Consider the following 115,343-nt stretch of genomic DNA (forward strand, 5'->3'; position numbering starts at 1 on the left):
TGGCATTAGGCTCCTGTAACGATTCCGGACCTAATAAAAGATTTCTCCCGCAATCCACAGGCCCAGTAAACTCTTTGTTGGTGGTCATGGATACTGAGCTTTGGAAAGGCCCGGTCGGGGATAAAATTCGGGATGAATTTGCGGCTCAGATCATAGGCCTGCCCCAAATAGAACCGCTTTTTAACATTACCCAATTACCTCCCAAGGTTTTTAAAGGACCCACCATGTATTCCCGATCTATTTTGTTCGTGGATAAGGATTCCACGGTTTTGGCCCATATCAGCCCGGATGCCTATTCCAAACCACAACGGGTGGCTGTCATTACCGGACCAACCGAGGAAATCATGATCAAGAATTTGGATTCCTTGGCGCCAAGAGCCATCAAAGCTTTTAAAGAGGTTGAGTTGGCCGAAGCACAAAAACGCTTTAACCGTTCCTTGAGTAAAGACAAGGCCCTGGAAGAAGAATTTGGCATTACTATGAATGTGCCTTCCTTATACAAAGTTGGTAAGCGAGAGAAGAATTTTGTGTGGATGGATATCCAAATCCCAAAGGGGACCATGAACATTATTGCCTACAGCATGCCCTGGAACAGTTTTGAAAACGATTCCACTTTTGTTCAGGACATTATAAAAATGCGCGATTCCATCGGGGAGAAATACGTTCCCGGCCCCTATGAGAATACCTATATGATCACTGAAAAGGCTTTTGCACCCTATGTTTTCCCTGCGGAAATAGGAGGAAAAAAGGCCGCGGAAATCAAAGGTGTTTGGGAAATCCAGGGGTATCCTATGGCGGGTCCATTTTTAACCTATATCATCAACGATAAGGAACATAACCGAAAAATGATCTTGGAAGGCTTCACCTTTGCTCCTTCAACGGAAAAGCGTGACTATATGTTTGAGCTGGAGGCCATTCTTAAAACGGTCAACTTTAATCCACAAGCCACCTCGGATTAACAGAACACGTAACAAATAAAGCAAAAAAGCCCAGTATTTATGCTGGGCTTTTCTGTTCTTTAAATGCTTTTAGTGGAGTTAGTTAATCGAAGGCAAAGCCAGTAGCTATTCTGTACACAAAGGCATAAAGTACAATAAAGAACATAATAAAGCTAAACCAGGCAAATACCTTAAAATATTTTTCAATGATGATGTGTCCCAAATTACGGAACCCTTCCAAATAAATTTCTTTAACGAGTAATAGTCTCTTCATAAGTTAGATTTTAAGATTTAAAGACATGACAAAGATTTGACTTTGCAGGTTGGAGGTAAAATCATCAGGATAAAAGGTTAGAAAATAAAGGTGAAATCAACCGAAGGAATACGAATATCCGTAAAGCCATTTTTTTGATCGATAAAATGCATATTGTGGAAAACGGTTGGACGGAGAAAAAAATCGACGAAATGCATCACTCGACTTGAAAGCAAAGAAAAAGCCCCGAAAATCTTCGGGGCTTTTTTGTTTTTATCTTGAAACCAAGATGAATTCCGATCTTCGGTTCATCAGCTGCTTGTCCGGAGGGCAAGGTTTACCGTCCGAGCAATCGTTCAGTAATCGTTCTTCACCATATCCGATTGCACTGAGGATACGTGATGGGTCAATTCCTTCTGAAACAATATAGTCCCTGGTCGCTTTCGCCCTTCGGTCCGAAAGATATTTGTTGTACGCATTGCTGCCGATCGCATCGGTATGGGATTCAATTTTAAGGGCCAGATTTGTATCTTCTTTTAAAACGGCAACCAGTTTATCCAGTTCCACTGCCGCTTCGGGGTTAATTTTAAAACTATCAAACGCAAAATGGACGGCATTGGGTTCAAAAGGTTTCTTTACCTTTTCCCCATCCATGATTTTGCTGAGTTTCTTCAGTAGTTGGGTGACTTCAATATTTTCATTTTCCCGGGTCTTAAATGAAATATGGTCATCAAGATAGCCTTCACTTTTTGATATTACTCCATATTCCGCCAATGGGTCCAAATTCTTGAAGGTATAGGTTCCGGAGGCATCCGTGATGGTTTCTGCCAAAAGGCGACCATCAGTATCCAATAACGCAACCTTGGCACCTTCCATTATCTCACCCGTTTCGGCATCTTGAACAAGTCCTGTTACCGCATTTAAGTTCAGGGTATACTGGAAAGAATAGATGTCATCGTCACCCTTTCCGCCCGTTCTGTTGGAAGCAAAGTATCCTTTTTCCCCAGAAGCATCAATAATATAGGAGAAATCGTCCCTATTACTGTTGATGGGTTCACCCAAGTTGATGCCAACACTGAACATACCATCTTTGACATCGGATTTGTAAACGTCCAAGTTCCCAAAGCCCATGGCCCGGTTCGATGAAAAGTAGAGGGCATTATCGGTGATGTACGGGAACATTTCCTTTGCGGCGGTATTCACAGACCTTCCAAGGTTTTCAGGCTCGGAAAAACCACCATTTTCCAAAATGTCCACCACATAGATGTCCGTTTGGCCAAATCCACCGGGTCTATCGGAAACAAAATACATTTTATGCCCATCAGGACTGATGCTTGGGTGTCCTGTGGAATATTCGTCGCTGTTGAAGGGAAGTTCTTCAGCTACGGTCCATTCGCCACCCACCAATTGGGAACGGTAAATTTTTAAGTGGTTGATCCCGTTTTCGCCGCGTTTTAGTTTTTTGCCATAGTTGTTACGGGTAAAGTAAATGGTCTTCTGGTCTGGCGAGAATGCCATAGAAGCCTCATGGTATTTTGTATTTACTTTTTTGGAGAATTTTCTTGGAGCGGACAGGGCACCTTCTTCATTTTTGGTCTTGGCCACATACAGGTCCAAAAAGGGTTGGTTGGTCCATTTGTATCGGCGTGTGGTTAAAACGGAAGAATCCTTTGCCGAGGCATACACAATTTCGGAACCATTGTGGTACATGGGCGAAAAATCGGAATACGGGGAATTGATGGACAGGTTCTTCACCTTTACCGATGTGGCACCTTTCCAGCTCAAGGGTTTTGCCATTGCAGCCTCCCTTAGGTCTTCTTGGTCTTTATTATAGTACAATTTGGTCAAGGTGGCCGCTCTGCGGTATTTTCCAGTTCCTTTTAGGGTTTGGGTGTATTTGAAAAAGGTGTCTTCAGGAATTTCATCCGTGTACAATTCATAGAGCTCATTGTACCACTTAAAGGATTTTTCCATGTTCCCGCTATAATAATGGGAGTCGCCGGCATTGGAAAGAAGGGACAAGGTGTGTTTAGCCTCGCTTTTTTCAAGAACGATGTCATAGATCCTGGCCGCTTCGGCATACCACATCTTGTCAAAGTACTCGTTTCCTTTTTCGATGAGTTTATCGGCAATGCCTTCTTTACGAACGTATCTGGTAAGTTTTTTGTCGCTCAACCCATCCAGATGTTTTAAGGATTCATCTGGATAAAATGGCTCTGACGGCCCTTTTTTGGAATTGCTGGCAATATCACCATTGAACTCCAATAGGGAAACCTCTTGGGAATGCATCCCAAAGGAAATTAATAAAATAAAAAGTAAAAACAGTCTTTTCATTACCACTCCATCAGCGCAAACGGCCCATAAGCCATTTGGAGGTTAAGCATAGAGGGCCTAACATTAGTTTGTGCCGCTAAAATAGGATAAGGTAAGGGGGCGAATAACTTTTTGTTGTGAAAGATTGGATTTGTGGCGTGTACGAATCAAAAATGTGGTTCTTTATCGATTAGCCCTTTAATTTAAAGGGCAGTTCGGGCACAAAATCCAAAATGGTATAGGTATTAGGACTTAGATTCCTTGCTTCCGCTTCCCAATTTGTCCTCTTCTTTGGAGGCATCCTTGAATTCTTTAATACCGCTACCAAGTCCTCTCATAAGTTCTGGGATTTTTTTGCCTCCGAAAAGCAAAAGCACCACCACAACGATCAAGACAATCTGCCATGGACCTAGTACACCAAGAAATATTGTTTGAGCAATCATAACTTCAAAACCTTTAATTGAAGGATAAAAGTAGTAAAAAGAACTGTAAGAGTGTGCTCAATTAACGAAAATTAGCAAAAGCATCATTTAGAACGGGTTGTAATTGTGTCGGCTTTTTAAAAAGCTTAACACCAATATTAAAATCTAAGATTATCTTTGTTGGATATGGCAAAGGAGCAGAAGAAAAGAAAAGAAATCAAACGGAAGCTGTTACATAAGTACCGCTTGGTGATCCTCAACGAAAGCACTTTTGAGGAAAAGATATCGTTCAAGCTCAGCAGGCTCAATGTGTTTGTTACCGGAACGTTGTTCATAATAGTTCTTATCGGATTGACAACGTTGATCATTGCCTTTACTCCATTGCGGGAATATATTCCAGGTTATTCTTCAACAAAATTGAAACGCGAGGCCACGGAACTCACCTATAAAACGGATTCTTTAGTTACGGTATTGAATTATACCAATCGGTATTTGGATAATGTTCGCAAGGTGCTTCGGGGCGATGTGGAGAACAACCAACAGAACCGTGATTCCCTTTTTGAAAAATACAAACTGGATCCGGCATCTGTGGATTTAACCCCGATCCGGGAGGATTTATTACTTCGCGAAGAAGTGGAACTAGAGGATAAGTACAACCTGTTTGAACGCAATGTGGAAAATTTGGGAACCCTGCTTTTTGCACCGATTTCCGGAACCTTATCCCAAGGGTTCGATCCCAAGACCAAACATTTTGCCGTTGATCTGGTAGCTCCGAAAGACACTCCGGTAAAATCCATTGCCGATGGCACCGTACTTTTTGCAGAGTGGACTTCGGATACGGGTTATGTGATCATCATTGAACACCAAGATGGTTTTACCTCGGTGTACAAGCATAATGGATCCTTGAGCAAATCGCAGGGAGACTTGGTAAAAGCAGGCGAAGTGATCGCATCCATCGGGAATACGGGCGAGCTTACCACTGGGCCCCATCTGCATTTTGAACTTTGGAGAAAGGGCAAACCCGTGAATCCTCAAAACTATATGGACTTCAATTAAATGTCGTTAAAAGCATTTGCCGCAAAGATTTTTGCTAATAGGGTAGACAAAAGGACCCAAAAGTGGGTGGACAATCCCGTTCAAACCCAGGAAAAGGTTTTCAAGGAATTGATTGCTACCGCACAAAATACCTTGTTTGGAAAGGACCATGACTTTTCCAACATAGTTTCCCATGAAGATTTTGTAAAACGGGTGCCTATTCGCGATTATGAGGAAATTAAGGAATATGTTAACAAAATAATCGGCGGGGAAAATGATGTGCTTTGGCCCGGGAAACCTCTTTATTTTGCCAAGACTTCTGGAACTACCTCGGGAGCAAAATACATACCCATAACCAAAGTCTCCATTCAACACCAGGTGGAAGCATCTCGAAATGCCATACTCAATTACATTCACGAAACGGGTAATGCCGATTTTGTGGATGGCAAGATGATTTTTTTACAAGGCAGTCCTGAACTGGAGGAAAAGGGAGGTATAAAATTTGGGAGGCTTTCGGGTATTTCGGCCCACTATGTTCCCAATTACCTGCAAAAGAATAGGTTGCCCAGTTGGGAGACCAACTGCATCGAGGACTGGGAAACCAAGGTTGACAAAATCGTGGAAGAGACCGAAAAGGAGAACATGTCCGTGATCGCTGGTATTCCTTCTTGGGTGCAGATGTATTTTGAAAAGCTTCACACCAAATCCGGCAAAAAGGTAGGGGAACTTTTCAAGGGATTCCAGTTGTTCATTTATGGTGGGGTGAACTACGAACCCTATCGTGCCAAGTTTGAGAATCTCATTGGCAGAAAAGTGGACAGTATTGAACTGTTTCCTGCAAGTGAAGGTTTTTTTGCATACCAAGATTCCCAAAGGGAAAAAGGAATGCTCCTTTTATTGGATTCCGGAATTTTCTACGAGTTCATCAAGGCTGATGAATTTTTTGATGAAAACCCAAAAAGGTTGACCATTTCCGAAGTGGAGTTGCATGTAGACTACGCTATGATCATTTCCACCAATGCGGGACTTTGGGCCTACAATATTGGAGATACCGTTCGGTTTATTTCTAAAACCCCATACAAAATTATTGTTTCTGGTAGGATCAAACATTTTATATCGGCCTTTGGCGAACATGTGATTGCCAAAGAGGTTGAGGAAGCTCTGAAGCTCGCCGTTGATGGTACCGATGCCTTGGTAAACGAGTTTACCGTGGCCCCACAAACCGATTCTGGCAATGGAGGACTTCCATATCATGAATGGTTCATTGAGTTTGAACGAGAGCCTTCGGAAATGCTGAAATTTACTACGATCATCGAGGAGAGCATGAAGAAACAGAACAGCTATTACTATGATCTGATAGCGGGCAATGTGCTTCAACCATTAAAGATTACCACGATCAAACCCGGTGGCTTTCAAGACTATATGAAGAGTCTGGGCAAATTAGGAGGCCAGAACAAGGTACAGCGCCTTGCCAACGACCGAAAAGTTGCCGATGGTCTGGAAGCTTTCAAAATTAGTTGAGCCCATACGGACTTACTTTCGTAGGAATTCGTTTATTTTTGCCAAGAAGTAATGATGGCAACAGAAGTAAAACAGACCACCAGGGCACAGGAGTCCACCAATGCTATTGAGCGATTGTACATTACCATGCGGCATTTGCTCAACAGGGGTTTTTACAAGCCTTCCGGCGTATCGGGCAATGCCCTTAGGAGCGCACTACTACTTTTACGCCCCGAAATTTACGGCACTATTGCCGAGGATAAGGCCGAACTCAACGGATTGATCTATGTTTTGGAACGACTACCGGAAGGAATCGAGGAATGCCGATTCATCAACCTAACCTCCGACGAAGGATTTTCAAAATCACATATAAAACCAATTGTTCCTCCCAAAAGAAGACGAAACTGCTACCGAATTGATGACGAGCAGATGAACATTGAGATCACAAGGGGCAGGAGCGATATTTATGATATTTTGACCCACCTTACCTTTTTGTTCATCGAATCCGGAAAAATATGCAAACGTGTATTGGTTGATGGCGGGAATGCCACCATTAGGGATTGGGATAAACTTACCGAGTTTGTTTTGAGTGATGAAAAAAGTGATGATGAGCGCGAAGTGGCCATGATTCATGCCGCCAATATTTTGGGAAGGACTTTTGATGAGGTTGGGGACATTCACAACAAGTTAAAGACCCCACAAGATCCAGATCGGTTTTTGAATGTAATCTATTGGTTGGGAAAATTGGCATTGGAAGAAGAAACCACCGGCAATAAAAGGACCATCACCTTCAGTCCGTTGTTAAGGGAACGTTTGGGTCACCACCTTCATGGTGAAAAATGGGCCCAGACCATTAAACAGACCTTAAGGGAAAATGGACTTTTGGATAGACCGCTCCATATTATCAGTGCCAACATGCATAGTGTGATGAATTCCCTATTTGCCAAAAAGGCCTTGGCCAAGGAATTCCCTGACAGCAATTCTCTTAAGATTTTTGAATCCTTAAGTTCCGAGAAGCACAAAAAGCTCAATGAAAAGGTAAAGAACATTGCAGAAAAAAATGGAATGATCTTTATGGACGATAAGTCGGGCACCAACATTGACATTCAAATTTTTGATACAGCAAAATTTGGCAAGGACACGTGTTGCTATGAATTGCCCGAAAACATGCCACAGGAACAAAAACCCGTTATATTTGTGATGGACTATGCTTTTGGTGAACAAGCCTATGAAACCATTGACGAATTGTTGAAGCCATTGGAAGAAGACGGTGAGAAATATTTTTTGACCGTGGATTCGTTGTCCATCATGGGAAAAGCGGGTATTTTGGAAGGCGGCAAGGGAGATTTGATGATTCCGACCGCGCACATTTTTGAAGGAACAGCAGATAATTATCCTTTCAATAACGAACTATGTGCCGCCGATTTTGAAGGCCAAGGACTGAAAGTATTGGAAGGCACCATGGTGACCGTTTTGGGAACCTCGTTGCAGAACAAGGATGTGCTAAAATTCTTTCATGAATCCACATGGAATGTAATTGGATTGGAAATGGAAGGGGTCCACTACCAAAAAGCCATTCAATCAGCATCAAGGATCAGAAAGAGCATAAAAAAGGATGTAAAGGTAAGATATGCCTATTATGCCTCGGATAATCCCTTGGAAACGGGGAGTACCTTGGCATCGGGCGGATTGGGCACAACAGGGGTTAAACCCACCTATTTGATTACGGACAGGATTTTAAAACAGATATTCAATTCATAAGCTATGGCAGATCAACCGGTTCAACAAAATTCATCTGATGAAATAGATTTGGGACAATTGTTCCAAATGATAGGAAGGGGATTTCAAAAGTTCTTCAATTTTATCGGAAGCATTTTTAAGGGAATTTTCCATGCGATTATCTTATTTCTGCTTTTCGTCCAGAAGCATATTATTGTAATAAGTACGGCGTTAATTATGGGCGGGGCCATAGGCTATGTTCTCGATAGGATTGCTCCAGAAAAATATATTTCCAAAATGGTGGTGGAGCCCAATTTTAATAGTGTTCAACAACTTTACAATAACATTGCCTTTTATAACGATTTGGCCAAAGCCAAAGATTCTGTGGCCCTGGCAACAGCATTGAACATAACAGAGCATGAGGCGATGACAATCAACGAGATTTTTGCCGACTCGTATTCCGATGAGAACCAAAAAATAAAACTTTTTGATCAGTTCATCAAAGAATTAGATACGACGACCATCAAAACGATTGATTTTGAGAACTATCTGAAAAACTTCAATTCTTTAGATGCAAGGTTCCATCAGATATCAGTAATTAGTACAGATAATAGGGTGGCGAAAAAAATGCAGCCGGCAATTATAAATTCCATTTCGGTAAATGGTTATTTCAAGTTACAAAAGAGAATTAATGATGAGAATTTGAATTTGCAGGATTCCATTTATCGACAGCAGCTTATAGAAATTGATTCATTACAAAGTTTATACAGAACGGTGTTGGTTAAGGAGGCGGAAAAACCAATGCAGGGCACCAGCATTAATATGGCAGACAACGGGCAATCCCAAAGCAGGGAACTTGCACTGGTTCAAGAAAGGGACGTACTTAAGGAGAAATTAGTGGAATTGAACGAAGAGCGTGCTAACAAGTCTTCCATCGTTAACGTGATAAGTGATTTTCCTACAAGAGGTGTTGAGCAAAAAGGGATTTTGAAATCCTATAAGGTTAAACTTCCCTTGATCTTTTTGGTTCTGGTGTTTGGCTTGCTGACCTTAATAGAGGTTAATAAATACTTGAAATCGTACAATAAAAACAAACGTGCCTTTCAAAGCGAAAGTTAACGGAGACGATTTTTTTGATGATACGCATCATTGTAACAGGATCAAATGGACAACTGGGACAGACTCTTCAAGAACTTGCTCCAGCGTATGACAGTCTGTTTTTTCATTTTAGGACTTCCGTTGAATTAGATATTACCGAACCCGTCAAAGTTCTTGACTGCCTCAAGCAAGGGAATTATGATTACTGCATTAATTTGGCAGCTTTTACAAATGTTGAACAGGCAGAAAAATACCCTGAGAAAGCCTTTAAGGTAAATGCCAAAGGAACAAAGAACCTGGCTACTGCATGCAAAAAACATCAAATTAAGTTGATTCATATTTCCACGGATTATGTTTTTGATGGGAAAAAAGAGGGCCCTTATACAATTGCGGACACACCAAACCCAATAAACGAATATGGCAAATCAAAACTCAAGGGAGAGCAATGCATCAGGGACATACTGAACGACCACTATATTGTTAGAACCTCATGGCTCTATAGTAAAAAGTATGGGCACAATTTTTATAGATCCATTCTAAAACAAGCTTTGGAGGGCAAAGAATTACGTGTGACCGATGACCAGAAAGGTTGCCCTACCAATACAGAGGCTTTGTCCAAGTTTTTATTGGAGGAAATTTTAATAGAACAAATACCTTTCGGAACATATCATTTTACTGGTGGCAGGCCTACAACATGGTTCGGTTTTGCGCAGTGCATACTTGAGGAAAATGGATTGACGGACAAGGTTGACCTTGTATTGGATAGGAATTATCGTACTTTCGCAAAAAGGCCAAAGAACAGTGTTCTTTTATGAAGAATATCCTATTGCATAAGACCTATGATAAAAGTTTCTGAAACAAAGATTCCAGGTTGTATTATAATTGAACCCAAGGTTTTTGATGATGATAGGGGTTATTTTATGGAAAGTTTTAACCATAAGGAACTTTCGGATGCTTTGGGGCTTGATGTCAATTTCGTTCAGGATAATCAATCATGTTCGAAAAAGGGAGTTTTACGAGGATTGCACTTTCAAAAGGGAAAGTATGCACAGGCCAAATTGGTTTTTGTGCCATTTGGCTCCGTTTTGGATGTTGTGGTTGACATAAGACCAGAATCCCCAACTTTTGGAAAACACCTTGTAATGGAATTGAACGGAATAAACAAGAAACAACTCTTTATCCCCAAAGGCTGTGCACATGGTTTTCTTACTTTGAGCGACACAGCTCTTTTTATGTACAAATGTGACAACTATTATAACAACATGGAAGAGGGAGGTATACGTTTTGATGACCCGGTTTTGGCAATAGATTGGCGTCTTGAAAAAGGCATGATCACCCTATCCGCCAAGGATAGAGCCTTGCCGGATTTTAAATGGAATGAATATTAAGGGGCTATCATTATTTGAATAATGGGCTGAAACATACAATATAAATTTTTGAAAATGAAAATCTTAATAACTGGAGGAGCAGGCTTTATAGGCTCCCATGTGGTGCGTAGATTCGTGTTTAACTATCCAGATTATCAAATTTATAATCTTGATGCCCTGACCTATGCCGGAAATTTGGAAAACTTGAGGGATGTTGAAGGTGAAGCCAATTACAATTTCATAAAAGGAAATATCAACCATGCTGATTTCATTAAAGAACTGTTTGGTATACATCGGTTCGCAGGTGTGATTCACCTTGCGGCAGAAAGCCATGTTGATCGATCTATTAACGAGCCCTTGGAATTTGCCAGGACCAATATTTTGGGGACTATGAATTTGTTGAACGAGTTCAAAAGGCTATGGTCTAGCAATTGGGAAGGAAAAAAATTCTATCATATTAGCACAGATGAAGTATATGGGTCTTTGGGCTCGACTGGTTTCTTCACAGAAGAGAGTCCATATGAGCCTAATTCTCCTTATTCTGCCTCCAAAGCGGCATCCGATCATTTTGTGAGAGCATATGGAGAAACTTATGGCCTGCCCTATGTTATCAGTAATTGTTCAAACAATTATGGACCCAACCACTTTCCTGAAAAACTGATTCCTTTGTTCATCAACAATATAATAAACAACAAACCTTTGCCCGTTTACGGGGATGGGAACTATACCAGGGATTGGTTATATGTGGAAGACCACGCGAGGGCAATAGATTTTGTTTTTCACAAGGGAGGTTGCATGGAAACCTATAATATAGGAGGTTTTAATGAATGGAAGAACATAGACTTGGTCATGGAATTATGCAGTCAAATGGACAATAAATTGGGGAGGGCCAAAGGCAGCTCGGAAAAGTTGATAACCTTTGTGAAAGATCGTCCAGGACATGATTTACGCTATGCAATTGATGCAACTAAGATCAATGAGGAGTTAGGGTGGTCCCCTTCGGTCACTTTTGAGGAGGGCCTTTCAAAAACTATAGACTGGTACCTTGAAAATACGGATTGGTTGGCCCATGTAACCTCTGGGGAGTATACCAAATACTATAAAAAACAATATCATAGTTAAAAAATGAAAGGAATAATATTAGCTGGCGGTTCTGGAACCAGATTGCACCCACTAACCCAAGTTGTTTCGAAACAGCTTCTCCCGGTTTACGACAAGCCAATGATTTATTACCCTCTATCAATCCTAATGCTATCCGGCATAAAGGAAATCTTGATAATTTCAACCCCTCATGACCTTCCAAATTTTAAAAATTTACTGGGGAACGGGAAGAAAATTGGACTTACCATTTCCTATGCCGAACAACCGTCTCCAGATGGGCTTGCCCAAGCTTTTATAATAGGTGAAGAATTTATTGGGGATGATGATGTTTGTCTAATACTTGGAGACAATATCTTTTACGGTGCTGGTATTCAAAAAATGCTCTCATCAACCGTGACCGCGGTTAAAAATGAACATAGGGCCGTGATTTTTGGATATTATGTGGAAGACCCAGAACGATATGGGGTAGTGGAGTTTGATGCAGGGAGGAACGCTGTGGGTATAGAAGAAAAACCCAGTGACCCAAAATCAAATTATGCAGTTGTTGGGCTCTACTTTTATCCGAATTCCGTTATCAAAATTGCGAAGTCTGTTAAACCATCAGTAAGGGGCGAACTGGAGATTACTTCCGTGAACCAAGCATATTTGGAAATGGAAATGCTGAAGGTACAGGTTATGAGTAGAGGATATGCTTGGTTGGACACCGGAACCCATGAAGCACTTACCGAAGCCACCGAATTTGTTAAAGCGGTTGAAAAACGCACAGGCCTTAAAATTGCCTGCTTGGAAGAAATAGCATATTTGATGGGATTTATTTTGAAGGATGAATTCATAGAAATGGCCAATAACTATAGCAAAAGCGGGTACGGTGAATATTTAAAAAGAATTGCATCAAAATGAACCGGGCCGGTATCTTTTTAATGACAAAAAAAGGGCTTCAGGTTCTGGAAAGTATCATTGACAAAGGATTTTCGTCGAATATAGGTTTTGTGGTCGGGGCAAGCGATAAGAATGTCCAAAATGACTATTATCATGAGATTGGGGAGTTATGTAGTAAAAATGGTATACCCTATTTTGATAAGGACGAAACTTCATATAAAAAATTGAATGTGAGCTATCTTATCGCCATTTCATGGCGTTGGATAATATCTGAACAGAAAGCCATACCATTAATTGTTCTCCATGATTCTTTGCTGCCAAAATATCGTGGGTTTGCTCCTTTGGTAAATTCGTTGATCAATGGAGAGAGGGAAATAGGAGTGTCCGCACTGTTTGCCTCTTCGGAATATGACAAAGGACCAATAATAGCCCGGTCCAAGTGTACTGTTGAGTATCCTATTAAAATTGCCAAGGCTATCGATTTGATTACGGAATGCTATATAGAATTGGTTCAGGACTTAGTTAGAAAGATAAAGGACAATGTAGAAATCATTGCTGATTCTCAAAATGAAGAATTGGCAACCTACAGTCTATGGCGAGACGAGGAAGACTATCATATTGATTGGGAAAAAGACTCCTCTGAGATAAAAAGGTTCATAGATTCTGTTGGATACCCGTATAAGGGGGCCAGTGCTTTTGTAAAGAATCGTAAGGTTAGAATATTTGACGCGCAAACCCAAGATGATGTCTCGATAGTGAACAGAAATCCTGGGAAAGTAATCTTTGTTGACCATGGGAAACCAATAATAGTCTGTGGGAGAGGCTTATTAAGGATTGAGGATGGCCAGTTTGATGATACTTTAGAACCACTTATTCCATTAAAAAATTTCAGAACAAAATTCATCTAATGATTCCATTCAACAAGCCCTTTCTAGTTGGAAAGGAAACACAATATATAGAGGAGGCCGTGTTATCAGGTAAGATATCGGGAAATGGGATTTTCACCAAAAAGTGCCATACTTTTTTTGAAAAGGAATATCACTTAAAAAAAGCACTTTTGACCACATCTTGTACAGATGCCTTGGAAATGGCTGCAATACTTTTGAATATTGGCCCGGGCGATGAGGTGATAGTGCCCTCCTATACTTTTGTTTCATCGGCTTTGGCCTTTGTAAGGCAAGGCGCAAAAATTGTGTTTGCCGATAGCAGGGATGACCATCCAGGTATTAATGAGAGCAAGATAGAAGAATTGGTAACACCAAGAACAAAGGCTATCGTTGTAGTGCATTATGCTGGTGTTGCTTGTGATATGGATATTGTGATGAAGGTCGCCGAGAAACATGGGATATTTGTAGTGGAGGATGCCGCACAAGCGATAGACTCTTTTTATAAAGGAAAACCTTTGGGAGGATTCGGACACATTGGTGCTTTCTCATTTCATGAAACAAAAAACATAATTTCAGGAGAAGGAGGGCTATTGACCATAAACGATGATAACCTCACTTCGAGGTCCGAGATTATTTGGGAAAAGGGGACAAATAGAGCAGCTTTTTTTAAAGGAGAGGTAGACAAATATGGATGGGTGGATACAGGATCTTCCTTTTTACCCTCGGAATTGGTCGCTGCGTTTCTATATGCCCAACTAGAGAGACTATCAGAAATCCAGGAAAAACGAAAATCCATTTGGAAAGCATATTATTCCGAACTTTTAACCCTCGAAACCCAAGGAAAAATCAAACTACCCTTTATCCCTGATTACGCCACCAATAATGCACACATGTTTTATATAGTTGTGCAGAATATAGCTCAAAGGGACCGGATGATAAGCCATTTGAAAACTAAGGGCGTACATGCCGTATTTCATTATTTATCATTGCATAAAAGCAAGTTTTATCTTCAGGACAACGAATACAAGGAGTTGAAAAATGCAGATAAGTTTTCGGATTGCCTTATTCGTCTTCCCTTTTTCTTTGAGCTTGAGCAAATGCAATTAGGCTATATTATACAACAAGTTAAAAGTTTTTACCATTGAAGATAGCACATATCAGTCCCGATGAAAAATTCGTCAAAAGTATCCAATGGCAATTCGAAAAAATATTTCCTCAACAAAATTCTTTTTTTGTTTTTTTGGCAAACAATGTTGAATCTACAAAGTATGTTCAAGAGGGTGGTGCGGTAAAACTGTTTAAGGATGACTCAAAAGGTGTAAGGAAAATACTGGAAGAGATAAAGTACTATGACCTTGTTATCCTGCATGGGCTAAAATATTTTCAGAGTCGGATTGTATTAAAGGCATCTACCAATGATAATTTTGTTTGGTTTTTTTGGGGAGGAGAGATTTATGACAATCCGAAGGCCGTAGGAGACAAAATGTTGGGGCAAGAAACCAAAAAGAGGTTTCTTGCCCTCAACATTTTCAAGGAACTGAAAAAAACGATTAGACCAGCTTATTACCTGCTTAAGTTCAGATCAAAGACTCCAGAGGCGTCGGTGTTGAAAGCGGCGAAAAAAATCCCTTATATTGGAATAATTCATGAAGAGGAAGTTGATTTTCTAAAACAAAATGATTTCATTGGACGTTTTGCAAAGTTTGTGCCAATGACCTATTATCCTTTGGAGTTTGTTTTTAAAGGAATCGAGGGCATTACCATCACGGGTAAAAATATTCTTTTGGGCAATTCCGCATCTTTGACCAACAATCATCTTGAAGCTTTTGATAAAATAATGCGTTTAAATCTGGAAGACAGAAAATTAGTTGTGCCCCTTAGTTATGGGGATTCAAGATATGCAATGGAGATTTGCAAAGAGGGAAAGAATATATTTGGAAAGACTTTTAGCCCTATTTTGGACTTTATGCCATTGCAGGAGTATAACCGGATGCTCAGTTCGTGCAGTATTGTTGTTATGAACCACTATAGACAACAAGCAGTTGGTAATATTTTGGCTATGCTGTGGATGGGGGCCAAAATTTATCTAAACGAAAGCAATACCTTTTATCAATATCTAAAAAATGAAGGAATCCATATTTTTTCTATAGACATGGACTTGGTCAATGAGAATCCTGAAGTTTTGGATGAATTGACCCCCATACAGATACAAACCAATAGAGAGAAACTTTTAAAAAGAATAAGCTTTAATGCTATCAAGGATAAATTAAGGGAAGAGCTTCTAAATATTGCAAATGGAGACTAAGAAGCAGGCCATATCAGGCGTTAAATGGACAACCTTATCAACTGTTGTGGTTGCGGTTTGTAGTATTCTAAAGATTTCCGTTTTAGCCAGATTTCTAAACAGTTCAGATTTTGGCTTAATGGCATTGGTGACCTTTGTGCTTGGCTTTATGGACCTTTTCATGGATATGGGCCTTACATCTGCCATTCTTTATAAGCAAAGCATTACCAGAGAAGAATACAACAGTCTCTTTTGGTTGAATGTAATGTTTAGTTTGATACTATTTTTCTGCATATTATTGTTTGCACCACTGGTTGCTTCTTTTTATGAAGAGCCTAAATTGACTGTCCTTTTACCACTTATGGGGTTCGGCGTTATATTTTCTGCTTTTGGCAGGCAGTATAAAACAATACTCCAAAAAGAACTAAAATTCAAGACCATAGCTTTGACGGAAATACTAGCCATTGTTTTTTCCTTGATACTGGCAATTGTATTGGCACTGAAAAATTTTGGGGTCTATTCGCTAGTGCTTTCGGCCCTGTTACAATATTTTTTGGCGAACACCATTTTTTTTGTCATTGGAATCAAAACCAATCGGTTGTCACTTCATTTTAATTTTCAAAGTACAAGTCCTTTTCTAAGAATCGGGTTTTATAAGGTAGGAGGACAGATCATCAATTACTTTAACAGAGATTTGGACATTCTTATAATCGGGAAATTTTTTGGAGCCGAACTTTTAGGAGGTTATAGTCTTGCAAAGCAATTAGTGAAAAGACCAATGGCCATTTTTGATCAAATTGTTTTAAAAGTATCCGTCTCAATTTTGCCTCGCTTTCAGGATAATAAAAAGGCATTGTTGAATTCTTTTTTGATGTTGATTAGGGGAATGTCAATGATCAATGCTATCATCTATGGGGTTATGGCGTTAAGCGCTCCTTTTTTAGTAAACATTTTTTACGGTGAGGAATATGGGGGCATCTTGAATTTTGTAAGACTTTTTGCTATCATCTTTTATTTTAGATCAATTGGCGGCATAGTGGGTATTTTGGCCATAACCAAAGGAAGGACAGATATAGAGTTTTATTGGAATGTTCTGTTGTTGTGCGTTTTTCCTGTTGTAATATTTGCCGGGGCCCAAATCAACTTGGAAATGATCTTAATTTTGATAGCGGCCCTTCAAATAATCTTAAACTTACCATTATGGCAAATGTTCTATAAAAAATTGGTGGGAATAGAACTTTTTGATTACTTGAGGGCCTTGTGTTTTCCGGCTATAATTTCAGGGTCTGTTTTTATAATATTTGACATCCTTTTTGAAAATCATACTGGTATTATGGCACAAGGTGGATTTTCCTTGCTCTTGACAATTGTGATCGTTGTTTATGCATATGTAACGGATTCTAATGTTAGACACTATATAAAATCCATTATTAAAAAACAGCCTGATAAAGTTGAACATTAAAGGTTATGCCGAATTGGGATAGGGCACAAGTTGCCCACATCAACTTTTGAGAATGTTTGGTACATTCTGATGAATTTAAGAGCATAATACTTAACCTTGAATTCAGCACGGAAAAATCCTATGTTGCTAAAGATTAAAAATCCTTTATGTTTCCTTAAAAACGAATTAAATTTGGGCACACTTGGAATTTAGCTCCTATTTGCCAATTAAAACCAACGTTAGTTGAAATACTTATTAAATATTGCTTTGGTTTTCCTCTTTCTCTTTCAGGGAGCAGACAAAAGCAGTTTTCTAGTGGTGTTGGCGCTGTCATTTCTTTTTATAATTCTGATTCAGAATAGAACTCTCCCCAAGCTGCCTGCATATTACCTTTTTGCGGGATGCATTTATCTGTTCTATTTAACCCTCGGACTGTTGAATCACCATCCCAATGCTCAAATTGACATCAAGTTTCAAGTGTTTTCTTTTGCTTTCTATTTTTGGTTGATTAACAACGGATCGAAAGTTGACTTTCTTAAACTGCTTTTCGCGATTAATTGGATTGTACTTTCGATATATTTTCTGCTATATTTTGAGGTGATGCCGAATTTTTGGAACGAACATACATTTGGGCGCCAGGGGAGAATATTGGGCCCGGCAATTACACCAATGGTGTATATCCTTTTTCTGTACCTACAAAACAACAAAAAATTTGATGTTCGCTTGGGCTTTGCACTTTTGGGTTCCATGGTTTACCTATTGATGACTTCCAATTTCATGAACGTGTCTATCGTATTCATTCTTTCCCTTCTTACTGTTGTCAACCTTAGACAATTGTTAAAACCCGTTTATATTGCAGGGATTCTTGTTTTGGGGATCAGTATAATATTTTACATTAAATCCCCTTATGTGCCCGAAATGATAGCTTCCAAATTGGAATATGTATTGAAGCCCTGGGAGTATGGAACGGTGAAAACTAGGATTTCGGATTTAAACCAAGCCCTGGAAAACGAAAACTTTGGCAGGTTCAAAAATCTCTTTGGGGAAGGTTTTGGAGCTAGTTCGGAGATTTTCAGGGAAAATAAAATAGCCCCGAGTTTGAGTAGGACTTTTTCATTTCAGGAAATAGACAACGGATTTTATTACATCTACCATAGAGGAGGATGGAGCTTACTTTCTTTGTTTTTACTATCCCATATCTATTTAATTTCCAGAATACATGGTTTTAAGACCAAAATAGGTTTTTTTGTTATTGTTTTGATCACCAATCTTTTATCAATTCACTATTTTAACTACTTGTTTTATCTTCTATTGCCTTATTGGATAATACATAAACGGAATGACGTCAATTCCAGAACTACGGATAGATTAGCCCATAGATGAAAATGGACAAAGTTTTATATGTTGTGCCAAACATTGAAAATGTTTCGGGAGGGCCTAAAACAAGAATTTCTATGTTTAAGGCTATTTTTTTAGATGGAGGGGACACGGTAATAGACGGAAATCGGAAACTACAGAAAAGCTTAAGGGCAAAAAAAAACCTAAGAGTGTATGTTGAGTCCGCCACCAATAGAATTTCCTTTATAGATCTATTGAGTTTGTTATACCTCAGGCTCATATCAAAAGAGATTGTGGTTTTTATTAGGGATATTTATATTGAGCTTTTCCCACATGAATATGCTTCATTTAGAGGAAGAATAACAATGATTTTCAACAAGGCCAGCAATTTTTTTCTTTCATTGATATCGACCAAAATGGCATTTCCAACCAAAGACATGGGGAGAATTTTTTTTGAAAAGAACACTTGGTTTCCCAAAAGAAGATACTTTGCACTGCCACCGGGATGTGTCAGTAATGGCTTGGGTGGGACAAAAGTAGATTTTTCGAAAAGATTGGGAATACTCTACTTGGGAAGTGTTTCTTATGCAAATGCAGGATTTGATCACTTCCTAGAATTTGCAGAGAAAAATAAGGAAGAATATGCATTTTTTGTTCTGTCTGGGGATAACAGGGCAGCGGAAATGACCAAGAATAAGGACCATATTATCGTTGATAGGGTAGAGCATTCAAAAATTGCCGAATATATCACCGAAAACAATATTTTTTTAGGGTTTCATTCAAGACCAAGAAATGAATATGACGACATCACTTTTCCCATCAAGGCACTGGACTTCATTGGATTTCACTTGCCCTTTGTAACCGATAGGCATAAACCGATCTGTGAACTTTTGGGAAATGAATATGAATTGTTTACCAACATCTCTGAGTTTGAGGAAACCGATAAAGTGATTAAGGAAATAAGCAATGAGGACAAATATTCCAAAGTAACGTTCCTTTTGGAGCAAGTGGCCTCAAGAAACAGTTATATAAAGCGCTATGAATCGATATTTTGACAGGTGGGGGCGAGACGTTTATTTTGAAACTTCATTATATCTTTTCCTTGTCGCCCTACCAATAGGATATGGTATAGATGTGGCATTGATGTTCATTATGTTGCTCTGTTATTTTTTTGTTTCGGACAATAGTGAAAAATTGTTACAGTTAAACAATCATAAGACGTCTCTTTTTCTTTTGTTGGGGATGCATACTGTCCTTTGGATAGGAACTATGTATTCCGACAATGTTGATGTGGCAATGGGGCGGATTGAAAGGAGTCTTCCACTTTTGATATTGCCCCCCATTCTTCTTTCACTACCCAACAGATATTTAAAATTGAGAAATATATTTTATGCACTTGGAACTGGTATTGTAATAGTCATGTTGATTAGCTGGGGGGCAATTATTGTTGATATATTTTCGAAACAATCCCCGTTGAAACAATCAAAATATTTTTTTGAATGGATATATACCGATCACAATCTTTTACGGGCAGCGGATATTCATCCCGGCTATTTTGCTTTAATACTGGTACTGTGTTTGTCAACCATAATTCGCGGGGATTTTTTTGAGGCCATTAGAAGGAACAAACTGATTTTTTTCTTAGTTGTGTCCGCTTTGTTGCTATTTCTTGTTGAAACAAGTAGTCGGATGGGTTTTGTGGCGTTATTTTTGATTTTGGTCCTAAGTCTTTATAAAGTGCGAGGAGCCAAGGAAAAATGGATTTATATTTTTCTTTTTTTCGGTCTTTTTTTCACACTAATAAAATTTGACTATTTAACCAACAAATTTCAAAAATTAGTGGACACCGATGGAAACATTGTGTTTGAAAGATATTTTAGGTGGAAAGAGATTTTGAATGTATTTTTTAGTGAAGGCAACCTGCTTTTTGGAGAAGGTACGGGAGACGCATATGCAATATTTAACCAAGCATATGTCAAGGGAAATTTCGAACTAGCCTTGAAGGAAAATTATAATGCCCACAATCAGTATTTGGAATTTTTGGTTGGAAATGGCTTATTAGGACTTTTTATTTACTTAGCGGCCGTGGCTCATTTTATGGTGAAAACCAAATTGAAGGGAGTTGCAATGCCCTTTTTTATTTTGATCGTGATGTTCTCATTTACAGAATCATTTTTGGTAAGAAGTAAGGGAGTGATGTTCTTTTCTTTTTTTTATCCACTGCTTATAAAATACTATGAACGTTATGACGAATAATGATAAAACGAAGCCTCGGCTTTTTTTGGTTTCCAATATGTATCCTTCCGCAAAAGGGGTGCGTTATGGTATTTTCGTTAAACGTTTTGAGGAGGCTCTTATAAACGATTTTAATGTTAAGAGGATTGTGCTTACAATAAAGGACAATGTGATTTCAAAGCTTTTGGGATACATGTTTTTATATTTGAAAGTCTTGAATCTATTTTTCATCACTAAAAGATCAGATACAGTTTATGTACACTTTCCATTATATTTCTCTTTTGCACTTTTTCCTCTTACATGGAGGAAAATCCCAATAGTCATTAACTTCCATGGGAGCGATGCGGTATTTAATACTCCACAAAAGAAATTTTTTAGGCTGTTCATGGGACCTGTAATGGCGAATGCGGTAAAAATTGTGGTTCCCTCGGATTATTACAAGGAAATGATAATGAAGATTTTTAAGGTTGGAGACATAGAAAGGATGTATGTATACCCCTCAGGAGGGATTAATGCCAAAATATTCTATCCCATAGAGGAAGGTGGCGACGAAAAATTGACTTTTGGGTTTGTTTCCAATTTTATAGAAACAAAGGGGTGGCGAATTTTTTTGAATGCCCTATCAAAAATTGCGGTAAGTGAAAAGGATCAAAATGTTAAGGGTATTATGGTCGGAGATGGTCCGGATAGGAGCAAAATCATAAAAATAATCGATGAATCGGGCCTTGATATAGAATTAATTCCCAATGTTCCTCAAGAAGAATTGGCACATATTTATTCAAGGTTCAGTGCGTTTATATTCCCAACATATCGGGATGAAGAGAGCCTTGGCCTTGTTGGCCTTGAGGCAATGATGTGTGGGATTCCCGTCATAGCCAGTAACATTGGAGGGCCTGCCGGTTATGTCAAAGAAGGACACAATGGTTTTCTGTTCCAAAAGCAAAATATTGAAGAGCTTGTCGAGAAAATCAAGTGTTTTCAATCCCTGAAAATAGAAGAAGTCAAAAAAATGAAAATGAATTGTATCGGAACGGCTAAAAACTATGACTGTCAGGTCGTCAATTCTGCTTTGATTAGATTTCTCAAGTCAATTCATTAAAATGGGGTATCACATTAGGCAATTATTCAATGAGGGGGCTTTATAGATTTATCAGATGAACACAGATATAGGAGATACGAATAGGACTTGCATGCTTGGGATCAACATCGACAACCTCAGTATGGATGAAACACTTGAATTGATTCTTGGAACAATCCTAAAAAACGAACAAATACACCACGTAGTGGTCAATGCAGCAAAAATTGTGGCCATGCAATCAGACATGGTACTTAGGACCAGTGTCAATAGCGCAGACCTGATCAATGCAGATGGCCAAGCGGTTGTTTGGGCATCCAAAATATTGGGAAAACCTATAAAAGAACGTGTTTCTGGGATTGATTTGATGCAAAACCTGGTTCATATGGCCCATAAGAAGGGATTAAAAATATTCTTTTTCGGCGCCAAGGAGGAAACGGTGAGGGCCGTGGTGGTAAAATATTCTCTTCAATTTTCAAAAGACATTATAGCGGGCTATAGGAATGGATATTTCAAAAAAGAGGAGGAAAGGGATATAGCCGCGGAAATCCATGAAAGCGGAGCCCATATTCTTTTCGTTGCGATAAGCTCCCCGATAAAGGAGAACTTTTTATATGAAAACAAGCATATGTTGTCCAATGTAAATTTCATCATGGGGGTTGGGGGTAGTTTTGATGTAGTGGCAGGAAAGGTTAAAAGAGCTCCCTTATGGATGCAAAAGGCAGGACTAGAATGGTTTTATAGATTCTTACAGGAGCCAAAAAGAATGTGGAAAAGATATTTGATAGGAAACACTAAGTTTATTTTATTGGTTATCAGGGAGCGATTTAAATTTTGATACCTTTGAAACCTTATAAAAGTTTCTAGCATTTTCCTGAATGTTTTTCAAACAACATAGATATTCGAATCTTATTGCTCCAGTTTCATATTTGATTGATTTGGCAGTTTTGAATATGTTTCTCCATATTTTGCCCATTAATTTTCAAACCCCGGTCCTAATACACATTTATATCTCACTTGCTTGGATCGTCATCGCCACCAAGAATGAGTTTTATACCATTTATAGGTTTTCTAAGGTTACTTACATCATTAGGTTATTATTTGTTCAGTTTGTTTTTTTCTTTCTGACCCTTTATGCCTTCATCGGGTTTTTCAAACAACCAGTGATAAGCAGACTTGCGCTCGGAGAGTATTTTGTGATCGTACTGGTTATTATTTCCTTGGCGAAACTTTTAAGTTATTTCCTGCTAATGGAATATCGTGAAAAAGTGAAGGGAAACTTAAGAAATGTGGTTGTCATCGGAAAGAACAAAAAAACAGATCAATTAGTACGGGTGTTCAAGGAAAGAAGTGAGTTTGGGTATAATTTTCTTAAGCAATTCTCACCCAAATCCCTTGATTTTGAAATACAGGATTGCTTCGATTATATTTTGGAAAAGAATATTGACGAAATCTATTGCTCCGTTTCAGAACTTAAAAATGACGAGTTGGCCAAGTTTATCAGTTTTGCCGATAATAATCTCAAAACGCTGAAGTTTATCCCGGATAACAAGAATATTTTTTCGAAAAAACTGAAGTTCGAATATTATGACTATATCCCTGTGCTTTCCCTTCGAGACATACCATTGGACAGTCCTATCAATTCATTTTTAAAAAGAACTTTTGATATCGTATTTTCTCTGGTGATCATATTGGGACTATTGTCATGGTTGACCCCATTACTGGCCATTTTGATTACTTTGGAATCTAAAGGGCCGGTTTTTTTCAGGCAGACCCGTAATGGGATTGACAACAGGGAATTCTATTGTTATAAATTCCGATCTATGGCCCCCAATAAAAATGCGGATAATATCCAGGCGACCAAGAATGACATGCGAATCACAAAAATCGGAAGGTTTATAAGACGGACCAGTATAGATGAACTACCTCAATTTTACAATGTATTGTTCGGAACCATGTCTGTTGTAGGCCCAAGACCACATATGGTAAAGCATACCAACGAATATGCGGCAAGTGTGGACAAATACATGGTGCGGCATTTTGTGAAGCCAGGGATAACAGGTCTGGCACAGGTTAGAGGGTATAGAGGCGAAATTGAAACCGAAAATGACATTCAAAACCGAATTAAGTTTGACATATTTTATATAGAAAACTGGTCTATTTTTTTGGATTTTAAAATTATGTTACAAACAGTATTGAATGCAATAAGGGGAGAGGCAAAAGCATACTAATAGAAAATGAAAAAAGCACTCATCACCGGGGCGGCCGGATTTTTGGGATCACATCTTTGTGATAGGTTCATTGCCGAAGGGCACCATGTGATCGGTATGGACAACCTTATTACCGGCGATATCAAAAATATTGAGCACCTGTTTCACTTGGAACGCTTTGAGTTTTTTCATCATGATGTCACCAAGTTTGTACATGTTCCCGGTCGAATGGATTATATCCTGCACTTTGCTTCCCCCGCAAGCCCTATTGACTACTTGAAGATACCGATAGAAACTCTTAAAGTGGGTTCTTTGGGAACCTTGAATTTGTTGGGATTGGCACGAGACCATAAAGCGCGGATTTTGGTAGCATCTACTTCTGAAGTATACGGTGACCCCCTGGTGCACCCCCAAAATGAGGACTATTACGGAAACGTTAGCCCTATTGGCCCAAGAGGAGTGTACGATGAGGCCAAACGTTTTATGGAGTCCATTACCATGGCCTATCACCGCCATCATGGATTGGACACCCGTATTGTGCGTATTTTTAATACTTACGGATCAAGAATGCGATTGAACGATGGTCGAGTGGTACCAGCATTTATTGGTCAGGCCCTACGGGGTGAGGACCTTACCGTTTTTGGCGATGGATCCCAAACGCGTTCTTTTACCTATATCGATGATCAAGTAGAGGGAATCTACCGTTTGTTGATGAGCGATCATGTGGAACCCATCAACATCGGAAATCCTGACGAAACCACTATTCTTGAGTTCGCCGAAGAAATCATCAAACTGACGGGAACGAATCAAAAAATAATCTTCAAACCGTTGCCTAAAGATGACCCTTTGCAACGTCAACCAGATATCACTCGGGCCAGGGAAATATTGGGATGGGAGCCCAAGGTGCATCGCTCCGAAGGGCTTAAAAAAGTATACGAATACTTTAAATCCCTTTCTCAGGACGAATTATACCAGGCACACCGAGATTTTCAATCCTAGGTATTCAATATTGAATCGATGAAAATTTGTGCCATTCGTGACATTCGTGTCCAGATGAACATACTTTGATTTTAGTAAAACTTTAAAAAGCTATTTTAAAGTAAGATTAAGTTCTAATTGGGTTATTTTTGCCAAAACTTTGAATCATGAACATCCTGGTACTGGGTTCTGGCGGACGTGAACATGCCATCGCCCTTAAAATCTCACAAAGCCCAAAAACCTCAAAATTGTTCGTTGCTCCCGGCAATGCAGGTACTGCAAGCATTGCCACGAATATACCGGTTGGTGTAAACGATTTTGATGCGATAAAAGAGGTTGTGTTAAGGGAGAGCATTGATTTGGTGGTAGTAGGCCCTGAAGACCCTTTGGTAAATGGGGTGCATGATTTTTTCTTGAACGATGTCGAATTGAAATCCATTCCGGTTATTGGTCCACAAAAGGCCGCTGCTGCTTTAGAGGGTAGCAAGGAATTTGCCAAGGAGTTCATGATGAGGCACAACATTCCCACTGCAGCCTATGAAAGTTTTACCAGCGAGTCTTTGGAGAAGGGGGATGCCTTTTTGGAATCGCTAAACCCACCCTACGTGCTTAAGGCTGACGGTTTGGCAGCCGGCAAAGGCGTTTTGATTCTTCAGGATTTGAATGAAGCCAAAGCCGAATTGAAATCCATGTTGTTGGATTCCAAATTTGGTTCCGCAAGTGCCACGGTGGTCATCGAAGAGTTCTTGGACGGAATCGAGCTGAGCTGTTTTGTGCTTACCGATGGCTCCAACTACAAAATTCTTCCTACTGCAAAAGACTACAAACGTATCGGGGAAGGGGATACCGGACTCAACACTGGCGGTATGGGGGCCATTTCCCCAGTTCCTTTCGCAAATGCTGCGTTTATGGATATGGTGGAGTCAAGAATCGTAAAACCGACCGTAGAAGGCCTTAAAAAGGATAATCTGCCCTATGTGGGGTTCATCTTCATCGGGTTGATCAAGGTAAATGGCGAGCCTAAAGTAATCGAGTACAATGTACGGATGGGAGATCCTGAGACCGAAGTGGTCATTCCAAGGTTAAAAAGTGACTTGGTTGAGGTGCTTATGGCGATGGCAAATGGCACTTTGGATCAAATCGACCTTCAAATTGACGAAAGGACAGCAACTACGGTCATGGCTGTATCGGGAGGATATCCAGAAGAGTATGAAAAAGGCAAGGAAATTACCGGGGCAGAGAATATTAAAGGGTCCTTGGTGTTTCATGCAGGAACCAAACTGCAGGATGGTAAAGTGGTTACCAATGGAGGGCGTGTAATCGCGATTACTTCCTTTGGAAAAGATTTCAAGGAAGCGCTAAAAGCATCCTATCAAAATATGGAAAAGCTCCATTTTGATGGCATGTACTACAGAAAAGATCTTGGGTTTGATCTATAGGAAAGAATGGGAGCTGATGCTCTTGTCCTCTTCACCATTGTCGTTGAATATTTTCAACTGACCCATCCAATATACAAAGGCCACAAAGCCGATGATCATAAAAATCCAGTTCATGGTGTTCGATGCCCACCAGCTTTGTAAAAAGCGGAGGAAATCGTAGGGGGCAAAAAGGTAGTTTACAAATAAGTCTTCTATACCGTAAAAAAACTTGCTCATCTTGGCTATATTTACTTTACAAAAGTAGCAAAAGATAGGATGATTTCAAGCTTTTTCGGAAAAACAAAACCCATTGTCCATTTTGTCCTTGTCCTTTTATTGCTCCTTTTTTATTTCGGCAGGATCGTTTTCTTTAATGACGGAACCGATTTTTTAAAGGATTTTCCGCTGGAACTCCTTGCCTTTGGGGTACTTATCTTGGTCATTGTGGTCATCAACCAAATCGTTAGGTTCGAAAAGATTACGGACTTCAATTCCTTTGCGATGCTCTTTTTTGTGCTCTTCGCTATTGCATTTTCGGAAGAGTTTGATCAGAAAAATGCCATTTTCACCAGTTTCTTCCTGTTGTTGGCCCTGTGGCGATTACTTTCCATAAAGTCCATCAAAAATGTAAAACATAAAATTTTTGATGCTTCCCTTTTGATCGCCTTGGCCAGTTTGTTCTACGATTGGGCCTTGCTGTTCTTGGTGCTCGTCTTTGTGGTGATCAATATGTATGATCGCACCACCTTTAAAAACTGGTTGGTTCCCTTTTTGGGTGTGGCCACCATATTTGTTTTAACGTTTACCATTCTCAAAGTCACCGATTCGCTCGATTTTTTTCAAAGCCATTACAAATTTTCGGTGAGTTTTTTGGAGGCATACTCGTTTCTTCAGGTGTTGAACGTAAAGGCCTTGGTATATTTTATTTTGATGGTGAGTATTGCCTTTTTGGTCTTTCTGCGGATGCGAAGTGTGGGCGGTGGAAAGTTGCTGCATCTCAGGATCTTGTTTTTAGCACTCGTTTTTGGGTTGTTGATTACCTTGGTCACCCCTGTTGACGAATCTCCTGTAGTGATCACGTTCTTTCCAGCGGCAATATTCTTGACCAACTATGTGGAGGCCATCAAAAGAACTAAGCTTCAAGAGGCCATAATGATTGTTTGCATGCTGCTCGCCTTCCTGCTTTTTGCCATGGAACTTAATCCTTAAGCCATAAAGCAATATCTTTGGTGAAATTTAAACATCATGTTCAGCGACTTTGCTTTTGGCATATTCCAGGAAAGTATCGATACCTACCACATCAAGGATGATGTGTACCAATCCTTTACCAATCCATATCCAAAGGATAAGATAGAGCATCTTTTGTACCGAAAGAACTGGATAGATACCGTGCAATGGCATTACGAGGATATCATCCGTGACCCGGCCATCGACCCGGTGGATGCCTTGGATCTAAAACGCAAGATAGACGCCAGCAACCAAGACCGCACCGATTTAGTGGAATATATCGATAGCTATTTCCTTCAGAAATACCAATCGGTACAAGCAAAGGAAAATGCGACCATCAATACGGAAAGTCCCGCTTGGGCCATTGACCGACTCTCTATTTTGGCCTTAAAAATTTATCACATGCAGGAAGAGGTGAACCGCACCGATGCTTCTGCCGATCACATCCAAAAATGCAGCGACAAGTTGGCCGTTTTGTTGGAACAGAAAAAGGACCTATCCACCGCAATTGACCAATTGTTGACCGATATTGAGGCAGGCAACAAGTACATGAAAGTCTACAAACAGATGAAAATGTACAACGATGAGGAACTAAACCCAGTACTCCGTGGACAAAAAGGGTAACAGCCCCCATTTGTTGGTCATCCGCTTGTCGGCCATGGGCGATGTAGCGATGACGGTTCCGGTAATCGGCACGTTGTTAGAAAAATACCCAGATCTTCACGTAACGATATTGACCAAACGACCCTTCCTGCCCATTTTTGAAGGTTTGGAACGCGTAAATGTTTTGGAAGCCGACGTGAAAAAGCGACACAAAGGCTTGATGGGCCTATGGCGACTGTATCAAGAATTGAAACCTTTTCATTTTGCCGCCGTTGCTGATTTGCATAACGTATTGCGAAGCCGGATTTTGAAAAAATATTTTGCTACAAGCGGTGTTCCCTTTGTACAACTCGATAAAGGTAGAAAGGAAAAGAAAGCATTGACCCGAGCCAAAAACAAGGATTTTAGACCATTGAAGACTACGGTGCAACGCTATACCGATGTTTTTGGCCAATTGGGATTCCCAATAGACATGTCCGATGCCAAACCTTTGGCACGTTTATCGCTTTCCGAAAAAATACTGGATTTGGTGCATCAGGATACCAAAAAATGGGTAGGTATTGCGCCTTTTGCAGCGCATTCTGGCAAGATGTACCCCTTGTTTTTGATGGAAAAAGTCATCAAAACGCTATCTGATACCGATAAGTATAAAATTTTATTGTTCGGGGGCGGGGAACAGGAAGTACAGCAGTTGGAAAGGCTTTCGGCCGAGTATACCAACACCCAATGTATGGCCGGAAAATTGACTTTATCCGAAGAACTGCAACTGATTTCCAATTTGGATGTAATGCTTTCCATGGACAGTGGCAATGCCCACTTGGCGGCCAATTATAGCATTCCGGTGGTTACGCTATGGGGTGTTACGCATCCGTACGCCGGGTTTTACCCTTTTCATCAACCTATGGAAAATGCTTTGCTGGCGGATCGGGAACAGTTTCCTTTGATCCCTACATCGGTATATGGGAACAAAGTACCCAAAGGCTACGAAAATGTCATGGAAACCATTGATCCCCAACAGGTGGTGGGCCATCTTTTGAAAATTTTGGAGGCTTAGGCCATCACGGGCTGTGGCTCCAAGGACTTAAAGTAGTGCTTCAACTGTTGCACGTATTGGTATTTCAACTGGCGGTTGCTACTGTCCATCATCAATGAACGCATCCCCAAATAGGAAGCAATAATGTAAGTGGCTACGCCCTCACAATCCACGTGGCGGGCAATGTACCCGTCCAACTTGCCTTTTTTAAGCACGGAAACCAGGTTGACCTCCCAAACGTTCAGGATGTCCTTTAAATACCCACTGATTTCCTCGTTGCGCTTGTTGAACTCCGTTAAAAAGTCGTTCAGCATAAAGCCGTAGGCCATTTCATTCTTCTTACCGGGTTCCAAGGCGTTCTCCAGACTCTCCACAATGATCGGCAACGGGTTTTCCTCGGTGTTCAACGGTTCGATCAATAGGGCATATACCTTTTGTACGATAAGGTTCTGCACAATACTGATAAAGTAATCTTCCTTCGATTTAAAATGATGGTAAAAGGCACCCTTAGAAAGCGACAGTTGTTTTAGAATATCGTCAAGGCTGGTATTGTAGTAGCCTTTTTCGTTGAAGATTTCAAGGCCCTTGCCACACAAACGGTGCATGGTCTCCCTGCTTTTAAGAGTGGTTTCCATAAGATTTGGGTTTTAGACCGTTGAGTCTGTGACAAAGATTTGGCGGAAACCGACCAACCCAAACAATTCAAGATGTAGTTGCCTTAAAAATCGGTGAAAGGATAAAAAACCGACCAAATACCGAAAATCGAAAAATCTGAACCGACTTACTGGTCGGTTAAATGGCCATGCAGGTTCGTTGAATGGCATTCAAAATGTGGAAACATTTAAAGTAAAAAAGCCCTAACTTCACTTATCGGCCGATATAATTCATTAAAAACGAATCATATCTTAGAACGTTAGGCACTATTAACGCAAAGAACGAGATTCAACCAATAAATGATAAATGGATAAAGAAAAATTAGATAAAATAATCAAGGATTATAAAGTCCAACCTGTAGGAAACGGTTACATCGACTTAATTGTTTCTAGAGATTTATTTAAGCAATTTGTTCATGAGTTAATTGAAAATGGATTTGTAATAAAAAGTGTTTCATGGTGGGAATGGTGTGCAAATAAAGATGAATGCAAATATGGACTTGGCGGTCCAGAAAGTAAATTTTATAGAGGTTGGTTTGCTGAATTGCCAATTGATGTAGATGATATTGAATTGTCCGATTTAACTACCGAAAAAGCAATTGAAAATGTTATAGACCTGATTGATTCAAAGAGTATTCAATATCCAGACGAGATTATAAGCTTTCATGAATCAAATTGGTTAACACCTGCTATTTGGCTGGACGTACCTGATAACTGGATAAATAAATTCAATTAATAATCAGCTGATGGAATTAAAAAAAGACAGAATTGAAATTGCTAGTGATGTAAATGGCCGAGATGGTATCGGAGTTGAGATTTACAGAGATAACAAACTTAAAATTGAGATTTTTCGAGATGACACAAAGCAAAGTAGAACTATTAGTGTTTTTGACAATGGAAAATCAATTGATATTTCTTTTGAATTAATGGAAGAGGCGATTAGAGTTTTTAAGAAAGAGATTCCTTGGGATTTCATTGATTACGAGAAAAACAATGATTCTGAATAAAATAACAGTGCCTAACACGCGGTCATAAAACATTGCGCAGATAGGGCTATATTTGAACGAAATAACATTTAATCAACGGTTTAACGGGCTGATAAGTTTGTGCTTCGAAATGCGCAACGTTTCATACCGCCACCGATAAGTGCAATTCCCCAATTTCTTCCCAAAACCTAAGCCACCGTCCCTTGACAACTACTGCCCGCTCCGGCGGTACAGCCATAACAGTGTTGGGAAATCACTATGTTTCGGTCGTTCAACACCTCTTCGTTATAATCCTTAATGTGTTTTACCTTACTGGCGACCTTTAGGTCCAGCATTTGGTTAAAGTCACAATCGTACAGCCATCCGTCCCAACTTACTGAAATGGTGTTGGTGCACATCACATTGGCCACGGCAGATGGGTTAAAGGCCTCCACCAGGGAATACATATAGTCTTCATAATTGTCCGAGGCCAACAGATAATCCAAAAACCGGGAAATAGGCAGGTTGGTAATGGCAAAAAGGTTATGAAAGTCAATATCAAAATCCTCTTTCAGGGCTTTTTTAAAATCGTGCTCCAAAGCCGTCTGGTCCCCGGGCAAAAAGGCCCCGGAGGGGTTGTATACTAGATCCAACCGCAAGTTACTGTCGGGCATGCCATAGCCCACCTTGTTGAGGGCCTGCAACGCTTGGATGGATTTGTCAAAAACACCATCGCCCCGTTGTTTGTCCGTTTTGTTTCGGGTGTAGTGCGGCATGGAGGACACCACATGCACATTGTGCTTTTTAAAGAAATCGGGCAGGTCGTGGTATTTTTTGTTCGCCAAAATAATGGTGAGGTTGGAGCGAACGATAAAATCCTGGATGCCCGCTTTGGAAGCTTCTTCCACAAACCACCTGAAATCGGGGTTCATTTCGGGCGCTCCGCCGGTAAGGTCCAAAGTATGTGCCCCAGTGTTTCGGATGACCTCCAAACACTGCTCCATGGTCTCCCGGTTCATAATCTCCTTGCGGTCAGGACCTGCATCCACATGGCAATGCTCACACACCTGGTTGCACATGTACCCCACATTGATCTGAAGGATCTCCAGTTTCTTGGGTTTTAGCGGAAACTGTCCCGTTTGGGCGATCTTGTCCTTAAAATAGGGGAGTTCCCCATCGGCAAAGAGGCCCCCGTTCAGGATATCCATCTGCCTGTGGGTATCGGCCAGTTCGTTGTGCCTTGCCTTCAAGGATTTTTTAGCGGCGTTTTTGATGTCGGTCAATATGCTTTGTTCCATTTTAATCTTAAATCACAATTGATTTATTACTTCCATGTATTACTTCCTTTGAAATCCAACCGCAAAGCGGTCCAATGTCCAAAAACGAAGTGAGTCCAAATCACATGGAAAGTTTGTTGTACTTGTTCATCATCATCACCCCATGCACTAAAGTTGCCCCACTTTCTATAGCGGCACCGGCGTGTACGGCTTCCATCATTTCTTCTTTGGTAATGCCTCGCTGCAGTCCGTCCTTCGTATAGGCATCAATGCAATAGGGACATTTGACCACGTGGGCGACGGCCAGGGCGATAAGTGACTTTTCACGGGCGCTCAGGGCACCTTCTTCAAAAACCTTTCCGTAATAATCAAAAAACTTCTTTCCGAGCTCCTCGCTCCATTCCGTAATGTTTCCGAATTTTCGTAAATCCGCTGGGTCGTAATATGAATTGGCCATAATTGCTTCTTTTAAGGTAATAACCGGTTTAATGTTCCTAAACTACAACAATTATCACTAGGGATTTTGGTCGAAAGGACGGGATGAAGATTACATTTTTTGTGTTGGAAACCAAAATTTAGGCAACAGACCGCATAGTCGGTTTTGATAATGAGGAGGTTACAAAAACCTCGATGTGAAAAAGAATAGGATCGGCAAACGTTTGTTTTTGAACAAGATCGGCCCTAAAACAAACTGATCAGTCGGTAAATACATTGATTCTAAAATAGAAAAAGGGCAGATTTTGACCGCCCTTTTTCTCCGTCTTTTGGAAAAATAATTATGCCGAAGGCAATACCACGGTATCAATAACATGGATCACACCGTTGGATTGGTTCACATCCGCAATAGTTACTGTAGCTACATGCCCAGCACCATCCTTGATCTCGATTTTGTCACCATCCATCATAGCGGTAAGGGTGTCCCCGTTAACAGTGGTCAACTTGGCCATCCCTTTCCCTTTTTTGATCATTTTCATCAAATCTTTAGAGCTAAACTTTCCGGCAACCACATGGTAGGTAAGTACTGCCTGCAATTTTGATTTGTTTTCTGGCATCAACAAGCTATTCACAGTGCCTTCAGGAAGCTTTTCAAAAGCACTATTGGTAGGGGCAAATACGGTAAAAGGTCCGTCTCCTTGCAAAGTTTCCACCAATCCGGCCGCTTTAACCGCTGCTACCAACGTAGTATGGTCTTTAGAGTTCACCGGATTGGAAACGATGTCCTTTTTAGGGTACATGGGCGCTCCACCTACCATTTTTACTTGTGCGAATGTGCTGGTGACAGCCATGGAGGCTGTTAGGAATAGAATAAACGACAATGATTTAAAAGTTTTCATAAGAATTGATTTTTTGATTTTAATAATTGATTCTGGATTCATCCGATTTTCATTTTTAGGTTTTTCTTTTCGTAAAGCTTTGCAGCATTTCATGGTAAATGATTTTGGGTTACAACAACACTTACGGAGTTTTTGCCAACAGGGTTTGGTTTTTGAAAAGATTGATGATTTTTTAATTCAATAGTAATGACAGGAAAGCCCGTACTATTTACCTTTACGAGACGAAAGAAGTGTAAATCAAATGCTTGAACATAAATCCATAGGGCTCGTTCTATCTGGCGGAGGGGTTCGGGGAATGGCCCATATCGGACTGATCAAGGCCATGAGGGAATATGGGGTGGAAGCCCATATGGTGGCCGGAACAAGTATCGGGGCATTGGTAGGCGCCTTGTATGCCAATAACAATACGGCGGATGAAATGCTTACTTTTTTTAAGGAGACCCCGATCTTTCAGTATAGTTTTTTTACCATCAACAAACCTGGATTTATAGATACCGAACGGTATGCTTCCATTTTCAAGAGTTATTTTCCCCACAATTCCTTTGAAAGCTTGAAAAAACCGTTGTTCATAGCAGCTACGGATTTATTGAGCGGCAAGGAAACCATGTTCCATTCCGGTCAACTCATCAAACCGCTATTGGCATCCGCAGCATTGCCACCTGTTTTCAGTCCGGTTGATATTGATGGCATTTTGTATGCCGATGGGGGAATCATGAACAACTTTCCAAAGGAATATCTGGAAGAACGAACGGGGTTCATTATTGGAAGCAATGTGTCCATCACCGTGCCCATGCAAAAGAAAGACCTCCGGAACTCCATTCAATTGACGGGAAGGGTCACCAGTTTAATGATCCATGCCTCCAACGATGAAAAGTTACATGAATGCGACCTCTACATTGAACCCAAAGAATTGGATAAAATAGGGGTGTTGGACAAAAAAGGCATCGAAAATGCCTTTATCATTGGCTACGACCATGGCAGCAGGGCCTTGGAAAAAATGATGACGAAACCCGCTAATTCCTAAACGTCGTCGTAATCGATTACCAGTTTGGCGCTGGTTGGGTGCGATTGGCAGGTCAAGATCAACCCTTCGGCAATTTCCCTATCGGTCAAAATCTGGTTTTTTACCATTTGCGCCGAACCTTCCTTCACACGGGCAATGCAACTGCTGCAAACGCCTCCCTGACAGGAATAGGGTGCATCAATTTTCTCCTTTAAAATGGCATCGAGTACCAAATGTTTGCGGTCCATGACCAAATCATGGGTCTCATCGTCCAAAATCACTTCCACTTTGGTCATACCCTCCAAATCTTCGGCCAAGGTATCCTCAGTTTCGGTGGTGGTGAACAGCTCAAAATGGATCCTGTCTTCGGCAACTCCGTTTCCTTTCAAAGTATCGGAAACCATATGGATCATATCTTCCGGACCACAGAGGTAAAAACCATCAAAAGCAGTTTCCTTGAATTTGTTTTTGACTATAAAATTGACGGTCGATTTTTCAATACGACCAAATAGGGAATCCCCTTCATGGGCCCTACTGTACACATACTGAATAAAAAACCGTTCGGAATAAATTTCTTTAAGTGCCTGTATTGCTGCAAAATACATGGTTTCTTCAGGCGATTGATTTCCAAAGACCAAAACAAAAGTACTGGCGGGATGTCGCTCCAAAACCGTTTGGGCAATACTCATGATCGGGGTAATGCCACTTCCTGCGGCAAAGGCAGCGATGTGCTGTGGCCCTTCCGTATCAAAAATGAAACGCCCTTCTGGGTGCATCACTTCCAAAACATCCCCAGCTTTTAGTTTTTCATTGGCATAAACCGAAAATGTACCATTTGGCATTTTCTTGATGCCGACCGTCAACTTTCCAGAAGATGGGGGCGAAGAAATGGAATAGGCGCGGCGCAATTCTTCGCCGCTCGTATTGTATTTTATGGTGATGTACTGTCCGGCTTTGAAAGCATAGACATTTTTAAGATTATCCGGAATTTCGAAGGTAAGCGCCACGGAATTGGGGGTCAAGGTATCCACCGCGGCTATTTTTAGGGCATGAAAATCGCTCATGAAATAAAATTTGCTGCAAAATTAAGCATTAACCATCTTTTGGACAGGTATTTTTGAAAAAAGGAGAACTTTTGTAACAAATCCGATAAATTAGATACCAACTAAAAAACCGCAATATGTATTTTGCGGATGTAAGGAATGGAAGGATGTCAGTTCGAGTTTTTTCCAAAGGAAAAAGTATCGAGAACTAGTTTCCCTCCATAGAAATTTTGATTCTCGATACTATTTTTTGAAAGAGTCTTCAAAAAATAACTCGAATTGACAAATTTCAACTGAAAGACAACTAAAAAAAACCGACCATGTTCAAACACTTCATTGGACTCCAGTGGAAATCCTTTTTTAGATCGGCATCCTTCAAGACCGAGATCTGGTTCAAGATTTTAATGGCCTTGGGAGCCCTGTACTTTACTTTGATATTCCTTAGTATGGGCGTTGGTGCCTATTACATCATTGAAAAAGCAGGCATTGGTGATCCCTTGCGTGTGGTGAACCGCTTTATGATCTATTATCTGGCCTTTGATCTGGTGTTTCGGTATATGCTACAAAAGATGCCGGTGACCAACATCAAACCGATGTTGTACCTGCCCATCAAGAAGAGTCAAGTAGTGAACTTCTCCTTGGGGAAAACCGTGATTTCCTTTTTCAATGTGGCGCATGCGTTTTTCTTTATTCCCTTCAGCGTGGTTTTACTGATTGAAGGGTATCCACCCATACAAGTAATAGGTTGGCATTTGGGGATGATGGCCCTCTTTTACTGCAACAACTTCATCAATATTATGGTGAACAACAAGGATTGGGCGTTTTACGTTTTTGCCGGATTGTTCATTTTGGCTGGAGCCTCACAGTATTATGCTTGGTTCGATATTACGCTGTACACCCAACCCATTTTTGATTATTTGTACGATATGCCCTGGTCGGCCATTGTGCCTTGGGTTTTGCTGGTTGCCCTATATTTTTCCGCCTTTACCTATTTTAAAAAACATATGTTCCTTGATGGTGGATTGGCCCAAAAACAAACCGAGGCCCGCACCGAAAACTTGGACTGGCTCAACCGTTTTGGCAACTTGGGAACTTTTTTAAAGAACGATATCAAACTGATCAAACGTAACAAGCGTTCGCGCACCGCGGTGATCATGGGCTTTTTCTTCATTTTTTATGGATTGTTGTTTTTTACCAGCGCCATTGAGGTGTATGACAACGCCTATTGGAAAATATTTGCGGGAATATTCGTCACCGGTGGCTTCCTGTTCAGTTTTGGGCAGTATGTACCTAGTTGGGACAGCAGCTACTATCCACTGATGATGAGCCAGAACATCAAGTATCGGGATTATTTGACCTCTAAGTGGTACTTGGTCATCATTGCGACCATCATTTCCACCATTTTGGCCAGTTTCTATGTGTATTTTGGTTGGGAGGCCTACGCTGCGGTTTTGGTAGGGGCCATTTATAATGTGGGCATCAACAGCTATTTGGTGCTTTGGGGAGGAGCCTATGTAAAAACTCCCATTGAATTGACTTCCAACAAAAAAGCCTTTGGCGACAAGCAGGCCTTTAATGCCAAAACCTTATTGTTGACCTTGCCAAAGATCCTTTTGCCCATTGTGATCTATGCCATTGGCCAAATATTGATCGGCCCTGTGGCAGGATACCTTTTTGTGGCGGCTTTTGGACTGCTCGGCTTTGTGTTCAAGGAGCGGGTGTTCAAAATGATAGAGAATATCTACAAAAAAGAAAAATACAAGACCCTTTTGGCCTACAAACAGAAATAACAAATCGACTTTAAATACTGACAATACATGATAACAGCACATACCCTTTCAAAAAAATACGGAGAACAGACCGTTTTGAATATCGATCACTTGGAAATCCCGAAAGGACAAAGTTTTGGATTGGTGGGAAACAATGGGGCCGGTAAGACTACCCTTTTTAGTCTTTTGTTGGATTTGATACAACCTACATCTGGGCACATCATCAACAATGGGGTGCAAGTGGATGAAAGCGAAGCATGGAAACCCTTTACTTCCGCCTTTATTGATGAATCCTTTTTGATAGGATACCTTACCCCAGAGGAATATTTCTACTTCATCGGGGAACTTCGCGGCAGGAACAAGGCCGATGTAGACGCTTTGTTGGAAGGATATAGCGACTTTTTCCACGGGGAGATTTTGGGCCAGAAAAAATATTTGAGGGACCTTTCCAAAGGAAATCAGAAAAAAGTAGGTATTGTAGCTAGCTTTATCGGTAATCCGGAAGTGGTGATTTTGGATGAACCCTTTGCCAATTTGGACCCAACTACACAGATCCGCTTAAAAGGAATCATTAAAGACCTTGCGGCCAAAGAAGACGTTACTGTTTTGGTCTCCAGCCACGACTTGATCCACGTTACCGAAGTGTGTGAACGCATTGTGGTACTCAACAAGGGAGAGATTGTGAAGGACATCCATACCTCTGCTGAAACCTTGAAGGAACTGGAAGCGTTCTTTGCGGGTTGATTTTAAACATCTTCGATTAGCTAATCGCCGAACAGTGCTATCTTTAACATAAACACTACAAAGGAATGCACAGCGATTTAGACGGCTTGATCGACTTTTATCAATGGGAAAAACAGCGATTGTTACTTTCTATTGAAGAGAACAAAAGAGATTAAGACTTTCTTGCGGTGGATTACAATTACCAAGAATTAAGAAATGTCCAACAAGAATTGGACAGTCTTTTGGAACTGAAAGACCGCAATTATCCTAAAATCAAACAGCTGGAGAGGAAGATTGAATTTTATTCCAAAAGTCTTGAAGAATTTCCGGATGGTGAGACTGTTATATTGGCAAACCAGTATAAGGAAGAACTTGAAAAATTAAAAAAAGGGAAGTTCCCATCAACTAAAGAAGAATCCCAGATTATTGATGACGCCTTATATTCGTTGGTGAAGAATGAAATCAATGGATTTACCCTTTATTTGGATTTGGAAATGGGTACAAGTATTGATTTTGTAAAATTGGGAGAAAGTCAAATTCAATTGAGCATCAAAGTTGAAGACGAAGATGATGCAAAACGCATTAAAAAAATCCTGCTATCGGACATTTCAAATCTTACCTATAATGCCAACTCTAATAGTTTGGTCAAAACATTTGCAATTCAAAACAATCCCAATTTGCTGCCTATCAAAGAAACCGTATCAAGAATCGTAATCATATCCAAAGGATTCTTGAGGGCGGAGAACACTATTTACTTAAAACGAATCCCTAAAAACTGAAAAGCGTATTTTATCGATTAGCCTTATAATAATCTGAATTTTTTTGAGTTAAGGTTACACACGATTATCGATAATTTTGAAGTTTCGTCACGCACTTTTTATCGCCATGGTTGTTGGGGGACTGGCTTTTAATGCCTGCTCCACCCAAAAGGATAAATTCATCAACAGAAATTGGCACGCACTGAACACCAAGTACAACACCTTGTACAATGGCAATCTTGCCTTTGAAAAAGGTCGCGCAGAACTCAATAATGGTTATAGTGACGACTATTGGGAAATCCTTCCTGTGGAACGCTTGGAGGTTACGGAAGAGATCAAGCTCGATTCCGAGGACAACAACCCCAACTTCATCATTGCAGAGGAAAAGGCTACTAAAGCCATCCAAAAGCACAGCATGGACATTAAGGATGAAGAGCGCAATCCCCAAACGGATGAAGCTTTTTTGCTGTTGGGCAAATCCAGATATTTTGACCAACGGTACATCCCTGCTTTGGAATCCTTCAACTACATCCTTAGAAAATATACGCAAAGCGATAAATTGAACGAGGCCACCATTTGGCGGGAAAAGACCAACATGCGTTTGGATAATCCGGAAGTGGCCATCAAAAACCTGAAAAGGTTGTTCAAATATGAAAATTTGAAGGATCAGGAATATGCCGATGCCAATGCCGTTTTGGCGCAATGTTACATCAACCTGAAGGCACCTGACACGGCCATCCAAAAACTGAAAATTGCACAGGCCTACACCAAAAAGAATCCTGAAAAGGGCCGTTACCTGTTTATAATTGGGCAGTTGTACAACCAATTAGGGCATAAGGACAGCGCCAACTATGCCTTTGATAAGGTCATTGACTTGAACCGCCGTTCGCCCAGGGTGTACATGATCAATGCGCACCTGAAGAAAATCCAGAATACCGAACTTACAGATTCCAACAAAGAGGATATGTTGGAGTATCTCACCGAATTGGAAGAAAATCGGGAGAACCGACCGTTTTTAGATAAGATTTATCGCGAAGTTGCCCAGTTCCATCTGGCCAATGGGTCCGATAGTTTGGCCTTGGCCTATTACAACAAATCCCTCAGGGCTACCCAAGGCGAAAAGAAACTGAACGCCCTCAACTACCAAAGTCTGGCCGATTATTATTTTGACCAGGACGAATACAAAACAGCAGGGGCCTATTATGACAGTACCTTGACCAACTTGGTGGAGAATACAAGGCAACACCGAACCATCAAGAAAAAGCTGGACAATTTGGAAGATGTCATCAAATACGAGGATATCGTTCAAAATGCGGATAGTATCATCACCCTTTATCAAATGCCGGAAGCGGAGCGAAAAGCCTATTTTGAGGATATTATCGCCGAGCTGAAACGCAAGGACGAAGCGGCCGCAGAAAAAGAGCAGAAACGCGCTTCGGCCGGATTTGCCACTTTTGCAAACAGCAAGGGCGGCAAGGAGAACAAGGGCAAGTTTTATTTTTACAACATCACCAGTTTGGGATATGGTAAAAATGAGTTCAAGACCCAATGGGGCAACCGCACTTTGGAAGATGACTGGCGCTGGAGCAACAAATCCCGAACCTTGGTTTCCGAGGCCACGGGCGAGGAAATTGTGGAGAGCGGCCAGCCTACAAACCTGACCGAAGACCAAAAATATTCCCTTGACTTTTATTTGGGAAGAATCCCCACGGATGTTGCCGTGATAGATAGCCTAAAAACCGAGCGGAACTTTGCCAATTATCAATTGGGTCTGATCTATATGGAAAAGTTCAAGGACAACATGTTGGCTGCGGCCAAATTGGAGCGTGTATTGGCTTCCAATCCAGAGGAAAGGCTCATCCTTCCTTCCAAATACAATCTGTACAAGATCTATGAGGAATCTGGCAGCACCTTGGCCCAGAACATGAAGCAGGATATTATTTTGAATCATCCTGACACCCGTTATGCCGAAATCTTGTTAAACCCTCAAGCGGTTCTGGAAGGCAATACCGACAGTCCGGATGCACGCTATGATGCTCTATACAAATTATACGAGCAACAGGAGTTCCTTCGGGTGATAACCTTGTCCCAAGAATACATTGCCAAGTTTACAGGAGATCCTATTGTGCCCAAGTTCGAATTGTTGAAGGCCAATGCCATTGGCCGTCTTCAAGGGTTTGAACCGTTCAAGGAAGCGTTGAATTATGTCGCCTTGACCTATCCCAACAATCCCGAAGGAAAAAAAGCGGAGCAGATCGTGGAGGAGCAATTGCCGAAATTGGAGAGCAAGGAGTTTTCCCCTGAAACCGGTTCCACAGGAGTTGGTAATTGGAAAGTGGTGTTCCCTTTTAAAATACGGGACGATGAAAAAGCCTTGGCTTTGAAGACCCGTTTGGAGGACGCCATTAAGGACCTACACTATAAAAATGTGGTGTCCAAAGACATTTATAATCTTGAAGATGAGTTTGTGGTGGTGCATGGTTTTAGGTCGCAGGACTTTGCTTTGGGCTTTGCCGAGCTTATAAAAAACAATAAGGACTACCGCATTAAAGATGAGAATTTCGTAGTTTTATCAGACAACTACAAAATCATCCAGGTCCATAAGAACTTAGAATCATACAAAGCACAAATTATAACCCCAAAACCCTAGAACACAATGTTTTCTGATAACAAAAAACCTCGACCTATGAATGAATTTGGCGGACAACCCAACAGAATTGAGAAGAACACAAAAATAAAAGGTGATATCACTTCCGAAGCCGATTTTAGAATCGATGGAAAGTTGGAAGGTAATGTAAAGACCTCTGGAAAGGTGGTCATTGGCAAGGATGGCTACATCCACGGAAAGGTGGAATGTGTAAATGCCGATATTGAAGGCAAGTTCAACGGAGAGCTAATGGTGAAGGATCTTCTTTCCCTTAAAGCATCCGCAGTGATTGAAGGAACCGTGAGCGTGGCCAAATTGGCTGTAGAGCCAGGGGCTACCTTTAATGCGGCCTGTACCATGGGCAAATCTATTGCTCCTACTTCAGCTCCCAAATTGGAGACCACTAAGAATGAGCCAGCAAAAGTCTCCTAGGAACTTAAAGAACAATTTAAATACAGCAGCCCGTTTGTCTGGTTCGGCCATACAAATGGGCGTTGTCATTTATTTGGCCGTGCAAGGCGGCAAATGGCTGGATGGCCATTATGGAACCGAAAAAGTCTTTATGCCCATCTGTACCATTTTGGGTGTGGCCATTTCCATATATTTGGTCATTCAGCAATTGAAAAGGATCAAAAATTGAATACTAGGTCATTCCCCATCATTTTTCCCATACTTCTTTTGGTAGGGCTCACCCTACTATTTTTTGGCCATTCTTGGGTTTTGCAGAACCAAGGCCTAGAACCCTACGGCAATCAATTGGTGAAAAGTTATGTATTGAATGTGATCATGGCTTGCCTTGTTTTCTTTGCCATCTATTTTTACAGAAACAAATACCGGGACCTGCTCGGGTTCTTTTTTTTGGGAGGGAGTTTGATAAAGTTTGTGCTTTTCTTCATTTTTCTCTATCCCGGCTACCGAGTTGACGGTGTTTTGGAGCGGGCGGAGTTCCTAGCTTTTTTCGTGCCGTATCTATTTTCACTTTTTCTGGAAACCTACTTTTTGGTGAAACTGCTTAATACTGTGTGAAGAAGCCCAAGATTTTGACAAAAAAATCAAAGGCTGAAATAATAGTGTAAAAAGCTTTTTTCTTTTGAACAAGGAATGTATTTTTGCACCAATTTTTCAGGACCCATAGTTGCAGTGATATGCGATATTCTTTTTTAAGTAAATATTTAGTAGCCGTATTCGTATTGATTACGGGAATTGTATCGGCCCAAAGTCATGAGGGAGAGGAAGTTGAAGCCGGCGCCCATGATCTTAAGACCGAGATCAAGGAATATATCGACCACCACCTTCTGGATTCACATGATTTCAGCCTGTTTTCCTATACTACCGATGAAGGGGAACACAAATACATTGGGTTTCCATTGCCCGTGATCCTTTGGGACAATGGTTTGAAAATATTTTCTTCTTCCCAATTGGAACACGGAGAGGGCGTTGCCGAAGTTGATGGCAACTATTACGCCCTTTACCACAATAAAATTTATAAGACCGATGCCGAAGGGACCATCAAGTTTGGTGCCCACCATGAAGGGGATACCCATTCCGAGGATGCCTTTGGTGAAAACCTTGTGGTTGAAGATGCCCATCCATCCAACGAAAAACCATTGGATTTTTCCATTACCAAAAACGTGGTCTTTATCGCCCTTGTAGGTCTGTTGATGTTTTTGATGTTCCGTTCCGTTGCATCAAACTATAAGAAAAGCAATATGCCCAAAGGTTTGGGCAGGGGATTGGAGCCATTGGTGATGTTTGTTCGTGACGAGATTGCTATCCCTAACATTGGGGAACACAAGTATAAAAAGTACATGAGCTATTTGTTGACCGTGTTCTTTTTCGTTTGGATCATCAACCTATTGGGTCTTACCCCGCTGGGTGTAAATGTGACCAACAATATTGCAGTGACCTTTGCCTTGGCATTGATCACCTATTTCATCACCACTTTTTCCGGTAACAAAAATTACTGGAAACACATCTTCTGGATGCCGGGCGTACCCGTGCCCATGAAGATTATTTTGGCCCCTATCGAATTGTTGGGAACCTTCATCAAACCCTTTTCGTTGATGATCCGTTTGTATGCCAACATTACAGCAGGTCACGTGGTATTGATGAGCATCATCGGATTGATGTTCATTTTCAAGAACTGGATCGGAAGTCCTTTGTCGTTTGTTTTGGCTTTCACCCTTTCCTTGTTGGAATTGTTGGTGGCTGCATTACAAGCGTATATTTTCACGATGTTGTCCGCTCTTTATTTCGGAATGGCAACAGAGGAGGATCATCATTAAGTAAGAACGTTTAATATTTAAATTCATATATCATGACAATTCCAAACATCGTAGGTGCTGGTTTGATCGTAATCGGAGCAGGATTGGGTATCGGTAGAATCGGTGGTCAGGCAATGGAAGCCATTGCTCGTCAACCTGAAGCTTCTGGTAAGATCCAAACTGCCATGTTGATCGCTGCCGCTCTTATTGAAGGTATCGGTTTCGCCGCTCTTTTTGCAGCTTAATCACCTAAAGAAAAAGTGAAGGCCATAGCGGTTGGCTGTGGCCCTTCATTTTAAAATGATATAGTTTAAAAGATTTAAAAAATACAGTAGAGATATATGGAAAAGTTAATGGAACAGTTTTCCTTGGGGTTGTTTGTATGGCAATTGGTTCTTTTTATTGGACTGTTGTTGCTATTGAAAAAATTCGCTTGGAAACCCATTTTGAACGCTGTTGAAAAAAGGGAAGAAGGCATTAAAGGCGCTCTTGAAGCAGCTGAGGCGGCCAAAAAGGAAATGCAGAACGTTACTGCCGACAGTGAAAAACTGTTGAAAGAAGCCAGAGCCGAAAGGGATGCGCTTTTGAAAGAAGCAAGGGAAATCAAGGAAAACATCATTTCCGAAGCCAAGGAACAAGCCCAGGTTGAAGGGGATAAAATGATCAAGCAGGCCCAAGCCACTATCGAAGCCGAGAAGAAAGCAGCAGTTGCCGACATCAAGGCCCAGGTAGCCAACCTTTCCGTGGAGATTGCCGAGAAAGTGATCAAGGAAGAACTGTCCAATAAAGACAAACAACTGAAGTTGGTTGACGATATGTTGGGCGATATCAAATTGAACTAAGCGCATGAACGAGAACAGGGCAGCCATTCGCTACGCAAAGGCAACGTTGGACTACGCAGTCGAGAAGAACGCGGCAGAAGCCGTGGAAAAGGACATGCGTTCCATAGCTGCTACCATTTCCGAAAACAAGGAGCTCCAAGGACTTTTGGAAAGCCCGATAGTTAAATCGGAAATCAAGAAAAATGTTTTGTTGGAAGTCTTCAAGGATGCCGACGAGATCACCAAGGGACTTGTACAGACCATGCTGGACAACAAGCGTATTGCCATGTTGCAGGAAGTGGCCTATAAATACATCATCCAATACGAAAAAATGAAGGGAGAGGAAGTGGCCTACGTGACCACCGCTGTTCCTTTGACCGCAGAATTGGAGAAGAAAATCTTGGCCCAAGTAACCAAGGCCACCGGAAACAAGGTGTCTATCAAAAACGAGGTTGATGAGAGCATTCTTGGCGGTTTTGTGCTACGAGTGGGCGACACCCAGTACGATGCTAGCATCGCGAACAAGTTGAACGGATTAAAAAGAGAATTTACAAATAGTCTATAAAAATGGCAGGAGTAAAAGCCGCTGAGGTATCAGCAATTTTGAAAAAACAGTTATCAGGTTTCGAGGCGACCGCTTCTTTGAACGAAGTAGGTACCGTATTACAGGTAGGTGACGGTATTGCCCGTGTCTATGGACTTACCAACGTCCAGTATGGGGAGTTGGTGGAGTTTGAAGGCGGTATGCAGGGTATCGTGTTGAACTTGGAAGAGGACAACGTAGGTGTGGTATTGTTGGGCCCATCCAAAGAAATCGTGGAGGGCGCCACTGTAAAAAGAACAGAGCGTATCGCATCCATCAACGTTGGTGAAGGAATTGTTGGTCGTGTGATCGACACCCTAGGTACCCCAATTGATGGTAAAGGACCTATCTCTGGTGAAACTGTTGAAATGCCATTGGAAAGAAAAGCTCCTGGTGTAATTTTCAGACAACCGGTAAACGAGCCATTGCAGACCGGTATCAAGGCCGTAGATGCTATGATTCCGATCGGTCGTGGACAAAGGGAGTTGGTAATCGGTGACAAACAAACTGGTAAGACTACCGTTTGTATCGATACCATCTTGAACCAGAAAGAATTTTTTGATGCAGGTCAGCCTGTTTACTGTATCTACGTTGCCGTAGGTCAGAAAGCATCCACTGTAGCTGCTATCGCCAAAACGTTGGAAGACAAAGGTGCCTTGGCCTATACAACCATTGTTGCCGCTAACGCTTCCGATCCTGCACCAATGCAGGTATATGCTCCTTTCGCTGGTGCTGCCATCGGGGAGTATTTTAGGGATACCGGTCGTCCTGCCTTGATCATCTATGATGATTTGTCAAAACAGGCTGTGGCTTACCGTGAGGTATCCTTGTTGTTGAGAAGACCTCCAGGTCGTGAAGCATATCCTGGTGACGTTTTCTACCTTCACTCCAGATTGTTGGAGCGTGCCGCTAAGGTTATTGCCGATGACGATATTGCAAAGAACATGAACGACCTTCCTGAATCTTTGAAATCCAAAGTAAAAGGTGGTGGATCATTGACCGCTCTTCCAATCATCGAAACCCAGGCTGGTGACGTTTCTGCCTATATCCCAACCAACGTGATCTCCATTACCGATGGTCAGATCTTCTTGGAGCAGGATTTGTTCAACCAAGGGGTTCGTCCTGCGATCAACGTGGGTATCTCCGTATCCCGTGTGGGTGGTTCCGCTCAGATCAAGTCCATGAAAAAAGTGGCCGGTACCTTGAAGTTGGACCAAGCCCAGTTCCGTGAATTGGAAGCTTTTGCCAAGTTCGGTTCCGATTTGGATGCCGCTACCTTGAACGTGATCGAAAAAGGACGTAGGAACGTAGAGATCTTGAAACAAGGTCAGAACGACCCCTACACTGTGGAAGATCAGGTAGCCATTATCTTTGCAGGTTCCAAAAACTTGTTGAGGGATGTTCCTGTGAACAAGGTAAAAGAATTTGAAAAAGATTTCTTGGAGTTCTTGAATGCCAAGCACAGAAATGTATTGGATGACCTTAAAGCTGGTAAATTGACCGACGAGGTAACCGATACCTTGACCGCTGTTTGCAAAGATCTTTCAAGCAAATATAAAGGTTAAGAATTCAGAGTGATGAGTTATGGGAAAGCTTGAAACTAGTCCTGTAAGAGTAAAAAGTTTCGAGTTTGCCTGTAAAATTGTTCGTTACTGTGATGAATTAAGGAATAAAAAGGATTTTGAGATTGCCTCTCAATTGTTAAAAAGCGGAACCAGTATTGGAGCAAACACTAGGGAAGCACAACGAGGGGTTAGTACAAAGGATTTTAAAAATAAATTTGGGATAGCTCTAAAGGAAGCTGATGAAACAAAGTATTGGCTTGAGATTTTAGAAGCAACTGGCAGAGAAGTTCCCAAAGAATTGATGGATAGATGTGAAGAGTTGATTAGAATAATTGTGGCAATAGTCAAAAACTCTTAACTCAACACTCATAACCCATAATTTAAACGAATGGCGAATCTAAAGGAAATACGGAATAGGATTTCATCCATCGGCTCAACGATGCAGATTACCAGTGCCATGAAAATGGTGTCTGCTGCAAAGTTGAAAAAGGCCCAGGATGCCATCACGGCCATGCGCCCCTATGCGGATAAGTTAACGGAACTTCTTCAAGGTCTAAGTGCTAGCCTAGATGGTGATGGAGGTAGTGTTTTTGCCGAAAATAGGACCGTGAACAAAGTTTTGGTGGTGGCCATTTCATCCAACAGGGGACTTTGTGGTGCTTTCAATACCAACATCATCAAGCAATGCAACACCATGGTAAACGAAACCTATGCCGGTAAGCAGGTAGATTTTTTGGCCATTGGTAAAAAAGGAAACGACATCCTTCGCAAAAAGAACACCATCGTGGCCAACCACAGCAAAGTGTTCGATGATTTGACCTTTGACCATGTTGCCGAAATCGCCGAGTTTTTGATGGAGCAATTCACTATTGGGAATTACGACAAGATTGAATTGGTATACAACAAATTCAAGAATGCCGCTACCCAAATTGTGATGTCCGAGCAATTTTTGCCCATTGTAAGTATGGAAGGCGATGCTACCAAAGCTGCCGACTATATTTTCGAGCCTTCCAAAGTGGAAATCGTAAAACAATTGATTCCCAAATCCTTGAAGACCCAATTGTACAAGGCCATCAGGGATTCTTTTGCAAGTGAGCACGGTGCCCGTATGACGGCCATGCACAAAGCCACAGATAATGCCAAAGAACTTAGGAACCAATTGAAATTGACCTATAACAAGGCCCGTCAGGCCGCCATTACCAACGAGATTTTGGAAATTGTTGGTGGAGCTGAGGCTTTGAACGGATAATTCCAAGAAAGCATAAAACAGATAAGGCTACCTTCGGGTGGCCTTTTTACTTTTCTGCCATTGTGGATAAAGGCTTTTACGTAACTTGTAGCCACCTAAACAAGGATTAAAAGAACACGCACCGATTGAATCCGTTAAAGAGGCTTTTTAAGCAGACTTTTATCTATGGCCTGGCCACAGTAATGCCACGGGTCATTTCTTTCTTCTTGCTACCGCTATACACCGCTGTGTTCGAAAATGCATCGGGTTACGGACAGTATACCAACATTTATGCATGGATTGCCATTTTTAATGTGTTCTTGGCCTATGGAATGGAGACCGCATTCTTTCGTTTTTACCATAAAAGCGAGGATAGGGACAAGGTCGTCTCCACATCGTTGATATCCCTTTTAGCTTCCTCTTTGGGCTTTTTGATTTTTGCCCTTGCCGTAAAACAATGGTTGTCATCAATCACCGATATCAACCCAGATTACCTCAAATTCACCACCTATATTTTGGTTTTGGATGCCTTGGTCATTGTTCCTTTTGCATTGCTTCGGGCCAACGAAAAACCGATGAGGTACGCCCTTTTAAAAACATTGAATGTGGCCATCAACTTGGGCTTCAATGTATTTTTCCTTCTGATGCTTCCAGAAATGGCTGAACAAGCGGGAGATGGATTCCTGGCCACCATCTACAAACCTGATCGGGAAATCCATTACGTGTTGATATCGAACGTGATTGCCAGCGGCATTACGCTGTTGATCTTGCTTCCGATGTATTTCAAGGCATCGTATAAATTCGATTCCATTTTATGGAAACAGATGATGAAATACGCCGGGCCGGTAATGGTCGCCGGAGTAGCTTTCACTATAAACGAAGTGCTGGACAAGATTTTATTGACTCAATTGTTACCTTCGGATATTGCCGAGGCGGAAGTTGGAAAATACGGGGCCTGTTATAAATTGGCACTTTTCATGACGTTGTTCGGAACTGCATTCCGCATGGGAGTGGAACCGTTTTTTTTCAGTCATGCCAAAACCGAAAAACCGGAGAAAACCTATGCCCAGATCACGAATTATTTTGTGATTTTGGGTAGCATCATTCTGTTGGGTGTTATTACATTTGTTAATCCACTTGGAAAGCTATTGCTGCATAATCCTGTTTATTGGGAGGCCTTGGATGTGGTTCCGTTGATTTTAATGGGTAGTTTTTGTTTAGGGATTTACCACAACCTATCCGTTTGGTACAAGGTGACCGATCAGACCAAGTTCGGGGCCTATATTTCATCTATCGGGGCACTGATTACTTTGATGATTAATATCGGGTTCATTTCCAAATATGGGTATATGGCTTCGGCCTGGGCCACTTTGGCCGCCTATGGCAGCATGATGTTCTTGTCCTATTACTTCGGAAGAAAGTACTACCCCATACCGTACAACATGCGCAAAATTGTGTTCTATCTTGTTGTTTCTGTTGCGTTTTCCATCTTGTCCTTCTACGTTTTTAATAGAAATTTAATAGCAGGCAGCATACTACTTTTGCTATTTTTGGGGTTAGTATATAAGATGGAAGGAGATCATTTAAAAAGCATTTTTCTAAGGCGTGGAAATTAAAGTCATCAATAAATCTGGGCACCAATTGCCCCATTATGAAACCTTGGCTTCTGCAGGAATGGACCTAAGGGCCAACCTGAATGAACCAATTGTGCTGAAACCTTTGGAAAGAGCCATAGTACCAACCGGTATTTTCATGGAGTTGCCGATAGGATTTGAAGCCCAAGTAAGACCTCGCAGTGGATTGGCGGCTAAAAAGGGCATTACCGTTTTGAACGCTCCTGGCACCATCGATGCCGATTATAGGGGAGAAGTGGGTGTAATCTTGGCCAACATCTCATCCGAGGATTATGTAGTTGAAAACGGGGAACGCATTGCCCAACTCGTCATTGCCAAGCACGAACGAGCCACTTGGGTTGAGGTAGAGACCCTTTCGGATACCGCAAGGGGTGAAGGAGGCTTTGGAAGTACCGGCACGAAATAAGAAACGGATTGTCAGGTCGAGCGCAGTCGAGACCTAAAGTAAAAAGAAACATAACCATTTAAAGATACCTGCTTTGTCGGGCTATATTATGAAGATAATCGTTCCAATGGCGGGAAGAGGATCCCGTTTAAGACCACATACCTTAACCGTTCCAAAACCATTGATTCCGGTGGCTGGAAAACCTATAGTTCATCGTTTGGTGAGTGACATAGCCAAGGTACTTGGTGAACCTATTACAGAAGTAGCCTTTATTTTGGGGGAGCCCGCTTTTTTTGGTGATGACGTGGTGGAAAGTTTGATGGAATTGGCAACTGAACTAGGTGCCAAAGGTTCTATTTACCGTCAAGACCAACCCTTGGGTACCGGTCACGCTATTATGAGCGCCAAGGAATCCCTAAGTGGACCTGCCGTGATTGCTTATGCCGATACCTTGATCCGTGCCGATTTTGATCTCGATAAAACAGCGGATAGTGTTATTTGGGTGAAACAGGTTGATAGACCGGAAGCCTACGGGGTAGTTAAATTGAACGGGGATTCCGAAATTGTGGAATTGGTTGAAAAGCCAAAGGAGTTTATTTCTGACCTCGCTGTTATCGGAATCTACTACTTCAAGGATGTTGGGGTACTTAAAAATGAACTGCAACATGTTCTGGATAACGACATCACCAACGGTGGGGAATATCAGATCAATGATGGCATCAAAAGGATGATGGAAAAGGGCATGAAATTTGTTCCAGGTAAGGTGGACGAATGGATGGATTGCGGCAACAAGAACGTCACCGTGGAAACCAATCAACGGATGTTGGGCTTTTTGGAAAGGGAAGGGGAAAATATGATTTCGAATTCCGTTACACTTGAAAACGCCAACATCATAGAGCCGTGCTATATTGGTGAAAATGTAGTGCTAAAAAATACCACTGTAGGACCATTTGTGTCCGTTGGTGCAAATACCGTTTTGGAAAATTCCACAGTAAAGAACAGTATCATCCAAAACGAAAGTAAAATATACAATGCCAACCTCGATAATGCCATGATCGGCAATTATGTGGTTTTTAATGGTAATTTTGAGTCCATTAGCATAGGGGATTATTCCGTTTTGGAATAACTTCGATATGATTTTTGAAAAAATGGAGGCCTAAGATGCTATGAATAAGATGTTTTTTCTTTGGATGGGAGTTGCAGTGTCAGCAATGACATGGAACACCTCCTATGCCCAAGAAGAACAGGAAAGTGCAGAGGTGTATCTTGAAGAATATACCGATGAGTTTCAAGAAAACTTTTTTGAGGCACTCAAGCAAAAAGGTATCCAAAATTACGACCGCGCCATTGAGCTGTTGCTAAAATGCAAGCAGTTGGATCCCAATGACAATGTGGTGGACTACGAGCTGTCCAAAGCGTATCTGCTGGATAAGAAATTCGTCCAGGCTCAGGAATATGGCATTGAAGCGCTGCTTTCAGAACCTTCGGACTATTGGTATTTGGACAATTTGGTTTCGGTTTTGGAACAGCAGGGAAGTCCAATCGAGACCATCAAGGCACAAATTCCCTATGGAAACCAAAAGCTGAAGGAAAACCTGGCTTTGTGCTATTTCAAAAGAAAACAATATGCCGATGCCCAGAAAATCCTGAAAGAGTTAGGAAATTCTTCATTGGCATTGGAATTGGGTCGAAAAATCAATGATTCCATCCAAGGGGAAAAAGAAAAAATTGTTGTTCCGATAGTTCAAAAGGAGGAAAGAAATACTGATGATCCGGTGGCTCAAATACGAACACAATTGGAAAAACTGTTGGCTGCTTCGGACTATAAAAGTGCCCTGAACATAGCAAAAGAAGCGTTGGACAGTTATCCATTGCAGCCCTATTTTTATTTTGCTTACGGCACTTCCCTTAACAATACTTCCAACGCCAACATGGCCATTGAAGTATTGGAAAGCGGTCTGGATTATCTGTTGGATGACGGGGCATTACAAAACAATATGTACAAGGAATTGGCCAAGGCGTATACCAGCATTGGCAATGATCAAAAAGCAAACGAATATTTGAACAAGATAAATTCCGGATTATGATGATGCAGCGAAGGGGAAAATATTTTAAAACATGGGGGTTACTACTTCTGGTATTGTTCTTAGGGGCTTGTAAGAGCACCAAAACCGTTACGGGAGGTGAAGCCGATGAGAAACTATCTGTAAAGAATATCATCAACAACCACTATACCAACCAACCCCGTTTTAAAACGTTGAGTGGCCGTGTAAAGATTGATTATACCAACGGGGACGAATCGCAGGGAGTAAATGTTAGCTTGCGGATGGAAAAGGATAAAGTGATTTGGTTAAGCGCGCCACTGGGTGTTGTCAAGGCCCATATCACCCCGGAAAAGGTTTCCTTTTACAACAAATTGGAAAACGAGTATTTTGATGGCGACTTTAGCTATTTGAGCCATCTCTTGGGAACCGACCTCGATTTTGAAAAAGTGCAGAACCTCTTGTTGGGCAATGCCGTGATGGATTTAAGAAAGGAAAAGTACAACTCTGAGATTTTTGATGGCAATTACCAATTAAAACCAAAAACTGCTCAAGAACTTTTTAAGATTTTGTTTCAATTGGAGCCAAAAAACTTCAAGATTGCCACTCAGGAAATATCCCAACCCGAAAAGGCAAGACAATTAAGCGCAAAATATACCTATCAGGATATTTCTGGTAACGTATTGCCTGATGAAATTTTGATTACTGCCCAAGATGCGGGCGAATTGACCAAGATTGATCTTAGTTTCCGTAATGTAGAATTGAACCAACCCGTAAGTTTTCCGTATAAAGTGCCTAAGGGATTTGAAAAAATTACATTAAAGTAATATGAAAGATAAAATTTCGTATTGTTTTTATTTACTTATACTTACGATTTTTATATCGCAAAATTCCTTTGCCCAAACCAGTGAGCAAAAATCCTTGGAGGCCAAACGGGAACGGCTTCAAGAGGAAATCAAGGAAATTAACCGTTTGCTCTTCGCCGAAAGAAAGGAGAAGGGAACCGTTTTGGATCAAATGGAGGCTTTGGACAATAAAATCAACGTTCGTCAAGAGCTTATTCGGGTCACCAATCAGCAATCCAACCTGCTCAATCGGCAGATTAATGTTAATATTAGAAGCATTAGTAAGCTTAGGGAAGATTTGAAGCTGCTCAAAGAAGATTATGCAAGTCTGATTCAGAAAACATATCAGAACAAATCCCAGAACAATAGGTTGATGTTCCTATTGTCTGCCGAAAACTTCTTTCAGGCATTCAAACGCTTCCAGTACATGCAGCAATATGCCAAACATCGAAAGAAGCAAGGGGAGAATATTATCGTCAAAACCGAAGAGCTGACCCAACTGAACCAGGATTTGGTCCGTCAACGAAAGGAAAAAGATCAATTGTTGGCAGAAAACACCAAGGCCAAAGATGAACTTTCAAAGGAAATTGAAGCCCAAAGGAATCTTTTAACGAGCATCAAGCAAAACGAGGCCAAATACACTGCCTCCATCTCCGAAAAGCAAAAAGAGGCCCGTAAAATTGATCGAGAGATTGAGCGATTGATCAAAAGTGCCATTGCCAGTTCCAATAAAAGTTCTGGGAAGTCTACAAGTAGCGCCACTTTTGCCTTGACGCCGGAGTCCAAGTTGGTGGCCGACAACTTTTCCTCCAATAAAGGAAGGCTTATTTGGCCTGTGGAAAAAGGGATCAAGAGCCAAGGTTATGGGGTGTATGCGGACAAACTGTATCCAGGAATCAAACATCAGAACAACGGGGTTACCATCACCACGGATAAAGGCAGCAAAGCCAGGGCCATTTTTGAGGGGGAGGTCATTGCCATTCTTTCCGTTCCCGGCGGAAACAAAGGCGTTCAGGTAAAGCACGGGAACTATATCAGCACCTATTACAACCTTTCCACTTTATATGTAAAAAAGGGGGATAAGGTAACCACCAAAGAAGTGTTGGGGGAAATTGATACCAATCGGTTTGATGGCTCTACCAAATTGAAGTTCTATCTTTATAAAGATTCCAATCGGTTGAATCCCGAGGAGTGGATCTATCAACTATAGCTTATGAAAAAAATTACAGACCTTCAAGGGACCTTTGAATTGCACAACGGGGTCCAAATGCCCTATTTTGGTTTGGGCGTATATCTTTCCAAAGATGGTAACGAAGTAATCCATGCCGTTAAAGACGCCTTGGATTATGGTTATCGCCATATCGACACCGCTGCCATTTATCACAATGAGGAAGGAGTAGGAACTGGAATCAAAGAAAGCAGTGTAGAACGAAAAGATGTGTTTCTCGTTAGTAAGGTATGGAACACCGATCAAGGGTATGATTCCACCTTAAAAGCTTTTGATGCGAGTTTGGACCGACTGGGAACCGATTATCTGGATCTTTACTTGATCCATTGGCCTAAAGGAGAAAAATCGAAAGAGACCTGGAAGGCCTTGGAACGACTTTATAAGGAGAAACGTGTTCGATCCATCGGGGTCAGCAATTTTTTGCAACATCATTTGGAAGATTTATTGACCTCAGCAGAAATTGTTCCCATGGTAAATCAAATGGAGTTTCATCCGTATCTGGTGCAACAAAAGCTGGTTGATTTCTGTGCATCCAAAGGCATACAATACGAAGCTTGGTCACCCTTGATGCAGGGAAATATCTTCGATTTGGATGTAATGAAAGATCTTGCAGCCAAATACAAAAAGACCATTGCACAGATCGTGCTGCGTTGGGACCTTCAAAAAGGGGTGGTCACCATTCCCAAATCATCCAAAAAGGAACGCATTGTTGCCAACGCCGATCTTTTCGATTTTGAGATCAGTGATGCGGATGTACAATTGTTGGATAGCTTGGACAGGGGCAAACGGTTTGGTCCGGACCCTGACAATTTCGATTTTTAATCCATCAAGAAATGAACAAGGCCTTCAGTTCCGTAGCATCTGAAGGCTTCAATTTGCCTGCCAATACCAAGCTCAATTGCTTTCTTCGAAGGGCGGCGGCAAAACGTTCCTTCTCCAAGTCTGTTTCGGGCTCCAAAGCAGGAACTTCGGTCGGTTTTCCCGTATCATCCACCGCAACAAACGTATAAATGGCCTCATTGGCTTTGGTACGCTCACCGGTAAAGCGATCCTCGATCCAAACATCGATAAAAATTTCCATGGAAGTAGTAAAGGCTCGGGAAACGGCAGCTTCAACGGTCACAACACTTCCCAAAGGTACGGCACGGTTAAAGGCAACGTGATTAACCGATGCGGTCACAGTGATCCTTCGGCTATGCCTACGGGCCGCAATACTGGCCGCCCTGTCCATTCGGGCCAACAGTTCGCCCCCAAAAAGGTTGTTGAGCGGATTGGTTTCACTGGGCAGGACCAAATCGGTCATTACGGTTCGGGATTCACTTGGAGTTTTGGCGCGCATACCTTAAAATTTTGCGCAAAGATATTGAAGTGGGGAGTGGTTTAAAAAAATAGAGGACTATTTCTCGGAAAGCAACCAAGCATCCTTGGATTCCGTAGCCTTCACTTTCTTAAGAAAAGCAAGAGCATCCTTAGGATCATCAAAGCTGTCGTATGCCACTTGATGAAGGCCATACTTGTTCACACCCAAATAAAAGGCGTTGAATCCTTTTTCCTTGAGCTGTTCCACTCTTTTTTCGGCGTTGGGCTCTTCACGGAAGGCACCAGCGATTACATGGTGTTTGCCCAAATGTCTTTTTGTTACTTCAATGGTAACCGCAGGAAGTTCCAATGGAGCGCTTTCAAAAAAAGTGGCCTCTTGGATCAAACGAGAAACCTGCTGTTGGGCATCCTGTTGGGCGGCAACCTGTTTTTGTTGAAGGTCTCCGTATGTTCTATATCCAGTTACTCCCAATGAAACAGCCAACAAAATAACGGCGGCATATTTCAACCAAGGCCTGAATGAGGTAGTTTCCCTTACTTCCGGAGTAATGATGAACGGAATTTTTTCTTCCAGTTCCTGTACTTCTTCTTTTAACACTTCACGCTGAATGGGTGTAGCGGCAAATGATGTTAAACCAAAGGAGGAGGTCAAAAAGTTGATCTTGTTCTCGGGCTGAAACTGGATTTTTTGGTCTTTGTTGTGGAAAAGTTTTCCTATTCCGTAAAGTTCAATGCTTTCCCCAAGGCTCAATCTTTTGTTCCAGGTGTTGGCCACATCTTCCACTTCCTGCAACATTTCCTCGTAACCCAATTTTTTTTCCTTGGCAATGTGCGATACTAAAAGTCCGTCATTTTTGGAAAGTTGGGCGTTGAAGGAGATGGATTTGGTAGGAGGGACCAAGGTTTTGGTCGCCAAATCAATATCTGCGGATTTGCTATGCGCCAAGAAGGCCCCGAAACCGGGAACTACGACACAATTGTACTCGAACAGCAATTTTTCTATGTAAGAATCAATCCGCATGGCCACAAATATTGTAAAAAATGAAAGAGTAGAAAATAAGCCGAATGACTTTTTATTAACATTTGAAATTCTGTATTTTGTGAACAACATTGATCCCAAATCAAATGACTGAACCTGAAATTATTGCGGCTTTGAGGCTGCAATCCATTCCCAACATTGGCGATATCACCGCCAAAAAATTAGTTGCCCATTGCGGAAGTCCAAAAGCAGTTTTTGAGGATAAACTGCATCACCTATTAAAAATTGATGGCATCGGGAAACAAACCTTAAAGGATTTGTTCGACCCAAATTATCTTGATGAAGCCGAAAAGGAATACCAATTTTTGTCCAAAGAAGACATCACACCCCATTATTTTATGGAGGAAGGGTACCCAACTCAGTTGAAGCATTGTGTGGATGGCCCCATAGTATTGTTCCAACGTGGAAATATGGATCTGAAACACCGAAAAATTATCAGTGTGGTGGGAACTCGGAATGTGACCAGCTATGGATCTTCCTTCTGCGAAGGCTTTATAGAGGAAATAGCTCCCTTAAATCCTGTAATTGTGAGTGGTTTGGCCTATGGGGTTGATATCACCATTCAAAAAGCGGCCATGGACAAAGGGTTGCAGACCATTGCTTGCCTTGCTCATGGTTTGAACCAGATTTATCCCAAATCCCATAAAAAATATAAGAGCCAGATTGAAGAAAACGGAGGATTTTTAACTGAATTCTGGAGTACGAGTCAACCCGATCGGGAAAACTTTTTAAAACGGAACCGGATCATCGCTGGAATAAGTGAAGCCACCATTGTAGTGGAGTCGGCCGAGAAAGGGGGCAGTTTGGTCACTGCAGATTTGGCAAACGGGTACAATCGGGAAGTGTTTGCGGTACCGGGAAGGGTAACCGATAAATGGAGCAAGGGCTGCAACGACCTCATCAAGCAGCAAAAAGCACACATGTTAACGTCCGCAGCGGAGCTGATTTATCTTTTAGGATGGGATTTAGAGCCTAAAAACGAGAAAAATCCGGTGCAAAAACAGCTGTTCGTCGAGTTGGACCCAACAGAACAGTCAATCTACTCCTATTTGCAGTTGAACGGGAAACAATTACTGGACACCGTGGCTTTGGAGTGTCAATTGCCCATTTTTAAAGCATCGTCCACTTTATTGAGCATGGAAATGAAGGGAGTGATCCGTCCATTACCCGGTAAACTGTTCGAAGCGATTTGAGAGGTAGGCAGAATGTCATGCTGAGCGCAGCGAAGCATCTCTTTTGGCTGTTGATTGGGATTCTTCGTCTTCACTTCATTTCGTCTCAGAATGACAATTAGTGTGTCATGCTGAGCGCAGCGAAGCATCTCTTTTGGGTGTTGTGTGAGATTCTTCACCTTCGTTGCACTTCGGTTCAGAATGACAGTTGAGAAGGTTTTGTTTGCAGAGTGTCATGCTGAGCGTAGCGAAGCATCTCAAATAATAATAAAAAAGAAATAATGGGTAAATACTATGTCTACATTTTGACCAATCAACATAAAACTGTTCTCTACACTGGAGTGACCAATAATTTAAAACGTAGATTGATCGAATATGACGAAAACATTCGCTTGGGAAAGAATACCTTCACAGCAAGGTACAGATGTAGGCACTTGGTTTATTTTGAATACTACTATTGGATACAAGATGCTATTGCGCGAGAAAAAGAAATCAAAGGGTGGGTAAGGGTTAAAAAATTGGAATTGATTAAATCCACTAACCCTGATTTTGAATTTTTAGAGGATGGTTTTCTGTTTTAATTCCAGTTGTCATGCTGAACAAAGTGAAGCATCTCTTTTTGACTGTTGATTGGGATTCTTCGTCTTCACTTCATTCCGCCTCAGAATGACAAGGGGTTGTATTTTGTTTGCAGCGTGTCATGCTGAACAAAGTGAAGCATCTCTTTTGGCTGTTGTGTGAGATTCTTCGTCTCCACTTCGTTCCGTCTCAGAATGACAAGGGGTTGTGTTTTGTTTGCAGCGTGTCATGCTGAGCGCAGCGAAGCATCTTTTTTGGCTGTTGCGTGAGATTCTTCGTCTTCACTTCATTCCGCCTCAGAATGACAAGGGGTTGTGTTTTGTTTGCAGCGTGTCATGCTGAACAAAGTGAAGCATCTCTTTTTGACTGTTGATTGGGATTCTTCGTCTTCACTTCGTTCCGCCTCAGAATGACAATAGGAATATTAATACCCCAACTTCTCTCGTACCCTTGCCAATACTTCATTAGCCACTTTGCGGGCCTTTTCAGCACCATGGAACAAGGCATCATCTACTTCGCCAAGGTTGTTCATGTAGTAATCGAACTTTTCACGGGGTTCCGCGAATTTTTCCACAATCAGTTCGAACAAGGCTTGCTTGGCATGCCCATAACCATAGTTTCCGGCCAAGTAATTGGCACTCATTTCCTCAATTTGCTCTTGGGAAGCCAAAAGTTTGTACAGGGCGAACACATTATCATGGGTAGGATCCTTTGGGTCCTCCATAGGGGTACTGTCGGTAACAATGCCCATAATCTGCTTGCGCAAGGGTTTATCCGCCTGAAAAATATCGATAAGATTCCCTCGGCTCTTGCTCATTTTTTCACCATCGGTACCAGGTACGTACATAGTTTCTTCATGTACTTTGGCTTGTGGCAATACAAAAGTCTCCCCCATTTGGGTATGGAACCTGGAGGCTACATCGCGAGTCATTTCCAAATGCTGCAATTGGTCTTTGCCCACAGGTACAATATCGGCATCGTACAACAAAATATCCGCTGCCATAAGCATTGGATAGGTAAAAATACCTGCGTTCACATCATCCAAACGATCGGCCTTGTCCTTAAAAGAGTGGGCCAATGTTAATCTCTGATATGGAAAAAAGCAGCTGAGGTACCAAGCCAATTCAGCGGTTTGGGGGATATCACTCTGGCGATAGAAAACCGTTTTGTTGATGTCCAGACCAAAAGCCAACCAAGCAGCGGCTATAGCATAGGTGTTCTTTCTCAAAAGCTCCCCATTTTTGATTTGGGTAAGCGAGTGCATATCGGCTATAAAGAGGAAAGAATCGTTTGCGGGATCCTGCGCCATTTGTATGGCAGGAACGATTGCTCCTAAAATATTCCCCAAATGGGGTACACCTGTACTTTGTATTCCGGTCAGAATTCGGGCCATCCTATGATTTTGCCCGTAAAAGTAAGCATCCCTAGGGTATTAAAAAAGTGGTTGAAACGGCTACTTAATTACCATTGGTCGAAGGATGATTGTTCTTTGTTTCCAAAGCCGTTCAAAAAGGCTACTTTTAGCGCATGCTACAACTGATGAAGAACATTGGGTACGTCATCTATAGGATATGGTTCTATGTGTTGGTTGCCGTTCCCATTTTCCTTTTTTTTCCTTTTTTGTTGCTGTTGACCCTTTCTGAAAGTACCTATCCACAGTTTTTTTGGACAGCGCGAAACCTTTGGGCCAGGCCCATTTTATATGGCATGGGCTGTTTTCCAAAAATTGTAAGGGAACAAAGGATGGTAAAGGGCAAAAGTTATATGCTCGTTGCCAACCATACCAGTATGTTAGATATTATGTTGATGTTGGTCGTTAGCCGGAACCCATTCGTTTTTGTGGGGAAGAAGGAATTGGTCAAGATTCCTATTTTTGGATTTTTCTACAAACGGGTCTGTATTATGGTGGATCGTGATGACGTTCGCAGTCGGACCGGGGTCTATCGCAGGGCTCAACGCAGGTTGGACCAAGGGTTGAGCATTTGCATATTTCCGGAAGGAGGGGTTCCGGATGAAGGAGTGATCTTGGACCAATTTAAGGATGGGGCCTTCAAAATGGCTATCGCCCATAAGATTCCGATAGTGCCCATGACTTTTTACGATAACAAAAAGCGATTTTCGTTTACATTTTTAAGTGGGGGACCAGGTAGGATCCGGGCCAAGGTGCACCCATTTTTTGAGACGGGCATTCTCAGTGCCGAGGACACTTCGACCTTAAGGGAAGAAGTGCGTAACGTAATCTTGAAGGAACTAATCGACCCTTCAGTGTAACTTACATAAGATTGGGCAACGTTAGAGTGGTTTTCCTGTATTCTTTAGTGCCGTTTGTTACCGTAAGGTTTTGGTTTTGAATAGCATACCCTTTTACGGTATTCAGCAGCTCTATTTGATCCTGCCATTTTAGGATACTGTTCCTGTATTCAGGTTGGTTGGCCACGTCGGAATCCAGTTCCCGGTATTCCACATCCACAATGACCTCTTTTGCTGAAGCTTTAAAAACAATATTGAAATGTTGTCCCTTGTGATGGTTGAACATGGAATGTTCAATAATGTTCTCAAACAGCGTATGGATTATGAAAGCCGGAATAATGGCCTCCTCCAATTTATCCGAGTTTTTTTCCAAGGTGATGGTATATTCAAACGAATCATCATATCGCAATTTTTGAAGTTTCAAATACCAATGCAGCATGTCAATCTCATTGTATAGTGATACCGTATCCTTGTCCAATTGTTTCAAATAGAACCGCATCAACCTGCTGAAGGTAGACAGATATTCCAAGGCTGGGATCTTTTTCTCCGAAGTCACAAAATACTGGATAGCGTTCAATGAATTGAAGACAAAGTGTGGATTCAACTGTGAGTTGAGGGCACGAAGTTTCAGTTCCAGCATCTCTTCCCTAATTTTTAAGATCTTGTCCTTTTTTTCTGCCAATTCGTTATTGGCCCTCACACTTTTGATCTTGATAGCGCAAATGGAAGCCACTGCGGTAAGCATTTTGAGGTGATGCGGGCTAAAAAAGCCCACTTCGGGATGCTCACAATCGATTACCCCGTACACAATGTTTTCATGGGCAATGGGCACACAGATTTCTGATAGCCGGTTATCGTCATCCATAATGTACCTTGGATCTTCGGCAGTATTGTTGATGATTTCTGCAACACCTGTTTGCGCCACTGCTCCGGTGATGCCTTGCCCAAGAGCGATTTCCAAGTGGTTGAAAAGAGTTTTGTCCTTTGGGCTTTTTGGTCCATAGGCCGCTTTTTGAACCAAAATATTCGTATCCTGATCCAAGATATAAATCACACAGTCCACGAACCCAAGTTTTGCAATGCAGTTCTTGGCGAGGTCCCAGAGAATGTCGTCTTCATTTTCCTTACCTAACAAGGATTTGGAAAAGTAGATGAGAATATCTTCAAACGGTTCACTGATCAAAATGAATGAGGTTAGTATTCAGAAGAAAAGTAATAAAAATTTAATTATGAAGGCATTGCAAAAAAAGTGCCCCGTTCTGGCGGGGCACTCAAGTGATTGTCTAAAGGGACAATCTTCCTAACCAACATTTTGTTTCCTAAAACTTAAAGCTGATACCACTGTAAACGCCAATGGTATAGGGGCGGAAGTCCCCTGCCGTTTTGGAAAAGGTGTTCAATTGATATTTAAATACCGGTTCTATGCTCAACTGGAACTTGGGAGCAAAATTGTAGTTGAGTCCCATACCCACGTTTGCACTGAAATTTGTGGAGTTCACATTATTGGCCTCACCGACTTCGGTAATGAGCTCATCGGATTCCAACAACACGGAATTGTCGATCAAAAACAGGGAACTTACCCCGCCGATCAAATCCACCCCGAACTTTTTGTCCACCAGGGCATAGTTCAATTCCAAGGGGACTTCAATATAGCCCAATTGTTGTACCATTTTGCCATCCAGGGTCGGGGCTTCGCTCAGGGCAACTTCCTTGGAGGTCACATCTGCAGCGGCACTTTTTTTGCTTAGGACCACTACATTTTCGGAATTTTGGCTGTAATCGATATTGCCCAATTTTTCGTTGGATGCGGTTCTTAATGTTGAAGAAAAAACCACATCATTGGTATCATAACCATAGTTTACTTTGTGGATACCCGAACGTATTTTCAGTTTTTTGCCAATTTCATATCCAACGGTAAGTCCGTAGCTTAAGTTGAGATTACCGGATTTGGAATTGGAAGCGAAATCGGAATCGATCGGGGATCCGTTACCGGAAGCACTAAAATATACCGGGGCCACGGAAGGCCCAACTGACCACTTGTCCGAGGTATTTTGTACTACAATTTCCTCTTCCTCCTGCTGTTCCTTGATCGCATCAAAAATGGATTTCTTTTCAGATTCTACCTCTTTCTCTTCGTTTAAGGCGACAGCCTCTTCTTCTTTGTTGGACCGACCTAAATCTTGACCGCTTTCTTTTTTGGGAAGGTTATCCGCAATGGCCTCTTTGTTTTGACCCAAATTTTCAGAAAGTTCCTTTTCTTTTTGATTCGTAACTACTTCACCTTCTTTTTTAGAATTTCCATCAATGTTACTGGCAACAGCATTCTTTTCGTTGAAAGATGTTGTTTTTGAACCCGTTTTGGCGTCGTAACCATTCTGATTTTTGCCCGAATCTGCCACTTGTTCTTCAGGGTTGATTGCCTTTTCGGAACCCATGGATTCTTTTTCGGATTCCATTTCCGTCGAAGTGCCCGCTACCTGTTCGGTTTTTTGGCTACCGGATGGATTTTGGAAATCCTTGGCGTCGATACCCGAAGGGTTCTGCTGCGTAGGTTCAGTAGTAGTTTCGGTATCTGTAATGTTTTGATCTTGGATCGGTTCCTTATCGAACGGATCGATCAAGAAGAGCAAAAGGGCCGCTGCCGCGGCAACGCCACCAAGGCGCCACCAAATAGGAATGACCCGTTTCTTCTGTTTCTTTTTGTCCAATGACGACGCTATGGATTTCCAGACTTTTTCATCTGGTACTTCCTGAAAATCCTGGAAGGTGTCCTTGAACAATTGCTCTAAATTCTTTTTCCCCATCGTGAGTCTATTTAAGCAATGTTTACTTTGGTTTTTTCAATTTTCTCCCTCAATATGGTTTTGGCTCTCGCCAAATTCGATTTTGAGGTGCCTGTGGATGTCCCCAACATCTCACTGATCTCTTTATGGCTATAACCGTCCAGCACGTAAAGGCTGAACGTAAGCCGGTACTTATGTGGCAAATCCTGTATATGTGCCAAAAGTGTGGATAGACTGATATCGGTCTGATCGGTATCCACTTCCACTTCTTCTTCAATATTTTCAGAAATTACGTTGAGGTGTTGTTCCTTTCTGTATTTCTGAAGTACGGTATTAACGGTGATCCGTTTCATCCAACCTTCAAAGGAACCTTGGAAGCTGTACTGGTCAATTTTCTCAAAAATGGTCATAAAACTATCGTGCAGATGGTCTTCTGCCTCCGTTTTATTGCGCGAATACTTAAGGCACATACCGAAAAGAATACCGGAGTATTTCCGGTATAGCTCGGCCTGCGCCTGTCGTTTGCCCTTTTTGCAATTATCTATCAGTTCTTCCAGATCCAAATGTTGGTCAATTTTGGATTGTTGTTTTTTAGTTTGTGGGCTCCTCTTCGGTTACAGGAATGGTATATTCAACAAACGTGGCGTTCCCGTTTTCATCGTCACCCGTGTAAAATCTAAAATGATATTCTTCTGTATAAATCACACTGAACTTTAATGTGGCCACAACTTCCTCCACGGCTTCGGTACAAGCCCTGTTCTCATCTGTTAACACAGAACCGATGACTACAATATCACGGTCGGTTTCTGCTGTCTTGGTTACATCAAATCCTTCAAAGAAGGTACAACCATTCGGTCTAACATAGGTAACATCGATGTCGTAGGTTTTTCCAAAAACGAAGGCCTCGGGAACATCCGCTTCCACAACGTTTAGGGTAGTGAAGTAAAAATTGGGGGAATCATCATCCAGATCACATGAACTGAACCATGAGCATGCCACAAACAACAATAAGGGCATTAACACTTTTTTCATATTCTAATCCTTTTTATTCCCTAGATGTACAGTAGTGGCAAGGGTTGCGTAGGATTTTCAGAACCAAATGTCTATTCGCCCAAAAAATGAGTCGATTTAAGCTTTTACCGCGGTAATGGCCTCTTTGATCTTGTTTTCCAACTCGTCGGAAAGTTCCGGATTGTCCAATAAAAGTGCTTTAACGGCATCTCTACCTTGACCCAATTTGGTATCTCCATAACTGAACCAAGAACCGCTTTTCTTCACAATTTCGTAGGCAACTCCCAAATCCAGGATTTCCCCAATTTTGGAAATTCCTTCGCCATACATAATGTCGAATTCGGCAGTTTTGAACGGTGGGGCCACTTTGTTCTTTACCACTTTCACACGGGTCTTGTTCCCTTGCACCTCTCCGTCTGTATCCTTGATCTGGGTAGACCTTCTAATGTCCAAACGGACAGAGGCGTAGAATTTTAGGGCGTTACCACCAGTAGTGGTTTCTGGGTTACCGAACATTACACCAATTTTTTCACGTAATTGGTTGATAAAGATTACGGTACACTTGGTCTTGCTGATGGTAGAGGTCAACTTTCGCAACGCTTGTGACATCAACCTGGCGTGAAGACCCATTTTGGAATCTCCCATTTCACCCTCGATCTCACTTTTAGGAGTCAACGCCGCAACGGAATCGATGATTACAATATCGATTGCCCCAGAGCGGATCAGGTTATCGGCGATTTCCAAGGCCTGCTCCCCGTGATCGGGTTGCGATATGATCAGGTTATCAATGTCCACACCCAATTTTTGGGCGTAAAAACGATCAAAAGCATGTTCCGCATCAATAAAGGCAGCAATACCACCGGCTTTTTGTGCTTCGGCAATGGCGTGTAGGGTCAACGTGGTTTTACCAGAAGATTCCGGACCATAGATTTCAATGATCCTCCCCCTGGGATAACCGCCTACGCCTAAAGCGATATCCAATCCCAATGAGCCAGAAGAAATGACCTCAACATCCTCAACAACACTGTCGCCCATTTTCATGACGGCACCTTTGCCATAGGTCTTGTCCAACTTGTCCAGGGTTAGTTTAAGGGCTTTTAATTTTGCTTCTTTATCGTTGCTCATGGTTCAAATGATTAGGAAGGCTAAAATACCATTTCTTTCTACATACGACAAAAGGCACGCAACCTTTTTAATAACATCGTATCTAATGGGTACTAACTCATATTTATAGGGCTGTGTCAAGCTCACAAATATAGGGTGGGAAGAAAATTAGCTTTGAAAAAGACCTCAACAACGTAGGAGGGCCCCAATTTGGGGCCTTCTTATTTTCTCCCGATCCCGAATGCTTATCTTTGTACCGGAAAAGATCCATTCTTAAACTTAATTATTGATATAGCATGCAACTGTACAATACCTTAAGTGCAAAAGAAAGGGAAAAACTTATAGAGGAAGCCGGTAAAGATCGGCTTACCATCTCTTTCTATCAATATGCACACATCGGCAATCCCAACATATTAAGGAACCACCTTTTCATCGCGTGGAACCAAATGGAAGTTCTTGGGCGTATTTATGTCGCTTATGAGGGAATCAATGCCCAACTTTCAGTACCTGCCGAAAATTTTATAGCCTTCAAAAACCATTTGGACAGTATCAGCTTTTTGGAAAATGTAAGGCTGAACATTGCCATTGAACAGGACAATAAATCCTTTTTGAAATTGAAGGTCAAAGTCCGCAAGAAAATTGTAGCCGATGGCCTTAACGATGCCACTTTTGATGTGACCAACAAAGGGATCCATGTGGGGGCCGAAGAATTCAACAAGTTGATTGAAGACCCTGATACCGTTTTGGTGGATATGCGAAACCATTATGAAAGCGAAATAGGCCATTTCAAAAATGCCATCACTCCAGATGTGGACACCTTTAGGGACTCCTTGGACATTATTGAAAGAGATCTTGCCGAACACAAAGAGGACAAAAAATTGGTGATGTACTGCACCGGGGGAATCCGTTGTGAAAAGGCCAGTGCCTATTACAAACACAAGGGATTTAAAAACGTTTACCAACTTGAAGGGGGCATCATTGAATACACCCGACAGGTGAGGGAACAACAATTGGAGAACAAGTTTTTGGGTAAAAACTTTGTATTTGATCACCGAAGGGGAGAAAGGATTTCGGAAGATGTCATTTCCCATTGCCACCAGTGTGGTAAACCTTGCGATACCCATGTGAACTGCGCCAATGAAGCCTGTCACCTGCTGTTTATTCAGTGTGAGGAATGTGCAAAGGCCATGGACCAATGTTGTTCCGTGGAGTGCCAAGAGATCCATGCGCTACCTGAAGAAGAACAGAAACAATTGCGCAAAGGCAAGGGAGCCAGCAACAAAATATTCAAAAAGGGACGTTCCCCCGTTTTGAAATACAAGAGATAGCATTTCACCACTGCTATAAATTATACTATATTTACCATAAGAATTATTTATGAACCCTATTGAGGTTGTTCAAAAAGATAAGGACTTTGAAATGTAACATTGAACTGTCATCCTGAGCGGAGTCGAAGGATCTAACGAGATGTACATTTGGTTTTAGTTGTTCTCGACTGCGCTCGAACTGACAACAATCTTTTAAATAACTTCAATCAAGATACTATATATGGCGTGTAGCAGTTGTTCAACCGGGAAGGATGGACAACCGCGTGGGTGCAAGAACAATGGTACTTGCGGCACTGATGGTTGTAACAAGCTAACGGTCTTTGACTGGCTTTCCAATATGTCGTTGCCCAACGGTCAAACTCCTTTTGACTGTGTTGAGGTGCGTTTCAAAAACAGTAGAAAGGAATTTTACAGAAATTCCGAAAATCTCCCATTGAACATTGGCGATGTGGTGGCCACCCAATCCAAGGCCGGTCACGATGTTGGGGTGGTTACCCTTACCGGGGAACTGGTCCGTGTTCAGATGAAACGAAAAAAGGTTTCGCCGGATGATAAGACTCTTCCCAAAATATACCGTAAGGCCACCCAACGGGATATCGATATTTGGCAAAAATGCCGGGATCGAGAGGAAGAGATCAAAAAACGCTCCCGTGAAATTGCCATTGCCCTTAAATTGGAAATGAAACTCAGTGATGTGGAATTTCAAGGGGATGCCTCCAAGGCAACCTTTTATTATACCGCTGAGGACAGGGTCGATTTTAGACAATTGATTAAGGACATGGCCAAAGCGTTTGGCATCCGTATTGAAATGCGACAAATCGGTTACAGGCAAGAAGCCCAACGTTTGGGAGGAATTGGATCTTGTGGTCGTGAACTGTGCTGTTCCACTTGGCTTTCAGATTTTAGGTCGGTTAGCACCGCCTCAGCGAGGTATCAGCAATTGGCCCTTAACCCACAAAAATTGGCCGGGCAATGTGGCAAGCTCAAATGCTGCCTCAATTACGAGCTCGATATGTATATGGAAGCCTTACAGGATTTTCCACCGCAGGACAGCAAGATCATGACCAAAAAAGGATTGGCCTTCTGTCAAAAAGCGGATATTTTCAAGGAGACCCTTTGGTTTTCGTACAAAGATGATCCCGCAACGTGGCATGCCCTTTCCAAGGAACAAGTGTTGGAAATTTTGGAACTCAACAAGAACAACGAGAAGATCGACAGCCTGGAAGATTACGCGGTGGACAATGTGAGTGAAGAAAAGACCACATTCGAAAATGTGGTAGGCCAAGATAGCTTGACCCGTTTTGACAAACCCAAGAACAAAAAGCGTAGGAACAATAAAAACCGAAGAAAGTCCAAACCTAAAGCATCATCCAATGCGAAATAGCTTATTGGTTTTACTCATTGCCATTGCTACATTGTCTTCTTGCAATGACCAAATGGTCTATTCCGAGTATAAACCCATCAAAGATGGTAAATGGCAAATGGACGAACCGGTTCAATTTGAGTTTTCAGAAATCGATTCCACCACTTCGTATAACCTATTTCTTGACATCAGAAATGATGATTCCTTTCCCTTCAGCAATTTATTCCTGATTGCGGAGTTAGAATATCCTAGTGGCAATGCCACCAAGGACACTTTGGAATATAAAATGGCCGAACCCACAGGCGAATGGTTGGGAAAGGGCATGGGAAGTGTAAAGGAAAACAAACTTTGGTTCAAGGAAAACATCGTTTTTCCCGAAACAGGCGTATATAAGGTTACCGTTTCGCATGCCATGAGAAAAAATGGCGTAGTAGAAGGACTGCATATTCTTGAAGGCGTAACGGATGTTGGTTTGGAAATTGAAAAAAGCACCCAATAAACAATGGCAAAGACCGGTCAAAAGCAACAACAAAGCTTCATTAAATTCATAAAATGGTTCTGGATTCTTTTCGGAGTTGGAGTACTTTCGGTAATCCTCGTTTTTCTACTGGCCTCTTGGGGTGCCTTCGGGGAGATGCCCACTTTTGAAAGGTTGGAAAACCCCGAGACCAATTTGGCTACTGAATTTATTTCATCCGATGGGGAAACTTTGGGGAAGCTTTATTTGGATGACAACCGAACCCCGATTGCCTATGAAAACCTGCCAAAAAATTTGGTGAACGCCTTGGTGGCCACCGAAGATGCCAGATATTATGATCACTCCGGTATTGATGCCATTGGTTTTGCACGTGCCTTGGCCTATTTGGGTAGAAAAGGAGGGGCAAGTACCATATCCCAACAGTTGGCAAGACAACTTTTTATTGGAGTTAGGGATAAGGAAAGTACCACCAATGCCTTGATACAAAAAGTTCAGGAATGGGTTATTGCCACTCGATTGGAACGTAATTATACCAAAGAGGAAATCATAGCCATGTACCTGAATATCTATGATTTCAATTATAATGCGGATGGAATCCGTTCCGCGGCCAGGATTTATTTCGGCAAGGAACCTTTTGAATTGAGGACCGAAGAATCGGCCGTATTGGTCGGGATGCTGAAAAACTCATCCTATTACAACCCTATGCGTAGAAGGCAATTGGTACTCGATCGAAGGAATACGGTTTTGGGACAGATGGCCAAGTACGATTTCATCACTGAAAAAGAAAAAGACTCTTTGCAGAAACTGGAAATGAAAATCAATTTCAATCCAGAATCGCACAGGGAAGGATTGGCCACCTATTTTAGGATGTACATGCAACGTTGGTTGAACGGATGGGTAGATAAAAATCCAAAGCCGGATGGCGAAAAATGGAACATTTACTTGGACGGGCTAAAGGTATACACCACCGTGGATTCCCGCATGCAACGAAATGCAGAAGAAGCCGTTCAGGAACACATGAAAAATTTGCAGGCCGAGTTTTTCAATCAAAATACGCCAAAACGTAACCCGACCGCTCCGTTTTTGGATATTTCAAAAGGGGCCATCGACACCATTTTAAGGAATTCCATGCATCGGTCAGAAAGATGGCGCCATCTGAAAAATGAAGGTTTGTCCGACAAGGAGATAGAAGCCACCTTCCATCAAAAAGCCGAAATGACCGTTTTTGATTGGAACAGCGATTCCTATGAAAAGGACACCACCATGACGCCGTTGGATTCCATCCGATATTACAAAACCTTTTTAAGGACGGCCATGATGTCCATGGAGCCCCAAACCGGGCATGTAAAAGCATGGGTAGGCGGAATTGATTACAAACATTTCCAATATGATAACGTAATTCAGGGTGCCAGACAAGCAGGTTCTACCTTCAAACCTTTTGTGTACGCTGCCGCCATTGACCAATTGCGTTATTCCCCCTGCTATACCCTTCCAGACAACCAATATTGCATTGAACCGGGCAAACATGGAAATATTGATGCCTGGTGTCCTAAAAATTCAGATGGTAAATATTCCGGGGAAAACATGACCCTTAAGAGTGCACTGGCCAACTCCGTGAATACTGTTACCGCCCAATTGATTGATAGGGTAGGTCCAGGATCGGTAGTGTCCATAGCCAGGAATATGGGTGTCACTAAGGACATTCCAGAAGTGCCTTCCATTGCCTTGGGAACGTTGGATATTAACGTGTTTGAAATGGTAGGGGCATATGGCACATTTGCCAACCAAGGAGTATATGTAAAACCTGTGATGGTAACCCGTATAGAGGACAAGAACGGTACCGTACTCTATGAATACACTCCTGAGACCAAAGATGTTTTGAGCAAAGATGTAGCCTATGCCATGGTCAATTTGATGGAAGGGGTTACCCAATATGGTTCTGGAGGAAGGTTGCGCCATACTTACGGTAAAAACCAAACCATGTATAAGGAAGTTATGACCGGTTATCCGTATGAATTGAACAATCCCATAGCTGGAAAAACGGGTACGACCCAAAACCAAAGTGATGGATGGTTTATGGGAATGGTTCCCAATTTGGTTACCGGTGTTTGGGTCGGTGGGGAAGAAAGATCCATACATTTTGATCGACTTCTTTATGGACAAGGGGCTACCATGGCACTCCCCATTTGGGCCTTGTATATGAAAAAGAATTATGCCAACAAGGATTTGGATGTGTCCACAGATGCCTTTGAGGCTCCAGAAGATATGTCGATAAACATTGATTGTTCCAAGGAGGCACAACAAAACGATGACGATTTGGATACCGAAGATGATTTGGACGGTCTAGACTTTTAGAACAAAACTTTTAAAGAATATTTAGCCCCAAGCAACGTACAATTTGCTTGGGGCTTTTTTATTTAAATCGTAATTTCAGGCAATCAAAAATGAGAATTAGATGATCAAGAAAACGGTAGCTAATGTAAAACAGGCTCTCCATGGGGTACAAGATGGGATGACCTTTATGCTGGGTGGATTTGGACTTTGTGGCATCCCTGAAAATGCCATTGCCGAATTGGTTCGGTTGGGCGTCAAGGATATTACCTGTATTTCCAACAACGCAGGGGTGGATGATTTTGGTTTGGGTTTGCTGCTTCAAAATCATCAGATTAAAAAAATGATATCCTCCTATGTAGGTGAAAATGATGAGTTTGAACGCCAGATGCTCAGTGGCGAATTGGAAGTGGAGTTGACCCCACAAGGAACCCTCGCCGAAAAATGCCGTGCGGCCCAGGCTGGTTTTCCAGCATTTTATACCCCGGCGGGTTATGGCACCGAAGTGGCAGAAGGCAAGGAAACCCGAGAATTTGATGGTAAAATGTACGTTTTGGAACCTGCTTTTAAAGCAGATTTCTCTTTTGTGAAAGCGTGGAAAGGAGATGAGGCTGGTAACCTCATTTTTAAAGGAACCGCAAGGAACTTTAATCCCTGCATGTGCGGGGCCGCGACCATTACCGTGGCAGAAGTGGAAGAATTGCTTCCTGCTGGAAGTTTGGCCCCCAACGAAATCCATATCCCGGGCATATTTGTACAGCGTATTTTCCAAGGAGAACAATATGAGAAGCGAATTGAACAAAGAACCGTCAGACCAATTAAATAATTAACCAATCACTTAATTTGAAAATGAGAGATGACAAGCAAAATTTAATAGTTGGCAAGACTTTTGAATTTTCCCTCAATATCATCGAGTTTTCAGAAATCATTAGAGGTCATAATAAGTTCGAAATGGCCTCACAGATTTTTAGAAGCGGAACTTCAATTGGTGCAAATATTAGGGAAGCCCAAAATGCGGAAAGTTTGGCCGATTTCATTCATAAATTTAAAATAGCTGCAAAAGAAGCTGATGAATTGGAATATTGGTTGGGGCTTTGTCGTGATTCCATTCATTATCCGTCTCCAAATGATGAGTTGATTGGGGAACTTAGGTCAATAATATTGATCATTTCAAAAATTATTTCCTCTAGTAAGAGGGCTAAACTTTCAAATTGAACAATCGAGAAATTTTCAAACTATGTTAGATAAGAACGGAATAGCAAAGCGGATAGCAAAGGAAGTCAAGGACGGGTATTATGTGAACTTAGGGATCGGTATTCCAACGTTGGTGGCCAATTTTGTACGGGATGATATCAGTGTGGAATTTCAAAGTGAAAATGGGGTTTTGGGCATGGGACCCTTCCCGTTTGAAGGAGACGAAGACCCGGATATCATCAACGCAGGAAAGCAGACTATTACCACCTTACCAGGGGCCTCATTTTTTGACTCTGCGACGAGTTTTGCGATGATTCGGGGCAAGCACGTTCACCTTACCATTTTGGGTGCCATGGAGGTTTCCGAAAATGGTGATATAGCCAATTGGAAGATTCCGGGTAAAATGGTAAAAGGGATGGGCGGCGCCATGGATTTGGTGGCTTCTGCGGAAAATATCATCGTGGCCATGATGCATACCAATCGGGAGGGCGAATCTAAACTTTTGAAAAGATGTACCCTTCCACTTACTGGTGTCGGATGTGTGAAGAAAATTGTGACCAATCTGGCTGTTTTGGAGGTCACAGTTCATGGTTTCAAATTACTGGAAAGAGCTCCTGGAGTTTCAGTGGAGGAAATTGTAAAGGCAACAGAAGGAAAGTTGTTGGTTGAAGGAGAAATCCCCGAAATGATGATTTAGCAAATACCAACCGTTTTTTTACAACAAAAAGAAATCATTACACAACATAAGTTTTAATTTGCCGTTTATCGGATTTACATTTGGTTATATCGATTAAATCACCCAAATTAATATCCTAAAACCAGACTACCATGGCCCTCAAATCTAACAACACAATGGACGAAAGCGTTCAAGTTTACCGCAACGACTTTTTTACAGGATTTATGCTTTTGATCAAAAAGCTGTTCATGCTTTAGACTTTAAATCCTTCCCCCTGAAAAATTCGGAGCCAACAACTTTGTTAGGCTCTTTTTTTTGCGATATTTTTAAGCAAAAACCAGAGGATGGCCCTTACCTTCCGTGAATGTACCCCTAACGATTTGGATACCTTGATTCGCATTTCAAGGGAAACATTTGCGGCGGCTTTTGAACAGGCCAACGATCCCAAGGATTTTAATGATTATCTGAAAAAGGCATTTCACCCAGATAAAATGGCCTCCGAACTCGATGATACCCATTCGTTTTTCTATTTTGTTTTTGAAGATGAGGTTTTGGTAGGATACTTCAAACTGAACCTGAACGATTCCCAAACGGATATCAAAAATCCAGATGCCGTAGAAATTGAACGCATCTATGTACTGGAGTCCCATCAAGGAAAACAGATTGGCGCCTGGATGATCCATCAGATCATTGGCTTGGCAAAGGGAATGGGTAAAACCTTTATTTGGTTGGGCGTTTGGGAAGAGAATCCAAAAGCCATCAAATTTTACCAAAGACACGGTTTTGAAAAGTTTGATGAACACCCTTACTACATCGGGTCCGACAAACAGACCGATTGGCTGCTCCGTTTAGACCTTCAATAATTTCCCCAAAAACATATTGTCTCCTTCAGCACGAAGCTTGTAAGCAATGGAATTTTCAAAAGCGGCATGTATGAGTAATGCAATGGCCTGGGAATTTAGCTTGGTAAGGCTGTTGGTGCGGTAGACCACATCCCGAATGGTGGAAAAGCTCACCTGACTCTGAATGGCAATGTTGGCAAAATCATCTTTGGAAACGTTTCTGCGGATAACTTCCGACAGGCGTTCACTGATCGGTTTGCCATAATCACATTCGTTAAAGATCATGTCACTTTTAATGACAAAGCCAAGGTCTTTGATGGAACCCATATAATTTCTGTTGAGAATGATCAATATCTTGTTGGGGTCAAATCCTATTTTCTATATTTGGCCTGTAACCCAATTACAGAAAAGCAGAGAAATTGCTGCGGCTAGTGCATATTGCGTAACAATATTACACAATATAGAAATTAAATGTATATAATTAAGCAATTACGGCGTAAAAAAAATATAAGCCAATCAGAATTGGGTAAAGAAATCGGTGTGAGCTTGCGCACAATCCAACTCTACGAAAGGAAAGACGCCAATATTCCCATAAAGAACCTTACCAAGATAGCCGAGTACTTTGGACTTACCATTGCCGAGCTTTATATGCATGAGGTGAACGATATGGGAGAGGCCTACACCAAAAAACAGCCTTTTACCAAACAGGGCAGCGTGTTCTATCCGTTGGATTATGGCAAATATTTGGTGATGGCACCCTTGGTTTTAATGGAATGGCAAAAGAGGTATGTGGAAAGCTTCAACAAGGAAGGCATGCAAAATCCATTTCAGGCAGGCTTTGTCATCGACTTTTTGGCCGATGAACCCCATCGGGTCTTTGAAGTTTCCGGTGATTCCATGAATGATGGTAGTGTGGACGCTATACCCAACAAGGCCTTTGTATTGGGACTTGAACTCAAAAAGGAAAGTTTGAGCCGTGGCAATGAAACTTTTTGGAATCAACCCTACATTTTGGTTTGTGCGGATAGAATTATCTGTAAACAGCTTACAGGGTTTAACAAACAGTTCAGGACCATTCAGTGTCATAATTTGAATACCTCACCCGAATATCAAGATTTTGAGCTGTCATTGGATGATGTACTCCAAATCTTCAAAGTGGTCAAAAAGCAACTTTGATTTCTTGCAAATGGGCGAGGACTTCCTCTAAACATTCATTAAGGTTCTTTTTCACTTCCGTTTCCCAAAACCGGAACACCTTATAACCCATTTCATCCAAAGCTTGGTTTACTTCTTCATCCCGTTGAATGTTCCTTTCAATTTTGGCGATCCAAAATTCACGGTTGGTCTTCACTTTGTCCTTTCGTTCTTCCCAATTGTATCCGTGCCAGAACTCCCCATCGATGAAGATGACCGTTTTATACTTTTTTAGGGCAATATCGGGCTTCCCAATGAGTTTTTTGTAGTTGATGCGATAACGATAGCCTGCTTCCCACAACGCTTTTCTAAAGGCCAATTCTGGCTTGGTGTTCTTGCCGCGGATCTTGCCCATGATCTTGGAACGCTCTGGGGTGGTGTAAAACCCCTCTTCCTCATTGAAACGAGGTACTTTAATGCGTTCCTGTGGATATTTTTTGGGCATAGGACAATTTACAAAGGTTTCAGCGAAAATATGGCCTAGCTATGGAATGTCATTCTGAGCATGGCGAAGAATCCTTAATGTGTAATCAGGTTTGACACGAATTGCACCAATTCTTCAAATATTTGATTTCAACACAATTTACAGGTTTTCATGTTTTAGGTTTTGCATTTGATTAAAAGAAAGAATTCTTCACGTTGTTCAGAATGACACAGAACCTAATAGGATTAAGTGGAGATTGTCATTCTGAGTGAGCTCAGCGAACGAAGAATCTCTACGGAATCACATTTCAGCCTGTTAAGTTGTGTATGAGGTTGATTACAAAAGCTGCTTGTTGTAGTTGAGATTGACAACCAAGTGTCATTCTGAGCGAGCGTAGCGAACGAAGAATCTCCATCATAGCCTTAATGACTTAGTCTTTAAGGTCCCTTCGACTACGCTCAGGGACCGAGATCAAAATTCACATTTTAGAAAACAAAAAACCCAAACTCCATCCGGAATTTGGGTTTTCTAATTTAATATGATAAAAGGTTATCCCTTCAACGAAGCGGAAAGGTATTCCCGGTTCATACGGGCAATGTTGGTCAATGAAATGCCTTTAGGGCATTCCACTTCGCAAGCTCCCGTGTTGGTACAGTTTCCAAAACCTTCGAGATCCATTTGGCGGACCATGTTTTGTACACGTTCTACAGCTTCGACCCTACCTTGTGGTAGCAAAGCAAATTGGGAAACTTTAGCTGAGGTGAACAACATGGCGCTGGCATTTTTACAAGCGGCCACACAGGCACCACAACCAATACAAGTAGCAGCATCCATCGCCTCATCTGCATCGTGTTTGTTGATCGGAATACAGTTGGCGTCAACCGTATTTCCAGAAGTATTCACGGAAATGTAACCTCCAGCTTGTTGGATCCTGTCAAAAGCACTACGGTCCACAATCAAATCCTTGATTACGGGGAACGCATTGGCACGGAACGGTTCGATCACAATGGTATCGCCATCGTTGAACTTGCGCATGTGCAATTGGCAAGTGGTCACCAATCTATCCGGGCCATGGGGTTCGCCATTAATCTGCAAGGAACAGGTTCCGCAGATACCTTCCCTACAGTCGTGGTCAAATTCCACGGGCTCTTCTCCTTTGGAGACCAATTCCTCGTTAAGGATGTCCAACATTTCCAAGAAAGACATGTCCCCTTCAACACCGTCAAGGGTATAATCAACTATTTTACCTGGTGAAGATGCGTCTTTTTGACGCCATATTTTTAGATATAATTTCATAGTTATGTAGTTGTTCGTTGTTTGTTGTTCGTTGTTTGGTTTCCCATCAACCATCAACTTTCAACTATTTATAACTCCTTGTTTTAAGTTCAATGTTTTCGTATACCAAATCCTCTTTGTGCAATTTGGCATCCTTAGGCTCGCCCACGTATTCCCAAGCGGCCACAAATTTGAAGTTCTCATCATCACGAAGGGCTTCGCCTTCTTCGGTCTGGTACTCCTCACGGAAGTGACCTCCACAGGATTCGTTCCTTTGCAAGGCATCCTTGGCGAACAATTCTCCCAACTCCAAGAAATCGGCCACTCTTCCGGCTTTTTCCAATTCTTGGTTTTTGGATTCGATGGTGCCGGTCACTTTTACGTTTTCCCAGAAATCCTTTCTCAGTTCGGAAATCTCCTTGATGGCTTCTTCCAATCCTTTGGCATTACGGGCCATACCACATTTGTTCCACATGATCTTACCCAGCTTTTTGTGATAGTAATCCACGGAATGGATACCAGAACCGGACATCAATTTTTCCATGCGATCGCGAACCTGTTTTTCAGCCTCGTCGAATGCTGCAGAATCGGTTGGAATTTTACCGGTCCTAATGTCTTTGGACAAATAATCCCCAATCGTATATGGTAACACAAAATATCCGTCGGCTAGACCCTGCATCAAGGCAGAGGCACCCAAACGGTTGGCTCCGTGATCGCTAAAGTTTGCTTCACCGGCAGCGTAACAACCAGGAATGGTGGTCTGCAGGTTATAATCCACCCAAAGTCCGCCCATGGTATAGTGTACCGCTGGATAGATTTTCATTGGGGTCTTATATGGATTCTCGTCCACGATTTTTTCATACATCTGGAAAAGGTTACCATACTTGGCTTCGATAACCTCTTCACCCAATTTGATGATGGTGGCTTCGTCCGGATCTTTGATACCCGAAGTCATCGCTTTTTCTTTTCCATATCGTTTGATGGCGGAAGCAAAATCCAAATACACGGCCTCTCCGGTCTTGTTCACACCGAATCCGGCATCGCAACGCTCCTTGGCAGCCCTAGAGGCCACATCACGGGGCACTAGGTTACCAAAAGCAGGATATCTTCTTTCCAAATAATAGTCGCGGTCTTCTTCGGCAATTTGAGTAGGCTTCAATTTTCCTTCACGGATGGCCACGGCATCTTTCATTTTCTTGGGAACCCAAATGCGGCCGTCGTTACGGAGCGATTCGGACATCAAGGTCAATTTGGATTGATGATCACCTGAAACCGGAATACAGGTCGGGTGGATTTGGGTAAAGCATGGATTGGCGAAGAAAGCACCTTTTCGGTGTGCTCTCCAAGCGGCCATTACGTTACTTCCCATAGCGTTCGTGGAAAGGAAGAACACGTTTCCATACCCTCCAGTGGCCAAAACCACGGCGTGGGCACTGTGTCTTTCAATTTTTCCAGATACCAAGTCACGGGCAATGATACCACGCGCTTTGCCATCCACCAAAACCAAATCCATCATTTCATGGCGGGTGAAGGATTGGATCTTACCACGGTTGATCTGACGGTTCATGGCAGAATAGGCACCCAACAACAATTGCTGTCCGGTCTGTCCTTTCGCGTAGAAAGTACGGGAAACCAAAACCCCTCCAAAGGAGCGGTTGTCCAACATACCTCCATATTCACGGGCAAAAGGAACGCCTTGTGCCACGCATTGGTCTATGATGTTTCCTGATACTTCGGCCAATCGGTATACGTTGGCCTCACGAGAACGGTAATCACCTCCTTTGATGGTATCGTAGAAAAGACGGTAGTTGCTGTCACCATCTCCTTGATAATTTTTCGCTGCGTTGATACCTCCTTGGGCGGCGATTGAGTGTGCCCTTCGTGGAGAATCTTGATAACAAAAGGTTTTAACATTATAACCCAACTCGGCCAATGTTGCTGCAGCTGCACCACCGGCAAGCCCTGTTCCAACAACGATGATATCGATGTTCCTTTTGTTGGCTGGGTTAACAAGATTGATGTCGTTCTTATGTTTGGTCCATTTGTCGGCCAATGGCCCAGATGGAATTTTAGAATCCATTATGCCCATAATTAATGTGTTATTGGGTTAAGGTGATGATAGATCGCGATAAAGGCAAACAATAGGGGAACCACCACCGCAAATGTTTTGGCGCATTTTTTAATGTTGGGAGTGTATTTGTTGTTGACCCCCATGGATTGGAACGAGGATGCAAAGCCGTGCCACAGGTGAAGACCAAGGAGCACAAAAGAAATCACATACAATACCGTTCTCCAGATAGGTGCAAATTTCTCTACGGTCTCATGGTAGTAACGGGTGGGATCTTCTGGATTTGCTTCTACGTACTTGTAGGCCATTTCATGAACCCAAAAATCGTAGAAGTGCAAGGCCAAAAAGGCGAGTACCACTAATCCGGAATAAATCATGTTTCGGGATACCCACGGTGCGTTTGCGCTTCCGTTATATTTTACGTAACCGATGCTCCTCGCTTTTTTATTCTGGATTTCTAGAACAAAGCCCATCACAAAATGCACGATTACACCAATGATCAAAATGGGTTGCATCAGAAACTGGACCAACGGATTGTAGCCCATAAAGTGGGAAGCTTCGTTAAAAAAATCGGGGGAAAGCACCGAAGCCAAATTGATGGTCACATGCAGCAGCAAAAAGGTGACCAAAAAAAGACCCGAAAGTGCCATTACATATTTCCGGGCCAACGAAGATTTTATCAAACTCATTAGAAGTTAGTTTTTCAACAAATTTACAGTACGGACAAGTTTTTAACAAGTAATAAAACGTTTGAAACCTCTTATTTAGAAAGGTTATAAGAAAAAACTGAATATTTGATACTGCTTAGAACAAAAAAAGCTCCTTAAGGAGCTTTTTTTGGGAGATAAGATTGCATCAGTCCCATTCGAAGACAAAATTGCCGTATTGGGTGGTGGAATCGGGATCAAAACGGACTACATACCACTCCCCGGTAATTGTTGCATCGAGTATGTCATTTTCCAAAACACCTTCAAAATAAGAATGCTCATCCGTTTGGGGAACATCTTGGGGATCCATGTCATTGCAATAGGTACACAACCACATTTGAATGGCATCACCATCGATGGACCATACCCCTACACCTTCCGACCCCAATTCGTCGATCAGTTCAATGTCCAAGGTTCCATCCTCATAAAGTTGGAGTATGGAATTGTATTCCACTTCTTCTGAATTGGGATCGTTGTTTCTTCCACCGACCCAGAAAGTGTATTTCAAAATGCTGGTCAATAAAAAACGGGTTTCCCAGCTTTGGGAGCCGCTTTGGGCAATGACCGTAACCTCATGCTCGCCCACTTGCAAGCTTCTTTCTATGGATAAGGCTCCAGTGTTTTCATCAATGGTCAATCCCTCAATGGGATTTTTTAATGAAAAAGTTCCCTCTTCTTTTGGCCATTGGATTGACGGTTGGGGAATGGTTCCCTGTGAACGAAAGGCTACTTCAAAAATTTCTGATGCATAATGGAAATCAACGGATTGTGAATCATTGTCATTACTGCAAGCCAGAATGATGAACATACAAATGCCTAAAATCGAATATTTTTTCATGGTGTTGTTAAAGGTTCTTGGTTTCATACTCCACAACATAGTTGATGGTCGGCCCGAGAGGAACATTGGGCTTTACTTGGAATGAGACCAGATTTCCATTGCCGTCCCAGACTTTGTTTTGAAAGAGATAACCAGCATCTTCTGTCTGTATCAAAGCGATGTCGTGCCGACTAAAGAAGAACAGCTCAAATGGGGACAGATAAAACATCAGTCCATGCCAAATTACTAGGGCATTCTGCGGTTTCAGGTAGTGGAAAACACCTTCGTCGACCTCAGAAAACTGAAGGGTATAGTTATTTTCTGCAATGGCTATTTTGATGAGTTGCCCATCGGGGTCGAAACGCCATTCGGTTGGCAAGTTCGCCAAATCCCCTTCGATTAGGTAATGGATTTCGTCACTTTCGTTATAAGTTGTGGACAAGTCGTATTCCACATCGTCAATCATAAAACCCACATTGGTAACGGTCCCGTTCACGCCATGGTCAAAAGTAAAGTTGTACTGCGAACCGCTAAGCACATCTTCCGATGAAATATTCACCAACATACCCGTATCATTATAGTCGAAATTGGATATAAGTTGGGTGGTTTCATCCAAAGAATTTCGCTCTATCGTCATTTGGGCCAGCTGATTTTTTGAATTGTATGACAACTGATATAGAACAGTTTCACCGGAACCGTAAGCCAAGGAAATAGTTTTGGGGAAATATGCTTTTTGATTCGATTTGCTCTCGGAATCTTTTGAACACGAAAGGAGCAATAGCAGTACCGAGGTTATAAGTAGGGTATTTACAAAAGGTTTCATGAGACTTTTTGATATAGAATGAAGTACTACTTAGTTGAAAAGGTGACTAGTAGGGAGTAAATGAATTCTCCAACCGGACGGTCGTAGTAAATGGTGGTTTCCACTTGTTTTCCAACATATTGGGTGTCCTCTGCGATCAAAACATCATCCAATTCCTTGTCCAAAGTTTTTGCAATGGCTGCCGCTTTGGAACGGGCATCCTGCATTGCGGATTGGTACAAGGTTTTTGCTTCTGCTTCATCTATTTCAAAGAGGGCGATGGCATTCAATCGTTGAAGCCCAAGGGATTTGATTCCCAAAAAAGCCCGCATTTTTTCAACTGATGTGGTGGTAAATTCGTAAACGGCACCATCCTTATCGTATCCCATGGTCTCAAAACCAAATTCATAAGGGGTTTCTTTGAGTTCTTCCCAGGCTATGCCTTTAGTTTCTAGTGCCTTTCTGAAATGGGATTTCAATTGTTCCAGGTCCATTCCGTCTGCCACATAGCTGGAAAAAACAGGACTGAGCGATAAGGTTGCCTTAAAAGTCGGTGTTCGATCCATATGAACGGCCCTTGCACTGACTTTGATGGCAGTAGTTTTTTCTTGGGATGTGCCAAAGAATGGCAGCAAAGCCAATATGAAGTATAATAGATGTTTCATAATGAAGACAATGAGGCCCCAACATTATGCTGGGGCCTTGGTTTTATTCAGGAATATTGAAATAAGCAACAACCTCTTCGTAGGTCATTTTGGAAAAATCCACTCCAGAACCTGATTTACCAGAAGTGGAAACTCCACCCGGAATCAACACATAGCGGTATTGGGCCAAAAAGGTACCATCGCCTACAGTATCACCTTCTTCATTGGCGTGGACAGAAATTCGGATATTGCCGTCGGTAGCCACGAAAAAGTAAGATTGCTGTCTTGCAGCTCCAAATACCATAGGTAGTTGGTACACCGTATTACCATCAACAACATCAATGCGTCTACCATAAACCAAAATGGTCCCAAAGTTCAACATGTCTGGGTCAACTTCTGGGGCATCAATATCAAAGGAAGCTGAACTAGCGGCAATACTGTTACCCAATTCGGTATTCACCCAATCGGAGTACATCACGTTTGCTGTGCCTGTTTCCCCTTGCTCACCCTGGTCTCCCTGTGGCCCTTGAGGTCCTGTAGCACCTTGTTCCCCTTGAGGTCCTGTAGCACCATCTTCCCCGTCGTCAGAAGAACAGGAAGTGATCAACACAACGGATATGGCCATCAACAAAAAGGTTTTTACAGTTAAAAGATTTGTTTTCATGTTTTTAATTTTTTTGTGGGTTTAGATCGGCCAAATTAGAAGTAAGGTTTGCTGGGCGATGTTGAATTGTGATAGGATGTCCAAACGAATTCGTTCCGATAGGCATTTTTTGTACGGATAACCAATCGAAACAATTTACCGATCCTATTTGCGATCCATACGTCAAAACCGTAGTACATACATCCATTCATACCATGTATCATTATGCTGATACAGATTTTCGTTTCAATGTATAATTTGGAAGATTCAACACTCAAACTATGCGGGCTATCATTGTGGATGATGAAGCGGCTGCCATAAACAGCCTTTCATGGGAATTGCGAAAGTATCCGGATTTTATCTCCGTGATCGAAACCTTTACTTCGCCCAAGGAGGCTATTTCGGGGATCAACTACCTAAAGCCCGATTGTGTTTTTCTTGATATTGAAATGCCCGAAATGAGTGGTTTTTCGCTATTGGACAAACTGGAATACCGCAATTTTGCCATTGTGATCACCACGGCCTATAACCAATATGCCATTCAGGCCATAAAGGAAAGTGCGGTGGATTATTTGTTGAAACCCGTAGATCAAGACGATATTCAAGGGGTTATTGATAAACTGAAAAAGCTGAACGGCCAGCAAAGCTTTCAGCATCAATTTCAACAGACCTTTGAGGCGCTATCAAAAGCCAGCGCACCGCAATTGATCCAAATTCCCGTTAGCGGTAAAATCCTTTTTCTACGTGTTTCGGATATTGTGTATTGTGAATCCGACGGGAATTATTCCAAGGTTTATCTGGAATCGGGGGAACAGATTTTGGTGTCCAAAAAGCTCAAGGAACTGGAAGACCTTCTACCTGCCCGGTTGTTTTTCAGGATTCATAATTCGTACATCGTGCATTTGCTCAAAGTTGATGAATACATCAGGAACGATGGCTATTTGGTACTTTCCAACAACAGCAAGATCCCTATTTCAAGAAATAAAAAAGATGCCTTTCTACACCGGATGGCCCAATAAGATCTAAGTATGTTCCAAGGGGTTTCGGATTTTTTTGCAGAGAGTAACCAAAACGGATTTGGCTTCTTTGTGGTGTCCGTACTTTTTTACCTCTTTGTGTTTTTTCTGATCCAGTTTTTTCAGCACAAAAAACGATTTTACCTCTTTTATGCCCTATATGCCCTGGTCACTGGAATGACCCTGATGAAGTACGTGGAAGGCGTTTTTTTTACCGACTTTTTTAATGAAGCATCAGGAAGACTTTTTACCCGATGGTTCCACTATCCCGCGCAATGGATGGCCTCCATTCTCTTCACTTTCTTCATCGCGGAGATCATGGACTTTAAGAAGGACTATCCCAAGTTTGTAAAGTTTGTAAAATGGGGCTACTGGGGCATAGCGCCACTTTATTTTTCGTTATGGGGAGTTTTTCTATTTAACCCTAGATCATATCTCATCGATTACTGTGAAGTGTTCTTGTTACTGCCTATGAACCTGATCGCCTTTGTATGGGGCTTTATTCTTGTAATCAAACAAAACAGGATCATTAAATGGTACATTCTATTGGGGATGACATCATTGTTCATTTCCTATATAATCATTTCACTTTATTCGATCAAGGCCAAAACGGCCAATTCGGAAACCCTTTATATTTTTTATGTGGGGGTGTTGTTGGAAAGTTTGATGTTTGCTTTGGCGATAGGCTTGGAACAGAAAATGGTGTATGTACAAAAAGCGCATGTGCAGCGAAAATACATTGGCCAGCTCGAAGAGAACCAATCCATAAAGGAAAGCATAAACAAGGCCCTTTCCGATGAATTGGTACAGACCAAGGCAGAGATCGTAGGTCTCAGCACCGAAGCGCAAAAAGAACGGTCGGAAAAACTGGCGATAAAGGTGGAGAACAAAATTTCACAACTTCGGTTGGAAGCGCTTCGTAGCCAGATGAACCCACATTTTATCTTCAACGCCCTCAATTCCATTAAATCCTATTTTATTGAGAACAACCAGGAAAAGGCGATCTATTACCTAGGCCGATTTTCCAAATTGATCCGAGGGATTTTGGAAAGCTCGCGAAAAGACCTGATTACCTTGGATGAAGAGCTCAACATCATTAAAATGTACGTGGAGATTGAGAGCGATCGCTTTAAAAATGGCATGGAATACACCTTGGCAATGGACAAGGACATTCCTGCCCATATCATTTTGGTACCCTCGCTGCTTTTACAGCCTTTTGTTGAAAATTCCATATGGCACGGACTATCCACCCGAGCCGGAAAGAAGAAATTGACCATTAAAGTAGAAGGGAAAGATCCATCGGACCCTTTGAAGATCATTATATCGGACAATGGGATCGGAAGACAGGCCTCGCGCGCCAAAAACATACAAAATCCATTAAAAGGACAATCCTTGGGACTATCCATCATCAAGGATCGTTTGGATTTCTTTTCCAAAAAATATCAGGGTGATTTCAATTTTGCCATCCATGATCTGGTGGATGAAAAATCGGGTAAACCACTGGGTACCGAAGTAGTGATCCATATGCCAAAGTTGATGCCCGAACCAGACCCGCCGGAAAAGAATTTTTAAAAATCAACCTATATTCCAAAGATTTATCCGAATTTGAACGGACAAAATCTCGATGAACCAAAATGGACATTGCAATCCTTTCTGTGAGCCCTCACGTGTATTCCACCAAACGGATTATGGAGGAAGCAGATCAAGCAGGCCATTATGTGGAATCAATCGACCACACCAAATGTTCCGTAAAGCTGGGAACGGACAAACCCCAGATCTTTTTTGGATCGGAAAACATTACCGAAGAATTTGATGCCATCATCCCCAGGATCGGTACCACGGTTACCCGCCATGGGGCTGCCATTGTTAAACAGTTCGAGGTCAACGATGTTTTCACCAGTGCCAAATCTTTGGGCATCTTGAAGGCCAGGAACAAAGTCACAACGCTTCAACTTTTGTCCAAAAAGGGCATTCCTATCCCAGAAACCGTATTTTCCATCAACCCGGATAATGTGGAGCATCAAATTGAACTGTTGGGAGGACCACCGGTCATCATTAAACTGCAGGAAGGCACCCAAGGTAAAGGGGTGATGTTGGCGGAAAGCAAAAAATCGGCCAAGTCTATCATCGATACGCTCTACAACATGAACACCAGCATTTTGCTTCAACAATATATAGAAGAAGCCAAGGGTGAAGATTTGAGGGTAATTGTGGTTGGGAACAAAATTGTGGCCAGTATGAAACGGACCAGCGGCTTGGATGATTTTAGGTCTAATGTACATCGAGGCGCCGATACCCAAGAGGTACAACTGACACCGCGGGAAAAATATATGGCCATTCATGCCACCAAACATTTGGGATTAGGGGTGGCCGGGGTAGACCTGATCCGGTCCAACAATGGACCTTTGTTGATCGAGGTCAACGCTTCGCCAGGTCTCAAGGGAATTGAGGCCGCCACCAAGGTGAACGTAGCCGGACACATTATTCAATTTGTGGAAAAACATGGTCGAAGAAACAGAAAATAAGAACATCATCATTAATGGGGAATCCATTGCGCCAGGGGAACAGAAATTGGTGTTTTTGAAAATTGCCAGGTTGCCTACAGGAACCCTTATCGATATTCCCGTTCATGTGTTCAATGCAAAAAGACCAGGGCCAACAGTTTTAATCCAAGCAGGATTGCATGGGGACGAGATCAATGGCGTGGAAACCTTGAGAAGGTTGTTGCAGGACGATTTCTTTCTGATAAAAAAAGGAGCGGTTATCGTGGTGCCCATCTTGAATATTTTTGGTTTCATCCATTTTTCAAGGGATGTTCCTGATGGTAAGGATGTAAACCGAAGTTTTCCGGGGACCAAATCGGGATCGCTGGCCAGTAGGATTGCCCATACCTATACCGAACAGATTTTGCCACAGATCCACTATGGAATCGATCTTCATACAGGGGGAGGGCAACGGCACAACCATCCACAGGTACGATATTCCACCAATGACCTAAAAAGCATGGAACTCGCCCAAATCTTTGGTGCGCCCTTTTATTTTTCTTCCCGAATGATCACGGGGTCGTTCCGAAAGGCAACGTTCAAAATGGGAGTGCCAACCATCGTCTATGAAGCAGGAGAAAGCATGCGTTTTGATGAAAATGCCATCTCCTGTGCTACAAAAGGTATCCAAAACGTATTGGTCCATTTGGGAATGTTGCCCAAAAATACGGCTTCAACATCTGACCCATCAGTTCATTTGGAACAAACAAGATGGACAAGGGCACCAAGGGCCGGGATGTTCATTCCCCAAGTTTACAATGGGCAATGGGTTGAAAAGGGCCAAGTTCTAGGATTGGTGGCCGATACCTATGCCAAAAAGAACAAAAAAGTTAAAGCGGCTTTTGATGGATTTGTGATCTGTATCAACCATCAAGCGGTCGTTAACCAAGGCGATGCCCTCTTTCATTTAGGAAGATAGGTTGAGTCGCTCTTTGTTTACCTGGGCAAGGCTCCATGTTATGGCACTTTCCAGATTGGAAAACTGCCTAATGTTTTTTCGGTAGAACATCTTTTCCAAGACCAAGCTAGCCAATCCACTTTGGTTGTAGCTCACCACGGAATAATATTCCAATTCGTGACGGTGTTTGTAAAATTTCAGCCAATCGGTTGGTACCACGGAATAGTTGTGGATTCGGTTGGAAATATAGGCAATGGGTTGGTCTCCGCCCAATAACTCGTAGGCAGCATCGATCACCTTTTTGGCCATGGACCAACCAAAAGTTTCTCCCTCATTGATCTCGGAAATGACCAATCCATCAAAAAAATAGAAAACGCCAAACTGATATTCCCTAACCTGGCGAATATTTTTGAAGAAGTCCAACTCTTTAACCTTTTTCATAGCAGGATCATATTAATCTTTTTCGGTATATCTAAAGGTAAGAATGGTTGGTTGTTGCGATACCATTTTTTGGCAGATGGCAATATGGAATTGGTGCATAGCTGTTTCTGATTGATGGAAACGCTACGGGAAACCCTTTCGATAGGCATTCTTGCCAATGTTTTGGTAACGGCATGTGTACAAAGCTAGCTAGGATTGTAACAAAATCCTATGGCAACATGGTAATTTTTAAGTGCTGGTTTTGAACATTTTGAATTAATTCTCCATGTTCTTCAACTGGATACCCAAGGCCTTGGTGGACAGTTGAACTTCTAGAAACGAAAGAATCAAGGAAATGACCAAAAACACCAAGCTAACCCCAAAAATGGCATTGGCCCAAACATTCATTTCAACATAGACCAGGAACATGGTCACGGCCGCCATTAAAAAGCTGATAATGGCCGATGCCTGCATGTTCTTGATGATACCCAAACGTTTTCTCAGGTAGTGGATCTGTTGTTTCAAGGGTTGGGCAGAGGTTTCCACGTATTGTTTGTGCAATTGTCTAATCAAGGCCGCAATGGCCAAATATCTTGCATTGTAGGCCAACATGGTCAATGAAATGGCAGGGAACAAGAGTGCAGGAATACTCAGGGAAAGTTGCATGGCAGTGTTTTGTTGGTGAAGGTAATCATTTGTGATCGCTAACGCAATTGACTACATTTGGGCAAATCAAAAAAACTAGTATGAAATACTTCCCAATAGACAGTAATCTATTTGTGAAAAACCGTAAGAAATTCATGGCCCAAATGAAGCCAAAGAGTATTGCCGTTTTCAATTCCAACGATATTTATCCGATTGGTGCGGACAGTACCTTGTCTTTTGAACAGGCCCGCGATATTTTTTACCTCAGTGGCGCGGATCAGGAAGAGACCATTTTACTTCTTTTTCCGGATGCGATGGATAAAAAGAAAAGGGAAATCCTTTTTGTTAGGGAAACGAACGATCACATTGCCGTTTGGGAAGGCGCCAAGTTAACGAAGGATCAGGCCACAACGGTTTCGGGTATTGAGACCATTTATTGGTTGACCGATTTTGACAAGATCTTTTTTGATCTCATGACCGAGGCGGATACCATTTATTTCAACACCAATGAACATTACCGACAAGCCGTGGAAACCCAAACCCGCGAAGATCGGTTCATTGAAAAATGTAAAAAGGAATACCCTGCGCATCAATGGGCCAAGAGCAATCCTATTTTGCAACAGATCCGCGGGGTAAAGGAACCAGAGGAAATTGCCTTGATGCAAACCGCATGTGACATTACCGATAAAGGATTCCGAAGAATATTGGGCTTTATAAAACCCGGAGTTTGGGAATACGAGATTGAGGCCGAATTCCTTCACGAGTTCGTTCGTAACCGTTCCAAGGGATTTGCCTATTCCCCGATTATCGCGGCAGGTACCAATGCCAATGTGCTCCATTATGTGGAAAACAACCAGCAGGTGAAGGATGGCGATATGATCTTAATGGATTTGGCCGCCGAGTATGCCAATTATTCCAGTGATATGACCCGTACCATTCCCGCCAACGGTAGGTTCACCGATCGTCAAAAACAAGTGTACAGTGCCGTGCTTCGGGTAAAGAACGAGGCCACCAAAATGTTGGTTCCCGGCACCATTTGGGCAGAGTACCACAAAGAGGTAGGGAAGATTATGACTTCGGAACTGATCGGGCTTGGACTTTTGGACAAGGCCGATGTTCAGAACGAGAACCCCGAATGGCCGGCCTATAAAAAGTATTTCATGCACGGTACCAGTCACCATATGGGACTCAACACCCACGATTATGGCGAATTGAAAACACCGATGAAAGTCAATATGGTCTTTACGGTGGAGCCAGGCATTTATATTCCGGCTGAAGGTATGGGTATCCGTTTGGAAGACGACGTGGTCATCCAAGAAAAAGGAGAACCCTTCAATTTGATGCGTAACATCCCCATCGAAATCGAAGAGATCGAGGAGTTGATGAACAAATAAGAATCAGTAATGTAATGCTGAGCGAAGCGAAGTATCTAAACCCTTCAAAAGAGGGATGCTTTACTTTGTTCAGAATGACTTTGGGACATAACATAATGGCATGAAACATATTTTTTTACTATTTCAGGTCGATATAGAAAAGAAAATACAGGAAGCTCCGGACAGCTCCTATGAAATTGGGGTCGTTATCGGGAGCTATCTTCCCTTTGTAGTTTTGGCCGGGATTGCCTACGCCATTTATTACTTCAACAAAAAAAGAAACGAAAAGGAATAGAGTATTTAGGTAAGCAAGAAGTTTGTACCTTTATTAGGATTGGTACTGGTTGCCAAGGCGGAAATAATTTAAAATGAAACTCTTTGCTTGGCTTTTTGGATTCTTGGTTTTGGCCATTGGGCTTATCAACACCTTTTGGGGCAATGATCCTGGTTATGGCATTTTTGTGATGGTGGCATCATTATTATATTTTCCGCCCATCACGGATTTTTTGGCCAAAAAAGCTGGGATTGCAGTTCCCCTTTGGGTGCAGATCATACTGGGATTTCTTATCTTTTGGACAGCCTTGGGAGTTGCCGAACTTTCGGACAAGATTGACCTTATGGTCAACGATTTGGCCACCACCCTGTAACCTGACTTTTGTAATCGTCGTCCAACCTTCCAAATCAAAAAACGGAAGGTAAACATGAAAAACAACTTTTTCAGGGGGAAGCTATTGGTCCTATTTATAGTTTTGATTCTCGGAATTCAATCCATTATGACCGCCCAAGATTTGGAATCCCAAATAGACAAAGTTTTGGAGACCAAATTTGAAAGAAATGGCCCTGGGGTTGTTTTTTTGGCCACAAAAAATGGAAAGATAATCTACAACAAAGCCCTTGGATTTTCCAATCTGGAACTTGAGGTGCCCATGGAGGTTGAGAATGTTTTTGAAATCGGTTCCATGACCAAGCAATTTACAGCGGTTTCTATATTGATACTGATTGAGGAAGGAAAACTGAATTTGAATGATGACATTACCAAATTCATTCCGGATTATCCAACAAATGGACATAGAATCACTATTCATCATTTGTTGACGCATACTTCGGGCATCAAGGATTTTACAAAAGTAAAGGGACTCAACGCCATTGCCCAAAACAATATGGAACCTAGGGAAATTATCGATTTTTTCAAAAATGAACCCATGGATTTTGCGCCGGGATCGGAATTCAAATACAACAATTCCGGGTATGTGCTATTGGGGTACATCATTGAAAAGGTATCCGAAATGAGCTATGAGGATTTTGTGGAGCAACGCATTTTTAAAAAGGCGGGTATGTCGTCATCAAGATATGCAAGTCATAGCGAAGTGATTCCTAAAAGAGCATCGGGGTATCACAAAAGGGAAGATTTCATCAATACCAGACATATCAGTTTTTCCATTCCTTATGCATCGGGAGCGTTGATGTCCACCGTGGCCGATATGCTCATATGGCAAGAAGCCATCAAAAATCATGTGCTGCTCAATAAAGAAACCACCCAAATGGCCTTTACCAATTATACGTTGAACAATGGCGAACCCATCCATTATGGTTACGGATGGCATATCAAAGAGTTGGATATCAAGCTGAGTTATGAACATGGGGGGTCCATTTTTGGGTTCAAGTCAATGGGGGTGTATTTGCCCCAAGCCGATATTTATGTGATCGGGTTGAGCAACTGTGATTGCAATTCGCCTACGGAAGTGACCAGGGAAATAGCAAAACTTGTACTGAATAACGACTAAATGGATTAAGGAAACTTTGTTTCTTGGTACCTTTAGTGTTATGAAAATCTATATCATTGGAGCGGGTGCGGTTGGGAAAGCCCTTGCCGTATGCTTACAACAGCAAGGCAAAAATGTTGAGCTCGTTCGTGGCCATGTGGAGGAAGGAGTTCCCCAAAAACAGAAGATTGTGCTTCAGTTTAAGGACGGGACCCAAATTCAGGAACACATTCAGATTAGCACCTTGAAAGACCATGGTCGCTTGGACGGCTTAGTTGTATTGACCAACAAATCGTTCGGAAACAAAGCCCTTTCCGCAAAACTGGTAGAAAAAGCCAAGGACACACCCATTGTACTTTTGCAGAATGGGCTTGGGGTGGAACAGCCCTTTTTGGAAAAGGGATTTGCCGAAGTCTATCGATGTGTCCTTTTTGTGACCTGTCAGCATACGGATGAGAACACGATTAGTTATAAACCTGTGGCAGAATCCCCGATTGGAATAATAAATCAAATGTCCTCCAATCTAAAAACGGTGGTAGATACCATCGACACCCCAAATTTTAGGTTCGTTGCGGAAACCGATATCCAACGAGTCATTTGGAAAAAGGCCATTGCCAATTGCGTGTTCAACTCCATTTGTCCATTGTTGGAAGTGGATAATGGCATTTTCCATAGAAATGATGAGGTGATGTCCATGGCCAAAAGGGTAATTGCGGAATGTGCGTTGATTGCCAATAAAAAGGGAATCGACTTGGGGGGTTATGAACTGGAGGACCAGGTTCTGAAAATCAGTCGAATGTCCGATGGGCAATTCATATCCACCCTACAGGACATCAATAATAAAAGGGAGACCGAGATCGATACGTTGAACTTTGAGATTTTCCGGATGGCACAGGCTTTGAATTTATCAGACAAAGTTCAGGAAACCAGAATGTTGGGCGAACTGGTCAAGCTGAAATCGGAATTGACCCAAAGCTGATACCATTTGATTTTTGTTCTAAAATCCCCGAAATTCACAATCTTATGGAAAAGCAACATCAGTTGTACAAAACAGCTTTCGGATTGGCCCTGTTCACCATTTTTTATAATGTGGCAGAGGGTATCATCTCTACCTACCTCGGTTTTGAGGATGAAAGTCTGGCCCTATTCGGTTTTGGGACCGATAGTTTTATAGAGGTGATTTCCGGGTTGGGCATTGCACATATGATCCTTCGCATCCAGAAAAACCCTGAAAGCAATCGGGACAATTTTGAACGTACCGCACTTCGCATCACCGGGGTTGCCTTTTACATTTTGGTGGCGGGATTGGTCGTTACCAGTCTCTACAATATTTGGATAGGACATCGCCCGTTGACCACATTTTGGGGTGTTGTTATCTCCTTGATTTCCATTCTGATCATGTGGATCTTGGTATTATGGAAAAGAAAGGTGGGCAACCAACTCAATTCTGCTCCTATTTTGGCTGATGCCAATTGCACCTTGGTCTGCGTTTACATGTCCATCATTTTATTGGTAAGTAGTGGTGTTTATGAACTGTTCAGGATACCCTATATTGATAGTTTGGGAACCTTGGGTTTGGCCTATTTTGCTTTCAAAGAAGGTAAGGAATGCTTTGAAAAAGCCAATAAAGATAAACACTGCTGTTGTACCTAAAAAGTTGAATTATATGGATAGAAAAGCACACTGGCAAAAAGTTTACGAGACCAAATCCCCAGAAGAAGTAAGTTGGACGCAGAAACGACCCACAACTTCTCTGGAATTGATACAGGGCTTGGGGCTTGAAAAAAATTCCAAGATTGTTGATGTCGGTGGGGGAGACAGCAATTTGGTTGATCATCTTTTAGATGAAGGCTTCACCAACCTGACCGTATTGGATATTTCTGAAAAGGCTTTGGAAAAAGCGCAAAACCGTTTGGGAGATAGGGCCAATAAAGTAAATTGGGAGGTGAGCGATATAGTCGATTATCATCCCACAGAAACCTTTGACCTTTGGCATGATCGGGCTGCCTTCCATTTTTTGACGGACCCTGAGCAAATCAAAACCTATCTTAAACTGGTCAACCAGCATGTGTCCCAATATTTTGTTTTGGGCACTTTTTCAGAAGCTGGTCCCACCAAATGCAGTGGTCTTGAAATCAAACAATATTCAGAACAAACTATGACGGAATTGTTCGTGGAAAAATTCGACAAAATAAAATGCCGAACCGAAGACCACATGACCCCATTTGGCACCAAGCAAAATTTCCTGTTCTGCAGTTTTAGAAAAAGGAACCCGTAATCCAAAAGAAACCAATTTATTGGATATCTTGTGCATCCAACTAAACAACCTTTAATGAAACATTTTTTCAGCATGAAAAGCAATTCAATAGTTAATAGTGCTCTATCCATATGCACTCTTTTTATTTTTGGAACCGTGATGGCTTCTAATCCAAAAATCAAGACCCAGGAATCTTTTACAGTGACATTGGTCGCTCCGGAAAATGGATCGTATACGGTCTCCCCGGAACTTCCTGCTGATGGAAAAGTAGTTGCTGGAACCGAGTTGACCATAACGGCCACGCCATCCGCAGGATATAGTTTGGATGTGGTTTACTATACTTTTAAAGGTGGAATGTGGGGAACAACCAGTGTGGAGAGTTTTGTTCCTAGGACGAAAATTGTAGTGGATAAGGACATGTCCATTGGGGCCACATTTGTGGAAAACAACCTGGTAGAAAACTTGAATGTGATCCATGATGTGGTATATGCCAAACCAGGTGTTAAACCTTTAAAATATGATGTGTTTGCTCCAAAAGGAGCAAAAGACTTGCCAGCCGTGGTCATCATCCATGGTGGAGGCTGGTCTTCCAATAATGAAGATGTGATGAGGGGGTTGGCCAGGGAACTTACCAAAGGCAACCAATATGTGGTGTTCAGTATGGACTACCGTTGGGTGAATAATTTAGATGGGGATGAATCGCCCAACTACATGCACAATTTGATCGAAGATGTTTTTGGCGGTATCGCCCATATTCAGGAACATGCAAAAGAATATGGGGCCGACCCATCAAAAATAGCGGTGACCGGAGATAGTGCAGGCGGACATCTTTCTGCTGCCGCAGCGATTCTTAGCCCCTTGATCGGGGACGGTGGTTTCGGAACAACGGAAGGGGTGTATGAATTTATGCCGACCTATATGCCAAATGGAAAATCAGTAGATGAGCTTAAAAAGGAGATTGTGAATGCCGTCCAAGTGGCAGCTCCAAGTTATGGTCCTTTTGATTCCAAGGATTTTAAAATGTTCGTTCAACAGACGGAGCAAGGTTATTTGGATGCCGTTTCACCTTTTCAACATGTGCCCAATATTGCTGATAGGGCCATTCCCCATTTCATTGTTCGGGGAACGGAAGACCCTATCATTCCTGATGCCATGATCCAGGGGTATGTGAATTTGTTGAAGGAAAATGGACAAACAGTGGAGTACCTTCAAGTGGAAGGAGCGGGCCATGCCTTTTTTGATTGGAAACCCGATGCTCAGACACGAGCTACCTTTGCTAAGTACGGAGTGCCTTATGCCGCTGAAATGAAATCGTTTTTCGATTCCGTTTTTTACTAGGCCAATTTAGTTTTTGGGAGAAAAATATTGGATAAGATCAAGGCCAAAAGGGCCGGCAAAATCCATCCTAATTGATGTGCACTGAAAGGAATCCAAGAAACGTAAGGCGAGATGGATTCTCCCAGACCAATACTTCCCAAAAAATCAGGGACGCTGAAAAAAATGGTGGTCCAAACCACGGTTTTGAACACTGTTGGAGGAGTGAATCTGTCTGGCAGCACATTTAACGAGATCAAAACAATGGTGATGGGATAAATGAACATCAGCGATGGTATGGCCACCGCAATGATGTAGTCAACATTGAACTGGCCCATCAACACCCCCAAAACGCAAGACACCAACGCAGTGATTTTATAGGCAAGATCGGAATTGTTGAAGCGGCCTTTAATGAAATCCGCAGTGCCTGTAATGACCCCAACCGCTGTGGTGAAACAGGCCAAGCTTACCAAAATGCTCAATAATATGCTACCTGAGCCTCCCAAAATCTTTATGCTCAATTCACTTAAAAGCGATGTACGGGAGATGTCCCCGTCAAATTGATCGCTGAACAGTGCGCCGGTAAGAATAAGTCCTGCATAAACCGAAAACAGTCCCGCACCGGCCCAAAAACCAGCTTTTCGGATCAGTTTCCTTTTCTCTTCGAAGGAAGCTTCCTTTTCTTTTAGGTTGATGGAAATGATTATAACGGCACCCACAACAATGGCCGCTATGGCATCAAAAGTCTGGTATCCTTCCAAAATCCCATGACTGAACGGGTTTTTAATTTCTGAAGAGGTGAAATCGAAATCCATGGTAAATACGGCCGTGGCAATCATCAGTAGAAGGATGATAAGGATTCCTGGAGTTAACAGCTTGCCCAAAAGGTCCAATACTTTGGATCGATTGATCACAAACAGAAAGACCAATAGAAAATAAACGAAGCTCGTGAGTAGGTAAGGAGTGTCCCAAAAAGGCTGTATGGCCATTTCATGCGTAACCGAAGCCGTTCTTGGTGATGGCAGGGCAATACAAATGACATAGACCACGTAGCAATACGCCAAACTGAAGAGTGGAGATACCTTTTTGGCAAAATCGAACATAGTGCCCTGCAATTTGGCATGGGCAAAAATGCCTAACAAGGGCACCACAACCCCCGAAATACAAAACCCCAACGTCACCAACCACCACAGATTCCCTGCTTTGAATCCCAAAAGAGGAGGAAGGATAAGATTCCCGGCGCCAAAAAAGAGGGAAAAAAGGGCAAATGAGGTAATTGTTAACGATTTTTTGTCCATGCGTTGTTGATAATTTATAATCAATGTGGTATATTTCGAAAGCGTTGTTCGGCGGATTTTCGAGACTTTTTATCGATATGAGCGCATTTCATCGAAAAAACAGCAATGTTTCAACACGCACAAAATAAAAAGTTATCAACATCCGTTGCTATAGAAAACAGAACTAAAACAATTCGATATAACAAAAAACTACTATTAACCAAATTACAGCATTTTTCGATTCCCCAAATCGCATCCATGCTTTTCCAACTTACTGGCCTATGAAAACTTCTACCCACCACCACCAACACGGTAACAAATTCACTTCTTTTTTCTGCAGCTTGTTTGGCCACCATTATGTGGTTTCCAAAAAAGTGACCCAGCACATTAAAGAGTACAAATGCATCCATTGCCAAAAAGAGGTTACCACGGATGTCAGCGGTAAACTTTCGGTCTTGACACCCCAAATGCAAGAAATCAACAGTACATTGGAAGACATGTACCAAAAAAGAAAAAGTAGGGTAGTGCACCAAGTGGCATAACCCTTTTTTATTTTTTAAGAGGCCCAAATCTTTTATCCCGGAAACTTAAGTAATTGCCTGCTGCTATCGGTTGCGTGCCCCAAAACCATGGTAGGGATGCCCTTGATTTTCGGGATTTTTTTATGCCTTGAACGAGTTCCATCCCTGTGCCGTAATGGGAATTTTGGTCTCGGCCCTGGTAATCAAATGTACCCCTTCGCTCTTTTCCGTTATATGCCCGATCACCGTTAAATTCGGATTTCCCTTGATTTTTGGAAAATCGGCTTGGTCAATGGTAAACAACAGCTCATAATCTTCGCCACCACCTAAGGCCACCATGGTACTGTCCATCTTAAATTCCTCACAGGTAGAAATGACCGAAGGATCCAATGGAATTTTATTTTCGAACAAATTGCAGCCCACTCCTCCGTGTTTGCACAAATGCAATATTTCCGAAGAAAGCCCGTCACTGATGTCGATCATGGAAGTTGGTTTCACCTCCAACTTTTCCAACAGTTCTACCATGTCCTTGCGGGCTTCTGGTTTTAATTGGCGCTCCACAAGATAGGAGTAGGGCTCCAGATCAGGTTGATTGTTGGGGTTCACCTTGTATACCTCCTTTTCCCTTTCCAAGACCTGAAGGCCCAAATAGGCACCGCCCAAATCCCCGGTTACTACCAAAAGATCGTTCGGTTTGCTGCCCTTTCGGTACACAATTTGAGAGGCATCCGCGGAGCCAATGGCCGTAACACTGATGATCATTCCTTTGTTGGACGAGGTGGTATCGCCCCCAACCAGATCCACGTTGTACATCTTGCAGGCTAATGCCACACCTTGGTAAAATTCTTCAAGGGCTTCCAAAGGAAACCTATTGGAAACCGCCATGGAAATGGTAATTTGGGTAGCCTTGGCATTCATGGCGTAAATATCTGAAAGATTGACCATTACAGATTTGTATCCCAAATGCTTCAGGGGCATATAGCTTAAATCAAAATGCACCCCTTCCACCAGCATATCGGTAGAAACGACCACTTTTTTGTCCTTGAAGTCCATGACAGCGGCATCGTCGCCCACTCCTACCAAAGAGGAAGGTTGTTTCAATTCAAAATGTTGGGTAAGATGGTCGATCAGGCCAAATTCTCCCAATTCTTCCAAGGAAGTTCGTTGTGGATTCTTGTCTTCTAGCATTTTGCAAAAGTAATCAGGATAATTTTAAAAAAATAGAGGTATAAGTAATGCCAAATACTTGCGACAAATATCCTACAAGGCCAAGGGGATTGCCCTAGTAGTGCAAGACCATCAAATTCCATAGAAAAGACCTATGGAATCATTCGTTATTATAATGTTAGTAAATGTGGTAAAACCCTTCTTATACAGTATATTTGTGGGCTATTTAGATTAAATTCAAGTAAGATGATAAAAGTATCGGATACGGCAAGGCAAAAAGTAGTGTCGCTCATGACCGAGGAAGGTTATGATGCTACCAACGATTATGTGCGTGTTGGCGTGAAGAGTGGCGGGTGCAGCGGATTGTCTTACGAACTGAAGTTTGATAAGACCGCAGCGGATACAGATAAGATTTTTGAAGATAATAATGTGCGCATCATTGTGGACAAAAAGAGCTTTTTGTATTTGGTAGGCACCATTTTGGAATATTCAGGAGGTTTGAACGGAAAAGGATTTGTGTTCAACAATCCAAACGCTCAGCGCACCTGCGGATGTGGAGAAAGTTTTTCGCTTTAAAATAAAAGTTAAAGAGCTAAACAGGTAAAAGTTAAATGGGGACGTATAGCTCTTTTGAAGATTTAGAAGTTTATAAAACGACCATAAAGTTTACCGCCAAAGTTTATGATTTATTGAAGAAGAGTCCTTTGAAAGAAGATTTTGCAATGGTTGATCAAGTTAAAAGAGCAACGATTTCGATTTCAAACAATATTTCAGAGGGATTTGAAAGGGAAACAGATAAAGAATTGATAAGGTTTCTTTATTTCTCAAAAGGTTCGGCAGGAGAAGTAAGGAATCTTTTCAATCTAATGGAAGAGATAGGATATTTTAAAGCTGTAGAATTGGTTGATTACAAGAATCAGGTAATCGATATCTCAAAGCAGCTAGCAAATTATATTAAGTATGTTAGGAAGAGAAGCGGACTTTAACTGCTTTGACTTTTTAACTCTTAACTTAGAAAAGATATGGCTTATACAGAGGAAGAATTAAAAAAAGAACTGGAGACCAAGGAATACGAGTACGGTTTCTATACGGATATTGAATCGGATACCCTTCCCAAAGGGTTGAACGAGGAAATCGTGATTGCCATTTCCAAGAAGAAGGAAGAGCCGGAATGGATGACGGAGTGGCGATTGGAAGCTTTTCGTGCTTGGCAGGAAATGGAAGAACCTGAATGGGCCAACGTGACCTATAAAAAACCTGATTTTCAAGGTATTTCCTATTACTCGGCTCCCAATAAGAAACCAAAATACGATAGCTTGGACGAAGTGGATCCCGAATTGTTGGATACCTTCAAAAAGCTGGGTATTTCCCTTGATGAGCAAAAGAAATTGGCTGGTGTTGCAGTGGATATCGTAATGGACTCTGTATCTGTGGCCACTACTTTCAAAAAGACCTTGGCCGAAAAAGGCATTATATTTTGTTCCATTTCCGAAGCGATTAAAGAACACCCTGAATTGGTGAAGAAATACATCGGAACCGTTGTTCCCAAAAAGGACAACTTTTATGCAGCCTTGAACTCGGCCGTATTCTCTGACGGGTCTTTCTGTTACATTCCAAAAGGAGTGAGATGTCCGATGGAGCTTTCCACCTATTTCCGAATCAACCAAGCGGGAACGGGCCAATTCGAGAGAACTTTGGTGGTTGCCGATGAAGGTAGTTACGTAAGTTATTTGGAAGGATGTACCGCACCATCGCGGGACGAAAACCAATTGCATGCCGCTGTAGTGGAATTGATTGCGTTGGATAACGCCGAAATCAAATATTCTACTGTACAGAACTGGTTCCCAGGGGATAAGGAAGGAAAAGGAGGCGTTTTCAATTTTGTGACCAAACGTGGACTTTGCGAAAAGAACGCCAAAATATCTTGGACACAGGTAGAAACCGGTTCTGCCGTAACCTGGAAATACCCTTCCTGTGTGTTGAAAGGAGACAACTCCATTGGCGAGTTCTATTCCATTGCGGTGACCAATAACTATCAACAAGCCGATACCGGAACCAAGATGATCCATTTGGGCAAGAATACCAAGAGTACCATCATTTCCAAAGGTATCTCTGCGGGTCAGTCCCAAAATAGTTACCGTGGATTGGTGCAAGTGAGCAGCCGCGCGGACAATGCCCGTAACTTTTCGCAATGTGATTCCCTGTTGATGGGCAACCGTTGCGGGGCCCATACTTTCCCTTACATTGAGGTGAAGAACAAATCGGCACAGATAGAACACGAGGCCACGACCAGTAAGATTGGGGAAGACCAAATTTTCTATTGCAACCAAAGGGGTATCGATACTGAAAAGGCCATTGCCTTGATCGTGAATGGTTTCAGTAAAGAAGTATTGAACAAACTACCTATGGAATTTGCGGTGGAAGCCCAAAAACTATTAGAAATCAGCCTTGAAGGTTCGGTAGGATAAACAAAACAACGTATGAAAAAGATAATGGCACTACTGTTGGTCCTTGCTACTTTTTCTTGCAAGCAGGCCAAAAAGGAAACCGCGGACATGGAACAGACCGTGGCCGAGGAATTAAAACCAGAAGTGAAACTCTATACTTTTAGTGGTGGAACCGTGAATGCCAACAAGTTGGAGCTCTTTTCGCAGGATACCACGTATACAGGACAATCCAAGGAATTTGCCGATGCATTTTATGTGATTGTTCACCCAAAAGGAACGCTAATGTGGGATGCTGGACTACCTGAAAGTTTGGTTGCATCGGGAGAACCATTCACAGCTCCGGGAGATGCCTTCACTGTTTCCAGAAAGGATTCCGTGGTGAACCAATTGGCCACCATCGGGATGAAACCTAGTGATATTGATTACATCGCCTTGTCCCACACCCATTTTGACCATGTTGGCCATGCCAATGTTTTTGCAGGATCAACGTGGTTGGTGCAGGAGAAAGAATATGATTATGCGACCAGTGAGGAAAATCAAAAGAACAACGCCGATATCTATAACGCCATTAAGGATTTGACCAAGGTTCAGAAAATTGCCAACACTGATTATGATGTGTTTGGTGATGGTACTGTAGTGATGAAATTTATGCCCGGACATACTCCGGGCCACCAAGTACTGTTTTTGGATTTGGCCGAATTCGGTCCATTGTTGCTTTCGGGGGATATGTACCATTTTTATGAGAATAGGGAATATCGTAGAGTGCCCATCTTTAATTATGATGTGGCCCAAACCAAGGCCAGTATGGCAGCTTTCGAGGCCTTTGCCGAGGAGAGGGGGGCAACGGTCTACCTACAGCATTCCAAAGAAGATTTTGAAAAATTGCCCAAGGCACCCAACTACTTAAAATAATATTGAAGAAGAACAGCATGTTAGAAATCAAGAATTTACACGCAAGCGTAGAAGATAAGGAAATCCTGAAGGGAATAGACCTAAAGGTGAATGCCGGTGAGGTACACGCCATCATGGGCCCCAACGGGTCTGGTAAAAGCACCTTGGCATCGGTGATTGCCGGGAAGGAAGATTTTGAGGTAGAGGAAGGCAGTATTGTTTTGGAGGGGGAGGACCTTGACGAGTTGGCTCCAGAGGAAAGGGCCCACAAAGGAATTTTTCTTTCGTTCCAATACCCAGTGGAAATTCCTGGGGTAACTGTGACCAACTTTATCAAGACCGCAATCAACGAATCCCGCAAGGCAAATGGTCAGGAAGAAATGCCTGCCAATGAAATGTTGAAGAAAATTCGTGAGAAATCCGAGTTGTTGGAAATCGACCGCAAGTTTTTGTCCCGTTCCTTGAACGAAGGGTTTTCCGGTGGGGAAAAGAAGCGTAACGAGATTTTTCAAATGGCGATGATGGAACCCAAATTGGCCATTTTGGATGAAACGGATTCCGGTTTGGACATTGATGCCCTTCGTATTGTGGCCAATGGGGTGAACAAATTGCGTAACAAGGACAATGCGATCATTGTGATTACCCACTACCAGCGTTTGTTGGATTATATCGTTCCTGATTTTGTACACGTATTGTACAACGGAAAGATCGTGAAATCCGGCACCAAAGAATTGGCGCTTGAGTTGGAAGAGAAAGGGTACGATTGGATCAAACAGGAAGCGACGGTATAAGCATTTTGTCATTCCCATGAAAATGGGAATCCAAATGATTCAAAAACAATCTTAATGAGATTCCTGCTTTCGCAGGAATGACAAGGAGTAAAATATGGATTTAAAGGAAAAATTAATCTCATCATTCTTGGCATTCGAGAACAACGTGGACTTGGATCATCCGGTTCACGAAGTACGTTCGGAGGCCATCAAGAATTTTGAAAACAAAGGGTTTCCATCCAAAAAGGAGGAAGCTTGGAAATATACATCCCTAAACAACCTTCAAAAGGTGGATTTCAGCATTTTCCCGAAAGAGGAATCAACGTTGGAATATAAGGATGTGAAGAAATATTTCCTTCACGAGATCGACACTTACAAAATCGTGTTCGTGGACGGGGTATACAGTTCCTACCTATCGGAAACCACCCATGATGGTGTGGATGTCTGTTTGATGAGCTCCGCTTTCAGCAAACCGATGTTCCGTCAGGTAATCGAGGTGTACTTCAATAAAATAGCTTCCAAGGATGAGTCGTTGACCACCTTGAACACTGCTTTTAGCAAGGAAGGGGCCTACATTTATATCCCGAAGAACAAAATGCCCAAAAAGCCCATCCAGATCTTGCATTTGGCAACGGGAAATGAGGCAGCACTCATGTTGCAGCCCCGTAATTTGATCGTGGCGGAGGACAATGCAGAGGTTCAGATCATTGAGCGCCATCAAAGTTTAACGGACAATGAGGTGTTCACCAATTCAGTAACCGAGATTTTTGCTGGCAAGGATGCCAATGTGGATTACTACAAGGTCCAGAATGATGCTCCAACGGCATCTTTGGTGGACAACACTTATATTTCACAAAAGGACAACAGTGTGGTTCGGGTGCATACGTTCTCCTTCGGGGGAAAATTGATCCGTAATAACCTGAACTTTTATCAAAACGGTGAGCGTATCGATTCTACCTTGAAAGGGGTAACCATTTTAGGGGACAAACAACATGTGGACCATCACACCTTGGTTCACCATAGACAACCCAATTGTGAGAGCCACCAGGATTACAAAGGTATTTTTGGTGATAGTTCCACAGGAGTGTTCAATGGAAAGATCATTGTGGACAAGATTGCCCAAAAAACGGATGCTTTCCAGCAGAACAACAATATTTTGTTGAGTGACAGAGCCACCATCAACTCCAAACCCCAATTGGAAATCTTTGCGGACGATGTAAAATGTTCCCACGGATGTACCATTGGCCAGTTGGATGATGATGCCCTTTTCTATTTACGATCTAGGGGTATTCCCAAAAAAGAGGCCACGGCCCTGTTGATGTATGCTTTTGCCAATAATGTATTGGAAAGCGTTCGTATTCCGGAGCTTAAATCAAGGGTGAACAAGATCATTGCCAATAAATTAGGTGTTAGGATTGGTTTCGATCTTTAACCAACGGTGTCATTTCGAGCCCAATTCCTGAACAGGTAAGGGAAGGGCGAGAAATCTCCTGATATTCTAGATTTTTCACTTAGCCTGTCTTGAGCGACAGTCGAAAGATTAAAAATGACCGATAGAAGCATTTTAACAAATAAATTTGATGTGGATACCATCCGCAAGGATTTTCCCATCCTCAACCGAAAGGTAAATGGGCAGCCTTTGGTGTATTTGGACAATGCCGCGACTTCCCAGACTCCCCAGCAGGTAATCGATGTGATCGTGGACTACTATCACAGGTACAACGCGAATATTCATCGAGGGGTACATACACTGTCCCAAGAAGCAACGGACGCCTATGAAGTGGCAAGGCAAAAAATCCAGAAACACTTTAATATTGCCCATTCCTATGAAGTGATCTTCACTTCCGGGACAACTCACGGCATCAATTTGGTGGCTACAGGTTTTACTTCCTTTCTAAAGAAAGGGGATGAGGTTATCGTGTCTGCGATGGAGCACCATTCCAACATTGTGCCTTGGCAAATGCTCTGTGAACGTACAGGTGCCACGTTGAAAGTGATTCCCATGAATTTGGACGGGGAATTGATCATGGAAGAATACCACAAGCTGTTGAACGATAGAACTAAATTGGTCTTCTGTAACCATGTGTCCAATGCTTTGGGGACCATCAACCCGATTGAAGAAATCATAGAGGCGGCCCACAAAGTCGGTGCCGCCGTTTTGATAGACGGTGCACAGGCAGCGGCCCATATCAAATCTGACCTACAGGAACTTAATGTGGATTTTTATGTTGTTTCCGCCCATAAAATGTGTGGCCCCACCGGGGTAGGCATGCTTTACGGGAAGGAAGAGTGGCTCAACAAGTTACCTCCTTACCAGGGTGGTGGTGAAATGATCGCTGAGGTTACTTTTGAAAAGACCACCTATGCCGATCTCCCCCATAAGTTTGAAGCAGGAACCCCCAATATTTGCGGTGGAATAGCCTTTGGCGCCGCTTTGGATTACATGAACCATATTGGTTTTGAAGCCATTGCCCAATATGAGGAAGAATTGATGCAATATGCCACGGAGCAGTTGCTCACCATAGAAGGATTGCGGATTTACGGAACGGCCAAGCACAAAACTTCGGTGATCTCTTTCAATATTGATGGAATCCATCCGTATGATATCGGTACCATTCTGGACAAATTGGGAATAGCCGTTAGGACAGGTCACCATTGCGCCCAACCCATTATGGATTTTTACAGGATTCCAGGAACGGTACGGGCCAGTTTTAGCTTCTACAATACCCAGGAAGAAGTGGATAAGTTGGTAGAAGGGATGAAACGGGCCAAAAACATGTTGTTGTAGGCCAACCGTTATCTTTATCTTAAACACTTGAAAAGCAACTTGACGAGTTGTATTTTTGAACAAAACCGAAACATGACCATACAAGAGATACAGAATGATATTGTGGATGAATTTTCCATGTTCGATGACTGGATGCAGCGTTATGAGTATATAATCGAACTTGGCAAATCCCTTCCATTGATAGATGATCAATATAAGACCGATGACAATTTGATCAAGGGTTGCCAGAGTAAAGTGTGGGTGCATGCAGAACTTGATGGGGATAAACTGGTGTTCACCGCAGATAGCGATGCCATCATCACCAAAGGGATCATTGCGATTCTGATTCGGGCTTTTAGTAATCAAAAACCACAGGATATCATTGATGCCGATACCAATTTTATTGATGAAATTGGACTAAAGGAGCATTTATCGCCCACCCGGGCCAATGGTTTGGTAAGCATGATCAAGCAGTTGAAATTGTATGCTGTGGCCTATCAAACACAATTAAATTGACACTTTTACAATTAAGATAGAATTTGTCACCTCGAGCGCAGTCGAGAGGTCAATAACAAATGAAAATATATAAGGTCTCGACTGCGCTCGACCTGACATTGAATTCCATCCATTGTTGTGGATTGAATTACGGCAGGACCCCTTGTAAACTAGAACAAAATGAGCGAAGAAATCACCATAGATACCCAGGATTTGGGCGAAAAAATAGTAAGGGTCCTCAAGACCATTTATGACCCGGAGATTCCTGTGGACATATATGAATTGGGATTGATTTACGATGTGTTCGTAAACGAGGACAACGACGTCAAAATTTTGATGACCCTGACCTCTCCCAACTGCCCGGTAGCTGAAAGTTTGCCTGTTGAAGTGGAGGAAAAGGTAAAATCCATTGATGACCTTAACGATGTGGAAGTGGAAATCACCTTTGACCCCCCTTGGACCCAGGAACTGATGAGCGAGGAGGCGAAATTGGAGTTGGGACTTTTATAGAAAGATTAAAATGTAATTCTGCATGGATACTGAGCGGAGTCGAAGTATGTGCGGAATAACATGATAAGTAAAAGAGATTCCTGCTTTCGCAGGAATGACAACATGGAAGAAGAAATCATAAACCGAGTAGCGCAAAGCCAATTGGTCACCTTTGATCTGGAAGATTATTATCCCAAAGGCGAACGGAAGATATTGGACGTTTCAGAATGGCTTTATGAAGGCATTATCTTGCGTGAAAAGGAGTTCCGTGCCCATGTGGAGGCCCATGATTGGTTAAAATACCAAGATACCTATGTGGCCATCACCTGTACTTCGGAGGCTATCATCCCGGGATGGGCATTTATGCTGGTGGCTTCCCGATTGCAGCCCTTTGCCAAAAAGGCAGTTGTGGGCGGTTTGGTAGATTTGGAAACTTCCTTATACCAATCCATTATAGAAAATCTGGATGTTTCAGAGTTTGCGGATAAACCGGTAATTATAAAAGGGTGTTCCCGTAAACCCGTTCCCGAAAATGCCTATATCATGGCCATGGTGAAAATACAATCCGTTGCCAAAAGTGTGATGTATGGGGAGGCTTGTTCTTCGGTGCCCCTCTTCAAGAAAAATAAGTAGCCAGAAATCAGGAATCAGAATTATTGTTTCTTGACTCCTGTTTCTTTCATTGGAAATCTCAATAAAAAAGCCCCACATTGCTGCAGGGCCAGTTTTAGGCAGGTTTTGAACTTGTTTTATTTAACGAATATTCCTCTGGCCACCGCATTTTCGGTTCCATCGGTTAGTTCTTGTGGCGAATTGTTTTTCCAAATAGTGGCGACGCTAATATTGTTTGCATTCTTAACGTCCCCTGCTACATAAATATCGGTTCCATCCAAATAAATGCTATAAGCAATAGAAGCAGTAGTTCCATCACCAAGGGGCTGAGGTGTAGTATTCTTCCATAGTGTAGCAACCGTAAGATTATTAGCGTTGTGTTCAGTTCCTACGGCATAAATATCCCCGTCACGCACAAAAAGGGATAAAATTTGGGCATCTTCTACTCCATCCGAGATATCTTGTAGCACTCCATTTTTCCAAATGGCAGCCACAGCAATATTATTCTCATTAAGGTATGTTCCACCTACATAAACGTCGTTGCCTTCCACATAAACCGATTGAGCGACGGATACAAGTAGTTGACCGGATAGATTTTGTATGACCCCATTCTTCCAAAGTGTGGCCATGGGAAGATCATTGGCATTGTTGATATACCCTGCCACATACACATCCCCTTCGGAAACAAAAACAGAAAACGCATGGGAATCATTATCTCCATTGGGCAAGGCTTGAAACCCACCGTTTGTCCACATAATTGCTGAACTTGTTGGGTCTATTGAGTTGTATCCAGCAGTATATACATTTTCACCTTCTACAAAAATAGATTGTGGATAAGTATCGTTAAGTCCACTGGCCAAGTCTTCCGTACCATCATTTTTCCAAACAATAGGCAAATCGATTGAATTGTCATTTGCCATACTTCCTGTTAGATATACGTCGGAACCATCAACAAAAATGGAGGTTGCAATGGATGCATTGTTATTCAGTAATAGTCCTTGTATTTGACCATTTTTCCAGTATGCCGCTGATTGAACGTTGTTTGTATTGGTTGTAAATCCAGCTACATATACATTGGGGTTCACGGTTACGGTACAGATGGCTTCGTCCCCATCAACCGCTGCTTTTATGTTGGCCGTACCGGAACCTGTTGCAGTCACAACACCATTTTCATCCACCGTGGCCACGTTTTCATTGTCGGAACTCCAAGTAATTGCCAAATTGGCTTCGCTTACGGTACCTATCAAAACCGCTTCATCCAAAGTGAACAGGTTCAAAGAGCTTTTGTCGAGTGTGATGGCAGTGGTGACTGTAAAATCCGAGTCGCTTGTAACTGTTTCACCGTCTACCGAAACACTTATTTTACTTGTAATGGCCCCTTCAGGAACAGTAACGATGATTTTTGTGCTGGTGGCGATGGCAACTTCAGCGGTAATAGTTCCAAATTTCACCACATTGGCTGCAGGCGATGCATTAAAATGGGTTCCGTTAATGGTAACTTGAGCTCCTACAGGTCCTGAGGCAGGCACAAAATCGGTGATGGTCGGTGGAGGATTTTGTGGGACAGGATGATCATCCTTGCCGCAGGACCAAATGAGCACAAAGGACATTGTAAAGAGCAGTACTGGTAATAAGGTTCCTTTTCTTTTCATGATAATTGTTTTTGAAGATGCAAGAAAGAGTATAATGAAATGGCAAATAGACGTAAATTGGTGAGTCCCCTATATGAATTGATGGATAATGGATTTGAAGAAAAGTTGTGTTAGACTTTTCCAAAAAGAACTATGGATTCAGGGTTTCATTGTTTGCCTCTTATGGTACTTTTTTAAAGTTTAAAATGTGACATTTCTTACTTTTGAGGTCTAAACAGAAAACTCCATACTATGAAAAAATTACTATTGACCGCTATGGCCTTTTTGGTACTGGTTGTTGCTTCAGCCCAAACCGAGGAAGAACTGAAGGCCCAGATTGCCCCTAAAAAAGATTCCATTGCCGCCATTCAAGGCAGGGTGAATGCCCTACAGGCGCAACTGGATGCCCTTCCCGGTTGGAAAATTGGTGCATTCGGGACCATTGGAGGGAGCCTTTCCCAATTCAATAACTGGTTTGCCCAAGGAATCCCGAACAACTCTTCTGGTAACATTGGTTTTACCGTGAACGCCTTTGCCAATCTTCAGGAAGAAAAATTCTTTTGGAGAAATGCCGCCAATGTGAACTTGGCCTGGGTTAAATTGGACGACAAGGACGATCCAACGGATGATGATAGTTTCCGTCAGGCTACTGATGTATTCAATATTTCATCTTTGTACGGTAGAAAACTAAGTGAGCATTTTGCCATATCTACCTTGGCAGAGTATAGAACCACCTTGTTGAGCAATTTTAACGACCCTAGTTATCTTGATCTCGGTGTGGGTGCCACTTGGACCCCGATACCTGATTTGATCGTGGTGATCCACCCTCTCAACTACAACTTTGTGTTCAGTAGTGAGGATACCATTTTTGAATCTTCCATGGGTGCCAAGATCGTGGCGGACTATACCAAACAGATCGGAGCCGTAAGTTTTAAAAGTAACCTCTCCATGTTCCAGAGCTATAAGAGCAGTGATCTGAGCAACTGGACCTGGACGAACTCGTTTTCCTATACCTTGTGGAAGATGATCGGTGTTGGTTTTGACTTTGGTTTGAGGAACAACAAACAAGAAACCTTGAACTACATTGTGAACCGTGCTCCAACGCCTGATCCTACCGCAACTTTCGATACTATTGACAACGAATTGCAAACCTATTGGACTTTGGGGTTGAGCTATAAGTTCTAATGGGTTTAAAAGTGATGTCAGTTCGAGTTTTTCTGAAAGAAAAGTATCGAGAACATAGCTGTTAAACTTGAATTTTTAATACTATTTTTTTCGAATTGACAAATTTCAAGTGAAAACAAAAAAAGCCCTCGATTTAGAGGGCTTTTTTGTGGGGTATCAGATATTTTTCAAGTTTTTAAACCATGTCTAAGTAGGTTAAGATCACTAAAGATCGTGGGGTCGACACTAAATGACTTAAAAACAAGTTGAAAGTAGTCGATATGTGGTTACCCCCTAAACTTTTGTTGTGAACTCCCTAATAATTGTGGTAGACCTATCCAAAAAAGCAGGTCATCGTAAAAGTCGAGCCGTTCAACTTTAGGATTTAATACTCATCCAATTGTTCTGGATATAGAAAGTTGTTGTACGGGAATCGGGTCACGTGGATATCCCTCACCTCGTCGTAAACCCTTTTTCGGAATTCTTCCAGATTTTCCTTGTTCAAGGCGGAGATAAAAAGTGCCCTGTCCCCAATCTTGTTGAACCAGGTATTTTTCCATTCCTCCAAAGTGAAATGGGCAGAGGTGCGTTCCGTGACCAGATCATCCTCTTCAATAGTTTCCGGATGGTATTGATCTATTTTGTTGAAGACCATGATGGTCTTTTTTTCCGCACAGCCAATTTCACCCAAAATTTGGTTTACCGAAGCGATGTGTTCTTCAAAATTGGGATGGGAAATATCCACTACATGCAATAATAGATCGGCTTCACGGACCTCATCCAAGGTACTTTTAAAACTTTCCACCAATTGGGTGGGCAACTTTCGGATGAAACCTACCGTATCGCTCAACAAAAAGGGCAAATTGCCAATGACGACCTTCCTGACCGTAGTGTCCAAGGTGGCAAATAGCTTGTTTTCGGCGAACACTTCACTTTTGCTGATCACGTTCATCAAAGTGGACTTCCCCACGTTGGTATATCCCACTAGAGCCACACGGACCAAAGCACCGCGATTGCCTCGTTGGGTCTCCATCTGGCGGTCGATTTTCACCAATTTCTTTTTTAAAAGGGCAATACGGTCCCGAACGATCCGTCTATCCGTTTCAATTTCCGTTTCCCCGGGTCCACGCATACCGATACCCCCACGTTGGCGTTCCAAGTGTGTCCAAAGTCCCGTTAGTCTGGGTAATAAATATTCATATTGGGCCAGTTCCACTTGGGTACGGGCATAACTGGTCTCTGCCCTTTGGGCAAATATGTCGAGGATAAGACCGGTTCTGTCCAAGATTTTGCAACGCAGGATCTTTTCGATGTTTTTCTGTTGGGCCGGGGTCAACTCGTCGTCAAAAATGACGGAACCAATTTCGTTTTCGATCACGAAACGCTCCACCTCTTCCATCTTACCACTACCAATATAGGTCTTGGGGTTGGGTACGTCCATGCGCTGCACAAAACGCCTTTTTACTTCGCCCCCTGCAGTGTACGTCAAAAACTCCAGTTCATCCAAATACTCGTTCACTTTGGTCTCATCCTGTGTTTGGGTAATGACCCCTACGAGTACCGCCTTTTCATAATCTATCGACTTCTTTTCTAGCATCAAAAGGAATTAAAGTGCAAATCTACACAATGTTTTGAAAGCTGATTTTGGTTCTTCGGCTTTTAAAGGTTGATGAACGCGGAAAAACACTATAATTTGACCCCATTGTTTCCTATCTTGATGACCTAATTCAACCTAACTCAAAATGATACTCCAGATGGATTCTGCCAAAAGCGGAAGAAACTGCCGTTTTTCTTCCCCCGTCCTGACGACTTTTCTATTTTTTACCTTGATTTTCAGTGGTCTTCAAGCCCAAAATACTACCATTCCGAAACCCGAGGAAGTCATCGGTTTCAAGGTCGGTTCCGATTTTCATTTGGCCACCTACGAACAGTCTATCGAGTATTTTAAAAAGTTGGACGCTGCCAGTGATCTGGTGGAAATGCGTGAAACCGGAAAAACCTCCGAAGGCCGCACCTGGTATTATGTGCTGATTTCCTCCAAAGCGAATTTGGACAAAGTGGAACACTACAAAGAAATCTCGAAAGCCTTGGCCCATCCCAAAGGGATAACCAAGGAATTGGCAAAACAGTTGTCTACCGAAGGCAAGGCCATAGTGGATCTCAGTGGAGGTCTGCATGCTTCCGAAGTGGCAGGAGCGCAGCATATCATCACCTTGGCAGATCAGATTATCCGAGAGGCGGATACTCCAAAATTCAAAGCCATTTTGGACAATGTGATCTTGGTACTTTGGCCCTCCTTGAACCCAGATGGACAGGATATTATCGCCAATTGGTATATGGGCAATGTGGGAACGCCGTATGAAACGGCCAGAACCCCTTGGCTTTATCAAAAATATGTGGGACACGACAATAACCGTGATGCCTATATGTTGAATATGTTGGAATCGCGTGTGGTGGGCCGTACCTGGAGGGAATGGGAACCTAATATCATCCATGTTCACCATCAATCTTCGCCGTTCCCAACTCGAATTTGGTTGCCTCCTTTTGCTGAACCAGTAGCCACACAAACCCCACCTTTAATGGCTAGGGAAGTGAACATGATCGGAATGGCCATGGCCAGGGATTTGGAGTCCGAAGGCTTGCCCGGCGCTGTTCACATGGGTCAAGGTTTTGATGCATGGTACCCAGGATATATAGATTATCTGCCCATGATGCAGAACATTCCTTCGTTTTGGACGGAAACGGCTCTGTACCGATATGCCACACCCTATTTTTATACGTTGAGCGATTTTCCAAAAGACCGTCGCGATTTAAGGGTTGAATCTCTTTACAGTAGCCCATGGAAAGGTGGATGGTGGCGTTTGGCCGATGCTATGCAGTACATGCAAGTAGCATCTGTTGCGGTGTTGGATTATGCCGCGAAGTACAAGGAAACTTTGCTTTTCAACAAGTATCAGTCGGGTATCAATACCATAGAAAAATATACGAACGAACCGCCTTATGCCTACATCGTTCCACAAAAACAGCGCGATCCGGTTCGGCCTGTGGAATTGTTGAAGCGTTTGGCCTTCAACGGAATTCAAATTTCACAATTGGAAAAACCGATGGAATATTCAGGGGTGACCTATCCCAAAGGGACATGGGTAGTCCCGATGGACCAGGAATTTGCCGAAATGGCCCGTCAGGTTTTGGATGTTCAGGTATATCCCGATCTAAGGGAATCCCCTGATGGCCCTTTGGAACAACCTTATGATGCCGCCGGTTGGACGCTTCCTTTTCAAATGGAAGTGGATGTAGTTACTGGGATGGTTCCCTTGTCTGACGATTTCAGAAATGCTCTAAAACCAGTAGAAGGCACTCCTTTGGAAACCACTGATGATGAAAACAAGGATATGAGCAAGGCCGATTTTGCTCCCGGAGCAGGTTTCGATACCGATAAGATTGCTGCGGGAATTAAACCATTGCCTGGAACACTTCGAGGTAGCGGAAGTACCCTTTGGCTAGACCCTGCCGAAAACAACAGTTTTAGGGTCATTGCCGAAGCCATGAACTCGGGATTCTCCGTGGTGTATGACGCCAAAACCAAAAAATATGGCATTCAAGGCGCAAGTCGAGGCAAGATGCAACAATGGGTGAATGATTATGCCATCAACGGGGTTTTGGGTTCCGGTTCGGGCACATCCAAAGTAAAAACACGAATTGGCGTGTACCGACCTTGGACCGCCAGTATGGATATGGGTTGGACGCGCTGGTTGCTGGATAATTTTGGTTTTGGATATGCTTCCATTCGCAATTCCGATTTTATGTTGGACAATCTAAAAGATCGTTTCGATGTGATCGTAATGGCATCCGAATGGCCTGGTTCCATTGAAAGGGGATTGGAGCCTGGTTCCGCACCTCCGCAGTATGCAGGAGGATTGGGAGAATTGGGTGCACGCAACCTCAACTCCTTTGTGAAAGAGGGAGGCACGCTGGTCACTTTAAACCGAAGCTCCGATTTTGCCATACAGGCGTTGCACTTACCCGTTAAAAATGTGGTGGATCATGTGGACAGGGCCAAATTCTTTACAGGTGGTTCGATCATGCAGGTGGAAACCAATCCAAGTCACCCGGTAATGGCAGGAATGACGGATAAGGCCAATGTTTTTGTGTATGGCAGCCCCATTTTCAGTACCGAAGAAGGTTTTGAAGGAGAAGTGTTGGCCAAATATCAAGCACAAGGATCTCCCTTAATGTCCGGTTATCTGGTTGGAGAAAGTTTCATGAACGGAAACGCGGCGGCCCTGGATGTAAAACATGGAAATGGACATGTATTGTTGTTCGGGTTTCAACCGCAATGGCGTGGACAGCCCATGGGCACCTACCGAACTTTGTTCAATGCATTGTTATATGCCGACCAATTGCCGCAAGTGAAACGCGACATCCCTGTAGGTTGGGAAAGTGTAAAAGGAAAGGCGACAGCACCAAAATAGGAAAAAAAGTAGCGTATCCATTCGATTTTGTACTTTGCAATGGATGAAATTCTAAAGGCAAAAGCAATTTGTACAGTTCCAAAAACAAGTACACGGTAGCGTTTTACAATCTCGAAAATTTTTTCGATACCACGGACGACCCCTATTCCTTGGATGATGACTTTACGCCTAAGGGATTTAAACGATGGACCGAGTCCCGTTTCTGGAATAAGGTCGGTAAGATTTCAAGAGCAATCGCCAGTATCGGTTTGGATGATAGTCCAATTCCACCAGTATTGGTAGGAATTGCTGAGGTGGAGAATAAGTCCGTCATCAAAGCTTTGCTCCAATCCAAAAATTTAAAGGGCATCCCTTATGATTTTGTCCATTTCGATTCACCAGATGAAAGGGGCATTGACACAGCGCTTATTTACAACAAGGAACATTTTCAAGTGTTGCATGCGGAAACCTTGCCCTTGATTGTGGCAAATACCAACGGGGATAGGGATTTGACCCGGGATATTTTGTACATCCATGGAAAATTGCATGAAGAAGAAGTACACGTTTTTGTGAATCATTGGCCTTCAAGGCGTGAAGGGGCAGAGATAACGAGTTACAAACGCGTCAAGGCAGCGGAAACCATTCTTCAAAGACTGGAAAAGATGGATGAGGAATTCCCGAATTGTATCGTTATGGGCGATTTTAATGATGACCCCAATTCGGAAAGCATCCAAACCTTGATGAACTCAAAGAGGTTTATCAACCCCATGAAATCGCTTTTATCTCCAATTTCTGGAAGTGCCAATTATAAAGGGGAGTGGAACCTTTTTGACCAGATTCTGGTTTCCCACAGTTTTTTGAATTATGAACCAGATACCCATGGCTTTGTGAAAGCCGCAGTCTTCGCCCCTAGATTTTTGAGCGAGTGGAGAGGCAAATATAAGGGCAACCCATTCCGCACCTTTGGTGGTGGCGACTATTTGGGGGGCTATAGTGACCACTTTCCTGTTTATGTAGTTTTGGAGGAATATAAATAAGTAAGAAAAAGGTTACACCACACAAAAGTATATTTTCACAACAGCTTACAGCAAATCACTATGCAGTTCATCGAAAAAAGTAGGAATTTTATCGATAAATGTTACATCTCCTAATATATTCGTAGTCCAAATCTTACCTAAACTTAATTATGGACTACAAGTTACCTACAGGGGCCAAGGCAGCGATCTTCTCCATTTTATTTTCAGTTTTGGGAACACATTTTGTAATGGGTCAAACCCAAAAGGCCAAAGAACAGATTAAAGCAACTTACGATAAAAGTAGAATGGCTTCTTTCATTTCTGAATTGGAAGCCGAACATCAAAATACAGCTCAAAAAATCGGCCAGTTAAAAGCCTCAAAAGGAATAAGGATTTCCGAAAAGGCTACCGATGGTTCCCCCATTGAGCTGAAAGCTATCGGCTCCGATGGAACACCTTTATACTATACTACACTGAACGACCCCTCTACCCAAACCTCTAGGGCCAATGCGCTTTATGATAATGGTCTATTGAATTTGGGACTCACTGGAAACGGAATGGAAGTTGGGGTTTGGGATGCCGGTATCGCCCTTACCACCCATCAGGAATTTGACACACGTGCCAAAAGCGCCGATGGATCAACCGAAATCAGTCTTCACTCCACTTTGGTTACCGGAAATTTGATTTCTTCCGGAGTAGAGGCCAATGCCCAGGGAGTTGCATACGGTGCCCAAGCCATGACCTACGATTGGACCCGTGATAAAATTGAAGTAGCTGAAGCTGCCGCCAATGGTATGTTGTTGAGCAACCATTCCTACGGAATTCTTTCGGACAGGGTGCCCGATTGGTACTTTGGTGCCTACATCAAGGTTACTCAGGATTGGGACAAGATCATGTACAATGCCCCTTATTATTTGATGGTGGCAGCTGCAGGTAACGCACAAAATTCTTATGATAACGCTTCCCCCAATTATGGGAAAACTGCTGATGGGTTCGATTTGTTGCTTGGATTTACGACAACCAAAAATGGATTGACCATAGCGGGTGCCAATACTGAAATTGATAACAAAGGTAATTTGGTAAAAGCTTCCGTAGCAGGATACAGCAGCTTTGGTCCTGTGGATGATGGTCGTGTAAAACCGGATTTGGCCGGGGATGGTTCCAATATTCTTTCCACCAGTTCTGCAACCAACAGTAGCTATCAAGTATCTTCAGGTACTTCTATGGCCGCTCCAGGGGTTACAGGTTCCC

At 42.3% G+C, this 115,343-nt stretch carries 119 protein-coding genes (2 of these 119 running past the window's edge); 87 read left to right on the top strand and 32 right to left on the bottom strand.

The annotated features are described in order from the left end of the window. Positions 1-959, top strand: partial view of a DUF4837 family protein gene (locus LKX84_RS08140; protein ID WP_228236640.1) — the 3' portion only. It extends 40 nt beyond the left edge of the window; only the last 959 of its 999 coding nucleotides appear in the window; its start codon lies beyond the left edge, outside the window; the stop codon is at positions 957-959. Positions 960-1,041: 82 nt separating this feature from the next. Here the strand turns inward: LKX84_RS08140 and LKX84_RS08145 are convergent, their stop codons facing one another. The 3 genes from LKX84_RS08145 to tatA all read right to left on the bottom strand — a co-directional run bounded on the left by LKX84_RS08145 (position 1,042) and on the right by tatA (position 3,947). Continuing rightward, positions 1,042-1,212, bottom strand: coding sequence for a DUF6747 family protein (locus tag LKX84_RS08145; RefSeq protein ID WP_228236641.1), 171 nt, complete (start codon positions 1,210-1,212; stop codon positions 1,042-1,044). A 252-nt stretch (positions 1,213-1,464) separates the two neighbouring features. Further along, the gene (locus LKX84_RS08150) at positions 1,465-3,480 is read right to left on the bottom strand and encodes an OmpA family protein (protein ID WP_228236642.1); all 2,016 of its coding nucleotides are present in this window, start codon (positions 3,478-3,480) and stop codon (positions 1,465-1,467) included. Between the two features lie 269 nt (positions 3,481-3,749). Beyond that, on the bottom strand, positions 3,750-3,947 hold the full coding sequence (tatA, locus tag LKX84_RS08155) for a twin-arginine translocase TatA/TatE family subunit (RefSeq protein ID WP_228236644.1): 198 nt from the start codon (positions 3,945-3,947) through the stop codon (positions 3,750-3,752). A gap of 165 nt (positions 3,948-4,112) precedes the next feature. On the opposite strand from tatA, the gene LKX84_RS08160 reads away from it, so the two are divergent. The 20 genes from LKX84_RS08160 (at position 4,113) to purD (ending at position 26,512) form a co-directional block, all read left to right on the top strand. Further along, the gene (locus tag LKX84_RS08160) at positions 4,113-4,982 is read left to right on the top strand and encodes a M23 family metallopeptidase (protein ID WP_228236645.1); all 870 of its coding nucleotides are present in this window, start codon (positions 4,113-4,115) and stop codon (positions 4,980-4,982) included. Beyond that, positions 4,983-6,482 carry a GH3 auxin-responsive promoter family protein gene (locus LKX84_RS08165; RefSeq protein WP_228236646.1) on the top strand — a complete coding sequence of 500 codons (1,500 nt, stop codon included), beginning with the start codon at positions 4,983-4,985 and terminating at the stop codon, positions 6,480-6,482. 51 nt (positions 6,483-6,533) lie between these two features. Beyond that, positions 6,534-8,222: a DUF6909 family protein gene (locus tag LKX84_RS08170; protein ID WP_228236647.1), complete on the top strand. Its 1,689-nt coding sequence runs from the start codon at positions 6,534-6,536 to the stop codon at positions 8,220-8,222. A 321-nt stretch (positions 8,223-8,543) separates the two neighbouring features. Next, the gene (locus tag LKX84_RS08175) at positions 8,544-9,299 is read left to right on the top strand and encodes a hypothetical protein (RefSeq protein ID WP_228236648.1); all 756 of its coding nucleotides are present in this window, start codon (positions 8,544-8,546) and stop codon (positions 9,297-9,299) included. A gap of 17 nt (positions 9,300-9,316) precedes the next feature. After that, on the top strand, positions 9,317-10,093 hold the full coding sequence (gene rfbD / locus LKX84_RS08180; protein ID WP_228236649.1) for a dTDP-4-dehydrorhamnose reductase: 777 nt from the start codon (positions 9,317-9,319) through the stop codon (positions 10,091-10,093). 24 nt (positions 10,094-10,117) lie between these two features. Next, the gene (gene rfbC, locus LKX84_RS08185; RefSeq protein ID WP_262909107.1) at positions 10,118-10,666 is read left to right on the top strand and encodes a dTDP-4-dehydrorhamnose 3,5-epimerase; all 549 of its coding nucleotides are present in this window, start codon (positions 10,118-10,120) and stop codon (positions 10,664-10,666) included. A gap of 54 nt (positions 10,667-10,720) precedes the next feature. Then, positions 10,721-11,767, top strand: a complete 1,047-nt coding sequence (gene rfbB, locus LKX84_RS08190; RefSeq protein ID WP_228236650.1) for a dTDP-glucose 4,6-dehydratase — start codon at positions 10,721-10,723, stop codon at positions 11,765-11,767. Positions 11,768-11,770: 3 nt separating this feature from the next. Further along, positions 11,771-12,646 (top strand): glucose-1-phosphate thymidylyltransferase RfbA, encoded by an 876-nt coding sequence (gene rfbA / locus LKX84_RS08195; RefSeq protein ID WP_228236651.1) that lies wholly within the window; start codon positions 11,771-11,773, stop codon positions 12,644-12,646. Further along, positions 12,643-13,533 carry a methionyl-tRNA formyltransferase gene (locus LKX84_RS08200; protein ID WP_228236652.1) on the top strand — a complete coding sequence of 297 codons (891 nt, stop codon included), beginning with the start codon at positions 12,643-12,645 and terminating at the stop codon, positions 13,531-13,533. Before rfbA ends, LKX84_RS08200 begins: the two co-directional genes overlap by 4 nt. Further along, a complete protein-coding gene (rffA, locus tag LKX84_RS08205; protein WP_228236653.1) occupies positions 13,533-14,657 on the top strand; it encodes a dTDP-4-amino-4,6-dideoxygalactose transaminase in 1,125 nt (374 codons plus the stop codon). The genes LKX84_RS08200 and rffA overlap by 1 nt, the downstream gene beginning before the upstream one ends. Beyond that, on the top strand, positions 14,654-15,817 hold the full coding sequence (locus LKX84_RS08210) for a TDP-N-acetylfucosamine:lipid II N-acetylfucosaminyltransferase (protein ID WP_228236655.1): 1,164 nt from the start codon (positions 14,654-14,656) through the stop codon (positions 15,815-15,817). Before rffA ends, LKX84_RS08210 begins: the two co-directional genes overlap by 4 nt. Beyond that, on the top strand, positions 15,807-17,258 hold the full coding sequence (locus tag LKX84_RS08215) for an MOP flippase family protein (RefSeq protein ID WP_228236656.1): 1,452 nt from the start codon (positions 15,807-15,809) through the stop codon (positions 17,256-17,258). The genes LKX84_RS08210 and LKX84_RS08215 overlap by 11 nt, the downstream gene beginning before the upstream one ends. Positions 17,259-17,837: 579 nt before the next feature. After that, positions 17,838-18,620, top strand: coding sequence for a hypothetical protein (locus tag LKX84_RS08220; RefSeq protein WP_228236657.1), 783 nt, complete (start codon positions 17,838-17,840; stop codon positions 18,618-18,620). Positions 18,621-19,012: 392 nt separating this feature from the next. Continuing rightward, a complete protein-coding gene (locus LKX84_RS08225; RefSeq protein ID WP_228236658.1) occupies positions 19,013-19,630 on the top strand; it encodes a hypothetical protein in 618 nt (205 codons plus the stop codon). After that, a complete protein-coding gene (locus LKX84_RS08230; RefSeq protein ID WP_228236659.1) occupies positions 19,614-20,831 on the top strand; it encodes an O-antigen ligase family protein in 1,218 nt (405 codons plus the stop codon). Before LKX84_RS08225 ends, LKX84_RS08230 begins: the two co-directional genes overlap by 17 nt. Further along, on the top strand, positions 20,812-21,909 hold the full coding sequence (locus tag LKX84_RS08235; protein WP_228236660.1) for a glycosyltransferase family 4 protein: 1,098 nt from the start codon (positions 20,812-20,814) through the stop codon (positions 21,907-21,909). Before LKX84_RS08230 ends, LKX84_RS08235 begins: the two co-directional genes overlap by 20 nt. Positions 21,910-22,000: 91 nt before the next feature. Beyond that, a complete protein-coding gene (locus tag LKX84_RS08240) occupies positions 22,001-22,723 on the top strand; it encodes a WecB/TagA/CpsF family glycosyltransferase (RefSeq protein WP_228236661.1) in 723 nt (240 codons plus the stop codon). 115 nt (positions 22,724-22,838) lie between these two features. Then, a complete protein-coding gene (locus tag LKX84_RS08245) occupies positions 22,839-24,116 on the top strand; it encodes an undecaprenyl-phosphate glucose phosphotransferase (RefSeq protein ID WP_317206464.1) in 1,278 nt (425 codons plus the stop codon). 6 nt (positions 24,117-24,122) lie between these two features. Continuing rightward, on the top strand, positions 24,123-25,094 hold the full coding sequence (locus LKX84_RS08250) for a UDP-glucuronic acid decarboxylase family protein (RefSeq protein WP_228236663.1): 972 nt from the start codon (positions 24,123-24,125) through the stop codon (positions 25,092-25,094). 146 nt (positions 25,095-25,240) lie between these two features. Further along, positions 25,241-26,512, top strand: a complete 1,272-nt coding sequence (purD, locus tag LKX84_RS08255) for a phosphoribosylamine--glycine ligase (protein WP_228236664.1) — start codon at positions 25,241-25,243, stop codon at positions 26,510-26,512. Here purD and LKX84_RS08260 read toward each other — a convergent pair. Further along, complete coding sequence (locus tag LKX84_RS08260; protein WP_228236665.1) at positions 26,507-26,728, bottom strand: DUF6341 family protein; 222 nt, start codon at positions 26,726-26,728, stop codon at positions 26,507-26,509. The genes purD and LKX84_RS08260 overlap by 6 nt on opposite strands. A gap of 39 nt (positions 26,729-26,767) precedes the next feature. Here LKX84_RS08260 and LKX84_RS08265 point away from each other — a divergent pair, with 39 nt between their 5' ends. The 3 genes from LKX84_RS08265 to LKX84_RS08275 are packed head-to-tail and all read left to right on the top strand — an operon-like array spanning position 26,768 to position 29,375. After that, positions 26,768-27,700: a DUF6427 family protein gene (locus LKX84_RS08265; protein ID WP_228236666.1), complete on the top strand. Its 933-nt coding sequence runs from the start codon at positions 26,768-26,770 to the stop codon at positions 27,698-27,700. 36 nt (positions 27,701-27,736) lie between these two features. Continuing rightward, the gene (locus LKX84_RS08270) at positions 27,737-28,342 is read left to right on the top strand and encodes a DUF4254 domain-containing protein (protein ID WP_228236667.1); all 606 of its coding nucleotides are present in this window, start codon (positions 27,737-27,739) and stop codon (positions 28,340-28,342) included. Next, positions 28,326-29,375 carry a glycosyltransferase family 9 protein gene (locus LKX84_RS08275; protein ID WP_228236668.1) on the top strand — a complete coding sequence of 350 codons (1,050 nt, stop codon included), beginning with the start codon at positions 28,326-28,328 and terminating at the stop codon, positions 29,373-29,375. Before LKX84_RS08270 ends, LKX84_RS08275 begins: the two co-directional genes overlap by 17 nt. Here LKX84_RS08275 and LKX84_RS08280 read toward each other — a convergent pair. Next, positions 29,372-29,989 (bottom strand): TetR/AcrR family transcriptional regulator, encoded by a 618-nt coding sequence (locus LKX84_RS08280; RefSeq protein ID WP_119639163.1) that lies wholly within the window; start codon positions 29,987-29,989, stop codon positions 29,372-29,374. The two genes, LKX84_RS08275 and LKX84_RS08280, sit on opposite strands and share 4 nt — an antisense overlap. A gap of 325 nt (positions 29,990-30,314) precedes the next feature. On the opposite strand from LKX84_RS08280, the gene LKX84_RS08285 reads away from it, so the two are divergent. Both LKX84_RS08285 and LKX84_RS08290 read left to right on the top strand, forming a co-directional pair. Further along, complete coding sequence (locus LKX84_RS08285; RefSeq protein WP_228236669.1) at positions 30,315-30,743, top strand: hypothetical protein; 429 nt, start codon at positions 30,315-30,317, stop codon at positions 30,741-30,743. A 10-nt stretch (positions 30,744-30,753) separates the two neighbouring features. After that, complete coding sequence (locus LKX84_RS08290) at positions 30,754-31,014, top strand: hypothetical protein (RefSeq protein WP_228236670.1); 261 nt, start codon at positions 30,754-30,756, stop codon at positions 31,012-31,014. Positions 31,015-31,181: 167 nt separating this feature from the next. Here the strand turns inward: LKX84_RS08290 and arsS are convergent, their stop codons facing one another. The 3 genes from arsS to LKX84_RS08305 form a co-directional block, all read right to left on the bottom strand. Continuing rightward, the gene (gene arsS, locus LKX84_RS08295; RefSeq protein ID WP_228236671.1) at positions 31,182-32,270 is read right to left on the bottom strand and encodes an arsenosugar biosynthesis radical SAM (seleno)protein ArsS; all 1,089 of its coding nucleotides are present in this window, start codon (positions 32,268-32,270) and stop codon (positions 31,182-31,184) included. A 100-nt stretch (positions 32,271-32,370) separates the two neighbouring features. Further along, positions 32,371-32,706, bottom strand: coding sequence for an arsenosugar biosynthesis-associated peroxidase-like protein (locus tag LKX84_RS08300; protein WP_119639159.1), 336 nt, complete (start codon positions 32,704-32,706; stop codon positions 32,371-32,373). 319 nt (positions 32,707-33,025) lie between these two features. Further along, positions 33,026-33,583 (bottom strand): fasciclin domain-containing protein, encoded by a 558-nt coding sequence (locus LKX84_RS08305; RefSeq protein WP_228236672.1) that lies wholly within the window; start codon positions 33,581-33,583, stop codon positions 33,026-33,028. A 241-nt stretch (positions 33,584-33,824) separates the two neighbouring features. Between LKX84_RS08305 and LKX84_RS08310 the strand changes: the two genes are divergently transcribed. Further along, positions 33,825-34,607 (top strand): patatin-like phospholipase family protein, encoded by a 783-nt coding sequence (locus LKX84_RS08310; RefSeq protein WP_228236673.1) that lies wholly within the window; start codon positions 33,825-33,827, stop codon positions 34,605-34,607. Here LKX84_RS08310 and LKX84_RS08315 read toward each other — a convergent pair. Further along, a complete protein-coding gene (locus LKX84_RS08315) occupies positions 34,604-35,650 on the bottom strand; it encodes a ferredoxin--NADP reductase (protein WP_228236675.1) in 1,047 nt (348 codons plus the stop codon). The two genes, LKX84_RS08310 and LKX84_RS08315, sit on opposite strands and share 4 nt — an antisense overlap. Positions 35,651-35,949: 299 nt before the next feature. Here LKX84_RS08315 and LKX84_RS08320 point away from each other — a divergent pair, with 299 nt between their 5' ends. The 21 genes from LKX84_RS08320 to LKX84_RS08420 all read left to right on the top strand — a co-directional run bounded on the left by LKX84_RS08320 (position 35,950) and on the right by LKX84_RS08420 (position 54,943). Next, a complete protein-coding gene (locus tag LKX84_RS08320) occupies positions 35,950-37,419 on the top strand; it encodes a DUF5687 family protein (RefSeq protein WP_228236676.1) in 1,470 nt (489 codons plus the stop codon). 27 nt (positions 37,420-37,446) lie between these two features. Then, complete coding sequence (locus LKX84_RS08325) at positions 37,447-38,142, top strand: ABC transporter ATP-binding protein (protein WP_228236677.1); 696 nt, start codon at positions 37,447-37,449, stop codon at positions 38,140-38,142. Between the two features lie 167 nt (positions 38,143-38,309). Continuing rightward, positions 38,310-38,900 carry a hypothetical protein gene (locus LKX84_RS08330; protein ID WP_228236679.1) on the top strand — a complete coding sequence of 197 codons (591 nt, stop codon included), beginning with the start codon at positions 38,310-38,312 and terminating at the stop codon, positions 38,898-38,900. A gap of 106 nt (positions 38,901-39,006) precedes the next feature. Beyond that, positions 39,007-41,529 (top strand): tetratricopeptide repeat protein, encoded by a 2,523-nt coding sequence (locus LKX84_RS08335; RefSeq protein ID WP_228236822.1) that lies wholly within the window; start codon positions 39,007-39,009, stop codon positions 41,527-41,529. Between the two features lie 6 nt (positions 41,530-41,535). Beyond that, on the top strand, positions 41,536-41,958 hold the full coding sequence (locus LKX84_RS08340; RefSeq protein WP_228236680.1) for a polymer-forming cytoskeletal protein: 423 nt from the start codon (positions 41,536-41,538) through the stop codon (positions 41,956-41,958). Next, on the top strand, positions 41,936-42,166 hold the full coding sequence (locus LKX84_RS08345; RefSeq protein ID WP_228236681.1) for an AtpZ/AtpI family protein: 231 nt from the start codon (positions 41,936-41,938) through the stop codon (positions 42,164-42,166). Before LKX84_RS08340 ends, LKX84_RS08345 begins: the two co-directional genes overlap by 23 nt. Next, positions 42,163-42,552 (top strand): DUF6168 family protein, encoded by a 390-nt coding sequence (locus LKX84_RS08350; RefSeq protein ID WP_228236682.1) that lies wholly within the window; start codon positions 42,163-42,165, stop codon positions 42,550-42,552. The genes LKX84_RS08345 and LKX84_RS08350 overlap by 4 nt, the downstream gene beginning before the upstream one ends. A 119-nt stretch (positions 42,553-42,671) precedes the next feature. Continuing rightward, complete coding sequence (gene atpB / locus LKX84_RS08355) at positions 42,672-43,811, top strand: F0F1 ATP synthase subunit A (RefSeq protein WP_228236684.1); 1,140 nt, start codon at positions 42,672-42,674, stop codon at positions 43,809-43,811. Positions 43,812-43,843: 32 nt separating this feature from the next. After that, on the top strand, positions 43,844-44,035 hold the full coding sequence (gene atpE, locus LKX84_RS08360; RefSeq protein WP_053970734.1) for an ATP synthase F0 subunit C: 192 nt from the start codon (positions 43,844-43,846) through the stop codon (positions 44,033-44,035). A 96-nt stretch (positions 44,036-44,131) separates the two neighbouring features. Further along, positions 44,132-44,632 (top strand): F0F1 ATP synthase subunit B, encoded by a 501-nt coding sequence (locus LKX84_RS08365; protein ID WP_228236685.1) that lies wholly within the window; start codon positions 44,132-44,134, stop codon positions 44,630-44,632. 4 nt (positions 44,633-44,636) lie between these two features. Beyond that, positions 44,637-45,176: an ATP synthase F1 subunit delta gene (atpH, locus tag LKX84_RS08370; RefSeq protein WP_228236686.1), complete on the top strand. Its 540-nt coding sequence runs from the start codon at positions 44,637-44,639 to the stop codon at positions 45,174-45,176. 2 nt (positions 45,177-45,178) lie between these two features. Further along, positions 45,179-46,759 (top strand): F0F1 ATP synthase subunit alpha, encoded by a 1,581-nt coding sequence (gene atpA / locus LKX84_RS08375; RefSeq protein WP_228236687.1) that lies wholly within the window; start codon positions 45,179-45,181, stop codon positions 46,757-46,759. Between the two features lie 19 nt (positions 46,760-46,778). Then, positions 46,779-47,117, top strand: coding sequence for a four helix bundle protein (locus LKX84_RS08380; RefSeq protein ID WP_228236688.1), 339 nt, complete (start codon positions 46,779-46,781; stop codon positions 47,115-47,117). Between the two features lie 30 nt (positions 47,118-47,147). Further along, positions 47,148-48,008 carry an ATP synthase F1 subunit gamma gene (gene atpG / locus LKX84_RS08385; protein ID WP_228236689.1) on the top strand — a complete coding sequence of 287 codons (861 nt, stop codon included), beginning with the start codon at positions 47,148-47,150 and terminating at the stop codon, positions 48,006-48,008. Between the two features lie 125 nt (positions 48,009-48,133). Beyond that, positions 48,134-49,603 (top strand): lipopolysaccharide biosynthesis protein, encoded by a 1,470-nt coding sequence (locus tag LKX84_RS08390; RefSeq protein WP_228236690.1) that lies wholly within the window; start codon positions 48,134-48,136, stop codon positions 49,601-49,603. After that, complete coding sequence (gene dut / locus LKX84_RS08395; protein ID WP_228236691.1) at positions 49,593-50,027, top strand: dUTP diphosphatase; 435 nt, start codon at positions 49,593-49,595, stop codon at positions 50,025-50,027. Before LKX84_RS08390 ends, dut begins: the two co-directional genes overlap by 11 nt. A gap of 88 nt (positions 50,028-50,115) precedes the next feature. Continuing rightward, on the top strand, positions 50,116-51,132 hold the full coding sequence (locus LKX84_RS08400) for a sugar phosphate nucleotidyltransferase (protein ID WP_228236693.1): 1,017 nt from the start codon (positions 50,116-50,118) through the stop codon (positions 51,130-51,132). 40 nt (positions 51,133-51,172) lie between these two features. Further along, positions 51,173-52,093 carry a tetratricopeptide repeat protein gene (locus LKX84_RS08405; protein ID WP_228236694.1) on the top strand — a complete coding sequence of 307 codons (921 nt, stop codon included), beginning with the start codon at positions 51,173-51,175 and terminating at the stop codon, positions 52,091-52,093. Further along, positions 52,090-52,875, top strand: coding sequence for a DUF4292 domain-containing protein (locus LKX84_RS08410; RefSeq protein WP_228236695.1), 786 nt, complete (start codon positions 52,090-52,092; stop codon positions 52,873-52,875). The genes LKX84_RS08405 and LKX84_RS08410 overlap by 4 nt, the downstream gene beginning before the upstream one ends. 1 nt (position 52,876) lies before the next feature. After that, a complete protein-coding gene (locus LKX84_RS08415; protein WP_228236696.1) occupies positions 52,877-54,103 on the top strand; it encodes a murein hydrolase activator EnvC family protein in 1,227 nt (408 codons plus the stop codon). A gap of 3 nt (positions 54,104-54,106) precedes the next feature. Then, complete coding sequence (locus LKX84_RS08420) at positions 54,107-54,943, top strand: aldo/keto reductase (RefSeq protein ID WP_228236698.1); 837 nt, start codon at positions 54,107-54,109, stop codon at positions 54,941-54,943. Positions 54,944-54,947: 4 nt separating this feature from the next. Here LKX84_RS08420 and LKX84_RS08425 read toward each other — a convergent pair whose 3' ends face one another. Further along, positions 54,948-55,460 carry an acyl-CoA thioesterase gene (locus LKX84_RS08425; protein ID WP_228236699.1) on the bottom strand — a complete coding sequence of 171 codons (513 nt, stop codon included), beginning with the start codon at positions 55,458-55,460 and terminating at the stop codon, positions 54,948-54,950. 57 nt (positions 55,461-55,517) lie between these two features. Next, entirely contained in the window at positions 55,518-56,462 is a 945-nt protein-coding gene (locus LKX84_RS08430) for an SPOR domain-containing protein (RefSeq protein ID WP_228236700.1), read from the bottom strand. A gap of 104 nt (positions 56,463-56,566) precedes the next feature. Here LKX84_RS08430 and dprA point away from each other — a divergent pair, with 104 nt between their 5' ends. After that, a complete protein-coding gene (dprA, locus tag LKX84_RS08435) occupies positions 56,567-57,673 on the top strand; it encodes a DNA-processing protein DprA (RefSeq protein WP_228236701.1) in 1,107 nt (368 codons plus the stop codon). A gap of 260 nt (positions 57,674-57,933) precedes the next feature. Beyond that, a complete protein-coding gene (locus tag LKX84_RS08440; RefSeq protein WP_228236702.1) occupies positions 57,934-58,233 on the top strand; it encodes a GIY-YIG nuclease family protein in 300 nt (99 codons plus the stop codon). Positions 58,234-58,655: 422 nt separating this feature from the next. On the opposite strand, the gene trpS is transcribed toward LKX84_RS08440, so the two are convergent. Then, entirely contained in the window at positions 58,656-59,624 is a 969-nt protein-coding gene (gene trpS / locus LKX84_RS08445) for a tryptophan--tRNA ligase (protein WP_228236704.1), read from the bottom strand. Between the two features lie 134 nt (positions 59,625-59,758). Here trpS and LKX84_RS08450 point away from each other — a divergent pair, with 134 nt between their 5' ends. Next, the gene (locus LKX84_RS08450; protein WP_228236705.1) at positions 59,759-60,502 is read left to right on the top strand and encodes a lysophospholipid acyltransferase family protein; all 744 of its coding nucleotides are present in this window, start codon (positions 59,759-59,761) and stop codon (positions 60,500-60,502) included. Position 60,503: 1 nt separating this feature from the next. Here the strand turns inward: LKX84_RS08450 and LKX84_RS08455 are convergent, their stop codons facing one another. The 5 genes from LKX84_RS08455 to recA form a co-directional block, all read right to left on the bottom strand. Next, positions 60,504-61,664, bottom strand: a complete 1,161-nt coding sequence (locus LKX84_RS08455; RefSeq protein ID WP_228236707.1) for a histidine kinase — start codon at positions 61,662-61,664, stop codon at positions 60,504-60,506. A 136-nt stretch (positions 61,665-61,800) separates the two neighbouring features. Continuing rightward, the gene (locus LKX84_RS08460) at positions 61,801-63,285 is read right to left on the bottom strand and encodes an outer membrane beta-barrel protein (RefSeq protein ID WP_228236708.1); all 1,485 of its coding nucleotides are present in this window, start codon (positions 63,283-63,285) and stop codon (positions 61,801-61,803) included. Between the two features lie 11 nt (positions 63,286-63,296). Beyond that, positions 63,297-63,827 (bottom strand): RNA polymerase sigma factor, encoded by a 531-nt coding sequence (locus LKX84_RS08465; protein ID WP_228236709.1) that lies wholly within the window; start codon positions 63,825-63,827, stop codon positions 63,297-63,299. Positions 63,828-63,855: 28 nt separating this feature from the next. Continuing rightward, positions 63,856-64,296: a hypothetical protein gene (locus tag LKX84_RS08470; RefSeq protein ID WP_228236710.1), complete on the bottom strand. Its 441-nt coding sequence runs from the start codon at positions 64,294-64,296 to the stop codon at positions 63,856-63,858. Positions 64,297-64,392: 96 nt separating this feature from the next. After that, entirely contained in the window at positions 64,393-65,400 is a 1,008-nt protein-coding gene (gene recA, locus LKX84_RS08475) for a recombinase RecA (protein ID WP_228236714.1), read from the bottom strand. 275 nt (positions 65,401-65,675) lie between these two features. Here recA and LKX84_RS08480 point away from each other — a divergent pair, with 275 nt between their 5' ends. From LKX84_RS08480 to LKX84_RS08515, 8 genes are all read left to right on the top strand, one after another. Next, on the top strand, positions 65,676-66,707 hold the full coding sequence (locus tag LKX84_RS08480; protein WP_228236716.1) for a rhodanese-related sulfurtransferase: 1,032 nt from the start codon (positions 65,676-65,678) through the stop codon (positions 66,705-66,707). A gap of 220 nt (positions 66,708-66,927) precedes the next feature. Next, positions 66,928-68,091 (top strand): stage 0 sporulation family protein, encoded by a 1,164-nt coding sequence (locus LKX84_RS08485; protein WP_228236717.1) that lies wholly within the window; start codon positions 66,928-66,930, stop codon positions 68,089-68,091. Beyond that, complete coding sequence (locus tag LKX84_RS08490; RefSeq protein ID WP_228236718.1) at positions 68,081-68,569, top strand: gliding motility lipoprotein GldH; 489 nt, start codon at positions 68,081-68,083, stop codon at positions 68,567-68,569. The genes LKX84_RS08485 and LKX84_RS08490 overlap by 11 nt, the downstream gene beginning before the upstream one ends. A gap of 3 nt (positions 68,570-68,572) precedes the next feature. Continuing rightward, positions 68,573-70,903 (top strand): penicillin-binding protein 1A, encoded by a 2,331-nt coding sequence (locus LKX84_RS08495; protein WP_228236719.1) that lies wholly within the window; start codon positions 68,573-68,575, stop codon positions 70,901-70,903. Positions 70,904-71,003: 100 nt separating this feature from the next. Next, positions 71,004-71,705, top strand: coding sequence for a CoA transferase subunit A (locus LKX84_RS08500; RefSeq protein WP_228236721.1), 702 nt, complete (start codon positions 71,004-71,006; stop codon positions 71,703-71,705). A gap of 23 nt (positions 71,706-71,728) precedes the next feature. Beyond that, positions 71,729-72,094 (top strand): four helix bundle protein, encoded by a 366-nt coding sequence (locus LKX84_RS08505; RefSeq protein WP_228236722.1) that lies wholly within the window; start codon positions 71,729-71,731, stop codon positions 72,092-72,094. 22 nt (positions 72,095-72,116) lie between these two features. Next, positions 72,117-72,770 carry a 3-oxoacid CoA-transferase subunit B gene (locus tag LKX84_RS08510; protein WP_228236724.1) on the top strand — a complete coding sequence of 218 codons (654 nt, stop codon included), beginning with the start codon at positions 72,117-72,119 and terminating at the stop codon, positions 72,768-72,770. Between the two features lie 323 nt (positions 72,771-73,093). Continuing rightward, entirely contained in the window at positions 73,094-73,612 is a 519-nt protein-coding gene (locus LKX84_RS08515; protein ID WP_228236725.1) for a GNAT family N-acetyltransferase, read from the top strand. Here the strand turns inward: LKX84_RS08515 and LKX84_RS08520 are convergent. Further along, positions 73,598-73,918 carry a hypothetical protein gene (locus LKX84_RS08520; protein WP_228236727.1) on the bottom strand — a complete coding sequence of 107 codons (321 nt, stop codon included), beginning with the start codon at positions 73,916-73,918 and terminating at the stop codon, positions 73,598-73,600. The genes LKX84_RS08515 and LKX84_RS08520 overlap by 15 nt on opposite strands. A 144-nt stretch (positions 73,919-74,062) precedes the next feature. On the opposite strand from LKX84_RS08520, the gene LKX84_RS08525 reads away from it, so the two are divergent. Further along, positions 74,063-74,767 carry a helix-turn-helix domain-containing protein gene (locus tag LKX84_RS08525; protein ID WP_228236729.1) on the top strand — a complete coding sequence of 235 codons (705 nt, stop codon included), beginning with the start codon at positions 74,063-74,065 and terminating at the stop codon, positions 74,765-74,767. Here the strand turns inward: LKX84_RS08525 and LKX84_RS08530 are convergent. From LKX84_RS08530 to LKX84_RS08565, 8 genes are all read right to left on the bottom strand, one after another. Beyond that, positions 74,751-75,230, bottom strand: coding sequence for a very short patch repair endonuclease (locus tag LKX84_RS08530; protein ID WP_228236731.1), 480 nt, complete (start codon positions 75,228-75,230; stop codon positions 74,751-74,753). The two genes, LKX84_RS08525 and LKX84_RS08530, sit on opposite strands and share 17 nt — an antisense overlap. Positions 75,231-75,758: 528 nt before the next feature. Further along, a complete protein-coding gene (locus LKX84_RS08535) occupies positions 75,759-76,505 on the bottom strand; it encodes a succinate dehydrogenase/fumarate reductase iron-sulfur subunit (protein ID WP_228236732.1) in 747 nt (248 codons plus the stop codon). A 64-nt stretch (positions 76,506-76,569) separates the two neighbouring features. Continuing rightward, positions 76,570-78,573 (bottom strand): fumarate reductase/succinate dehydrogenase flavoprotein subunit, encoded by a 2,004-nt coding sequence (locus tag LKX84_RS08540; RefSeq protein WP_228236733.1) that lies wholly within the window; start codon positions 78,571-78,573, stop codon positions 76,570-76,572. A gap of 2 nt (positions 78,574-78,575) precedes the next feature. Then, complete coding sequence (locus LKX84_RS08545; RefSeq protein ID WP_228236734.1) at positions 78,576-79,241, bottom strand: succinate dehydrogenase cytochrome b subunit; 666 nt, start codon at positions 79,239-79,241, stop codon at positions 78,576-78,578. A 166-nt stretch (positions 79,242-79,407) separates the two neighbouring features. Beyond that, complete coding sequence (locus tag LKX84_RS08550) at positions 79,408-80,124, bottom strand: hypothetical protein (RefSeq protein ID WP_228236735.1); 717 nt, start codon at positions 80,122-80,124, stop codon at positions 79,408-79,410. After that, on the bottom strand, positions 80,105-80,899 hold the full coding sequence (locus tag LKX84_RS08555) for a hypothetical protein (protein WP_228236736.1): 795 nt from the start codon (positions 80,897-80,899) through the stop codon (positions 80,105-80,107). Before LKX84_RS08555 ends, LKX84_RS08550 begins: the two co-directional genes overlap by 20 nt. Before the next feature lie 26 nt (positions 80,900-80,925). Continuing rightward, entirely contained in the window at positions 80,926-81,543 is a 618-nt protein-coding gene (locus LKX84_RS08560; protein ID WP_228236737.1) for an SIMPL domain-containing protein, read from the bottom strand. Between the two features lie 43 nt (positions 81,544-81,586). Continuing rightward, the gene (locus LKX84_RS08565; protein WP_228236825.1) at positions 81,587-82,186 is read right to left on the bottom strand and encodes a collagen-like protein; all 600 of its coding nucleotides are present in this window, start codon (positions 82,184-82,186) and stop codon (positions 81,587-81,589) included. Between the two features lie 260 nt (positions 82,187-82,446). On the opposite strand from LKX84_RS08565, the gene LKX84_RS08570 reads away from it, so the two are divergent. The 4 genes from LKX84_RS08570 (at position 82,447) to LKX84_RS08585 (ending at position 86,643) form a co-directional block, all read left to right on the top strand. Next, a complete protein-coding gene (locus tag LKX84_RS08570; protein ID WP_228236738.1) occupies positions 82,447-83,184 on the top strand; it encodes a LytR/AlgR family response regulator transcription factor in 738 nt (245 codons plus the stop codon). A 9-nt stretch (positions 83,185-83,193) separates the two neighbouring features. Next, the gene (locus LKX84_RS08575; RefSeq protein ID WP_228236739.1) at positions 83,194-84,753 is read left to right on the top strand and encodes a histidine kinase; all 1,560 of its coding nucleotides are present in this window, start codon (positions 83,194-83,196) and stop codon (positions 84,751-84,753) included. A gap of 62 nt (positions 84,754-84,815) precedes the next feature. Continuing rightward, complete coding sequence (locus LKX84_RS08580; protein ID WP_228236740.1) at positions 84,816-85,706, top strand: RimK family alpha-L-glutamate ligase; 891 nt, start codon at positions 84,816-84,818, stop codon at positions 85,704-85,706. After that, a complete protein-coding gene (locus tag LKX84_RS08585) occupies positions 85,684-86,643 on the top strand; it encodes a succinylglutamate desuccinylase/aspartoacylase family protein (RefSeq protein ID WP_228236741.1) in 960 nt (319 codons plus the stop codon). The genes LKX84_RS08580 and LKX84_RS08585 overlap by 23 nt, the downstream gene beginning before the upstream one ends. On the opposite strand, the gene LKX84_RS08590 is transcribed toward LKX84_RS08585, so the two are convergent. Continuing rightward, positions 86,632-87,063 (bottom strand): hypothetical protein, encoded by a 432-nt coding sequence (locus tag LKX84_RS08590; protein ID WP_228236742.1) that lies wholly within the window; start codon positions 87,061-87,063, stop codon positions 86,632-86,634. The genes LKX84_RS08585 and LKX84_RS08590 overlap by 12 nt on opposite strands. A 255-nt stretch (positions 87,064-87,318) precedes the next feature. After that, the gene (locus LKX84_RS08595) at positions 87,319-87,708 is read right to left on the bottom strand and encodes a DUF2721 domain-containing protein (RefSeq protein ID WP_228236743.1); all 390 of its coding nucleotides are present in this window, start codon (positions 87,706-87,708) and stop codon (positions 87,319-87,321) included. Positions 87,709-87,788: 80 nt separating this feature from the next. On the opposite strand from LKX84_RS08595, the gene LKX84_RS08600 reads away from it, so the two are divergent. From LKX84_RS08600 to LKX84_RS08635, 8 genes are all read left to right on the top strand, one after another. After that, a complete protein-coding gene (locus tag LKX84_RS08600) occupies positions 87,789-89,081 on the top strand; it encodes an aminopeptidase P family protein (protein ID WP_228236744.1) in 1,293 nt (430 codons plus the stop codon). Between the two features lie 100 nt (positions 89,082-89,181). Further along, positions 89,182-89,355 carry a hypothetical protein gene (locus LKX84_RS08605; protein WP_228236745.1) on the top strand — a complete coding sequence of 58 codons (174 nt, stop codon included), beginning with the start codon at positions 89,182-89,184 and terminating at the stop codon, positions 89,353-89,355. Positions 89,356-89,428: 73 nt separating this feature from the next. Beyond that, entirely contained in the window at positions 89,429-89,707 is a 279-nt protein-coding gene (locus LKX84_RS08610) for a hypothetical protein (RefSeq protein WP_228236746.1), read from the top strand. A 54-nt stretch (positions 89,708-89,761) separates the two neighbouring features. Beyond that, positions 89,762-90,844 (top strand): serine hydrolase domain-containing protein, encoded by a 1,083-nt coding sequence (locus tag LKX84_RS08615; protein ID WP_228236747.1) that lies wholly within the window; start codon positions 89,762-89,764, stop codon positions 90,842-90,844. 40 nt (positions 90,845-90,884) lie between these two features. Further along, positions 90,885-91,802 carry a ketopantoate reductase family protein gene (locus tag LKX84_RS08620; RefSeq protein ID WP_228236748.1) on the top strand — a complete coding sequence of 306 codons (918 nt, stop codon included), beginning with the start codon at positions 90,885-90,887 and terminating at the stop codon, positions 91,800-91,802. 44 nt (positions 91,803-91,846) lie between these two features. Further along, positions 91,847-92,476, top strand: a complete 630-nt coding sequence (locus tag LKX84_RS08625; protein WP_228236749.1) for a cation transporter — start codon at positions 91,847-91,849, stop codon at positions 92,474-92,476. Between the two features lie 13 nt (positions 92,477-92,489). Further along, complete coding sequence (locus LKX84_RS08630; protein WP_228236750.1) at positions 92,490-93,101, top strand: class I SAM-dependent methyltransferase; 612 nt, start codon at positions 92,490-92,492, stop codon at positions 93,099-93,101. A 54-nt stretch (positions 93,102-93,155) separates the two neighbouring features. Beyond that, positions 93,156-94,418 (top strand): alpha/beta fold hydrolase, encoded by a 1,263-nt coding sequence (locus LKX84_RS08635; RefSeq protein ID WP_228236751.1) that lies wholly within the window; start codon positions 93,156-93,158, stop codon positions 94,416-94,418. Here the strand turns inward: LKX84_RS08635 and brnQ are convergent. Then, entirely contained in the window at positions 94,415-95,692 is a 1,278-nt protein-coding gene (gene brnQ, locus LKX84_RS08640) for a branched-chain amino acid transport system II carrier protein (RefSeq protein WP_228236752.1), read from the bottom strand. The genes LKX84_RS08635 and brnQ overlap by 4 nt on opposite strands. 260 nt (positions 95,693-95,952) lie before the next feature. On the opposite strand from brnQ, the gene LKX84_RS08645 reads away from it, so the two are divergent. Next, positions 95,953-96,213, top strand: coding sequence for a hypothetical protein (locus tag LKX84_RS08645; protein ID WP_228236753.1), 261 nt, complete (start codon positions 95,953-95,955; stop codon positions 96,211-96,213). Positions 96,214-96,333: 120 nt separating this feature from the next. On the opposite strand, the gene thiL is transcribed toward LKX84_RS08645, so the two are convergent. Next, positions 96,334-97,380 carry a thiamine-phosphate kinase gene (thiL, locus tag LKX84_RS08650; protein WP_228236754.1) on the bottom strand — a complete coding sequence of 349 codons (1,047 nt, stop codon included), beginning with the start codon at positions 97,378-97,380 and terminating at the stop codon, positions 96,334-96,336. 225 nt (positions 97,381-97,605) lie between these two features. Between thiL and LKX84_RS08655 the strand changes: the two genes are divergently transcribed. The 10 genes from LKX84_RS08655 (at position 97,606) to LKX84_RS08700 (ending at position 105,851) form a co-directional block, all read left to right on the top strand. Next, positions 97,606-97,935: a HesB/IscA family protein gene (locus LKX84_RS08655; RefSeq protein WP_228236755.1), complete on the top strand. Its 330-nt coding sequence runs from the start codon at positions 97,606-97,608 to the stop codon at positions 97,933-97,935. 35 nt (positions 97,936-97,970) lie between these two features. Beyond that, positions 97,971-98,345, top strand: coding sequence for a four helix bundle protein (locus tag LKX84_RS08660; RefSeq protein WP_228236756.1), 375 nt, complete (start codon positions 97,971-97,973; stop codon positions 98,343-98,345). Between the two features lie 36 nt (positions 98,346-98,381). Further along, positions 98,382-99,827 carry a Fe-S cluster assembly protein SufB gene (gene sufB / locus LKX84_RS08665; protein ID WP_228236757.1) on the top strand — a complete coding sequence of 482 codons (1,446 nt, stop codon included), beginning with the start codon at positions 98,382-98,384 and terminating at the stop codon, positions 99,825-99,827. 12 nt (positions 99,828-99,839) lie between these two features. Then, positions 99,840-100,718 carry an N-acyl homoserine lactonase family protein gene (locus LKX84_RS08670; protein WP_228236758.1) on the top strand — a complete coding sequence of 293 codons (879 nt, stop codon included), beginning with the start codon at positions 99,840-99,842 and terminating at the stop codon, positions 100,716-100,718. A 17-nt stretch (positions 100,719-100,735) separates the two neighbouring features. Beyond that, complete coding sequence (gene sufC / locus LKX84_RS08675; RefSeq protein WP_228236759.1) at positions 100,736-101,488, top strand: Fe-S cluster assembly ATPase SufC; 753 nt, start codon at positions 100,736-100,738, stop codon at positions 101,486-101,488. A gap of 94 nt (positions 101,489-101,582) precedes the next feature. Beyond that, the gene (gene sufD, locus LKX84_RS08680) at positions 101,583-102,899 is read left to right on the top strand and encodes a Fe-S cluster assembly protein SufD (RefSeq protein ID WP_228236760.1); all 1,317 of its coding nucleotides are present in this window, start codon (positions 101,583-101,585) and stop codon (positions 102,897-102,899) included. 114 nt (positions 102,900-103,013) lie between these two features. Beyond that, positions 103,014-104,255: an aminotransferase class V-fold PLP-dependent enzyme gene (locus LKX84_RS08685; protein ID WP_228236761.1), complete on the top strand. Its 1,242-nt coding sequence runs from the start codon at positions 103,014-103,016 to the stop codon at positions 104,253-104,255. 72 nt (positions 104,256-104,327) lie between these two features. After that, complete coding sequence (locus LKX84_RS08690; protein WP_228236762.1) at positions 104,328-104,750, top strand: SufE family protein; 423 nt, start codon at positions 104,328-104,330, stop codon at positions 104,748-104,750. A 159-nt stretch (positions 104,751-104,909) separates the two neighbouring features. Continuing rightward, positions 104,910-105,239 carry an SUF system Fe-S cluster assembly protein gene (locus LKX84_RS08695; RefSeq protein ID WP_163632794.1) on the top strand — a complete coding sequence of 110 codons (330 nt, stop codon included), beginning with the start codon at positions 104,910-104,912 and terminating at the stop codon, positions 105,237-105,239. Between the two features lie 102 nt (positions 105,240-105,341). Continuing rightward, on the top strand, positions 105,342-105,851 hold the full coding sequence (locus LKX84_RS08700) for a DUF2480 family protein (protein ID WP_228236823.1): 510 nt from the start codon (positions 105,342-105,344) through the stop codon (positions 105,849-105,851). A gap of 116 nt (positions 105,852-105,967) precedes the next feature. Here LKX84_RS08700 and LKX84_RS08705 read toward each other — a convergent pair whose 3' ends face one another. Then, positions 105,968-107,482, bottom strand: a complete 1,515-nt coding sequence (locus LKX84_RS08705) for an IPT/TIG domain-containing protein (protein WP_228236763.1) — start codon at positions 107,480-107,482, stop codon at positions 105,968-105,970. 231 nt (positions 107,483-107,713) lie between these two features. On the opposite strand from LKX84_RS08705, the gene LKX84_RS08710 reads away from it, so the two are divergent. After that, entirely contained in the window at positions 107,714-108,646 is a 933-nt protein-coding gene (locus tag LKX84_RS08710; RefSeq protein ID WP_228236764.1) for a DUF3078 domain-containing protein, read from the top strand. A 364-nt stretch (positions 108,647-109,010) separates the two neighbouring features. Here the strand turns inward: LKX84_RS08710 and hflX are convergent, their stop codons facing one another. Further along, the gene (gene hflX, locus LKX84_RS08715; protein WP_228236765.1) at positions 109,011-110,222 is read right to left on the bottom strand and encodes a GTPase HflX; all 1,212 of its coding nucleotides are present in this window, start codon (positions 110,220-110,222) and stop codon (positions 109,011-109,013) included. A gap of 145 nt (positions 110,223-110,367) precedes the next feature. On the opposite strand from hflX, the gene LKX84_RS08720 reads away from it, so the two are divergent. The 3 genes from LKX84_RS08720 to LKX84_RS08730 form a co-directional block, all read left to right on the top strand. Then, a complete protein-coding gene (locus tag LKX84_RS08720) occupies positions 110,368-113,097 on the top strand; it encodes a M14 metallopeptidase family protein (RefSeq protein ID WP_228236766.1) in 2,730 nt (909 codons plus the stop codon). A gap of 68 nt (positions 113,098-113,165) precedes the next feature. Beyond that, entirely contained in the window at positions 113,166-114,113 is a 948-nt protein-coding gene (locus LKX84_RS08725; protein WP_228236767.1) for an endonuclease, read from the top strand. A 149-nt stretch (positions 114,114-114,262) separates the two neighbouring features. Next, positions 114,263-115,343, top strand: partial view of a S8 family serine peptidase gene (locus tag LKX84_RS08730; protein WP_228236768.1) — the start only. Its footprint extends 1,115 nt past the window's final position; only the first 1,081 of its 2,196 coding nucleotides appear in the window; it begins with the start codon at positions 114,263-114,265; the stop codon falls past the right edge of the window.

Origin of the sequence: Allomuricauda sp. M10, from assembly GCF_020782875.1 — a bacterium.
GTDB lineage: Bacteria > Bacteroidota > Bacteroidia > Flavobacteriales > Flavobacteriaceae > Flagellimonas.

Coding starts and splice junctions, on each gene's coding strand:
- LKX84_RS08145 (WP_228236641.1), bottom strand. CDS start 1,212: ATGAAGAGACTATTACTCGTTAAAGAAATTTATTTGGAAGGGTTCCGT.
- LKX84_RS08150 (WP_228236642.1), bottom strand. CDS start 3,480: ATGCATTCCCAAGAGGTTTCCCTATTGGAGTTCAATGGTGATATTGCC.
- tatA (WP_228236644.1), bottom strand. CDS start 3,947: ATGATTGCTCAAACAATATTTCTTGGTGTACTAGGTCCATGGCAGATT.
- LKX84_RS08160 (WP_228236645.1), top strand. CDS start 4,113: ATGGCAAAGGAGCAGAAGAAAAGAAAAGAAATCAAACGGAAGCTGTTA.
- LKX84_RS08165 (WP_228236646.1), top strand. CDS start 4,983: ATGTCGTTAAAAGCATTTGCCGCAAAGATTTTTGCTAATAGGGTAGAC.
- LKX84_RS08170 (WP_228236647.1), top strand. CDS start 6,534: ATGATGGCAACAGAAGTAAAACAGACCACCAGGGCACAGGAGTCCACC.
- rfbD (WP_228236649.1), top strand. CDS start 9,317: ATGATACGCATCATTGTAACAGGATCAAATGGACAACTGGGACAGACT.
- rfbC (WP_262909107.1), top strand. CDS start 10,118: ATGATAAAAGTTTCTGAAACAAAGATTCCAGGTTGTATTATAATTGAA.
- rfbB (WP_228236650.1), top strand. CDS start 10,721: ATGAAAATCTTAATAACTGGAGGAGCAGGCTTTATAGGCTCCCATGTG.
- rfbA (WP_228236651.1), top strand. CDS start 11,771: ATGAAAGGAATAATATTAGCTGGCGGTTCTGGAACCAGATTGCACCCA.
- LKX84_RS08200 (WP_228236652.1), top strand. CDS start 12,643: ATGAACCGGGCCGGTATCTTTTTAATGACAAAAAAAGGGCTTCAGGTT.
- rffA (WP_228236653.1), top strand. CDS start 13,533: ATGATTCCATTCAACAAGCCCTTTCTAGTTGGAAAGGAAACACAATAT.
- LKX84_RS08215 (WP_228236656.1), top strand. CDS start 15,807: ATGGAGACTAAGAAGCAGGCCATATCAGGCGTTAAATGGACAACCTTA.
- LKX84_RS08220 (WP_228236657.1), top strand. CDS start 17,838: ATGCCGAATTTTTGGAACGAACATACATTTGGGCGCCAGGGGAGAATA.
- LKX84_RS08225 (WP_228236658.1), top strand. CDS start 19,013: ATGGGGAGAATTTTTTTTGAAAAGAACACTTGGTTTCCCAAAAGAAGA.
- LKX84_RS08230 (WP_228236659.1), top strand. CDS start 19,614: ATGAATCGATATTTTGACAGGTGGGGGCGAGACGTTTATTTTGAAACT.
- LKX84_RS08235 (WP_228236660.1), top strand. CDS start 20,812: ATGAACGTTATGACGAATAATGATAAAACGAAGCCTCGGCTTTTTTTG.
- LKX84_RS08240 (WP_228236661.1), top strand. CDS start 22,001: ATGCTTGGGATCAACATCGACAACCTCAGTATGGATGAAACACTTGAA.
- LKX84_RS08245 (WP_317206464.1), top strand. CDS start 22,839: ATGTTTCTCCATATTTTGCCCATTAATTTTCAAACCCCGGTCCTAATA.
- LKX84_RS08250 (WP_228236663.1), top strand. CDS start 24,123: ATGAAAAAAGCACTCATCACCGGGGCGGCCGGATTTTTGGGATCACAT.
- purD (WP_228236664.1), top strand. CDS start 25,241: ATGAACATCCTGGTACTGGGTTCTGGCGGACGTGAACATGCCATCGCC.
- LKX84_RS08260 (WP_228236665.1), bottom strand. CDS start 26,728: ATGAGCAAGTTTTTTTACGGTATAGAAGACTTATTTGTAAACTACCTT.
- LKX84_RS08265 (WP_228236666.1), top strand. CDS start 26,768: ATGATTTCAAGCTTTTTCGGAAAAACAAAACCCATTGTCCATTTTGTC.
- LKX84_RS08270 (WP_228236667.1), top strand. CDS start 27,737: ATGTTCAGCGACTTTGCTTTTGGCATATTCCAGGAAAGTATCGATACC.
- LKX84_RS08280 (WP_119639163.1), bottom strand. CDS start 29,989: ATGGAAACCACTCTTAAAAGCAGGGAGACCATGCACCGTTTGTGTGGC.
- LKX84_RS08285 (WP_228236669.1), top strand. CDS start 30,315: ATGGATAAAGAAAAATTAGATAAAATAATCAAGGATTATAAAGTCCAA.
- LKX84_RS08290 (WP_228236670.1), top strand. CDS start 30,754: ATGGAATTAAAAAAAGACAGAATTGAAATTGCTAGTGATGTAAATGGC.
- arsS (WP_228236671.1), bottom strand. CDS start 32,270: ATGGAACAAAGCATATTGACCGACATCAAAAACGCCGCTAAAAAATCC.
- LKX84_RS08300 (WP_119639159.1), bottom strand. CDS start 32,706: ATGGCCAATTCATATTACGACCCAGCGGATTTACGAAAATTCGGAAAC.
- LKX84_RS08305 (WP_228236672.1), bottom strand. CDS start 33,583: ATGAAAACTTTTAAATCATTGTCGTTTATTCTATTCCTAACAGCCTCC.
- LKX84_RS08310 (WP_228236673.1), top strand. CDS start 33,825: ATGCTTGAACATAAATCCATAGGGCTCGTTCTATCTGGCGGAGGGGTT.
- LKX84_RS08315 (WP_228236675.1), bottom strand. CDS start 35,650: ATGAGCGATTTTCATGCCCTAAAAATAGCCGCGGTGGATACCTTGACC.
- LKX84_RS08320 (WP_228236676.1), top strand. CDS start 35,950: ATGTTCAAACACTTCATTGGACTCCAGTGGAAATCCTTTTTTAGATCG.
- LKX84_RS08325 (WP_228236677.1), top strand. CDS start 37,447: ATGATAACAGCACATACCCTTTCAAAAAAATACGGAGAACAGACCGTT.
- LKX84_RS08335 (WP_228236822.1), top strand. CDS start 39,007: ATGGTTGTTGGGGGACTGGCTTTTAATGCCTGCTCCACCCAAAAGGAT.
- LKX84_RS08340 (WP_228236680.1), top strand. CDS start 41,536: ATGTTTTCTGATAACAAAAAACCTCGACCTATGAATGAATTTGGCGGA.
- LKX84_RS08345 (WP_228236681.1), top strand. CDS start 41,936: ATGAGCCAGCAAAAGTCTCCTAGGAACTTAAAGAACAATTTAAATACA.
- atpB (WP_228236684.1), top strand. CDS start 42,672: ATGCGATATTCTTTTTTAAGTAAATATTTAGTAGCCGTATTCGTATTG.
- atpE (WP_053970734.1), top strand. CDS start 43,844: ATGACAATTCCAAACATCGTAGGTGCTGGTTTGATCGTAATCGGAGCA.
- LKX84_RS08365 (WP_228236685.1), top strand. CDS start 44,132: ATGGAAAAGTTAATGGAACAGTTTTCCTTGGGGTTGTTTGTATGGCAA.
- atpH (WP_228236686.1), top strand. CDS start 44,637: ATGAACGAGAACAGGGCAGCCATTCGCTACGCAAAGGCAACGTTGGAC.
- atpA (WP_228236687.1), top strand. CDS start 45,179: ATGGCAGGAGTAAAAGCCGCTGAGGTATCAGCAATTTTGAAAAAACAG.
- LKX84_RS08380 (WP_228236688.1), top strand. CDS start 46,779: ATGGGAAAGCTTGAAACTAGTCCTGTAAGAGTAAAAAGTTTCGAGTTT.
- atpG (WP_228236689.1), top strand. CDS start 47,148: ATGGCGAATCTAAAGGAAATACGGAATAGGATTTCATCCATCGGCTCA.
- LKX84_RS08400 (WP_228236693.1), top strand. CDS start 50,116: ATGAAGATAATCGTTCCAATGGCGGGAAGAGGATCCCGTTTAAGACCA.
- LKX84_RS08405 (WP_228236694.1), top strand. CDS start 51,173: ATGAATAAGATGTTTTTTCTTTGGATGGGAGTTGCAGTGTCAGCAATG.
- LKX84_RS08410 (WP_228236695.1), top strand. CDS start 52,090: ATGATGATGCAGCGAAGGGGAAAATATTTTAAAACATGGGGGTTACTA.
- LKX84_RS08415 (WP_228236696.1), top strand. CDS start 52,877: ATGAAAGATAAAATTTCGTATTGTTTTTATTTACTTATACTTACGATT.
- LKX84_RS08420 (WP_228236698.1), top strand. CDS start 54,107: ATGAAAAAAATTACAGACCTTCAAGGGACCTTTGAATTGCACAACGGG.
- LKX84_RS08425 (WP_228236699.1), bottom strand. CDS start 55,460: ATGCGCGCCAAAACTCCAAGTGAATCCCGAACCGTAATGACCGATTTG.
- LKX84_RS08430 (WP_228236700.1), bottom strand. CDS start 56,462: ATGCGGATTGATTCTTACATAGAAAAATTGCTGTTCGAGTACAATTGT.
- dprA (WP_228236701.1), top strand. CDS start 56,567: ATGACTGAACCTGAAATTATTGCGGCTTTGAGGCTGCAATCCATTCCC.
- LKX84_RS08440 (WP_228236702.1), top strand. CDS start 57,934: ATGGGTAAATACTATGTCTACATTTTGACCAATCAACATAAAACTGTT.
- trpS (WP_228236704.1), bottom strand. CDS start 59,624: ATGGCCCGAATTCTGACCGGAATACAAAGTACAGGTGTACCCCATTTG.
- LKX84_RS08450 (WP_228236705.1), top strand. CDS start 59,759: ATGCTACAACTGATGAAGAACATTGGGTACGTCATCTATAGGATATGG.
- LKX84_RS08460 (WP_228236708.1), bottom strand. CDS start 63,285: ATGGGGAAAAAGAATTTAGAGCAATTGTTCAAGGACACCTTCCAGGAT.
- LKX84_RS08470 (WP_228236710.1), bottom strand. CDS start 64,296: ATGAAAAAAGTGTTAATGCCCTTATTGTTGTTTGTGGCATGCTCATGG.
- recA (WP_228236714.1), bottom strand. CDS start 65,400: ATGAGCAACGATAAAGAAGCAAAATTAAAAGCCCTTAAACTAACCCTG.
- LKX84_RS08480 (WP_228236716.1), top strand. CDS start 65,676: ATGCAACTGTACAATACCTTAAGTGCAAAAGAAAGGGAAAAACTTATA.
- LKX84_RS08485 (WP_228236717.1), top strand. CDS start 66,928: ATGGCGTGTAGCAGTTGTTCAACCGGGAAGGATGGACAACCGCGTGGG.
- LKX84_RS08490 (WP_228236718.1), top strand. CDS start 68,081: ATGCGAAATAGCTTATTGGTTTTACTCATTGCCATTGCTACATTGTCT.
- LKX84_RS08495 (WP_228236719.1), top strand. CDS start 68,573: ATGGCAAAGACCGGTCAAAAGCAACAACAAAGCTTCATTAAATTCATA.
- LKX84_RS08500 (WP_228236721.1), top strand. CDS start 71,004: ATGATCAAGAAAACGGTAGCTAATGTAAAACAGGCTCTCCATGGGGTA.
- LKX84_RS08505 (WP_228236722.1), top strand. CDS start 71,729: ATGAGAGATGACAAGCAAAATTTAATAGTTGGCAAGACTTTTGAATTT.
- LKX84_RS08510 (WP_228236724.1), top strand. CDS start 72,117: ATGTTAGATAAGAACGGAATAGCAAAGCGGATAGCAAAGGAAGTCAAG.
- LKX84_RS08515 (WP_228236725.1), top strand. CDS start 73,094: ATGGCCCTTACCTTCCGTGAATGTACCCCTAACGATTTGGATACCTTG.
- LKX84_RS08520 (WP_228236727.1), bottom strand. CDS start 73,918: ATGGGTTCCATCAAAGACCTTGGCTTTGTCATTAAAAGTGACATGATC.
- LKX84_RS08525 (WP_228236729.1), top strand. CDS start 74,063: ATGTATATAATTAAGCAATTACGGCGTAAAAAAAATATAAGCCAATCA.
- LKX84_RS08530 (WP_228236731.1), bottom strand. CDS start 75,230: ATGCCCAAAAAATATCCACAGGAACGCATTAAAGTACCTCGTTTCAAT.
- LKX84_RS08535 (WP_228236732.1), bottom strand. CDS start 76,505: ATGAAATTATATCTAAAAATATGGCGTCAAAAAGACGCATCTTCACCA.
- LKX84_RS08540 (WP_228236733.1), bottom strand. CDS start 78,573: ATGGGCATAATGGATTCTAAAATTCCATCTGGGCCATTGGCCGACAAA.
- LKX84_RS08545 (WP_228236734.1), bottom strand. CDS start 79,241: ATGAGTTTGATAAAATCTTCGTTGGCCCGGAAATATGTAATGGCACTT.
- LKX84_RS08550 (WP_228236735.1), bottom strand. CDS start 80,124: ATGAAACCAAGAACCTTTAACAACACCATGAAAAAATATTCGATTTTA.
- LKX84_RS08555 (WP_228236736.1), bottom strand. CDS start 80,899: ATGAAACCTTTTGTAAATACCCTACTTATAACCTCGGTACTGCTATTG.
- LKX84_RS08560 (WP_228236737.1), bottom strand. CDS start 81,543: ATGAAACATCTATTATACTTCATATTGGCTTTGCTGCCATTCTTTGGC.
- LKX84_RS08565 (WP_228236825.1), bottom strand. CDS start 82,186: ATGAAAACAAATCTTTTAACTGTAAAAACCTTTTTGTTGATGGCCATA.
- LKX84_RS08570 (WP_228236738.1), top strand. CDS start 82,447: ATGCGGGCTATCATTGTGGATGATGAAGCGGCTGCCATAAACAGCCTT.
- LKX84_RS08575 (WP_228236739.1), top strand. CDS start 83,194: ATGTTCCAAGGGGTTTCGGATTTTTTTGCAGAGAGTAACCAAAACGGA.
- LKX84_RS08580 (WP_228236740.1), top strand. CDS start 84,816: ATGGACATTGCAATCCTTTCTGTGAGCCCTCACGTGTATTCCACCAAA.
- LKX84_RS08585 (WP_228236741.1), top strand. CDS start 85,684: ATGGTCGAAGAAACAGAAAATAAGAACATCATCATTAATGGGGAATCC.
- LKX84_RS08590 (WP_228236742.1), bottom strand. CDS start 87,063: ATGAAAAAGGTTAAAGAGTTGGACTTCTTCAAAAATATTCGCCAGGTT.
- LKX84_RS08595 (WP_228236743.1), bottom strand. CDS start 87,708: ATGCAACTTTCCCTGAGTATTCCTGCACTCTTGTTCCCTGCCATTTCA.
- LKX84_RS08600 (WP_228236744.1), top strand. CDS start 87,789: ATGAAATACTTCCCAATAGACAGTAATCTATTTGTGAAAAACCGTAAG.
- LKX84_RS08605 (WP_228236745.1), top strand. CDS start 89,182: ATGAAACATATTTTTTTACTATTTCAGGTCGATATAGAAAAGAAAATA.
- LKX84_RS08610 (WP_228236746.1), top strand. CDS start 89,429: ATGAAACTCTTTGCTTGGCTTTTTGGATTCTTGGTTTTGGCCATTGGG.
- LKX84_RS08615 (WP_228236747.1), top strand. CDS start 89,762: ATGAAAAACAACTTTTTCAGGGGGAAGCTATTGGTCCTATTTATAGTT.
- LKX84_RS08620 (WP_228236748.1), top strand. CDS start 90,885: ATGAAAATCTATATCATTGGAGCGGGTGCGGTTGGGAAAGCCCTTGCC.
- LKX84_RS08625 (WP_228236749.1), top strand. CDS start 91,847: ATGGAAAAGCAACATCAGTTGTACAAAACAGCTTTCGGATTGGCCCTG.
- LKX84_RS08630 (WP_228236750.1), top strand. CDS start 92,490: ATGGATAGAAAAGCACACTGGCAAAAAGTTTACGAGACCAAATCCCCA.
- LKX84_RS08635 (WP_228236751.1), top strand. CDS start 93,156: ATGAAACATTTTTTCAGCATGAAAAGCAATTCAATAGTTAATAGTGCT.
- brnQ (WP_228236752.1), bottom strand. CDS start 95,692: ATGGACAAAAAATCGTTAACAATTACCTCATTTGCCCTTTTTTCCCTC.
- LKX84_RS08645 (WP_228236753.1), top strand. CDS start 95,953: ATGAAAACTTCTACCCACCACCACCAACACGGTAACAAATTCACTTCT.
- thiL (WP_228236754.1), bottom strand. CDS start 97,380: ATGCTAGAAGACAAGAATCCACAACGAACTTCCTTGGAAGAATTGGGA.
- LKX84_RS08655 (WP_228236755.1), top strand. CDS start 97,606: ATGATAAAAGTATCGGATACGGCAAGGCAAAAAGTAGTGTCGCTCATG.
- LKX84_RS08660 (WP_228236756.1), top strand. CDS start 97,971: ATGGGGACGTATAGCTCTTTTGAAGATTTAGAAGTTTATAAAACGACC.
- sufB (WP_228236757.1), top strand. CDS start 98,382: ATGGCTTATACAGAGGAAGAATTAAAAAAAGAACTGGAGACCAAGGAA.
- LKX84_RS08670 (WP_228236758.1), top strand. CDS start 99,840: ATGAAAAAGATAATGGCACTACTGTTGGTCCTTGCTACTTTTTCTTGC.
- sufC (WP_228236759.1), top strand. CDS start 100,736: ATGTTAGAAATCAAGAATTTACACGCAAGCGTAGAAGATAAGGAAATC.
- sufD (WP_228236760.1), top strand. CDS start 101,583: ATGGATTTAAAGGAAAAATTAATCTCATCATTCTTGGCATTCGAGAAC.
- LKX84_RS08685 (WP_228236761.1), top strand. CDS start 103,014: ATGACCGATAGAAGCATTTTAACAAATAAATTTGATGTGGATACCATC.
- LKX84_RS08690 (WP_228236762.1), top strand. CDS start 104,328: ATGACCATACAAGAGATACAGAATGATATTGTGGATGAATTTTCCATG.
- LKX84_RS08695 (WP_163632794.1), top strand. CDS start 104,910: ATGAGCGAAGAAATCACCATAGATACCCAGGATTTGGGCGAAAAAATA.
- LKX84_RS08700 (WP_228236823.1), top strand. CDS start 105,342: ATGGAAGAAGAAATCATAAACCGAGTAGCGCAAAGCCAATTGGTCACC.
- LKX84_RS08705 (WP_228236763.1), bottom strand. CDS start 107,482: ATGAAAAGAAAAGGAACCTTATTACCAGTACTGCTCTTTACAATGTCC.
- LKX84_RS08710 (WP_228236764.1), top strand. CDS start 107,714: ATGAAAAAATTACTATTGACCGCTATGGCCTTTTTGGTACTGGTTGTT.
- hflX (WP_228236765.1), bottom strand. CDS start 110,222: ATGCTAGAAAAGAAGTCGATAGATTATGAAAAGGCGGTACTCGTAGGG.
- LKX84_RS08720 (WP_228236766.1), top strand. CDS start 110,368: ATGATACTCCAGATGGATTCTGCCAAAAGCGGAAGAAACTGCCGTTTT.